The 112,823-nt window shown below is 72.5% G+C and carries 102 protein-coding genes, 2 pseudogenes and 1 riboswitch (2 of these 105 only partly in view); of the genes and pseudogenes, 45 read left to right on the top strand and 59 right to left on the bottom strand.

The annotated features are described in order from the left end of the window. Nucleotides 1-634, bottom strand: the 5' end (the start) of a protein-coding gene (locus tag AVL59_RS17410; protein ID WP_067305153.1) for an APC family permease. The gene continues 869 nt to the left of window position 1, outside the view; 634 of the gene's 1,503 nt are visible here — the first part of the coding sequence; its start codon is at nt 632-634; its stop codon lies off the left edge, out of view. Between the two features lie 124 nt (nt 635-758). Between AVL59_RS17410 and AVL59_RS17415 the strand changes: the two genes are divergently transcribed. Continuing rightward, a complete protein-coding gene (locus AVL59_RS17415; RefSeq protein WP_067305156.1) occupies nt 759-1,478 on the top strand; it encodes a TetR/AcrR family transcriptional regulator in 720 nt (239 codons plus the stop codon). Nucleotides 1,479-1,543: 65 nt separating this feature from the next. After that, nucleotides 1,544-2,008, top strand: a complete 465-nt coding sequence (locus tag AVL59_RS17420) for a pyridoxamine 5'-phosphate oxidase family protein (RefSeq protein ID WP_067305159.1) — start codon at nt 1,544-1,546, stop codon at nt 2,006-2,008. An 88-nt stretch (nt 2,009-2,096) separates the two neighbouring features. Here the strand turns inward: AVL59_RS17420 and AVL59_RS17425 are convergent, their stop codons facing one another. Beyond that, entirely contained in the window at nt 2,097-2,399 is a 303-nt protein-coding gene (locus AVL59_RS17425) for a DUF4235 domain-containing protein (protein WP_067305161.1), read from the bottom strand. A gap of 190 nt (nt 2,400-2,589) precedes the next feature. On the opposite strand from AVL59_RS17425, the gene AVL59_RS17430 reads away from it, so the two are divergent. Next, a complete protein-coding gene (locus tag AVL59_RS17430) occupies nt 2,590-3,288 on the top strand; it encodes a cation diffusion facilitator family transporter (protein WP_067305163.1) in 699 nt (232 codons plus the stop codon). 79 nt (nt 3,289-3,367) lie between these two features. Here AVL59_RS17430 and AVL59_RS17435 read toward each other — a convergent pair whose 3' ends face one another. From AVL59_RS17435 to AVL59_RS53585, 3 genes are all read right to left on the bottom strand, one after another. Next, nucleotides 3,368-3,817, bottom strand: coding sequence for a nitroreductase family deazaflavin-dependent oxidoreductase (locus tag AVL59_RS17435; RefSeq protein ID WP_067305165.1), 450 nt, complete (start codon nt 3,815-3,817; stop codon nt 3,368-3,370). A 138-nt stretch (nt 3,818-3,955) separates the two neighbouring features. Beyond that, nucleotides 3,956-4,579, bottom strand: a complete 624-nt coding sequence (locus tag AVL59_RS17440; protein WP_067305168.1) for a LysE family transporter — start codon at nt 4,577-4,579, stop codon at nt 3,956-3,958. Then, a complete protein-coding gene (locus AVL59_RS53585; protein WP_208870394.1) occupies nt 4,576-4,842 on the bottom strand; it encodes a hypothetical protein in 267 nt (88 codons plus the stop codon). The genes AVL59_RS17440 and AVL59_RS53585 overlap by 4 nt, the downstream gene beginning before the upstream one ends. Before the next feature lie 31 nt (nt 4,843-4,873). Here AVL59_RS53585 and AVL59_RS17445 point away from each other — a divergent pair, with 31 nt between their 5' ends. Genes AVL59_RS17445 through AVL59_RS17455 form a run of 3 tightly spaced genes read left to right on the top strand, consistent with a single transcriptional unit; the run spans nt 4,874 to nt 6,914 of the window. Beyond that, nucleotides 4,874-6,103, top strand: coding sequence for a cytochrome P450 (locus tag AVL59_RS17445; RefSeq protein WP_067317393.1), 1,230 nt, complete (start codon nt 4,874-4,876; stop codon nt 6,101-6,103). 27 nt (nt 6,104-6,130) lie between these two features. Next, a complete protein-coding gene (locus tag AVL59_RS17450; RefSeq protein WP_067317395.1) occupies nt 6,131-6,331 on the top strand; it encodes a ferredoxin in 201 nt (66 codons plus the stop codon). Between the two features lie 49 nt (nt 6,332-6,380). Further along, nucleotides 6,381-6,914 (top strand): flavoprotein, encoded by a 534-nt coding sequence (locus AVL59_RS17455; RefSeq protein WP_067305171.1) that lies wholly within the window; start codon nt 6,381-6,383, stop codon nt 6,912-6,914. 7 nt (nt 6,915-6,921) lie between these two features. Here AVL59_RS17455 and AVL59_RS17460 read toward each other — a convergent pair whose 3' ends face one another. Further along, a complete protein-coding gene (locus AVL59_RS17460; RefSeq protein WP_067305173.1) occupies nt 6,922-7,773 on the bottom strand; it encodes an endo alpha-1,4 polygalactosaminidase in 852 nt (283 codons plus the stop codon). 235 nt (nt 7,774-8,008) lie between these two features. Here AVL59_RS17460 and AVL59_RS17465 point away from each other — a divergent pair, with 235 nt between their 5' ends. After that, the gene (locus tag AVL59_RS17465; protein ID WP_067305175.1) at nt 8,009-8,977 is read left to right on the top strand and encodes an aldo/keto reductase; all 969 of its coding nucleotides are present in this window, start codon (nt 8,009-8,011) and stop codon (nt 8,975-8,977) included. Nucleotides 8,978-9,075: 98 nt separating this feature from the next. Here AVL59_RS17465 and AVL59_RS17470 read toward each other — a convergent pair whose 3' ends face one another. Beyond that, a complete protein-coding gene (locus AVL59_RS17470; protein ID WP_067305178.1) occupies nt 9,076-9,885 on the bottom strand; it encodes a phytanoyl-CoA dioxygenase family protein in 810 nt (269 codons plus the stop codon). A gap of 69 nt (nt 9,886-9,954) precedes the next feature. Between AVL59_RS17470 and AVL59_RS17475 the strand changes: the two genes are divergently transcribed. Then, nucleotides 9,955-10,845 carry a helix-turn-helix domain-containing protein gene (locus tag AVL59_RS17475; RefSeq protein ID WP_067305180.1) on the top strand — a complete coding sequence of 297 codons (891 nt, stop codon included), beginning with the start codon at nt 9,955-9,957 and terminating at the stop codon, nt 10,843-10,845. Nucleotides 10,846-11,124: 279 nt separating this feature from the next. After that, nucleotides 11,125-12,957 carry an RICIN domain-containing protein gene (locus AVL59_RS17480; RefSeq protein WP_067305183.1) on the top strand — a complete coding sequence of 611 codons (1,833 nt, stop codon included), beginning with the start codon at nt 11,125-11,127 and terminating at the stop codon, nt 12,955-12,957. A 27-nt stretch (nt 12,958-12,984) separates the two neighbouring features. Here AVL59_RS17480 and AVL59_RS17485 read toward each other — a convergent pair whose 3' ends face one another. From AVL59_RS17485 to AVL59_RS17495, 3 genes are all read right to left on the bottom strand, one after another. Beyond that, nucleotides 12,985-14,226 (bottom strand): polysaccharide deacetylase family protein, encoded by a 1,242-nt coding sequence (locus AVL59_RS17485; RefSeq protein ID WP_208870395.1) that lies wholly within the window; start codon nt 14,224-14,226, stop codon nt 12,985-12,987. Between the two features lie 196 nt (nt 14,227-14,422). Then, nucleotides 14,423-15,115 (bottom strand): DUF4232 domain-containing protein, encoded by a 693-nt coding sequence (locus AVL59_RS17490; protein ID WP_067305186.1) that lies wholly within the window; start codon nt 15,113-15,115, stop codon nt 14,423-14,425. 155 nt (nt 15,116-15,270) lie between these two features. Then, nucleotides 15,271-16,665: a serine/threonine-protein kinase gene (locus tag AVL59_RS17495; protein WP_067305188.1), complete on the bottom strand. Its 1,395-nt coding sequence runs from the start codon at nt 16,663-16,665 to the stop codon at nt 15,271-15,273. A 47-nt stretch (nt 16,666-16,712) separates the two neighbouring features. Between AVL59_RS17495 and AVL59_RS17500 the strand changes: the two genes are divergently transcribed. After that, on the top strand, nt 16,713-17,258 hold the full coding sequence (locus AVL59_RS17500; protein ID WP_067305190.1) for an RNA polymerase sigma factor: 546 nt from the start codon (nt 16,713-16,715) through the stop codon (nt 17,256-17,258). Between the two features lie 187 nt (nt 17,259-17,445). Here the strand turns inward: AVL59_RS17500 and AVL59_RS17505 are convergent, their stop codons facing one another. Beyond that, the gene (locus AVL59_RS17505; RefSeq protein WP_067305193.1) at nt 17,446-19,827 is read right to left on the bottom strand and encodes a SpoIIE family protein phosphatase; all 2,382 of its coding nucleotides are present in this window, start codon (nt 19,825-19,827) and stop codon (nt 17,446-17,448) included. A gap of 265 nt (nt 19,828-20,092) precedes the next feature. On the opposite strand from AVL59_RS17505, the gene AVL59_RS17510 reads away from it, so the two are divergent. Both AVL59_RS17510 and AVL59_RS48245 read left to right on the top strand, forming a co-directional pair. Further along, on the top strand, nt 20,093-23,185 hold the full coding sequence (locus AVL59_RS17510; RefSeq protein WP_067305196.1) for a glycoside hydrolase family 2 TIM barrel-domain containing protein: 3,093 nt from the start codon (nt 20,093-20,095) through the stop codon (nt 23,183-23,185). A 71-nt stretch (nt 23,186-23,256) separates the two neighbouring features. Then, nucleotides 23,257-23,580 (top strand): annotated as a pseudogene (locus AVL59_RS48245) (cellulase N-terminal Ig-like domain-containing protein); the annotation flags it as partial. 103 nt (nt 23,581-23,683) lie between these two features. On the opposite strand, the gene AVL59_RS55590 reads toward AVL59_RS48245, so the two are convergent. The 4 genes from AVL59_RS55590 to AVL59_RS17525 form a co-directional block, all read right to left on the bottom strand. After that, on the bottom strand, nt 23,684-23,809 hold the full coding sequence (locus AVL59_RS55590) for a hypothetical protein (protein ID WP_257785086.1): 126 nt from the start codon (nt 23,807-23,809) through the stop codon (nt 23,684-23,686). Between the two features lie 4 nt (nt 23,810-23,813). Further along, the gene (locus tag AVL59_RS17515) at nt 23,814-25,391 is read right to left on the bottom strand and encodes a multicopper oxidase family protein (RefSeq protein WP_067305198.1); all 1,578 of its coding nucleotides are present in this window, start codon (nt 25,389-25,391) and stop codon (nt 23,814-23,816) included. A 98-nt stretch (nt 25,392-25,489) separates the two neighbouring features. Further along, entirely contained in the window at nt 25,490-26,212 is a 723-nt protein-coding gene (locus tag AVL59_RS17520; protein WP_067305200.1) for a 2OG-Fe(II) oxygenase, read from the bottom strand. Nucleotides 26,213-26,225: 13 nt separating this feature from the next. Further along, a complete protein-coding gene (locus tag AVL59_RS17525; protein ID WP_067305202.1) occupies nt 26,226-26,732 on the bottom strand; it encodes a methylated-DNA--[protein]-cysteine S-methyltransferase in 507 nt (168 codons plus the stop codon). 183 nt (nt 26,733-26,915) lie between these two features. Between AVL59_RS17525 and AVL59_RS17530 the strand changes: the two genes are divergently transcribed. The 3 genes from AVL59_RS17530 (at nt 26,916) to AVL59_RS17540 (ending at nt 29,714) form a co-directional block, all read left to right on the top strand. Next, nucleotides 26,916-27,155: a hypothetical protein gene (locus AVL59_RS17530; protein ID WP_067305205.1), complete on the top strand. Its 240-nt coding sequence runs from the start codon at nt 26,916-26,918 to the stop codon at nt 27,153-27,155. 3 nt (nt 27,156-27,158) lie between these two features. Then, nucleotides 27,159-27,536 (top strand): toxin Doc, encoded by a 378-nt coding sequence (locus AVL59_RS17535; protein ID WP_067317399.1) that lies wholly within the window; start codon nt 27,159-27,161, stop codon nt 27,534-27,536. A gap of 465 nt (nt 27,537-28,001) precedes the next feature. Next, a complete protein-coding gene (locus tag AVL59_RS17540; RefSeq protein WP_067305207.1) occupies nt 28,002-29,714 on the top strand; it encodes an RICIN domain-containing protein in 1,713 nt (570 codons plus the stop codon). Between the two features lie 84 nt (nt 29,715-29,798). Here the strand turns inward: AVL59_RS17540 and AVL59_RS17545 are convergent, their stop codons facing one another. The 3 genes from AVL59_RS17545 to AVL59_RS17555 all read right to left on the bottom strand — a co-directional run bounded on the left by AVL59_RS17545 (nt 29,799) and on the right by AVL59_RS17555 (nt 32,437). Then, complete coding sequence (locus AVL59_RS17545) at nt 29,799-30,968, bottom strand: lactate 2-monooxygenase (RefSeq protein WP_067305209.1); 1,170 nt, start codon at nt 30,966-30,968, stop codon at nt 29,799-29,801. An 81-nt stretch (nt 30,969-31,049) separates the two neighbouring features. Next, nucleotides 31,050-31,745: an alpha/beta fold hydrolase gene (locus tag AVL59_RS17550; RefSeq protein WP_067305212.1), complete on the bottom strand. Its 696-nt coding sequence runs from the start codon at nt 31,743-31,745 to the stop codon at nt 31,050-31,052. A gap of 128 nt (nt 31,746-31,873) precedes the next feature. After that, nucleotides 31,874-32,437, bottom strand: a complete 564-nt coding sequence (locus AVL59_RS17555; protein WP_067305215.1) for a hypothetical protein — start codon at nt 32,435-32,437, stop codon at nt 31,874-31,876. A gap of 336 nt (nt 32,438-32,773) precedes the next feature. Between AVL59_RS17555 and AVL59_RS17560 the strand changes: the two genes are divergently transcribed. After that, entirely contained in the window at nt 32,774-33,208 is a 435-nt protein-coding gene (locus AVL59_RS17560) for a protease inhibitor (protein ID WP_067305217.1), read from the top strand. A 214-nt stretch (nt 33,209-33,422) separates the two neighbouring features. Here the strand turns inward: AVL59_RS17560 and AVL59_RS17565 are convergent, their stop codons facing one another. Both AVL59_RS17565 and AVL59_RS17570 read right to left on the bottom strand, forming a co-directional pair. Then, entirely contained in the window at nt 33,423-33,920 is a 498-nt protein-coding gene (locus AVL59_RS17565; protein ID WP_067305219.1) for a methyltransferase family protein, read from the bottom strand. A 71-nt stretch (nt 33,921-33,991) separates the two neighbouring features. Beyond that, nucleotides 33,992-35,494 carry an MFS transporter gene (locus AVL59_RS17570; protein WP_067305221.1) on the bottom strand — a complete coding sequence of 501 codons (1,503 nt, stop codon included), beginning with the start codon at nt 35,492-35,494 and terminating at the stop codon, nt 33,992-33,994. A 177-nt stretch (nt 35,495-35,671) separates the two neighbouring features. Here AVL59_RS17570 and AVL59_RS17575 point away from each other — a divergent pair, with 177 nt between their 5' ends. Beyond that, entirely contained in the window at nt 35,672-36,001 is a 330-nt protein-coding gene (locus tag AVL59_RS17575; RefSeq protein WP_067305224.1) for an ArsR/SmtB family transcription factor, read from the top strand. Between the two features lie 26 nt (nt 36,002-36,027). Continuing rightward, on the top strand, nt 36,028-36,555 hold the full coding sequence (locus tag AVL59_RS17580; protein ID WP_067305227.1) for an SRPBCC family protein: 528 nt from the start codon (nt 36,028-36,030) through the stop codon (nt 36,553-36,555). A gap of 7 nt (nt 36,556-36,562) precedes the next feature. Here the strand turns inward: AVL59_RS17580 and AVL59_RS17585 are convergent, their stop codons facing one another. The 5 genes from AVL59_RS17585 to AVL59_RS17605 form a co-directional block, all read right to left on the bottom strand. Beyond that, complete coding sequence (locus AVL59_RS17585) at nt 36,563-39,379, bottom strand: NHLP bacteriocin export ABC transporter permease/ATPase subunit (protein ID WP_067305230.1); 2,817 nt, start codon at nt 39,377-39,379, stop codon at nt 36,563-36,565. Nucleotide 39,380: 1 nt separating this feature from the next. Then, nucleotides 39,381-41,603, bottom strand: a complete 2,223-nt coding sequence (locus tag AVL59_RS17590; RefSeq protein WP_067305232.1) for an NHLP family bacteriocin export ABC transporter peptidase/permease/ATPase subunit — start codon at nt 41,601-41,603, stop codon at nt 39,381-39,383. Then, nucleotides 41,600-42,406, bottom strand: a complete 807-nt coding sequence (locus tag AVL59_RS17595) for an HlyD family efflux transporter periplasmic adaptor subunit (RefSeq protein WP_067305234.1) — start codon at nt 42,404-42,406, stop codon at nt 41,600-41,602. The genes AVL59_RS17590 and AVL59_RS17595 overlap by 4 nt, the downstream gene beginning before the upstream one ends. Nucleotides 42,407-42,522: 116 nt before the next feature. Further along, nucleotides 42,523-42,738, bottom strand: coding sequence for a hypothetical protein (locus tag AVL59_RS17600; protein WP_066994879.1), 216 nt, complete (start codon nt 42,736-42,738; stop codon nt 42,523-42,525). A gap of 452 nt (nt 42,739-43,190) precedes the next feature. Then, nucleotides 43,191-43,604, bottom strand: a complete 414-nt coding sequence (locus AVL59_RS17605) for a PaaI family thioesterase (RefSeq protein ID WP_067305237.1) — start codon at nt 43,602-43,604, stop codon at nt 43,191-43,193. Nucleotides 43,605-43,802: 198 nt separating this feature from the next. Here AVL59_RS17605 and AVL59_RS17610 point away from each other — a divergent pair, with 198 nt between their 5' ends. Beyond that, on the top strand, nt 43,803-45,236 hold the full coding sequence (locus tag AVL59_RS17610; protein ID WP_067305239.1) for a S1 family peptidase: 1,434 nt from the start codon (nt 43,803-43,805) through the stop codon (nt 45,234-45,236). A gap of 143 nt (nt 45,237-45,379) precedes the next feature. Here AVL59_RS17610 and AVL59_RS17615 read toward each other — a convergent pair whose 3' ends face one another. Next, nucleotides 45,380-47,518 (bottom strand): SpoIIE family protein phosphatase, encoded by a 2,139-nt coding sequence (locus AVL59_RS17615; protein ID WP_067317401.1) that lies wholly within the window; start codon nt 47,516-47,518, stop codon nt 45,380-45,382. Nucleotides 47,519-47,870: 352 nt separating this feature from the next. Between AVL59_RS17615 and AVL59_RS17620 the strand changes: the two genes are divergently transcribed. Further along, nucleotides 47,871-48,479, top strand: a complete 609-nt coding sequence (locus AVL59_RS17620) for a response regulator transcription factor (protein WP_067305241.1) — start codon at nt 47,871-47,873, stop codon at nt 48,477-48,479. On the opposite strand, the gene AVL59_RS17625 is transcribed toward AVL59_RS17620, so the two are convergent. The 4 genes from AVL59_RS17625 to lanKC form a co-directional block, all read right to left on the bottom strand. Continuing rightward, on the bottom strand, nt 48,480-50,306 hold the full coding sequence (locus tag AVL59_RS17625) for an ATP-binding cassette domain-containing protein (protein WP_237281534.1): 1,827 nt from the start codon (nt 50,304-50,306) through the stop codon (nt 48,480-48,482). Continuing rightward, a complete protein-coding gene (locus tag AVL59_RS17630) occupies nt 50,303-52,003 on the bottom strand; it encodes an ATP-binding cassette domain-containing protein (protein ID WP_067305244.1) in 1,701 nt (566 codons plus the stop codon). Before AVL59_RS17630 ends, AVL59_RS17625 begins: the two co-directional genes overlap by 4 nt. A 96-nt stretch (nt 52,004-52,099) precedes the next feature. Continuing rightward, nucleotides 52,100-52,213, bottom strand: coding sequence for a SapB/AmfS family lanthipeptide (locus AVL59_RS17635; RefSeq protein WP_067305247.1), 114 nt, complete (start codon nt 52,211-52,213; stop codon nt 52,100-52,102). A 52-nt stretch (nt 52,214-52,265) separates the two neighbouring features. Further along, the gene (lanKC, locus tag AVL59_RS17640; protein ID WP_067305250.1) at nt 52,266-54,947 is read right to left on the bottom strand and encodes a class III lanthionine synthetase LanKC; all 2,682 of its coding nucleotides are present in this window, start codon (nt 54,945-54,947) and stop codon (nt 52,266-52,268) included. 143 nt (nt 54,948-55,090) lie between these two features. On the opposite strand from lanKC, the gene AVL59_RS17645 reads away from it, so the two are divergent. The 3 genes from AVL59_RS17645 (at nt 55,091) to qcrB (ending at nt 59,445) form a co-directional block, all read left to right on the top strand. Beyond that, nucleotides 55,091-57,601: a SpoIIE family protein phosphatase gene (locus AVL59_RS17645; protein ID WP_079146754.1), complete on the top strand. Its 2,511-nt coding sequence runs from the start codon at nt 55,091-55,093 to the stop codon at nt 57,599-57,601. A gap of 81 nt (nt 57,602-57,682) precedes the next feature. Continuing rightward, complete coding sequence (locus AVL59_RS17650; RefSeq protein WP_067305255.1) at nt 57,683-57,955, top strand: hypothetical protein; 273 nt, start codon at nt 57,683-57,685, stop codon at nt 57,953-57,955. After that, entirely contained in the window at nt 57,952-59,445 is a 1,494-nt protein-coding gene (qcrB, locus tag AVL59_RS17655; RefSeq protein ID WP_079146755.1) for a cytochrome bc1 complex cytochrome b subunit, read from the top strand. Before AVL59_RS17650 ends, qcrB begins: the two co-directional genes overlap by 4 nt. Here the strand turns inward: qcrB and ctaF are convergent. The 4 genes from ctaF to AVL59_RS17675 form a co-directional block, all read right to left on the bottom strand. Continuing rightward, nucleotides 59,381-59,764 carry an aa3-type cytochrome oxidase subunit IV gene (gene ctaF / locus AVL59_RS17660; RefSeq protein WP_067305257.1) on the bottom strand — a complete coding sequence of 128 codons (384 nt, stop codon included), beginning with the start codon at nt 59,762-59,764 and terminating at the stop codon, nt 59,381-59,383. The genes qcrB and ctaF overlap by 65 nt on opposite strands. Continuing rightward, nucleotides 59,761-61,443 (bottom strand): aa3-type cytochrome oxidase subunit I, encoded by a 1,683-nt coding sequence (gene ctaD / locus AVL59_RS17665; protein ID WP_079146756.1) that lies wholly within the window; start codon nt 61,441-61,443, stop codon nt 59,761-59,763. The genes ctaF and ctaD (AVL59_RS17665) overlap by 4 nt, the downstream gene beginning before the upstream one ends. 70 nt (nt 61,444-61,513) lie before the next feature. Next, on the bottom strand, nt 61,514-62,098 hold the full coding sequence (locus tag AVL59_RS17670; protein WP_067305261.1) for a hydrolase: 585 nt from the start codon (nt 62,096-62,098) through the stop codon (nt 61,514-61,516). Nucleotides 62,099-62,182: 84 nt separating this feature from the next. Then, entirely contained in the window at nt 62,183-62,620 is a 438-nt protein-coding gene (locus tag AVL59_RS17675) for a MarR family winged helix-turn-helix transcriptional regulator (RefSeq protein WP_067305264.1), read from the bottom strand. Nucleotides 62,621-62,727: 107 nt separating this feature from the next. On the opposite strand from AVL59_RS17675, the gene AVL59_RS17680 reads away from it, so the two are divergent. Together AVL59_RS17680 and AVL59_RS17685 are read left to right on the top strand one after the other, a co-directional pair. Then, the gene (locus AVL59_RS17680) at nt 62,728-63,228 is read left to right on the top strand and encodes a metallophosphoesterase family protein (RefSeq protein ID WP_067305266.1); all 501 of its coding nucleotides are present in this window, start codon (nt 62,728-62,730) and stop codon (nt 63,226-63,228) included. Nucleotides 63,229-63,251: 23 nt separating this feature from the next. Further along, on the top strand, nt 63,252-63,839 hold the full coding sequence (locus tag AVL59_RS17685) for a GNAT family N-acetyltransferase (RefSeq protein WP_067305269.1): 588 nt from the start codon (nt 63,252-63,254) through the stop codon (nt 63,837-63,839). Between the two features lie 383 nt (nt 63,840-64,222). Here AVL59_RS17685 and AVL59_RS17690 read toward each other — a convergent pair whose 3' ends face one another. From AVL59_RS17690 to AVL59_RS17720, 7 genes are read right to left on the bottom strand one after another with little or no spacing between them, the layout of a single operon-like run. Next, entirely contained in the window at nt 64,223-64,885 is a 663-nt protein-coding gene (locus AVL59_RS17690; RefSeq protein WP_067305271.1) for an SRPBCC family protein, read from the bottom strand. A gap of 16 nt (nt 64,886-64,901) precedes the next feature. Further along, the gene (locus AVL59_RS17695) at nt 64,902-66,008 is read right to left on the bottom strand and encodes an XdhC family protein (RefSeq protein ID WP_067305273.1); all 1,107 of its coding nucleotides are present in this window, start codon (nt 66,006-66,008) and stop codon (nt 64,902-64,904) included. Beyond that, nucleotides 66,001-67,233, bottom strand: coding sequence for a vWA domain-containing protein (locus AVL59_RS17700; protein WP_079146757.1), 1,233 nt, complete (start codon nt 67,231-67,233; stop codon nt 66,001-66,003). The genes AVL59_RS17695 and AVL59_RS17700 overlap by 8 nt, the downstream gene beginning before the upstream one ends. A gap of 5 nt (nt 67,234-67,238) precedes the next feature. Then, on the bottom strand, nt 67,239-68,114 hold the full coding sequence (locus AVL59_RS17705; protein ID WP_067305276.1) for an AAA family ATPase: 876 nt from the start codon (nt 68,112-68,114) through the stop codon (nt 67,239-67,241). A 15-nt stretch (nt 68,115-68,129) separates the two neighbouring features. Continuing rightward, nucleotides 68,130-68,984 carry an FAD binding domain-containing protein gene (locus AVL59_RS17710; protein ID WP_067305279.1) on the bottom strand — a complete coding sequence of 285 codons (855 nt, stop codon included), beginning with the start codon at nt 68,982-68,984 and terminating at the stop codon, nt 68,130-68,132. Further along, a complete protein-coding gene (locus tag AVL59_RS17715; protein ID WP_067305280.1) occupies nt 68,981-71,344 on the bottom strand; it encodes a xanthine dehydrogenase family protein molybdopterin-binding subunit in 2,364 nt (787 codons plus the stop codon). Before AVL59_RS17715 ends, AVL59_RS17710 begins: the two co-directional genes overlap by 4 nt. Continuing rightward, nucleotides 71,341-71,823 (bottom strand): (2Fe-2S)-binding protein, encoded by a 483-nt coding sequence (locus AVL59_RS17720; protein ID WP_067305283.1) that lies wholly within the window; start codon nt 71,821-71,823, stop codon nt 71,341-71,343. The genes AVL59_RS17715 and AVL59_RS17720 overlap by 4 nt, the downstream gene beginning before the upstream one ends. Nucleotides 71,824-72,110: 287 nt before the next feature. On the opposite strand from AVL59_RS17720, the gene AVL59_RS54340 reads away from it, so the two are divergent. Further along, nucleotides 72,111-74,576: a GTP-binding protein gene (locus tag AVL59_RS54340; protein ID WP_237281535.1), complete on the top strand. Its 2,466-nt coding sequence runs from the start codon at nt 72,111-72,113 to the stop codon at nt 74,574-74,576. A 100-nt stretch (nt 74,577-74,676) separates the two neighbouring features. Continuing rightward, on the top strand, nt 74,677-76,554 hold the full coding sequence (locus tag AVL59_RS17735) for a cellulase family glycosylhydrolase (protein ID WP_067305285.1): 1,878 nt from the start codon (nt 74,677-74,679) through the stop codon (nt 76,552-76,554). A 70-nt stretch (nt 76,555-76,624) separates the two neighbouring features. On the opposite strand, the gene AVL59_RS17740 is transcribed toward AVL59_RS17735, so the two are convergent. Then, entirely contained in the window at nt 76,625-77,875 is a 1,251-nt protein-coding gene (locus tag AVL59_RS17740) for a YncE family protein (RefSeq protein ID WP_067305288.1), read from the bottom strand. Between the two features lie 138 nt (nt 77,876-78,013). Between AVL59_RS17740 and AVL59_RS17745 the strand changes: the two genes are divergently transcribed. Further along, complete coding sequence (locus AVL59_RS17745) at nt 78,014-78,676, top strand: TetR/AcrR family transcriptional regulator (RefSeq protein WP_067305291.1); 663 nt, start codon at nt 78,014-78,016, stop codon at nt 78,674-78,676. A 132-nt stretch (nt 78,677-78,808) separates the two neighbouring features. Beyond that, nucleotides 78,809-79,834 (top strand): alcohol dehydrogenase, encoded by a 1,026-nt coding sequence (locus AVL59_RS17750; protein WP_067305294.1) that lies wholly within the window; start codon nt 78,809-78,811, stop codon nt 79,832-79,834. 199 nt (nt 79,835-80,033) lie between these two features. Here the strand turns inward: AVL59_RS17750 and AVL59_RS17755 are convergent, their stop codons facing one another. Together AVL59_RS17755 and ctaD (AVL59_RS17760) are read right to left on the bottom strand one after the other, a co-directional pair. Beyond that, nucleotides 80,034-80,372 (bottom strand): hypothetical protein, encoded by a 339-nt coding sequence (locus AVL59_RS17755; RefSeq protein WP_067305297.1) that lies wholly within the window; start codon nt 80,370-80,372, stop codon nt 80,034-80,036. Further along, the gene (gene ctaD, locus AVL59_RS17760; RefSeq protein WP_067305299.1) at nt 80,369-81,994 is read right to left on the bottom strand and encodes an aa3-type cytochrome oxidase subunit I; all 1,626 of its coding nucleotides are present in this window, start codon (nt 81,992-81,994) and stop codon (nt 80,369-80,371) included. The genes AVL59_RS17755 and ctaD (AVL59_RS17760) overlap by 4 nt, the downstream gene beginning before the upstream one ends. A 106-nt stretch (nt 81,995-82,100) precedes the next feature. Between ctaD (AVL59_RS17760) and AVL59_RS17765 the strand changes: the two genes are divergently transcribed. Both AVL59_RS17765 and AVL59_RS17770 read left to right on the top strand, forming a co-directional pair. Beyond that, on the top strand, nt 82,101-82,664 hold the full coding sequence (locus tag AVL59_RS17765; protein WP_067305302.1) for an RNA polymerase sigma factor: 564 nt from the start codon (nt 82,101-82,103) through the stop codon (nt 82,662-82,664). Next, nucleotides 82,657-83,679, top strand: coding sequence for a CU044_5270 family protein (locus tag AVL59_RS17770; RefSeq protein ID WP_067305305.1), 1,023 nt, complete (start codon nt 82,657-82,659; stop codon nt 83,677-83,679). Before AVL59_RS17765 ends, AVL59_RS17770 begins: the two co-directional genes overlap by 8 nt. Here the strand turns inward: AVL59_RS17770 and AVL59_RS17775 are convergent, their stop codons facing one another. After that, nucleotides 83,680-84,528, bottom strand: coding sequence for a bifunctional 5,10-methylenetetrahydrofolate dehydrogenase/5,10-methenyltetrahydrofolate cyclohydrolase (locus tag AVL59_RS17775; RefSeq protein ID WP_067305309.1), 849 nt, complete (start codon nt 84,526-84,528; stop codon nt 83,680-83,682). It abuts the gene before it with no gap. Nucleotides 84,529-84,550: 22 nt separating this feature from the next. Continuing rightward, nucleotides 84,551-84,631, bottom strand: a riboswitch (ZMP/ZTP riboswitch). Nucleotides 84,632-84,878: 247 nt separating this feature from the next. Between AVL59_RS17775 and AVL59_RS17780 the strand changes: the two genes are divergently transcribed. Then, a complete protein-coding gene (locus tag AVL59_RS17780) occupies nt 84,879-86,852 on the top strand; it encodes a flavin monoamine oxidase family protein (protein WP_067305312.1) in 1,974 nt (657 codons plus the stop codon). 183 nt (nt 86,853-87,035) lie between these two features. Here AVL59_RS17780 and AVL59_RS17785 read toward each other — a convergent pair whose 3' ends face one another. After that, nucleotides 87,036-87,395: a nuclear transport factor 2 family protein gene (locus tag AVL59_RS17785; protein ID WP_067305315.1), complete on the bottom strand. Its 360-nt coding sequence runs from the start codon at nt 87,393-87,395 to the stop codon at nt 87,036-87,038. A 174-nt stretch (nt 87,396-87,569) separates the two neighbouring features. On the opposite strand from AVL59_RS17785, the gene AVL59_RS17790 reads away from it, so the two are divergent. From AVL59_RS17790 to AVL59_RS17805, 4 genes and pseudogenes are all read left to right on the top strand, one after another. Next, complete coding sequence (locus tag AVL59_RS17790; RefSeq protein ID WP_067305318.1) at nt 87,570-87,875, top strand: hypothetical protein; 306 nt, start codon at nt 87,570-87,572, stop codon at nt 87,873-87,875. Nucleotides 87,876-88,058: 183 nt separating this feature from the next. Further along, on the top strand, nt 88,059-89,147 hold the full coding sequence (locus AVL59_RS17795) for an S-(hydroxymethyl)mycothiol dehydrogenase (protein ID WP_067305321.1): 1,089 nt from the start codon (nt 88,059-88,061) through the stop codon (nt 89,145-89,147). After that, nucleotides 89,147-89,776, top strand: coding sequence for an MBL fold metallo-hydrolase (locus AVL59_RS17800; protein ID WP_067305322.1), 630 nt, complete (start codon nt 89,147-89,149; stop codon nt 89,774-89,776). Before AVL59_RS17795 ends, AVL59_RS17800 begins: the two co-directional genes overlap by 1 nt. A gap of 242 nt (nt 89,777-90,018) precedes the next feature. Next, nucleotides 90,019-90,363 (top strand): annotated as a pseudogene (locus AVL59_RS17805) (short-chain dehydrogenase); the annotation flags it as partial. Between the two features lies 1 nt (nt 90,364). Here AVL59_RS17805 and AVL59_RS17810 read toward each other — a convergent pair. The 3 genes from AVL59_RS17810 to AVL59_RS17820 all read right to left on the bottom strand — a co-directional run bounded on the left by AVL59_RS17810 (nt 90,365) and on the right by AVL59_RS17820 (nt 93,281). Further along, nucleotides 90,365-90,898 carry a hypothetical protein gene (locus tag AVL59_RS17810; protein WP_067305325.1) on the bottom strand — a complete coding sequence of 178 codons (534 nt, stop codon included), beginning with the start codon at nt 90,896-90,898 and terminating at the stop codon, nt 90,365-90,367. Nucleotides 90,899-90,997: 99 nt separating this feature from the next. Further along, nucleotides 90,998-92,386: a pyridoxal phosphate-dependent decarboxylase family protein gene (locus tag AVL59_RS17815; protein ID WP_067305328.1), complete on the bottom strand. Its 1,389-nt coding sequence runs from the start codon at nt 92,384-92,386 to the stop codon at nt 90,998-91,000. 91 nt (nt 92,387-92,477) lie between these two features. After that, the gene (locus AVL59_RS17820) at nt 92,478-93,281 is read right to left on the bottom strand and encodes an SDR family NAD(P)-dependent oxidoreductase (protein ID WP_067305330.1); all 804 of its coding nucleotides are present in this window, start codon (nt 93,279-93,281) and stop codon (nt 92,478-92,480) included. An 83-nt stretch (nt 93,282-93,364) separates the two neighbouring features. On the opposite strand from AVL59_RS17820, the gene AVL59_RS17825 reads away from it, so the two are divergent. Further along, a complete protein-coding gene (locus AVL59_RS17825; protein ID WP_067305331.1) occupies nt 93,365-93,949 on the top strand; it encodes a TetR/AcrR family transcriptional regulator in 585 nt (194 codons plus the stop codon). A gap of 70 nt (nt 93,950-94,019) precedes the next feature. On the opposite strand, the gene AVL59_RS17830 is transcribed toward AVL59_RS17825, so the two are convergent. Further along, entirely contained in the window at nt 94,020-94,916 is an 897-nt protein-coding gene (locus AVL59_RS17830) for a LysR family transcriptional regulator (RefSeq protein ID WP_067305334.1), read from the bottom strand. Between the two features lie 70 nt (nt 94,917-94,986). Here AVL59_RS17830 and AVL59_RS17835 point away from each other — a divergent pair, with 70 nt between their 5' ends. The 4 genes from AVL59_RS17835 to AVL59_RS53240 all read left to right on the top strand — a co-directional run bounded on the left by AVL59_RS17835 (nt 94,987) and on the right by AVL59_RS53240 (nt 96,975). Continuing rightward, nucleotides 94,987-95,622: a maleylpyruvate isomerase family mycothiol-dependent enzyme gene (locus AVL59_RS17835; RefSeq protein WP_067305336.1), complete on the top strand. Its 636-nt coding sequence runs from the start codon at nt 94,987-94,989 to the stop codon at nt 95,620-95,622. 118 nt (nt 95,623-95,740) lie between these two features. Continuing rightward, entirely contained in the window at nt 95,741-96,436 is a 696-nt protein-coding gene (locus AVL59_RS17840; RefSeq protein ID WP_067305338.1) for a L,D-transpeptidase family protein, read from the top strand. 95 nt (nt 96,437-96,531) lie between these two features. Then, on the top strand, nt 96,532-96,690 hold the full coding sequence (locus AVL59_RS52190; protein WP_159399943.1) for a hypothetical protein: 159 nt from the start codon (nt 96,532-96,534) through the stop codon (nt 96,688-96,690). A gap of 99 nt (nt 96,691-96,789) precedes the next feature. Beyond that, nucleotides 96,790-96,975, top strand: a complete 186-nt coding sequence (locus AVL59_RS53240; RefSeq protein ID WP_067317407.1) for a hypothetical protein — start codon at nt 96,790-96,792, stop codon at nt 96,973-96,975. 133 nt (nt 96,976-97,108) lie between these two features. On the opposite strand, the gene AVL59_RS17850 is transcribed toward AVL59_RS53240, so the two are convergent. The 3 genes from AVL59_RS17850 to AVL59_RS17860 form a co-directional block, all read right to left on the bottom strand. Beyond that, the gene (locus AVL59_RS17850) at nt 97,109-98,485 is read right to left on the bottom strand and encodes a S1 family peptidase (protein ID WP_067305341.1); all 1,377 of its coding nucleotides are present in this window, start codon (nt 98,483-98,485) and stop codon (nt 97,109-97,111) included. Between the two features lie 145 nt (nt 98,486-98,630). After that, entirely contained in the window at nt 98,631-99,461 is an 831-nt protein-coding gene (locus tag AVL59_RS17855) for an SAM-dependent methyltransferase (RefSeq protein WP_067305343.1), read from the bottom strand. 52 nt (nt 99,462-99,513) lie between these two features. Beyond that, nucleotides 99,514-100,575, bottom strand: a complete 1,062-nt coding sequence (locus AVL59_RS17860) for a hypothetical protein (protein ID WP_237281536.1) — start codon at nt 100,573-100,575, stop codon at nt 99,514-99,516. Between AVL59_RS17860 and AVL59_RS17865 the strand changes: the two genes are divergently transcribed. Together AVL59_RS17865 and AVL59_RS17870 are read left to right on the top strand one after the other, a co-directional pair. Next, nucleotides 100,574-101,752 (top strand): MalY/PatB family protein, encoded by a 1,179-nt coding sequence (locus tag AVL59_RS17865; protein ID WP_067305346.1) that lies wholly within the window; start codon nt 100,574-100,576, stop codon nt 101,750-101,752. The genes AVL59_RS17860 and AVL59_RS17865 overlap by 2 nt on opposite strands. Before the next feature lie 56 nt (nt 101,753-101,808). Further along, nucleotides 101,809-102,195 (top strand): PPOX class F420-dependent oxidoreductase, encoded by a 387-nt coding sequence (locus AVL59_RS17870; RefSeq protein ID WP_067305348.1) that lies wholly within the window; start codon nt 101,809-101,811, stop codon nt 102,193-102,195. Nucleotides 102,196-102,246: 51 nt separating this feature from the next. Here AVL59_RS17870 and AVL59_RS17875 read toward each other — a convergent pair whose 3' ends face one another. From AVL59_RS17875 to AVL59_RS17885, 3 genes are all read right to left on the bottom strand, one after another. Continuing rightward, nucleotides 102,247-105,012: an alpha/beta hydrolase gene (locus AVL59_RS17875; protein WP_067305351.1), complete on the bottom strand. Its 2,766-nt coding sequence runs from the start codon at nt 105,010-105,012 to the stop codon at nt 102,247-102,249. Between the two features lie 185 nt (nt 105,013-105,197). Then, entirely contained in the window at nt 105,198-105,614 is a 417-nt protein-coding gene (locus AVL59_RS17880) for a Zn-ribbon domain-containing OB-fold protein (RefSeq protein ID WP_067305354.1), read from the bottom strand. A gap of 181 nt (nt 105,615-105,795) precedes the next feature. After that, entirely contained in the window at nt 105,796-106,551 is a 756-nt protein-coding gene (locus tag AVL59_RS17885; RefSeq protein ID WP_067305357.1) for a TetR family transcriptional regulator, read from the bottom strand. A gap of 266 nt (nt 106,552-106,817) precedes the next feature. Between AVL59_RS17885 and AVL59_RS17890 the strand changes: the two genes are divergently transcribed. Further along, nucleotides 106,818-107,669, top strand: a complete 852-nt coding sequence (locus tag AVL59_RS17890; RefSeq protein WP_067305359.1) for an ATP-grasp domain-containing protein — start codon at nt 106,818-106,820, stop codon at nt 107,667-107,669. Between the two features lie 97 nt (nt 107,670-107,766). Next, nucleotides 107,767-108,471, top strand: a complete 705-nt coding sequence (locus tag AVL59_RS17895) for a peptidoglycan-binding domain-containing protein (protein WP_067305361.1) — start codon at nt 107,767-107,769, stop codon at nt 108,469-108,471. A gap of 290 nt (nt 108,472-108,761) precedes the next feature. Here the strand turns inward: AVL59_RS17895 and AVL59_RS17900 are convergent, their stop codons facing one another. The 3 genes from AVL59_RS17900 to AVL59_RS17910 all read right to left on the bottom strand — a co-directional run. Further along, nucleotides 108,762-111,161: a SpoIIE family protein phosphatase gene (locus AVL59_RS17900; RefSeq protein ID WP_067305363.1), complete on the bottom strand. Its 2,400-nt coding sequence runs from the start codon at nt 111,159-111,161 to the stop codon at nt 108,762-108,764. 97 nt (nt 111,162-111,258) lie between these two features. Next, nucleotides 111,259-111,639 carry a hypothetical protein gene (locus AVL59_RS17905; protein WP_067305366.1) on the bottom strand — a complete coding sequence of 127 codons (381 nt, stop codon included), beginning with the start codon at nt 111,637-111,639 and terminating at the stop codon, nt 111,259-111,261. Nucleotides 111,640-112,088: 449 nt separating this feature from the next. Next, a protein-coding gene (locus AVL59_RS17910) for a MurR/RpiR family transcriptional regulator (protein ID WP_067305369.1) crosses the window boundary here: on the bottom strand, nt 112,089-112,823 show its 3' portion. Its footprint extends 183 nt past the window's final position; only the last 735 of its 918 coding nucleotides appear in the window; its start codon lies off the right edge, out of view — the gene reads right to left on this strand; the stop codon is at nt 112,089-112,091.

Raw genomic sequence — 112,823 nt, forward strand, 5'->3', positions numbered from 1 at the left:
GGATCGCGAACGGGTCGAACCAGGACAGCCGGAAGGGATGCGGGCCGCTCACGATGCCGTATCCGCAGAACCCGAGCAGCACGATGTACTCGAAGACCAGCAGCCACGTCTGCAGCCGGGCCGCGGTGCGGACCCCGGTCACGGCGGTGAGGGTCACCGCGACGAGGACGAGGATGCCCACCGCCGTCGTCTGCGCGGTCGAGTCCGGATCGAGCGCGAGCGAACCGATCCGGTCGAGCCCCGCCTCACCGGCCAGCTGGAGCATCGCCGAACCGGTGACCGCCGTGGTGTAGGCGAGGAAGGCGATGCTCGCCACGAAGTTGACCCAGCCGACCATGAAACCCAGCCAGGGGCTGAGCGAACGGCCCACCCACACATAGCCGTTGCCCGCGTTCGGCTCCACCCGGTTCAGCCGGGAGAAGGCCCCGGCGATGCCGAGGACCGGCAGGAACGCCAGCAGCATGATGGCCGGCAGATGCAGGCCCACCACGCCGGCGGTCACGCCCAGACCGATGCCGATGCTGGTGGTCGCGGCCGTGCTGGACGCGGCGACGGCGACGCCGTCCAGCACGCTCAGGGACTTGCGCAGCTCGGGCCGCGCGGGGGGATCCACACCGAAGGGGGTCTCGCTCATGCCTGTTCTCCGCTCGCACCGCAGGGCCCGGTCGGCCCCGGTGACCGCAGATGAAACCGCCCGTGTACTTCACAGGTCAACGGTGTTGTCATAAGGTGCCGGGCACACCCAGGGGAGGACTCCCATGAGCGAACGCGTCGTCCAGCCCGCCGCGCGGCAGCGCAGGCGCCCCACCAAAGGGGGCGTCGTGCTCTCCGCCGAGCTGATCGTCGAGACCGCGCTCCGGCTGATCGAGGAGCACGGCGCCGACGCCCTCTCGGTGCGCCGCCTCGGCCGCGCCCTCGGCGCCGACCCCAGCTCGCTGTACCGGTACTTCCGGCACACCGACGACCTGATGCTGGCCATCGCCGACGAGCTGATCGGACGTACCCAGCGCAGCTGGCGGCCCACCGGCGACTGGCGCGCCGACCTGCGCGAGCTCGGCCTGCGCATGCATGCGGACGCCCTCGCCCACCCCCGGGCGGCGATGCTCAGCGCCCACCGCGTCACCGGCCGCGCCCATGAGATCCAGGCGGTCGAGAAGATCCTCGGCGTGCTGCGCCGGGCCGGTTTCCCGGACCCGGAGGCGGTGCGGATCTACCACGCCTTCGTCGACCAGGCCCTCGCCTACGGCGCCCTGGACTCCGCGGGCACCGCCCTGCCCGAGCCCGCCCGCGAGGCCGAGGCCGAGGTGTGGCGGGACATCTACGGCCGGCTGCCCGCCGAGACCCACCCCCACATCGCGGCCACGGCCCGCCATCTCGTGGCCTCCATGCGCACCAGTTCCTACCCGGCCGCGCTGGACCTGCTTCTGACGGCCGCGCAGACACGCCTTGATCACTTCCGCGCCGGGACGGCCGGCTGACGGTCACACTGGACGCCGTCCGCACGTCATACGGACACAGCCCGTCCCGAGGAGGCCGTACGACCATGACCCCGCCGCCCGCCCGCAGCGCCGAGCAGCGCAAGAAGGACACCCTCCACCGCCTGGAGCACGACATCGACGCCTGGGTCGCCACCGCGGGCGAGGACGGTGGCGCGCCCTATCTCGTGCCCCTGTCGTTCGTCTGGGACGGCGCCACCCTGCTGATCGCCACCCCGGCCGAGAGCCCCACCGGCCGCAACCTCGTGGCCACCGGCAAGGCCCGCCTCGGCCTCGGACCGACCAGGGACGTCGTCATCGTCGAGGGCGTCGTCCGGGCCGTGACCCCCGAGGACCTGCCCGAGGAGGACGCCGAGGTCTTCGCCGGCAAGACCGGCTTCGACCCGCGTCAACTCGCCACCCGCTACCTGTACTTCAACGTCCTCCCGCAGCGCGTCCAGGCCTGGCGCGAGGAGAACGAGCTGCGGGGGCGGGAGCTGATGCGCGACGGAGAGTGGCTGGTCGCCGACTGACCCGGCCGGACGACCGCGCCTGGCGGACGGGGGAGGACCGCCCCGGTCGAGGCGGGGCCGCGGCGACAGCGCCCATCAGGGACCCGGATCAGTCCCGGCCGCCCTTGTCCGTGACCGGCCACGCGCCCGTCGACCGGGCGATGGCTTTGGCGCCGGTGCGGTCGACCGCGCTGCGCACCACCGCGAAGATGGCGCCCTGGACCGCCGCCGCGAGCAGGATCTCGCCCCAGCCGCGGTCCGGGTCCAGCGCCTCGGGCGCGTCCTCCTCGTGGCGCAGCGCTGTCCACACCTTGCGGAATGCCAGCCCCGCCAGTGCCCCGCCCACCCAGCTGAGCACGATTCCGAGCGGCTGATAGACGAGGGGCAGCTTCAACCTCTTGTGCTTCGCCATGCTGCACTCCTTCCTCGCCGTGCGGCCCCCATGCCCGGCGCTCACCCGCCGCCACCCGTTCGCCCGAGGCACCGCACGGGCGCCGCCCCGTCCCCGGACGGCCGCGCCGGCGGGTTCCTCCCGGCGGTGCGGTGTGATCCGCCTGGGCGGGGGGCCAGTTGGCGTTACGTGAGCGGGACAACCTCGCAGCCTGGTGATCGCCGTCGCCAAGGCCGTCGGCGGTGTGTTCGCGGGCTCGCCCGCGCTGCTGTCGGAGGCCGCGCACTCGGTCGCCGACAGCCTCAACGAGATCTTCCTGCCGGCCGCGCTGCGCCGCAGCCGCCGCCCGGCCGATCGGCGTCACCCCTTCGGCTACGGCAAGGAACGGTTCTTCTGGTCCCTCCTCGCGGCCGTCGGCATCTTCGTGATGGGCGGCTTCTTCTCCTTCTTCCAGGGCTTCGAGGCCCTCCGCAGCGGCACCGAGGAGAAGCCCGGCGGCTATGTCGCGGGCATGATCGTGCCGGGCGTGGAGCTCGTCGCGGAGGGCAGCTCGCTGGTCCACGTCGCCTACCGGCTCGGCCGCGACGCCCGCGACTCGCTCATCGGCGAGGCCGCCGATCCGGAGCTGAGCCACGGGATCCGGGCGCTGCTCCAGGCCCAGCCGGAGATCGACAGCGTGGAGGCCCTGTTCACGATGAAGACGGGCCTCGACTCGACCCTGGTGGCCGACCGGATCGATCTGGTGCCGGGTCTGGACAGTGAGGGGGTTGAGGAGGTCGCCGTACGCATCAAGAACTCGCCGGCCGACTGGTTTCCCGTCGCCGGTCAGGTCTTCCTCGACGTGACCGACCGGCCGGCGGGCGAGGCATGGGGAAGCCCCGCCGCGACGGGGGAACGCGGCGGGGCCTGACGCACGAGTGCCCGCCCGGAAACCGGTTCATGCATCGCGGACACAGATTTATCCAAAAAGAGTCGGTGCCGGGCCGGAATCAGCTCTCGCCGAGGGGCTCCAGGACGAACACCGGGATCTGCCGGGAGGTCTTCTTCTGGTAGTCGGCGTAGGGCGGAAAGGCGGCCACCGCCCGCTCCCACCACTCGTCCTTCTCCGCACCGGTGACCTCACGGGCCCTCATGTCCCGCTTGACCGGCCCGTCCTGCAGTTCCACATGCGGGTCGGACTTGACGTTGAAGTACCAGACCGGATGCTTGGGCGCACCGCCCAGCGACGCGACCGCGGCGTACCGCCCGCCGTGCTCCACCCGCATCAGCGGCGTCTTGCGGATCTTCCCGCTTTGCGCGCCCACGGTGGTCAGGACGATGACCGGCATCCCCGTGTCCATCAGCGTCGTGCCCTTCGTCCCGCCCGAGCTCTCGTACAGCTCGACCTGCTCGCGCACCCACTGCGTCGGGCTGGGCTCGTACTCGCCCTCAAGTGGCATGGGATCCGTCCCCTTCCTCGGTCCAACGGCTGACTTGTGGCCACCTACAACACCGGCGGCCCCCAGGATCATCCGTACCGCGAACCTCTTCGCCCGCACGGGTGATTACGTGCCCGTGACCCGGGGCGGCCGGGCGGGTCACATGGTCATCCGCGCCGCCAGTGCGAGCATCACACCGCTGGAGAGCAGGGCGGTCGCCAGCCGCCCGCGGTGGCCCGTGAACGCCCGGCCGAGCAGCGCCCCGCCGCCCGCGAGCAGCAGCTGCCAGCTCGCGGAGGCGGCGAAGGCCGCCAGCACGAAGGCGGCCCGCTCCGGCGGCCGTACGGCCTCGGCGGTGCCGCTGCCGAGCACCAGGGCCGCGAAGTAGACCACGGTGACGGGGTTGAGCAGGGTGATGCCGAGAAGGCCGAGATACGCGCGTCCCGCGCCGGGAACCGGCCGCTCGGGCCGGGTGCTGAGCCGCTGGGCGCGGAACTGGCGCAGGGCCAGCAGCGCGCCGCGCACCGCGAGCGCGGCGAGGACCAGCGCCGAGAGCCAGCGCAGCGGGCCCAGCAGGGGCCGTAGCGCCGTCGCCAGCGCGGAGCCGCCCGCCGCGGCGAGAAGCGTGTACAGGCCGTCGGCCGAGGCGACGCCCAGCGCGGCGCAGGCACCGGTGCGCAGCGAGGTACGGGCGGTCAGGGAGACCAGATAGGTCCCGACGGCGCCGACGGGTACGGCGATGCCGTAACCGGCGAGCAGGCCCGCCAGGAGCGCGGCCGTCACGGGCGCGCGGGATCGGGCCTCCGGGGGCCGCCGGGCTGCTGCTGACCGCGCACCGGAGGGACAGTGACGAAGGTCGGCGGCACAATGGTGTGGAGAGACGGCATGGGCAGATCCTGGGGCCGCCGCCGCTGCGCGGGCAACCGGATTTCGGCGCGTTCCCGCCCCTGCCGAGACCATTCTTCGGCCAGATCACGCAGATCGCCGATCTGGCCGAACTTGTCGTGGCCCCATAGGTGCCTGGGGCATCTAATGAAGATCGGCACGACGCACTTCTTTCGTCTGCGAGGTCTTTCCATGACGGAACTGACGGACATCACCGGCCCGGCGACCCCGGCCGAACCCGTCGCCTTCCCCCAGGACCGCACCTGTCCCTACCACCCGCCCACCGCCTACGACCCGCTGCGCGACGGGCGAGCCCTGGCCCGCGCCACCCTCTTCGACGGCCGCGAGGTCTGGATGGTCACCGGCCACAGCACCGCCCGCGCGCTGCTCGCCGACCCCCGCCTGTCCTCCGACCGGACCCGCCCCGGCTTCCCCGTGCCCATCGCCCGCTTCGCGGCCGTCCGCGACCGCCGGCTGGCCCTGCTGGGCGTCGACGACCCCCTGCACCACACCCAGCGGCGGATGATGGTTCCGTCGTTCACCCTCAAGCGCGCGACCGAACTGCGGCCCACCATCCGGCGGATCGTCGACGGGCTGCTGGACGCGATGATCGAGAAGGGCCCGCCGGCCGAACTCGTCTCCGCCTTCGCCCTGCCCGTGCCCTCCATGGTCATCTGCGGTCTGCTCGGTGTGCCGTACGCCGACCACGAGTTCTTCGAGGCACAGTCCCGCAGACTGCTGCGCGGCCCGTCGGCCGCCGACACCCAGGACGCGCGCGAGCGGCTGGAGGCGTACCTCGGCGACCTGGTCGACCTCAAGGCGCGGCAGGCCGAGCCCGGCGACGGGGTCCTGGACGACCTCGTCCACCACCCGTACCGCGAGGGCGCGCTGGACCGGGACGAACTGGTCTCGCTGGCCGTCATCCTGCTGGTCGCCGGCCATGAGACGACCGCCAACATGATCTCCCTCGGTACCTACACGCTGCTCCAGCACCCCGAGCGGCTCGCCGAGCTGCGCGCCGACCCGGCGCTGCTGCCCGCCGCGGTCGAGGAGCTGATGAGGATGCTGTCCATCGCGGACGGCCTCCTGCGGATGGCGCTGGAGGACATCGAGATCGGCGGCACCACGATCCGGGCCGGGGACGGCGTGCTCTTCGCGACCTCGGTCATCAACCGCGACACCGCCCGGTACGACGACCCCGACAGCCTGGACTTCCACCGCTCCGCCCGCCACCACGTGGCGTTCGGCTTCGGCATCCACCAGTGCCTGGGCCAGAACCTGGCCCGCGCGGAACTGGAGATCGCCCTCGGCGCCCTGATCGCGCGCCTGCCCGGCCTCCGGCTGGCCGCACCCGCCGAGGAGATTCCCTTCAAACCCGGCGACACGATCCAGGGGATGCTGGAACTCCCCGTGACCTGGTAAGAGGCTCTGGTCATGCACAGCAAAGCCATGCACATCGACATCGACAAGGACGTCTGCATCGGTGCGGGCCAGTGCGCGCTCACCGCGCCGGGGGTGTTCACCCAGGACGACGACGGCTTCAGCGCGCTGATCCCGGGCCGTGCGGACGGCGCGGACGACCCGCTGGTCCGGGAGGCGGCCCGCGCCTGCCCGGTGGGCGCGATCACGGTCACGGAAACCGGAGACTGAAGCCCGACCCTCGGCCCGGCCGCCGCAGCCGCGTCAGTAGGGTGCCCGGATGACCGAACACGCCGGGAAGCCCTTCCTCTACGTCGTCGTCTGCGCGGCCGGGATCGCCACCCAGGTCACCAGGCTGATCGACGCCGCACGGGAGCGGGACTGGGAGGTCGGCGTGATCGCCACCCCGCTCGCGATGAACGGGTTCTTCGACACCGCGGCCGTCGAGGCGGCGACGGGCCGCCCGATCCGGTCGGCCTGGCGCTCCCCGGCCGACCCCCGCCCCTTCCCGCCGCCGGATGCCGTGGTGGTGGCGCCGGCCACCTTCAACACCGTCAACAAGTGGGCCGCGGGACTGGCCGACACCCTCGCCGTCGGCACCCTGTGCGAGGCCGCCGGACTGGGCGTCCCCATCGCCGTGCTGCCCTGCGTGGCCGACGCGCTGGCCGCCCACCCCGCCTACCGGGACAGCCTGGTCCGGCTGCGGGGGATGGGCGTCCGCTTCGGCGATCCGTACTCCGGCCTCCCCGACGAGGACGGTGGGCGTCCCGACTTCCGCTGGGAACGGGCCCTGGAGCTGCTGGAGCGGCCCTGAGCGTGCCTCACCGCGCCTTGCGGACGTACTGCGCGCTGCCCGGCGTGGAGACGTTCACGTCCCGGCGGACGATGCTCAGCCGGCCGCCCCAGTGGGCCAGTGCCTTGCGCAGGCCGCTGTCGGTGTACTCGATGTCCACCACCCGGTCGTCGAACGCCCTGGCGTACACCCCGCACTCGTCGTACTGCCCGCACTCCTCCGTGACCGCGAAGTCCAGCCCGGCCGCCTCGCGCCGCCCGGCCAGCTCCGCGGTGTTCTTCTGCCCGACGGCAAGGCGGCGGGCGTGCGCGTGCCGGGAGAGCAGGCGCATGAAGGCGGTCGCGTCGGCGGCGTCGAGCAGGTGCCGGGAGCGGGTGTAGCTGTCGTAGTTGTCGGGCTCGACGGCGTCGTAGCCCTTTTTCGCGCAGCCGTCGATCCACCGGTCGACCCGCCGCGCCACGCGCTCGCGCTTGGCCGGGGTGCGCAGGTCGAGCAGCGGTTCGTTCCAGTCCTCGTCGATGACGGCCTTGCCGCGGGCGTCACGCAGCAGCAGGTCGGCGGGCCAGGAGGAGCGTTCCTCGGGCTGGGCCTGGAAGGCGTTGACGTAGCAGATGTTGTACAGGCCGGGCGCCGGGGAGTCGGACCGGTCGCGGCTGACGACGCGGACACCGGCGGGTGGCGGGTAGGCGCCGCCGATCTGGTAGTCGAACCCGGCGTGGCGCGGCGGCAGGCGTACCGCGGCGGGCTTCGGGGACGGCTTTTCGTCCGTGCCGCCGGAATCGCAGCCGGTCAGGGTCCCCGCGGCGACGGCCGCGGCGAGCAGCAGGGCGCCGACGGCCGTCCCGGGACGTGAGATACGGGAATCACCCTCGGTGGGCACGTCCGCTCCATCGATCGCGGGTACGGCCCCGCCTCGGACCGGCCGGGCCGTCCTGGCGACTGGGGCCGGGCTGGGACCGTGGAGTCCATCACCGGCTGGGCGCACCTCTGGGTGCCCGCCGGGCGGCGCGGCACGCTCCGGGATCCAATCGTCCGCCTGAGCCGTAGTCAAGTCGGTGCCCGGGCACCACGTACTCTCCTAGTGACCATCGCCCCCGAAGGCAGGAGCAGCAACGATGCAGTACGTGAAGCTCGGTTCGACGGGTCTGGACGTGTCGCGGATCTGTCTGGGCTGCATGACCTACGGCCTGCCCGACCGCGGAACGCACGAGTGGACGCTCGACGAGCAGGCGTCCCGTCCGCTCATCCGGCAGGCGCTGGAGGCGGGCGTCAACTTCTTCGACACCGCCAACATCTACTCCGACGGCACCAGCGAGGAGATCGTCGGCAAGGCCCTGCGCGACTTCGCCGACCGCGACGAGATCGTGCTCGCCACCAAGGTGAACGGCCGGATGCGGCCGGGCCCGAACGGGGCAGGGCTGTCCCGCAAGGCCGTCATGGCCGAGATCGACCACAGCCTGCGCCGCCTCGGCACCGACTACGTGGACCTCTACCAGATCCACCGCTACGACCACACGACGCCCGTCGAGGAGACCATGGAGGCGCTGCACGACCTGGTCAAGGCGGGCAAGGTGCGTTACATCGGGGCGAGTTCGATGTACGCCTGGGAGTTCTCCAAGGCCCAGTACACGGCCGAGCGGCACGGCTGGACCAAGTTCGTCTCCATGCAGAACCACTACAACCTGCTCTACCGCGAGGAGGAGCGGGAGATGTTGCCGCTGTGCGCGGACCAGAACGTGGGGGTGCTGCCCTGGAGCCCGCTCGCCCGCGGCCGCCTCACCCGCGACTGGGGCACCGTCACCGAGCGCAGCGCGAACGACGACTTCGGCGGCCGCCTCTACCTGGAGAGCGACCGCTCCATCGTCGAGGCCGTCAACCGTATCGCCGGTGAGCGCGGCGTCCCGCGCGCCCAGGTCGCCCTCGCCTGGCTGCTGCACCAGGACACGGTGACCGCGCCGATCGTCGGCGCGGCCAAGCCGCAGCACATCGAGGACGCGGTCGCCGCCGTCGAACTGGAGCTGACCGACAAGGAGATCGAGCAGTTGGAGGAGCCCTACACCCCGCACGGAATCAGCGGCCACTGAAGCGCCCCCGACAGGGGCACGGGGCTGTGTCGATGTGCGGCCCCTTCACGTGGGCGCGAGCAAACCGGCCACAACCCGCAGACGACCTATGGTCCGGCCTACGGAGCATCGCCGTGCGGCACAAAGCCGCCGCACGGCCCCGCCCCCTCGCTCCCGGGCAGCGGGACCCGCTCTCCCGCCATGTCCAGCGTCCGGTAGTAGTCGTCGATCCGCTCGGCCGAACGGCCCACGTAGTGCCCGATGAAGGAGCGCCGGAACCGGTCGGCGCTGCGGTTGGGCCCCGAGCCGTGCACCAGGCTGCCGTTGAAGAACAGCACGTCGCCCGGCGCCAGGTCCACGGGCACCGGCGTGAGGCCGGGCGGCGGCGGCACGTACTCCCGCGCGAACGACAGCCCCGGGTCCGCCTCTTCGGGACAGAACAGGTCCATGTGGTGTGTGCCCGGGACGACTTCGAGGCCGCCGTTGTCCCGGTCGATGACGTCACAGGCGACCCACGCGGCCACACAGGTGCCCGGCTCCACCCGCAGATAGAAGTTGTCCTGGTGCAGCGCCTGGCCCCGGGCGCCCGGCGGCTTGAAGTAGAACATGCTCTGTGCGGCGAGCACCTCCTCACCCAGCAGCGCCTCCAGCACCGCCCGCAGCCGGGCGTCGAGCAGGAACCCGCGTGCCCGCGCGCTGATCTCGTGCGGCTGCATCACCCGGGGGTGCCTGCGCAGCGGGTCGGGGTCGGCGGGCCGTGGCTCGAAGTGCCCGGGGACGGGCCCGGCCGCGTGCAGCGCGGCGAACACGTCGCACAGCCCCTCGATCTCGTCGTACCCGAACAGACCGCGCACGACCGTGAATCCCTGCCGCTCGTACCGCTCCCGGAGTGCCTCGGGCAGGATGGCGCCCATGTCCATGGCTGTCATGCGTCGCTCCTCGCTACGGTGCTCCCCGGGCCGTCACGCTAGGCCGACGCGCGCTCGGGGAGGATGCCCATGCGTGCTGCCGCACTGCCCGGGGCTGCTGCCGGCGACCCGTCCCCACCGCCCGGCGTCGTGGTCACCGGACGGTACGACCAGGGACCGGGATACGGCGTCAACAGGCCGCTCGGCTCCCGCAGTTGGCTGTTCACCTTCACCATGGGCGGGCGGGGTCTGATCCGGCAGGGGAGCGCCCGTGCCGAAGCGGTCGCCGGGCACCTGGTGGTGCTCGCCCCGGGTGTCGCGCAGCGCTATGGCGTGGCGCCCGGGGCTCCGCACTGGCGGTTCTGGTGGGCGCACTGCCAGACCCGCCCGTCCTGGACACCCTGGCTCCACCCGTACGCCGTCGCCGACGGCCTGTACGTCCTCGCGCCCCTTCCCGATGCCCTGCGCGGCCGTGTCGAGGCCGCGTTCGGCCGGATGCTCGCCGGCGCCCGCCGGCCCGCGCGGGGCACACCGTCCGGTGCGGACCCGGTGGCCGTGGCGCAGGACACCCTGGCGCGGGAGCTGGCCCTGTGCGCGCTGGAGGAGGTCGTCCTGCTCGCCGCGTCCGGCGCCGGTGCGACGGCACCCGAGCCGGACGACGACGCCCGGGTGCGCCGCGCCGAGGAACTGATCGCCGCCGACCCGGGCGCCCCGCACACCGTGCGCTCGCTCGCCGAGAGCGTGGCGCTCTCCCCGTCCCGGTTCGCCCACCTGTTCGCCCTGCGCACCGGCCGGCCGCCCATGCGCGCCCTGCGCGAGGCCCGGCTGTGGCACGCCGCCCGGCTGCTGGAGGTCACCGACCTCACCGTGGAGCGGGTGGCGGCGGCGTCCGGATTCCCGAGCCCCTTCCACTTCAGCCGTCTCTTCCGGGCCCGCTACGGGGTACCGCCGGGCGCATATCGGGCGGGCGAACGGCCGTAATGCGCCGGCAAAGGCTTTTATTGACGAGAAGTCAAAGCGCCGCCCGTCGAACGCAATGTTGAGAAGCGGGACATCTCTTGTTCCGTCCTGCCCGCCTGTGCAAAAGTGTGCGCTGTCGGCGTGCAGACAATTACATTTTCCCGCTGCACGCTCCGGGTCGCTCCCGTACGCCCCCCACGCTTCAAAAGAGCTGACCAGGTGGACGTTCGGGACGCCGAATCACATCCCATACTTATTGGTATGGACTAATTCCCGTTTTGCGTCTGGAGGAATGCAGCCGTGCATGACGCAGGCTCGTCGGATTCCGTCCCCACCGCCCCCCGGTTCGATCTCTCGGACGAGCAGCTGAGTGCCGAACTGAAGAAGTGGACGGGAACGACACCCGCGCTCCATCCGGTCGGTGAACTCCTGGACCGGCACTGGGAAGCGGCGTTCGCCTATGCCCGGCTGTGCACCGACGGACCGCGTGCCGCCGGCATGCTCACCACCGCGGCCTTCACCCGGCTGTTCGGCGAGTCCCTCAGACAGGCGGGCCCGTCCGCCGCGTGGCGGCCGCATCTGCTGGTCACCGTCCGCCGGATCGCGGCCGAGTGGGACGGCGACGGCCGCCAGGAACTGCTCCACCCCGCCCTGCGGCCGGACGCCGCCGCAGGGGAGCGTGCGGCGGCCCGGCTGCTCCCGCCGTCCGGCCGGCGGCTGCTGTCCCGGGCGTTCCAGCGACTGTCCCAGTCCTCCCGCGCCGTGCTCTGGCACGCCGAGGTCGAGGCCGATCCCCTCGCCGTCCCCGCGGCGCTCCTCGGCCTGGACGAGGAGGAGACGCGGATCGAGCTGCGCCGCGCCCGGGAACGGCTGCGCGAGGAGTGCCTCCAGGCCCACCGCGAACTCGCTCCCGAGGCCGAGTGCCAACAATATCTGCGCATGCTGGACGTGACCTTCCGGCGCGGAGGCGTCGACATCGACCCGGACCTCCAGCAGCACCTGGCCCGCTGCCGGCACTGCCGGCTGACCGCCGACCAGCTGGCGCGGTTCAACGGCGGACTCGGCCTCGCGCTCGCCGAGGCGGTCCTCGGCTGGGGCGCCCGCGGCTATCTGGAGTCCCGGGCGGCCCGGACCGAACAGACCCCCGCCCCGCAACCGGCGCCGCCGACCGCCTCCGTACCCTCGGGCGGCGAGGCCTTCACCTCCATGGCACCCGCGCCGGCCACGACCGGCCCCGGGAGCTCCGCCGCCCCCGGCAGGCCCGCTTCCTCCCGCCGTTCCGCGCACCGGGCCGCCCGCCGGGTCCGTCGCCGCAACCTCGCCCTGGCCGTCGTCACCGTCACCGGCCTGGTCGTCCTCCCGCTGGTCCTGTGGTCGCTGCTCGACTCGGGCGACCACCCGGCCCCGTCCCCCAAGGACACGGCCTCCCGGGCACCGGGCAAGGACTCGGTGAAACCGGGCCCGTCCTGGGCCGCGGCCAGCGGGACCGCCGAGGGCGCGCTCCACGGCCGGCTGCACAATCTCGCCTCTGGCCTGTGCGTGGGCGTCGTCGGCGACAAAGCCGTCCACGGGGCGGAGACCGAACTCACCAGCTGTACCTCGACGGCGAGCCAGCAGTGGACGTACGAGACCGACGGACTGCTGCGCAACTCCTCCGCCCCGGATCTGTGCCTCGACTCCCACCTCGGATTCTCGGTCCGGCTGGCCCCCTGCTCGGCCACCGGGAAGGCCGCCAAGGACATCCGCTACGACTTCACCCTCCAGGGCGCCCTCGTCCCCCGCTCGAACCAGGACCTGGCGCTGACCCCCGCCGCGACCGACGGCTCCGGTGCCCTCGTCCTCAAGAACCGCAGCGCGACCTCCGCCCAGCGCTGGACCGTGGACACCGCGAAGCCCGACCTCCAGATGGAGGTCGTCAACTGGGACACCGGTACCGCCTCGTCGTCGGCGCCGCCGTCGAAGGCCGCCCCCAAGGCAGCCAAGACCCCGTCTCCCACCCCCACCCCGAAGGCCTCCGAGTCCAGCCCCGCGCCGTCCCCTTCCGCCACCGCCGACTTCTGCGCGGTCCACCCGGACTACTGCGGTTGGGGCGACGGCGGATACGGCGGTGGCCGCGGGGGCCGCCGCCGCTGAGGGGCGGCCCGGACGAGCGTGCACGGACTACGAGGACGCGCCGCCCGCCGTGCCCATGAACTCGTCCCATCCGCTCACCGGTGCCTGGCCCGGCGACAGCGTGCGCAGCTTGCGCAGCACCGCCGGGTCCTGCGCCTCCAGCCAGGCCACGAGCTGCTTGAAGGACACGAACCGCACATCGTCGTGCTGCGCCATGCGGCCGATCGCCTCCTCGACGGCGTCCATGTAGATGCCGCCGTTCCAGCGTTCGAAGTGGTTGCCGATGAAGAAGGGGGCGCGGTTGGTGTCGTACGCGCGCTGGAAGCCGGCCAGGTAGGTGTCCCGGGCCTGGGCGCGCCAGGCGTCGAACTTGGTGCGGTCGCCCAGGGGGTTGCCGCCGGACTGGTTGAACATCATGTTGTAGTCCATCGACAGCACCTGGAAGGAATGGCCGGAGAACGGTATCGACTGCAGCGGGAAGTCCCAGATCTTGCCGCCCTGCACCTTGCCCGGCCAGATCTGCAGTCCGCCGGGGGAGCTGGCGTCGTACTTCCAGCCGAGCGCGGCCGCGGTGGGCAGCAGGTTCGCCTGGCCCTCCAGGCAGGGGGTGCGGCCGCCGATCAGCTCCTTGTGGTAGTCGAACGGCAGGGGTTCGAGGTCGGTGAAGCCGGTGTTCGTCTTCCACTTCGTGACGAAGTCCGTCGCCTGCTCGATCTCGCTGCGCCACTCGGCCGACGACCAGTTGCGCACGCCGCTCGCTCCGCAGAAGTGCCCGTTGAAGTGGGTGCCTATCTCGTGCCCCTCCAGCCAGGCGGCCCGCACCTGCTGGATGGTGGCGTGGATGTGCCGGTCGGCGAGGTAGCCGATCGCGGACGCGCCGACCGGGTGCTGCGGCGGGCGGTAGAGGTTCTTCTTCGCCTCGGGCAGCGTGTAGATGCCGCTCAGGAAGAAGGTCATCTTGGCACCGTGGTCGGACGCGACCTTGCGGAACCGGGAGAACAGCTGGTTGCTGAGCTCGCCGGCGCCGTCCCAGGAGAACACCACGAACTGCGGGGGCTTCTGGCCCGGCTTCAGCCGGACCGGCTTCGGCTGGTGCGGCTGGGGGCCGGTGTCGGCGGTGGAGCCGTCGCCGATGGGCTTGCCGGCCCGGGCCTGCTCGGTGCCCTTGCCGTCGGACGAGCCGTCCCCGTAGACGGACAGGCCGGTGCCGGAGGAGCAGGCGGACAGGGCTCCCAGGGCGCCCGCCGCCGCCCCCGCCGTCAGCACACGCCTGCGTGAGATGCCGCTCATCGTCTTCCCCGATTCCGTCGTCAGGGCTCCTCGCGGAGCCTTGTTGCTGTGAGGTCGACGGGTTCGATGACGGGAGGGCCGGGAAAGATCGCGGCGGCCGGGACGTGTTGCCGTCCTGTGACACTTGTGGCGCGCTCATGACGAACCCCCGCTGTCCGGGCGCGGACAGCGGGGGTTCGTCGGGGGGGGGCTTCGGTCAGGCGCCGGTGCCGGGGCTGAACACGGTCAGGAAGACGGAGGAGGAGTTACCGGACACGGGGACCGGTCCGGCCGTCCACGCCACCTGCAGGGGGTCCCGCTCGTCGGGCGGGGTGACCACCAGCGCGGCCGGCGTACCGGTGCCGGCGCCGCTGACCTCCGGGTTGGAGAAGGTCAGGCCCGCCCAGGCGCTCTGCCCGGGCTTGAGCGTGACCGTCGCGGGCGAGCCCGACTCACGCTTGGGGTCCTTGCCGATCTGGCTCCCGGAGGCGTTCACGAACGCGGCGCCCGGGAAGCCGCGCAGGGTGCAGGTCCGGGCGGACTTGTTGGTGAGCACGACGGGGAAGTTCTCCTGGCCGGCGCCCGGGTTGTTACGGCCGACGGAGGCGCGCAGCTCGGAGGTGTGGCACCGGCCGCCGGCGCTGCCCGCCTTGGTGCCGGTGCCGTCGTCCGGGGCGGCCGTGGGCTTGTGGGTGGTGGTCGGCGTTCCGCCACCGGGTGTCGAGGGAGCGGCGGTCGTGGCGTCGGAGGCCGAGTTTGACGAGGTCTCGGTCGCCGGAACGGCCGTGCCCGACACCTTCTGCGGTGTGGAGTGGACGTCCTGGCTGCCGCAGGCGGTCAGGAGGCCCAGTGCGGCGACCGCGCCCGCGAGCAGGGCCCCGCGCTTGGAGGACCGGGATGAGTACGCCATGTCGCTCAACACTCCTGGTTCTTCATGGCACGCGACGGACGCGCGCCTACGACGCCGGGTGCGCCGTCACCACACTTCGATGCACGGGCCACCGGAAAAGTTCGGGACTCTGTGGTTCTTTTCCCCGTTTTGGCCGCCGGATGACGCCCGGCGGTTCAGGTGACCCGCAGCGAGCGCAGGATGCCCTCGGTCGCGGAGCCGCCGTCGCGCTCGCGCACCTGCACGTACACCTGCGGCGTCGCCGAGTCGCCCGAAGGACGCAGCGCCGACTCGGTGACCGAGGCGCCGTCCGGGCAGCCGGTCCAGGTCCGGGTGCTGCCCTGCCAGCCGGCGCCGGTGAAGGCCCGGCTGCCGGCGTAGTGGCAGCCGGCGTGGCTGAGCGCGCTCACCCGGGCGGCGACGTCACCGTGCTCGCTGACGCCGACGAACACACCGTCGACGGTGACGCTCAGGTCGGACCATTTCGTCAGGTCGTCGGCGACCACAAGCCCCGGCTCGTGCCCGGCCGGCAGCCCGAGGACGCGCGGGTCCCAGCCGGAGTCACGCACCTCGTGGGCCCAGCCGGCGGGCACCTCTACGGCGACCCGGCCGGTGGAGTCCTTCACCTTCGTCGTGTCCTCGCCGCCGGGCCGGTGGATCACCAGCGTCACGGTGACGGCGGCCGCCGCGGCGGCGAGCAGTGCCGCCAGGGACAAGGTCACGATGTTGAGCCGGCCCCGGACGGCGTCGAGCCCCTTGTCCGGGCGGGCGGCGCCGCCGAAGGCCGCCGCCAGCCGGTCCAGCTCGGCCGCGAACACCGGCGCCCCGGGCCAGCGGCGCTCCCGGTCCGGCTCCAGGGCGCGCAGCAACGCCCGCTCCACATCCTCGCCGAGGTCCGGTCGCAGCCGCCGGGGCGGTACGACCTTGCCCGGGGGCCCCGGCACGGTCCCGGTCACCAGCTCGTAGCCGACCGCGCCCAGGCTGTAGACGTCGGCGCGTTGGTCGATGCCCTCCCCGGGCTCGGCCTGCTCCGGCGGCTGGTAGCCCGCCGAGCCCGCGGCCAGGGTGAGGACCGAGGCCTGCGCGAGGCTCTTGGCCAGCCCCAGGTCGGCCAGCAGCACCCGCCGCTCGCCGTCCGGGGCGGTGTGCAGCAGCACGTTGGTCGGCTTGATGTCGCGGTGCACGATGCCCGCCTCGTGTAGCGCGGCGGCGCTCCGCGCGGCCAGCGCCGTCAGCCGCAGTGCCTGGGGAACGGGCAGCGGGCCGGCCGTCAGCAGATCGGCGAGGGTGCCGCCGTCGGCGTACTCCATCACGAAGTAGGGTCTACCGTCGGGCAGTTCACCGATGTCGTAGACCTGCACCACCCGGCTGGAGCCGGCCCGGCGCAGCAGCCGTGCCTCGGACAGGAAGCGCTCGCGGATGTCGAGCCGGTGCGCCCAGTTCTCGGCGAGGACCTTCACCGCCACCAGGGCGGCCAGCTCGTCGTCGTGGGCGAGCCACACCGTGGCGAAGGCGCCGGTGCCCAGGCGCCGTTCGAGGCGGTAGCGGCCGATCCGCTCCAGGGAGTGCATACGACTATCATGCCTGGCCTGAGATCGACTCCGAAGGGGACCCTGACGTGCAGGATGTGCCGACGGCCGAAGACCTTGCCCGGCGCGCCGCGGCGGGCGACCGAGCGGCCCTGGACCGGCTGCTGACCGAGCTGCGGCCCGAGGTGGTGCGCCGCTGCGGGCGCTTCCTGCCCTGCCGGGAGGACGCCGAGGAGGCCGCCCAGGACGTGCTGCTCCAGGTGGCCCGGCACATCTCCGCGTTCGAGGGCCGCAGCCGCTTCAGCACCTGGCTGTACACCGTCGTCGCCAACTGCTGCCGGCAGAAGTACCGCGAGCTGAAACGGCGGGCCGCCGAACAGCCCGCGGCCATCGAGCCCGCCGAGCACATCGACCCGCGCACCACCAGCGTCATCGCGGGCTCCCGGATCGATCTGCTGGAGGCGCTGGAGCGGCTGGAGCGCGAGGCCCCGCACCTGGTCGCGCCCCTGGTCTACCGGGACATCTACCAGCTGGAGTACGCCGACGTCGCCGAGCGCCTCGGCATTCCCCTCGGCACCCTCAAGTCACGTCTGCACGAGGCCCGCAAACAGGTGCGGCCCTGGCTGCGGGGCTAGCGCCGGCCCGGCGACCGGGCCGCGCGGAGGCCGCGGCGCCCTGTCGGCGCGGCTGAGCGGGGCCTGACCCGTACGGCTGCGCGGCGGCGGGGCTCAACGCCGGAGGGCATTGTCCACGCTCGCTGCCGGAGCGTGAGCCCCGGGAACGAGCGTCTCCGCGACACGGCGCACCTGCGCGGTCACGGCACTACTGATCCTCGTCCACCAACCCCAGCTCCGCCCAGATCGTCTTGCCCTCGGCGGTGTGCCGGCTGCCCCAGCGCTGGGTGAGCTGGGCGACCAGCAGCAGCCCGCGGCCGCCCTCGTCGAAGATCTTGGCGCGCCTGAGGTGCGGGGCGGTGTGGCTGGTGTCGGATACCTCGACGATCAGGGTGGCGGCGTCATGGATCAGCCGCAGCCGTATCGGGTGGGCGCCGTACCGGATCGCGTTGGTGACCAGTTCGCTGACCACCAGCTCCGCCGTGAACGCGATCTCGATCAGCGACCAGCGCTCCAGTTGGTCCCCGACCTGCTTGCGGATCGGCGCGACCAGCGCCGGGTCGGCCGGGATGTCCCAGGTCGCCACCTGGGAGGCGGGCAGCCCCCGGGTGCGGGCCAGCAGCAGCGCCACGTCGTCCGCGGCCCCGGCCGGCGGCAGCAGCGTGTGCAGGACGTGGTCGCAGGTCTCGTCCAGGGTGTCCGCGTACGCCCCGAGCGCCTGGAACAGCAGCGCCCGCGCGGCGCCCCCGGACGGGTCCCGGGACATCATCAGACCGTCCGTGTACAGGGCGAGGACGGTGCCCTCGGGCAGCTCCACCTCGGCCGACTCGAAGGGCAGCCCGCCCAGGCCCAGCGGGGGACCGGCGGGCAGCTCCAGGTGGCGGGGCTCGCCGCCCGGCTCCAGCAGCACGGGCGGCGGGTGTCCGGCCCGGGCCAGGGCGCAGCGCCGTGACACCGGGTCGTAGACGGCGTACAGACAGGTGGCGCCGACCTCGCCGGGGTTGCCGTCGCCGCCGGACTCCTGCGACAGCCGGACCACCAGGTCGTCGAGGTGGGTGAGCAGTTCGTCCGGGGCCAGGTCGATGTCGGCGAGGGTGCGTACGGCGGTGCGCAGCCGGCCCATGGTGGCCGAGGCCTGGACGCCGTGCCCGACGACGTCCCCGACAACCATCGCGACCCGCATCCCGGACAGCGGGATCACGTCGAACCAGTCGCCGCCCACCCCCGCCCGGGCCGCCGGCAGATAACGGGAGGAGGCCTCCAGGGCGGCGGTGCGCGGGAGCGTGCGGGGCAGCAGGCTGCGCTGGAGGGCCAGGGCGGTCTCGCGCTCGCGCGAGTAGCGGCGCGCGTTGTCGATGCAGACGGCGGCGCGCGTGGTGATCTCCTCGGCCAGCAGCATGTCGTCGTCGGTGAACGGGTCCGGGCGCCGGTGCCGGGTGAGGACCGCGACACCCAGGGTCAGCCCGCGCGCCTGGATCGGTACCGACATCGAGGAGTGGATGCCGAACTCCCGCACCCGTTCGCCGCGGGCGGCGCTCCAGGTCAGCCACTCGGCCATGTCGCCCCCGGCCACGGCGGCCCGGATGGTGCGGCCGGCCGTCAAGGAGTCGGCCTGCGGGGAGAAGTCCGGGTACACCTCGGTCTGCCCGGGCTCGGCCACCGCCTCCGGGATGCCCTTGAGGATCGACTGATGGGCGACCCGGCGCAGGCTCACCGGGGCCGTGATGCGGGCCGGGGGCTCGCCGCCGTACTCCTCCGGGTCCAGCAGGTCGATGGTGACGAAGTCGGCCAGCGCGGGCACGCACACGTCCGCCAGCTCCTGTGCCGTCCGGGTGACGTCGAGGGTGGAGCCGATGCGCACGCTCGCCTCGTTCACCAGCTGCAGCCGCTGCCGGGCCCGCTGGATGTCGGTGACGTCGTGCGCGGCCAGGCACACGCCCCGTACCCGGCCCTCGGCATCGGTGACCGGTGCCATCCGGGCCAGCCAGGCGTGTGCGCGGTTCTCACCGGCGGTGCGCAGATAGGTCTGGACGTCCAGCGGCCGCCCGGTGGTGAGCACCTGGAGCAGGCTCTGCTCCAGCTCCTCGCTCTGCGGCTCGCTGCTGATCTCCGTGAACCTGAGGCCGCGCACCCGCTCCTCGGGCAGGCCCGTGATCTGGGCCATGGCCGCGTTCATCCGGCGCAGCCGCAGCTCGCCGTCGTACACGGCGACGGCGCAGGGTGACTGGACGAGGCCCGCGACCGCCAGCGGATCGTCCGCCGCGGGGGGCTCCCCGCCGGTCAGCGGGCTGACCACCAGCCAGCCGTCGCCGCGGTCGTCGTGGGCGGTCCTGCGGTGGGCGAGCAGCCACACGGAGACGGTGCGGCCGTCCCGGTGGCGCAATTCGACCGTCCCGTCCCAGCGTGCGCCGACGGGCGCGGACAGGGTGCCGTCCCCGGCCAGGAGCCGGGCCGCAGGACGGCCCACGACGGCGTCGGCCGGGTGGCCGAGCAGGCGCCGAGCGCCCTCGCTCCACTCCACCACTGTTCCGTCGTCGTCGATGACAGCCCGGGCAGTCGCCGCGTCGTCGAACGGATAGACCCGGCTCATCGTCGCCGCTCCCAAGCGCACACTCACAGTGAACAGGTGGCACCGCTTCCGTTCCAGCGTAGTGCGTCGCGCGCGTCCGTGAACCGCGACCCCCGGCGACCGGGTCGGTCGGTCGAACACGGTCAAGGAGGAAATCCGGTCGATGTGACACGCGGAGCAGGTGCGCACTTCCGCACCCTTGACGATCGCGTATGGCAAGCCGTCAGAATCTGTTTGTTCACGATCAGTTGTGAGTACTTCTGGGCCCTGATGAGGGAGAGCCGCCATGACGGTCACTCGCAGATCGGTTCTGGTCGCAGCCACGGCAGTGCCTGTGGCCGGAGCGCTCCTGGACGGCGCCGCCGCGGCGGCGGCCACCGGACCGTCCGCTGCCGCCGGAGGACGCCATGCCGTCCCGCTGCGCGACGGCTGGCGGTTCGCGCTGGCCGACCCGGGCGGCATCACCGACCCGACCGGCGCCTACGCGCATGCCGCCGAGCCGGGGTACGACGACTCGGGCTGGCGCGAGGTCGCCGTCCCGCACGACTGGAGCATCGAGCAGACCCCCACGACGGAACACGGCACCAGCAGCGGCACCGGCTTCCTCCCGGGCGGCCTCGGCTGGTACCGGCTCACCTTCACCCTGCCGCCCGGGTACGCCGGCCGGCGGATCTCGGTGGAGTTCGACGGCGTCTACATGGACTCGTACGTCTACTGCAACGGCACCGAGGCCGGCCGCCACCCCTACGGCTACACAGGCTTCGCCTTCGACCTCACCGACCTGGTGCACACCGACGGCGGCACCCCGAACGTCCTCGCGGTCAAGGTCCGGAACCAGCTGCCGAGCAGTCGCTGGTACTCGGGCAGCGGCATCTACCGCGAGGCCCGCCTGGTGATCACCGAGTCCGTGCACGTGGCCCGCTGGGGCACGTACGTCACCACGCCGGAGGTCACCGCCGAGCGGGCCGTGGTGCGGGTGCGGACCGCCGTGACCGACGCGTCCACCGCCGGCACGGACGTCCAGGTCCTGTCCCGGATCACCGGCCCCGACGGCCGTACGGCCGCCCGAGCGTCCACGACGGTCGCCGTCTCCGGGCAGGCCACCGAGACCCACGAGCTGACCGTCCCCGAGCCCCGCCTGTGGGACTTCTCCGCCCCGGAAAACCGTTACACCCTGCACACCGAACTCCGCGTCGGCGGCCGCACCGTCGACACCCACCGCACCTCCTTCGGTATCCGCACCTACCGCTTCGATCCGGACGAGGGCTTCTCCCTCAACGGCACCCCCGCCAAGATCAAGGGTGTCGACCTCCACCACGACCAGGGCGCCCTCGGCGCGGCGATCAGCGTCGACGCGGTGCGCCGGCAGATGACGATCATGAAGTCGATGGGCGTCAACGCCCTGCGCACCTCGCACAACCCGCCCTCGCCGCAGATGATCCAGGTCTGCGAGGAGCTGGGCATCGTGATGATGGTGGAGGCCTTCGACTGCTGGCGGACCGGGAAGACCAGGTACGACTACGGCCGGTTCTTCGACGAGTGGTGCGAGCAGGACGCCACGGAGATGGTCCTGGCCGCCCGGAACTCGCCCGCCGTCGTCCTGTGGTCCATCGGCAACGAGATCCCCGACTCCACCTCGACCGCCGGGCTCGCCATGGCCGACCGGATCATCGGCGCCATCAAGGCCGCCGACGACACCCGACCGGTGGTCATCGGCTCGAACAAGTACCACGGCGTGCCCGCCACGGGCTCGGCGGCCGACCGCATGCTCGCCAAGCTCGACGGCCTGGGCCTGAACTACAACACCGCCAGATCGGTCGACGCCCTGCACGCCAAGTACCCGCACCTCTTCCTCTTCGAGTCCGAGTCCTCCTCGGAGACCTCGACCCGGGGCGCGTACCAGGAACCGGACCACCTGAACACCGGCGAGAACCACACCCCGGGCAGGCGGGAGACCTCCTCCTACGACAACAACCTCGCCTCCTGGACGCTGAGCGGCGAGTACGGACACAAGAAGGACCGGGACCGGAAGTGGTTCGCGGGGCAGTTCCTGTGGTCGGGCATCGACTACATCGGCGAGCCGACCCCGTACGACGTCTTCCCGGTGAAGGCGTCCTTCTTCGGCGCGGTCGACACGGCGGGTTTCCCGAAGGACATGTACCACCTCTTCAAGAGCCAGTGGACCACCGAGCCGATGGTCCATCTGCTGCCGATGACCTGGAACCACGAGGAGGGCGACACCGTCGAGGTCTGGGCCTACGCCAACGTGCCGTCCGTCGAGCTGTTCCTGAACGGACGGTCCCTCGGCGTCAGGGAGTTCGACGTCAAGAAGACCACCGACGGCCGCCCCTATCTGGAGACCACCGAGGCCACCGGCGACGACAAGACCTTCACCGACGGCCCCTACCCGGGCAGTTACACCAGCCCCAACGGCAGCGCGGGCAAGCTGCACCTGACGTGGAAGGTGCCGTACCGGCCCGGCGAGCTGAAGGCGGTGGCCCGGCGGGACGGCAAGGTGGTCGCCATCGACGTCCTGCGCACCGCCGGTGATCCGTACGCCGTGCGGCTCACCGCCGACCGGAAGTCCGTCGCCGCCGACGGCCGTTCGCTGGTCTTCGTGACCGCCGACATCGTGGACGCCCACGGTGTGGTCGTACCCGGCGCGGATCACCTCATCGCCTTCGACGTGAGCGGCGGATCCCTGGCCGGAGTCGACAACGGCCGCGAGGAGAGCGCCGAGCGGTACCAGGCCGGTACCCGTACCGCCTTCCACGGCAAGGCGCTCGCGATCGTCCGGTCCGCGGACGCAGTGGGCGAACTGAGGGTCACGGCACGGGTGGACGGCCTGCGTGAGGGCACGGTCGGCGTGCGCACCACACCGGCCGGATCCGCCGCCACCACCGCCGCGCCGGCGTTCGAGCCCGATCACCCGCAGGCCCCCGACTTCCCCCGGGCGGACGCGAGTTACTCCGGCCGCGAGGACACCCCGCCGGCCGCGATGCTGGACGGCGACCCGGCCACCGGCTGGTCGAACGCCTTCGCCAAGCCGGCCACGCCCGTGCTGCCCGCCTTCGGCGGCGCCCGGCCGAAGGACTGGGTGTCGGTGGACTTCGGGCACGTCCGCACCGTCGACCGGCTCGCGGTCTCGTTCACGGTCGACGGCGCGCACGCCCTGCCCGCCGGAGCCGAGGTGGCGGTGTGGGACGGTCACGCGTATGTGCCGGTGACGGGTGCGAAGACCGACTGGGCCACGGCCTCGGACAGCCTGACGCTGATCACCTTCGAGGCGATGCGGGGCTCACGGGTGCGCCTCACGCTCACCAGCGCCCGCCCCGGTGAGGCCGGGGGAGCGATGCGTATCAGCAAGCTCGACCTCTGAGGGTGGCCGAGGACCCGGCCGGAGTGCCCGTGCGCAGGTGTCCCCGGCCGGACCGTTGACGAAGTGTCAGAGCCCCCCTCGTCACCGACGCCGCCACCCCGCTGCCCTGGCAGCCGAAGGACGCCGACGGAAGGACGCTCGCCGAGGGCCGGACCGTGCCGCGCGGCACCGACGTCTCCTCCGGGCAGAACGTCCACACGATCGACTTCGGTGCCTTCCGCGGGCGCGGCACGCACTTCACGCCGGTCGCCGACGGTCGGACCAGCCGTCCCCTCGGCATCGGGACCGGCGCTTACGAGCGACTGCGCCTGGACTCGCTGAAGTACTACTACACCCGGCGCAGCGGCATCGCGATCCGCGACGACCTCCGCCCGGGCTACGGCAGGCCCGCTGGGGCCGCACGGCGGCGGCACGCGGCCGACACCTACCTGGCGACGGCCGCGCCCCAGCCGTACGGCATGCCGTACGCACCCGACGGCAACCGGTACGGCAGTTCTGCTACATCGACGACATCCAGTCCTGGTCCACCGACGAGACGGCCGTCGACTGGAACGCGGCACTGGCCTGGACGGCCTCGTTCGTGGCGGACCAGGGCTGGCCCCTGGGGCTCTCGCGCCGGATCATCCGGTCATTTGCGGTACCCGAGGATGGTCATCATGCCGCTCTCCGAGTGGTACTGGTTGTGGCAGTGGAGCATCCACAGGCCGGGGTTGTCGGCGTCGAACTCGCAGACGATCTTCCGGTGGGGGAGGACGATGGCGGTGTCCTTGCGGGCACCGGCGGCGTCCAGCCCGGTCAGCGCGAACGTGTGGCCGTGCAGGTGCAGCGGGTGCCACATGTCGGTGGCGTTGATGAGGGTGAGCCGTACCCGCTCACCGGCGTGCACCGGGTGGCGCTGCCGCACGTCGTACAGCTTGTGGTCGATGCCCCAGTCGTACCTCGCCATGGTGCCCGTGATCCTGATGCGCATCTCGCGGTCGACGTCACGGTCGTCGAGGGCCACGGAGTCGTCCGGTACGAGGCGGCGGGCGGGGATGACCTTCCCGTCCAGTTCGTCCGGGCGGACCTTGGCGGGGGGAGCGCTTCTGCCGTTGTCGGTGCGCAGGAGGGCGAGGCCCTGGCCGTTCTTGCCCTCGGCCTGCGCCACGAAGGGGAAGACGCCGTCCCCGGCGGTGACGAGGACGTCGTACCGCTCCGCCATGCCCACGAGGAGGGCGTCGGTCTCCTGGTGCTCCACGGGATAGCCGTCGGTGTGCGTGACGGTCATGGTGTGGCCGCCCAGCGCGACACGGAACGCGGTCTCCGAGCCGGCGTTGATGATCCGCAGCCGGATGCGCTCGCCGGGACGGCACCGGAACACGCGCGGATGGGTGGGCGTACGGCCGTTGACGAGGTAGTAGGGATAGGCGACGCTGCCCGCTTCGCCGTGCAGCATGCGGCTGTGGGAGTTGCGCAGCACGCGGGAGGGACCGTCCGGGCGGCCGCGTTCGGGACCCATGGCCATGCCTCCCATGCTCATGCCCCCGCCCGGCTTGAGCTGGTGGAGCACCCGGTCGGGCGTGGAGCCGTCCACGCCGTCGACCCAGTCGTCCAGGACGAGGATCCATTCCTTGTCGTAGGAGAGCGGCTCCTTCGGGTCGTCGACGATGAGGGGGGCGTACAGACCGCGGTCGGGCTGGAGCCCGACGTGGGAGTGGAACAGGTAGGTGCCCGGATGGGCGACGGTGAAGCGGTAGGTGAAGTCGGCTCCGGGGGCGATGGCCCGCTGGGTCAGGTCCGGGGCGCCGTCCATGTCGCAGCGCATGCGGACGCCGTGGGAGTGGAGCGTGGTGGTGGTCGGCAGCCGGTTGGCGAGGGTGAGGCTGAGGACGTCACCGGCGGTGATGCGTACCAGCGGGCCGGGAAGCGTGTCCTGGTAGGCCCAGGTCCGGACCTGGCGCCCGCCCAGGTCCAGCGTGGTCTCGGAGGCGGTGAATCTGAGCATGCGCACCGGGCCGGAGCCGCGTTCGCGCTCGGCGGCGCGGACCTCCGGACCCGACGGGTCGACATATCCCGCGGGCCCCGGCGGGACGAAGTCCCCGTCGGCCGCCCTGAGCTCGGGGCCGGTGCGGGCTTGGGCGCCGGAGCCGGTGCAGGCAGGCAGGAGTGCCGTGCCGACGGCAGCGATCGGGGCACGGAGCAGGGTACGCCGCGAAGGTGTGTGCATGAAGGAAATAAGACACGTTTTGAGCTGATATCTGATGGATATACGGCGGCGCGTCTGATGATGTCGAGTGTTGCGGGGGCGTGGGTGCCCCGCCCGCTTCAGACGGCGTCGTGGAACACCAGCCCCAACGTGCGGCGCCGACCGGACCGCACGGTGCTCACACCGTGCCGCATCGCCCCGGCCGACCAGCCACGACGCGTCCGCACGGGGCGCTCCCGGGTCGTGAACACCAGGCCGTGCCCCTGCCGCAGGACACTGGCCGTCCCGCGCGACTGGGCGCGCGGCCGCTGCTCCACCATCAGGAACTCGCCGCCGGTGTAGTCGGTGCCGTACGCGTCCAGGGCGATCACCACCTGGAGGGGGAACACCAGCTCCCCGAACACGTCCCGGTGCAGGGCGTTCCAGTCGCCCGGACCGTAGCTGAGCAGGATCTGCGCCGACCGGTCCTGGCCGGCCGCGTGGCACCGCCGAAGCCAGGTGTCCAGGGAGTCCGGCCAGGGCGCCGGGCGGCCCAGGCGGGCCGCCCAGTCCCGGGCGACGGGGAGCAGGCGAGGGTAGAGGGCGGCGCGCAGCGCGGCCACGGGGGCGGGCAGGTCGTGCGTGAAGTAGCGGTACGCGCCGGACCCGAACCGGTGCCGGGCCAGATGGACGGTGGTGCGGAACAGATCCGGCTCGTCGTACAGGGCGGCCAGCCCGGCGCACTCGCCGGGCGTCAGCAGGGGCCCTGTGGGTGCGCTGCCCTGTTCGTCCAGTCCGGCGGCGAGCGCCGTCCAGTCGGTCCGGGCGGCGCGGCGACGAGCCTCGGCCTCGGTGAGCTCCATGACTCCTTCCTCCTCACGCCAGGGTCGGCTGAAGCGCACCCTCGTGGGTGAGCAGCCACAGCTTGCGCTCGACCCCGCCGGCGTACCCGCGCATCGAGCCGTCCGCGCCGATCACCCGGTGGCAGGGGCGCACCAGCAGCAGGGGATTGGCGCCGAGCGCCTGACCCACCGTGCGGATCGCGTCCCGGGGCACGCCCAGCCGGGCGGCCAGGTCGCCGTAGCTGGTCGTGGTGCCGTACGGGATGTCCTCCAGCGCCTGCCACACCCGCCGCTGGAACGGGGTGCCGGCGGCGGCGAGCGGCAGACGGAAGCGGGTGAGGCGGCCGTCGAAGTACGCCTCCAGTTGGCGTCGCGCCTCGGCGAACGCCCCGTCGTCGCGCTCCCCGGCACGCACCGCCGGCGCACCGCGCTGCCCCGGCAGGGACAGCGAGGCGAGCGTGAGTCCGGCGGACTTCTCGCCGGTCAGCAGCAGTTCGCCGAGCGGGCTCGGGCAGGTGGTGTGGACGGTGTGTGTGGTCATCGGGTCCTCCGGGCTTGTGTGACTCCAGACGGTTCGCTGTCGAGTCTGCTGCGCGCGCCGCCCCGCGACCGGCGGAAATCGGACCTGGCCCTTGGACTCTGCGGGTACCGCTGGGAAGCTGGTGGAAAGGGTGCTTGACCTGCTGGTATTTACGGGTGGGTACCCGCGCGGTACCGTGAGGGCATGCCAGCTCTCAACGTGGAGTTCAGCGAACGCGAACTAGAGGACCTGCGGCAGATCGCCAAGGAGCGCGGTACGTCGATGAAGGCGCTCGTGCGCGAGGCCGCCGCCGCCGACATCGCCCGGCACCGCGCGCTGCAGGAGGGCGCGGAGGCCTTCCGGAGCTTCTTCGCCGCCCACGCCGAGGAGTTCGCGGCCGCGTTCCCCGACGACGAGGCCCCCGCCAAGGGCGAGGCCGCCTGAGTGATGCCTTCCGTCATCCACATCGACGTCCCCTGGCTGCTCCAGCGGCACGAGGAGGTCCTTCCCGACCAGCCCACGGTCGACGACTTCTCCGCGCTGGTCGCCGCGGTCGCCCGGCACCGCGTCGACCCGCCCCGGCTCGGCGTGGACTCCGACCCCGCCTGGCGGGCCGCCGCGCTGCTGCACACCCTCGCCGTCCTCAAGCCGCTGCCCGCGGCCAACGCCCGCTTCGCCTGCGCCACCGCCGTGGCCTACATGTTCACCAGCGGCGTCGGTATCGACCCGCCCTACGGCGCCCTCGTCGACCTGGCCCGCGACCTGATCTCCGGCAAGACCGACGTGTACGGCGCGGCCGACCGGCTCCGCTCCTGGCAGATCTGACACCGCCCCGGCCGCCGGGGGAAGCCGCCGGGGCCGCCGGCCGGGGGCGGGAGGAACGGGCCGGCGGCCGGCTTCGCGCGGGAGAACCGCCGCCCCGCGCGGGGCCCACCGAGAAGGGCCTGACCCCAGTCCACCCCCGGGCCGTGTGCCCCGGGAGCGTGCGCGGCCCACGGGCGTGTGCGCCCTGTTCACACGGGGCGCGGGGAAAGCCGAAAGCAGCCCTGCGGGACCTGGTCCCCAGCATGATTTCTGACTTTATTTCAAACCCGTCGATGTCTTACGTGCGCCTTGTTGCGTGTGTGGAAGTTGTGCAAGGGTTGAAACACTCGTGCGGGGGATAATGGCCGGGGTTCTTTCGGCAGTTGGGGAACCGGGTCGCGACGGCACCGGTGAATTCCCGCTCCCCGCACGCGTATCTTCCGAAGTTCGCGCCGACGCACCATACGCAACAAAGGAATCCGCTCCGTGTCCACCCCCCACCCTCCCTGTCCTCCCTACCCGCCCTCCGGCGGTGATCCCGCGGAGTCCGACGAATCCGTCGCCGCGCCGCTGCGCGCCGGTTCCGACGCAGAGGCGGCCCGGTCCGCCGCGCTGCTGATGGCCCGGCACTGGCAGCCGGTGCACGACTACGCGGTCATCTGCCTGGCCGCACCCGGGCCCCTCGCCCATATGGTCACCGCAACCGCCTTCCACCAGGTCCTCGACCGGCTCGCGCTCGGCGAACCAGCCGAGGCGCTCAGGCCCCGGCTGCTCGTGGCAGTCCGGGACACCGTCGTGAACTGGTCAGCCACGGACCGAATAGCCGCCGTGCTGCCCGGACTCCGCAAACCCGCCGGGGGCCGCGGTATGCGCACCGCGAAGTCCCTGATACCGGAAAACCGCACACTCTCCGAACGTTCATTCCATAGCCTTCCCAGACTCGAACAGGCGTTGCTGTGGCACGCCGAGGTCGAGGCCGAGCCGATAAACGTTCCCGCCGGGTTGCTCGGCATGGACATCGGCGGTGCGGCGGCCGCACTCGAACAAACCCGCGAGAATTTCCGCGAAGGCTGCGTACGCGCACACCGGGAACTCGCGCCGAGCACCGACTGCCGCCACTACAACCGCCTTCTCGACGGGCCGATCCGCCGGGGCGGCTCCCTGTTGCCGGACGTCCGGCAACACCTCGACGCCTGCCCCTACTGCCGGCACGCCGCCGAGCAACTGGGCCAGATCGAGGCGGGAGTGGGCGTGCTGCTCGCCGAAGCGGTCCTCGGCTGGGGCGCCCGCCGGTACCTCGACTCGCGCCCGGGCCGCCGAGGGCCCGGCCCCGCCCGTGGCCCCGGCACCTCCCGGCGCTCCGGCAGACGCCGGCGCGGCGGGCCGAAGCCCGGGCTCCTCGGGCGGGTCACGGTGCCCGGCGGACGCCGGCGGGGCGGAGCGGAGCCGGGGGTGCTCGGCCGGATCACCACGCCCGCGCGCCGCGCGCGGGAGCCCGGCCGGGCCGCCTCCGGGACCGGCTGGTCGTCCAGGACGCTGCTCACCGGCGTCGGCGTCGCCTCGGCCGGGCTGCTCGCGACCGTCCTCGTGATCAGCGCGTGGCCGGACGGCGGCGACGGCACCGACCCCGTCGCCTCCAGGGGCACGGCCCCCGGTACCGACGGTCAGTCACCACCCGCCTCCGCCACCGCACCCGGCACCGCGGGCCTGCCCTCAGCCGGCCGTCCCACCCGGCTGCACAACGCCGCGGCAGACCTGTGCCTGGACATCAAGGGCAGACCGACGGCGGGCGCCAGCGCGGTGCTCGCGGTCTGCTCCGCCGCGCCGACACAGCGGTGGACGTACGACGCCGACGGGCTGCTGCGCAGCTCGGCCGACTCCGCCCTGTGCCTGGACTCGCACGCCGACGCCGGTGTGGTCATCCTCGGCACCTGCGCCGACGCCGGCACCGAGCGGGAGGACGACGTGCGCTACGACCTCACCGTGCAGGGCGAGTTGCTGCCCCGCTGGGACGAGACCCTCGCCCTCGCCCCGGCGGGCCCCGGCGCGGGCGCCGACATCGTCGTCAAGGTCCGGGACCGATCCGCCGACCAGCGCTGGCTGGCCGACGGGCCGTCGGCCAGTCCCGGCTCCCTGTCGGTCGCCGGCACCGAAGGCCCCTCCGCACAGCCGGCGGAGCTGCCCGGGACGGACACGTAGCGCCCGGCGCGGAGGACGTCCGCGGGAGCCCTGGGACAGGATGATCGTCCTCAAGGGCTCCCGCACCCGGCCGACGGCCGGAGCTCATACGGATGCCTCGTGGAGGTCGTCCGCGGTGACCGTCGCGGGTGTGGCGTGTCCGGACAGCGCGAGGGTGAGGTCGAACTCCGCGAGCAGGCAGCGGATCACGTGCTCGACGCCCGGCTGACCGTCCAGGCCGAGCCCGTAGACGTACGGACGCCCGAGCAGCACCGCCCGCGCGCCGAGGGCGAGCGCCTTGAACACATCGGCTCCGGTGCGCACCCCGCTGTCGAACAGCACGGTCAGCCGGTCGCCGACCGCGGCCGCGACACGGGGCAGCGCGTCGGCCGCCGCCACGGAACCAGCCACCTGCCGGCCGCCGTGGTTCGAGACCACCACCCCGTCCATCCCGGCGTCCGCGGCGAGCCGGGCGTCGGCCGGGTGCAGGACGCCCTTGAGGACGATCGGCCCGTCCCAGTGCTCCCGCAGGAAGGCGAGGTCGGGCCAGGTGTGGCTCGCGTCCCCGAACAGGCCGAGGAAGTGCAGGACCGCCGCTTTCGGGTCCTCGTGCACGGGCTTGGCGAGGCCCGCCCGGAAGGCGGGGTCGGTGAAGTAGTTGGCGGTGCCCACCCCGTTGAGGAACGGCAGATACGCCTGGTCCAGGTCGCGCGGCCGGTATCCCAGGATCGGCGTGTCCAGAGTGACGACCAGCACCGTGAACCCGGCCGCCTTCGCCCGGCCGAGGAAACTGCGGGTCACCTCGCGGTCCTTGCCCCAGTACAGCTGGAACCACCGCTCGGCGTCCCCCATCGCCGCCGCCACTTGCTCCATCGGCGTGCTGGACGCGGACGACAGGACGTACGGCACGCCCTGCGCGGCGGCGGCCCGGGCGACGGCGGGCTCGGCGTCCGGATGCACGATCGATATGGTGCCGACCGGAGCCAGCGCCAGCGGCGCCGGCAGGGCGCGGCCCAGCACCTGGACCGACAGATCGCGCTCCTGCACGTTTCTGAGCATGCGCGGCACGATCCGGCGCCGGGCGAGGGCGGCCCGGTTGGCCCGGGCCGTGCTGCCGTCGCCCGCGCTGCCCGCCACATACCCCAACGGGCCAGGACCGAGCCGGTGTTCGGCCATCTCCTCCAGCCGGGTCGGATCGGTGGGGAGCCGGGGCACGGCACCCGACATCCCGTTCAGATAGATCTCGTACTGGAAGTCCGCCCAGTGCTTCGCCATCCGGCCGCCCGCCTCTCGTCGCTGGGTGCACGCGCTGCGGCCCGACGATAGTGGCGGGTGGGCGAGGACCGGCAGACGCCCTCAGCCGCGGTCGGCGGCCTCGCGGAGGATCTCGGCCAGCTCGTGGGGCGTGGAGAACATCGGCCAGTGACCGGTGTTCAGCTCCACCAGCTCCCAGCGCCCGCCCTCCAGCGCCTCGGCCACGGCGGGCAGCGGCGCACGGCCGTCCAGCACGCACTTGACGTACGTGGCCGGCAGCTCGGCGAGCGGGCGCTTGAGCACGGCCGGTTCGGTGAGCGTGCTCGCCGGGTGCGGGGTGCCCTCGCCGATGAGACGGGTGATCTGCTCGTCCGTGAGGTCCTGGTTCGCGTACGCCGCCGGGGGCAGGAGCGGCCACGCGTCGTCGTGCTCGGCGAGCGCGGCACGGATGTGGTCGCTGGGGAAGCCGTCGAGGAACGACACCCCGTCCGCCGGCAGGTTGGAGTCGACGAACACCACACGGCGCAGCCGGTCGCCGATCCGCTCGGCCGCCTGCCCGACCGGCACGCCCGAGTAGCTGTGTCCGACGAGGACGACGTCCCGCAGATCCAGTCGCTCGACCTCGTCGACGATGTCCTGGACGTGGATCTGCTGCCCCGTGGGCAGTGTCTGCTTCTCGGCCAGCCCGGACAGGGTGAGGGCGTGCACCTCGTGCCCGGCGGCGCGCAGGTCGGCCGCCACCTCGTCCCACGCCCATGCCCCCAGCCAGGCGCCGGCCACCAGTATGAAGTCGGTCATGGTCGTCAACGTACCGGATGGATCAGCCAACTCCGGCTCAAAAGCGTGGAGTTGTAAATTCCGGAAAGTCGAACGAGCCGAGGACGCGGGTGGAGCGGGCGCCGGGGCTCCTCCTGCCGGAAGGCGTCTCATCCGTCCGTGCCGTCGTCGGTCGGGGAATCGGCCACCTCCTCGGTGTCAGGACCCTGCGCCCGGACCCGCTGGACGTGTTCCAGGGACTCGCGCAACTCGGTCAGCCAGTCGTCGGTGTGGCGCTGGACCAGGCGCACGCACCAGGCGAGGGCGTCGCTGCGGCTGCGCGCGACGCCGCCGGCGATGAGGGTGTCCAGAACCTGGCGCTCGGGCTGGCGCAGCCTGGTCATCACCGGCGCCGCCACATGCGTGAACAGGGCGCGCTCCGCGCCGCACACCACGCCCCACGACACTTTCCGGCGGAAGAGGTGCTCGGCCTCGCGGGCCACCTCGATCCGGGTCTCCCGGGTCCGCTCCCGGAACTCCTGGATCCGTGCCTGTGCGGCGGTCTCCCGCTCGGCGTCCGAGGTGCCCTCGGCGAGCCGGGGCTCGGGGACGCGGCCGATGACGGTGATCTCCTCGCGGTCCGCGGTCACCTCGACCAGTTCCTCGAAGAGATCGTCGGGCAGCCGCCCGGCGAACCAGCCCCGCAGCTTCTCTCTCTTCTCTGAAGTAATCATGTAATCAACATTACTCGGCCGCCTTCATGAACGCAAGGAGTCGTGAAGGGCACGTGAAGGGGTTCGCTGTGGGGTGAAGGCGGAATGTTTCAGGCCTATTAACGAGGCGGTCTTTTTCGGCCATGGGACCGCTCTCAGCGATCAAGAACCGCTCAGTTGTGCGGTCGAAGTGCTCGAACTCCGTGACTTCACGCCACTGCTTCAACACGCAAGGTTACTGAAAGCCGTGGGTTGGATGTGTGTTTCGGTGGCGGACTCGGCAGAGTGGCGCTCGCCGCTCCGGCGCCGACCGGGCCGGAGCGGGCACCCGTCTAATCGAGCGGAAGGATGCATACAATGCGGAACACCGCGCGCTGGGCAGCGATCATCGGCCTCGCGGCCACCTCTGTCTGCGGCCCCCTGATCGGGGCCGCCGCCGCTGCACCGGACGCCGCCCCGTCGTCGCTCTACGCCCCCTCGGCGCTGGTGCTCACCACCGGCCATGGCGACAACGCGGCCTCGGCGACTCCGGAGCGCGCCGTCACCCTGAACTGCGCCCCGACGGCCTCCGGTACACACCCGGCCGCGGCCCAGGCCTGCGCCGAACTGCGTGGCGTCGGAGGCGACTTCTCGGCTCTCAAGCCCCGGGACGACGTGTGGTGCACCAAGCTGTGGGCCCCCGTCGTGGTCACGGTTCAGGGAGTATGGCAGGGCAAGCGCGTCTCCTATGAGCGCGTCTTCGGTAACACCTGCGTGAAGGACGCGCTGGACAGCAGCGTCTTCGCGTTCTAGGGCCGGGATCGCACGGACCCGTATCGTCGGATCAGGCCCGCAACTGGGGAGTGCGGCCCTCTGGATCGGGTACCTGCGATCTCGCACCGGGACTGGTGGGCGGAGTGGGGCCGCCCTCCGGTTCCCGGGCACACAGCCGCTCCCCGGGCAGGTCCGTGGGGGGCCTTCCGGGGAGCGGCGAAAAACAATCAGTGCGTCACCCGCCGCCGCGCGCTCATGTGTCCCGCCACGGTGTGCGCCGCGGCCGCCAGGCCGGCACCGCCCGCCGGTAACGCTCGTATTCCGCGCCGAACCGGCGCACCAGCCCCGGCTCCTCGTACCAGCGGACGAAGGCCCAGGACAGCGCCCAGGCTCCGGCGGCGTATACGAAGAGCACCGGCCGGGCCAGCAGCAGGCCCTGTCCGGCCAGTACGGCGACGACGGCCACGTAGATCGGATTGCGCACGTACCGGTACGGACCGCTCACCACCAGCCGCGCGGGCGGCGCGATCGGTGCCGGGGTGCCGAGGCCCTCCAGCGCGAACCGCGCATAGGCCTCCAGGATCACGGCGGCGCCGGCCGCCAGGGGGACGAGGCCGAGCAGCCGCAGGGGCAGCCACCAGTCGCCCGTCCGCCAGCCGTCGGTCAGCGACCACGGCACCAGGACCGCCGCGCCGCCCGAGACCAGGACGAGAAACAGCGCGGTGCCCAGCGCCGCCGACGCCTTGCGCATCCACACACCATGACAGGTGCAGGGGCCGCTGTCTCCCTGCTGACGGCGGCCCCTGGTCGTGGAAGCGCTGCTCACATGTGGACGACCTGTGTGGCCGTGGCGTCCTGGCGCGGCACGCCGCGGCGGTAGAGAAGGAACGCGATGACCGTGCCCGCGGCGAAGAAGCCCGCCGACCACCAGAAGGCGGTGGTGTAGCTCTCGATCGTCGCCTGTGCCCGCACCAGCTTGCTGGTGGCGTCGCGGCCGGACAGGTAGTCGGTGGCCGCGCTCGCGGCGAGGGTGTTCAGCAGGGCCGTACCGATCGAACCGCCCACCTGCTGCATGGCGTTGACGGTCGCGGAGGCGACGCCCGCGTCCTCGGCCGCGACCCCGCCGGTGGCCAGCTGCATGGCCGGCGGCATGACCAGGCCGAGACCCACACCGATGATGATCAGCTGCGGCAGCACCGCGCTCGTGTAGGCGGAGCCGATGCCGATGCCGGTGAGCCAGGCCATGCCGGCCGTGGCGATCGCGAAGCCCAGCGGGATGACCGCCTTCGGGCCGATGCGGGGCAGCAGGACCGTCGTGCCGGCCTGCGCGGTCACCATCAGCGCGCCGACCATCGGCAGGAACGCCACGCCGGTCTTCGTCGGGCTGAAGCCGAGGTTGAGCTGGAGATAGTAGGTGAGGAAGAGGAACACGCCGAACATGCCCGCGCCGGTGATCAGCACCGCGAGGAACGAGGCGCCGCGGTCGCGGTCCAGCAGGATGCGCAGGGGCAGCAGCGGGTGCGCGGCCCGGGTCTGCCACCAGGCGAAGGCCGCCAGCAGCAGGCCGCCCGCGATCAGGAAGCCCCAGGTCAGCGGCGAACCCCAGTCGTGCGTCTCGGCGTTGGAGAAGCCGTACACCAGCGAGAACAGACCGGCGGCGACCAGGACCGTGCCCGGCACGTCCAGCTTGGCGTTCGCCGCGTCACGGTGGTTGCCCAGCAGGACCCAGCCGCCGGCGAAGGCGACGACCGCGATGGCCACGTTGACGTACAGGGTCCAGCGCCAGTCGAGCGCGTCCGTCAGCACACCGCCGAGCAGCAGGCCGACCGCACCGCCGGCACCGGCGATCGCGCCGTACACGCTGAACGCGCGAGCCCGCTCACGGGCGTTGGTGAACGTGGTGTTGAGCAGCGACAGCGCGGCCGGTGCGAGCAGCGCGCCGAAGGCGCCCTGCAGGGCGCGCGCGACGACCAGCATGGTGAAGCCGTTCGCGGCGCCGCCGAGCGCGGAGGCCGCGGCGAAGCCGACGACGCCGATCAGGAAGGCGGGCTTGCGGCCGAACAGGTCGGCGATCCGGCCGCCGAGCAGCAGCAGTGAGGCGAAGGCCAGCGCGTAGGCGGTCACGATCCACTGCCGGCTGCCGTCGGAGAAGCCGAGGTCGGCCTGGGCGGAGGGCAGGGCGATGTTCACGATCGTGGCGTCGAGCACCACCATCAGCTGGGCGATGGCGATGACCGCGAGTATCCACCAGCGCTTGGCGGAGGCGGCCGGCTGCGCCTCCACGGCGGCCGTGCTCGCGCCGTCGGTCAGAGTCTTCTGGGGCATCGGGAACTACTCCAGGGAAGTCGTTCGAAGCGGGGAAGCGGGAACACGCACAGCTCGTAAACGAAACTGTTTCGTACGCATCGAGGCTAGACCAGCTTGAGCGAAACGGCAACGTTTCGTTTCCCTGGGGCCCCATATTCCTTGACAGGCATATAACTCAGGAGGCATATTGCCTGTATGTCCGACGCCGCGCTCTGGAGCGCCCTCGCCGACCCCCATCGGCGGGCCATCGTCGCGCTGCTCCTGGAGCGGCCCCGGCCCGTCGGGGAGATCGTGGAGACATGCGGGCTGAGCCAGCCGAGCACGTCCAAGCATCTGAAGGTGCTGCGGGAGGCGGGTCTGGTGCGAGTCAGGCAGGACGCGCAGCGCCGCGTCTACGCCCTCGACCCGGCCCCGATCGCCGCCCTCGACGCCTGGCTGGCGCCGTACCGCACACTGTGGAACCGCAGCCTCGACGCCCTGGGCCGCCGCCTCGACGAGACGGGCGAGACGCCGGACGACACCTGAGCCCCCACCACGAAGGACCGAGCACCATGTCCGTCGACCTCACCGGTACCTATCTGACCCTGGAGGACGGCCGCCCCGCCGTCCGTTTCAGCCGCACCTACGACCATCCGGTCGATCGCGTCTGGCACTTCGTGACCGACCCGGACGAGCTGGCCGGGTGGTTCCCGTTCCAGGTCGAGATCGAACTGCGCGCGGGCGCGCCCGTCCGCTTCTTCGGCGAGCCGGGCACACCGGAGTTCACCGGCCGCATCCTCGCCCTCGACCCGCCGCGGCACCTGTCCTTCGAGTGGGGCGGCGACGAACTCCACTTCGACCTGGAGGAGGCCGGCGAAGGACGCGCCCGCTTCACGCTCACCAACGTCCTCGACGCCGAGAACACCGCCGCCCGCAACGGCGCCGGCTGGGAGGTGTGCCTGGCCGCCCTCGACGCCAAGGCGCGCGGCGAGCGTTTCGAGGGACCGCACGCCGGACCGAGCGCGCCGTGGAAGGAGTTCTACGACGGCTACATCGGAGCCGGAGTGCCCTCGGGCGCGCCCGTACCCGGCCTGGACTGAGCCGGGCCTACGCCAGCTGCCGCCGCACCAGCTCGTGCAGTCGGCCCGCGGTGTCCGCGAGGAGGTCGGCGGGCCGGCCCTGCTGGATGACCCTGCCGTCCTCCATCACGACGACCCGGTCGGCGTCCAGCACCGTCGACAGGCGGTGGGCGATGACGATGCGCGTGGCGTTCAGCTTGCGGGTGCTCTCGATGACGATGCGCTGGGTGTCGTTGTCGAGGGCGCTGGTCGCCTCGTCGAAGAACAGGATCCGCGGGCGCCGGATCAGTGCCTGGGCGATCATCAGGCGCTGCCGCTGCCCGCCGGAGATGGCGCCGTTGCCCGCCACGATCGTGTGCAGGCCCATCGGCATGCGCTTGATGTCCTCCGCGAGCCCCGCCATCTCGGCCGCCGCCATCGCCTCCTCGGGCGTGTACGGCTCGGTGCCGCAGATGACGTCCAGGATGGAGCCGGTGAACGGCTGCGCGTGCTGGAGGACGACCCCGCACTGGCGGCGCACCGCCGACTGGTCGAGGGCCCCCAGGTCCTGCCCGTCGTACAGGACGCTGCCCGAGACCGGCTTGTCGAAGCCGATCAGCAGACGCAGCAGGGTGGACTTGCCGCAGCCGCTGGGGCCGACGACCGCCACGAACTCGCCCGGACGGACGGAGAAGGAGACGTCGTCCAGGACGAGCGGCCCATCGTCGGCGTACCGGAAGGAGAGCCTGCGGGCCTCCACCGCACCGGACAGCGGGCCCGGACGCGTGCTCGCCGTGCGCACCTCGGGCGTGGCGTCCAGGACCGGCCTGATCTCCTCGAACAGCGGCAGCGCGGCCACCGCCGAGACGAAGGAGCCGGTGAGCTGGGTGACCGAGGTCAGCACCATCGTCACCGAGGTGTTGAAGGTGAGGAAGGCCGCCGCCGACATCGCGCCCTTCGCCGGACCGGCCAGCAGCATGAACATCAGCAGGGTGCACACCGGCAGATAGACCGCGCCCAGCACCGAGGTGAGGTTCTTGATCCGGCCGACCTTCTGCTGGAGTTCCCGGCTGTGCGCGAACTCCCGGGCCCAGGCGGCGTACGCGTAGTTCTCCGCCGCCGCCACGCGCAGCTTCGGCAGGCCCCGCAAGGTCTGGAAAGCCTGGTTGTTCAGCTTGTTGCCGAGCACCACGAGCCGGCGCTGCCAGCGCACCTGCCACAGCCCGAGCCCCAGGAACACCGCCGCGATGACGACGAGCATGCCGATCGCCGCGAGCGCCATCGGCACGCTGTACCACAGCAGCAGACCGAGGTTCATCGCGCCGACCGTCACCGACTGCGCGACCACCGGACCGACGCCCGCCAGCAGCCGCCGGATCGCGCTGATGCCCATGGCGGCACTGGCGAGCTCACCGGTGGAGCGCTGGGTGAAGAACCGGGTCGGCAGCCTGAGCAGCCGGTCCCAGACGGCCGGCTGCAGCGCCGACTCGATACGGCCCTCCAGGCGCAGGATGGTCAGGTTCTCCAGCAGCGTGAACGCCGCCGACACGACACCGCTGATCATCACCGCCAGACAGACCTGGACGATCAGGCCGGTCTGGGCCCTCGGCACGTACTCGCCGAGCACCTTGCCCGTCGCGATCGGCACCAGCGCGCCGATCGCCACCGTCACCAGCCCGGCCAGCATCAGGTTGACCAGGTCGCCGCGGGTGCCGCGCAGGCTGAACCGCAGCAGCCCGAGCGGACCGAGCCGCCGCTCGGGCAGCGGCCGGTAGAACATCACCGCGCGCGGCTCGAACTCCTCGGCGTTCGCCTTCTCGATCGGCGTCTCGCGTCCGGTGCCCGGGTGCACGGCCACATAGCCGCCACGCCGCCACAGCAGCGCGACCGGCGCCCCGGACAGCGCCCGGTGCCCCACCAGCGGACCCACGTTCTCCCGCCACCAGCGGCCGTCGAGCCGTACGGCCCGGGCACGGACCCGGGAGGCCAGGGCCACCCGCTCCACCGGGTCCAGGCGCTCGCTCTCGGTACCGCTCTGCGCGGGCTCCGCGAGAGTGATTCCGGCCGCCTCGGCGGCCAGCTTGCAGGCCGCGTAGGTGGCGTCGGCGTCGGCTGCCGTCGTACGCCGGGCCGAGCGTTTGCCGATGGAGGCGAGCAGTGTCTGGTCGGCCTGGGCGCGGACCGCCTCACCGGCCTTGATCCCGGCGGCCGCGCGCGTCTCGTGGGTGCGCTCCAGCTGCTCGATCCACCGGTCCAGCGCGGTCAGCAGCCGGTACTGCTGATCGACCATGCTCTGCCACAGAGCCGGGTCCATCAGCAGGTCGGCGACTGCCTCCGCGCCGTACAGCGAGCCGTACTGGACGCTGCCCGGCGGCACCTGCATCCAGAACACGTCGTCGTCGGCGGGCGCGGCGGCGCGCTCCTCGGCCATCGGGGCCTGGAAGAGGACGGACAGGCCGCGGCCGACGCCCAGCGCGACCGCGTACTCCAGCGGGCTCGACGCCGGGGGGACGTACTGCGGGTTGCCGTACTCGTCGTACGACCATGTCTGGGTGTGGGCGGGCTGGTACAGCTCGCGCAGGTTGATCCGGTGCACCACGCAGTCCCGCGCCGGGCGGGCCACCAGGGTGTGCTGGGGTCCCGCGACCGGGCCGAGCAGCAGCGCGCCCGCCTCCAGGCGGCCGAGGTGGTGCCAGTGGCCCTGCTGGGCGGCGTCCACCGCGAACAGGTCCAGGGCGCCGGCCGCGACCAGCCACAGCACCTGCGGGCCTTCCAGGTCGAGCCGGTTGAAGCCCGCGCAGTCGATGCGCGTGCCCATGGACCCCAGCGCACCGAGAACGAGATCGCCTTCGCCGACGGTCGTCATCTCATCGCTCCCTGACCAGCGCGGCGTACGCGCCCGAGTGCGCCACCAGCTCCTCGTGCCGCCCGCGCTCGACGACCGCGCCGTGCTGGAGCACCACGATCTCGTCGCTGTCCCGGACCGTGCTGAGCCGGTGGGCGATCACCACGCAGGCGCAGCCGCGCCGGCGCAGGTTGTCCATCACGACCAGCTCCGTCTCCGCGTCCAGCGCGCTGGTCACCTCGTCGAGGACGAGGATGCTGGGCCGCCTGACCAGTGCCCGGGCGATCTCCAGGCGCTGGCGCTGCCCGCCGGAGAAGTTCCGGCCGTCCTGCTCCACCTTGCTGTGGACGCCACCGGGCCTGCGCATGACCACGTCGTACAGGGCCGCGTCCTTCAGCGCCTCCAGCACGGCCTCGTCCGGGATCGACGGATCCCACAGGGCCACGTTGTCGCGGACCGAGCCCTCGAAGAGGAACACGTCCTGGTCGACGAAGGAGACGGAGGAGGCCAGCGCGCCGCGCGGGATGTCCTCCAGGCGGCGGCCGTCGATACGGATCACCCCGTCCCAGGGCGTGTACAGGCCCGAGATGAGCCTGGAGACCGTGGACTTGCCGCTGCCCGAGCCGCCGACCAGGGCCACCTGCTGACCGGGCCCGACGGTCAGATCGAAGCCGGTCAGCAGCGGCTGGTCCAGCGGGCTGTAGCCGAAGGTCACGTTCTCCAGCTCGACATGCCCCTGCAGCCGGCGCGTCGAGTCGCCGCCGCCCGGGCGGGCGTAGAGCGGGTCGGCCTGGAAGTTCTCCACGTCCTTCAGCCGTGCCACGTCGGCCGCGAAGTCCTGGATCCGGCCCGCCACGCCGTTGAGCCGGGTCAGCGGGGCCGTGAAGCGGGTGACCAGCGCCTGGAAGGCGACGAGCAGACCCACCGAGATGTGGCCCTCGACCGCCCGCAGACCGCCGATCCACAGGATCAGCGCGCTGTTGAGCGTGGCCAGCGTCGGCGCGACCACGCCGAGCCAGGCGCTCGGCACACCGAGCCGCTGCTGCTCCTCCAGCGTGGTGGCGTGCTGCCCGGCCCACTTGCGGAAGTAGCCGTCCTCGCCGCCGGTCGCCTTCATCGTCTCGATCAGCTGAAGGCCGGTGTAGGAGGTGTTGGTGAGCCGGGCGGTGTCCGCGCGCAGCTTCGCCGTCCGGGTCGCGCGCAGCCGTACGACCAGCCGCATGGCCACCACGTTCAGCAGAGCCACACCGATGCCGACGAACGTCAGCTGCGGGTCGTAGGTGTACAGCAGCACGGCGTACAGCACGACCACGATCGCGTCCACGCCCGCCGCCGCCAGATCGCGGGCCAGCGTCTCGGCGACCTGGTCGTTGGACTGCAGCCGCTGCACCAGGTCGGCCGGGCTGCGCTGGGAGAAGAACGTGACCGGCAGCCGCAGCAGATGGCGCAGGAAGCGGGCGCTGGAGAGGGTGGAGGAGATGATCCGGCCGTGCAGCAGGTTGGCCTGCTGGAGCCAGGTCAGCACCAGGGTGAGCAGCACGCACGTGGCCATCGACGCGAACAGCACGCCGAGCAGGGAGGTCTGCCCGCCGATGAGGAACATGTCGATGTAGGTACGGCTGAGCGCGGGCACCGCCGCGCCCACCGCCACCAGCAGCAGGCTGGCCAGGACCGCGGCGGGCAGGGTGCCCGCGGTGCCGCGCAGCCGGGCCGGCATCGCGCCGAGCACACCGGGCCTGCGGCCGCCCTTGCTGAAGCCGTCGCCCGGCTCCATCACCAGCACGACACCGGTGAAGCTGCCGTCGAACTCCTCCATGGGCACGAAACGGCGGCCCTTGGCGGGGTCGTTGATGTACACCCCGCGCCGGCCGAAGCGGCGGCCCATCCCGTCGTAGACGACGTAGTGGTTGAACTCCCAGAACAGGATGGCCGGTGCGGCGACCTCGGCGAGGGCCGCCAGGTCCATCTGCATGCCCTTGGCGGTCAGGCCGTAGCCGCGGGCCGCCTTGAGCAGGTTGCTGGCGCGCGAGCCGTCGCGGGAGACGCCGCAGGCGATGCGCAGCTCCTCCAGCGGGACGTGCCGGCCGTAGTGGCCCAGCACCATCGCGAGGGAGGCGGCGCCGCACTCGACGGCCTCCATCTGGAGGACGGTGGGGGTGCGGACCGTGCCGCCACGGGGCTTGGGGACCGGGCGCCGGGCCGGGGCGGCCCGTCTGCGGCCGCGGGTTTCCTGAGTGGTGCTCACGGCAGCAGCCAATCGACGGGATGCTGGTCGGCCAGCCGGATCGAACCGGAGGCGAGGGTCATGGAGTCGAGCCTGTACGGCGGTCCGTCCGCGGAGGACCACCGGTAGCCGCTCTTGGTGCCGGACGACTTGTCGAGCTCGACCAGGACCGCCACCGGGCGGCCCTTCTTCGTGAACTGCTCGCCGAGCTGGCTGTCGCCGAGGAACGCGGCGATGGACTGGGCGGACTGCGCGGTGCGGTCCACCGACTTCACATGTCCGCGCAGCACGCCGTACCGCTGGGTCGGCACCGAGGACACCGTGAGGTCCACGGCGGCGTGCGCCGGGATGGCCGCGGCGTTCTCGGCGGGGACGTACACGGTGGCGTACAGCGGGTCGGAGGCGCGGGCGACCTTCTCGACAGCGGCCACATCGGTGCCGGTCTGGATGATCTGACCGATGGTGGCGGCGAGCGCGGTGACGCGGCCCGCGGCGACGGTACGGACCACCGAATCGCCCTGACTCGTGCGCACCTTGAGGACGGGCGAGTTCGGGGGCAGCCGTTCGCCCTGCCGGGCGAGTACGGCCGTGACCTGGCCGGCCACGGGACTCTGCAGCAGATAGCTGCCCTGCCCGTGGGTGAGGATGGCCTGGGCGCCCACCGTGGAGGCGACCGAACCGGTCACCGCCCACACGGAGGCCGCCGCCATGACGACGACGGTGACGCCGAGCGCGAGCCAGCCCTGGGGACGGGCCAGCCGCACCGGAAGGTCCAGCTCCTCCGGTGACTGGAGCTTGGCGAGGGCCTGTTGGCGGAACTGCACGGAACTTCCCTCACCCGAGGAGAGACATCGTCACGACAGGGTTCGGGCTCCTTCGGGAACCCGAGAGTCCCGGAGCCGGGGGGCGGCTCCGGGACTTCGGTCACACCTAGGTGCGATCAGAGACCGGCGACCAGGCCGGAAACCGGGGCCACGTTCAGGCCGGTGACACCCTCGACGGTGCCGACGACCGTGTCCACCAGGCCGGAAACCGGGGCAACGCCGTTCACGGCGCCGGTGACGGTGTTCAGGGCGTTCACGGACAGACCGCCGGAGACGTTGTCCAGCTCGGCGTCCGAGATCTCGACGGTCTCAACCTGGGGGGTGGAGTTCATGATGGAACTTCCCTTCGTATGGATATTTCACAAGGGGGGAGCGGCCCCCTCTGGGGACAGACGACGGCCGCGCTCCGCGGGTGCCGGGCTTCCGTCTCCGGAGGCCCGGGGGACCCCCGCGGTGCGATGGATCAAAGCACGCGCGCAGGGCGCGCTTCCAATCAACCAGGCCTCTCACCAGGCAACTTGGCTCACGCAGGGGTCCATCCGTGCAGGCGCGCGCACGGCTTGTCGGCGACTCCTTCACATGGCGCACGGCATCGTCGCAAGCCGGCACTTGCCCGTCGGGACGCGAATCCGGCACACCGCGCCAAAGGCATGCAGGGGGGCGCGCGAATGTGCAGAACCGGGGGCGCCGGTGACTTGGTTGAGTATTCAATGTGTAGATTCCCTGAAGCAGGGATTCCGGTACGTGTTCGGAACGGACCGCTACTGATCGGTAGCTGAGCGTGTCAGCCCATCAGTGCATAGACCGTGGTCGCACGCGCCGCGAGCGCACCCGATCCGGCGTCGCTCAGCGTGATGTCCGCGAACGCCATCCGCCGGCCCAGCTTGGTCAGGACCGCTTCGATCAAGACATCCGAACCGGTCACCGCCCGCTGGAAGGACGTCGACTGCTGCACGGTCGTCATCGGCACGAAGCCGCCCCGCGCGGCCGAGACCGCGATCACCGTCGCCGTGTCGGCCGCCGCCATCAGCGCCTGCCCCGACAGTGCGCCGCCCTCCCGGGCCAGCCGGTCCGACCAGGGCAGACGCAGGAGCGCGCGGTCCTCGCTCACGGCCGCGACGGACAGCCCGAGGTCGAGGACCCAGGGGGCGAAGTTGGCGGAGAGGATCTTGTCGGCTTCGGCGGTGGTCATCGTCATATGGGGGATTCTTCCCGGCCGTACGGCACGACACGCGGAGCGTGGCCGAATCACCGCCGTGGCACGGAAGTTGGCAACCGGAATTGAACGCACCGCGTGACCCGCCCGTACCTACAGCCATCCAGGCGCCCCCGATCAACTGCCCGACAGCGGCAGACCCCCGTACCCAGGAGGTCGAGAAGTTTGAGTCACAAGCGAATGCCGAAGCGCAAGGCTGCGATAGCGGTGGGCGGTGTCGCGGCGCTCGGAGCGGCGGCTCTCCTGCTGCCCAATGCCAACGCGTCGCAGGACAAGAACGACGATGCCGCCGGCGCCGCAGGTACCGCGAAGACCATGAAGGCCTCGGACGCCTCGGGTCTCGCCGCGCAGTTGCAGAAGCTGCTCGGTGACGCCGTCGCCGGGTCCTACTACGACAGCGGCAAGAAGCAGCTGGTCGTCAATGTGGTCAACGGCGACAGCAACGTGCTCGCGCAGGCGAAGAAGGCGGGAGCGGTCGTCCGCCAGGTCGAGAACAGCGCCGCCGAACTCAAGGCCGCCGCGCACACCCTGAAGAGCAAGGCGACCATTCCGGGCACCGCCTGGGCCGTCGACCCGCGCACCGACAAGGTCGTGGTCAGCGCCGACTCCAGCGTCACCGGCGCCAAGTGGGACAGACTGCAGTCGACCGTGCGCGGTCTCGGCTCCGGCATGGCGACGCTGAAGAAGTCCGCCGGTTCCTTCAAGACCTTCGTCTCGGGCGGCGACGCCATCTTCGCCCAGGCGCAGGGCGGCAACGTGCGCTGCTCCCTCGGCTTCAACGTCAAGGCATCCGACGGCAGCCCGGCCTTCCTGACGGCCGGTCACTGCGGCGTCGCCGCCAAGGACTGGTCCGACTCCCAGAACGGCCAGCCCGTCGCCACCGTCGACCAGGCCAAATTCCCCGGCAACGACTTCTCGCTCGTGAAGTACAACGACGCCACCACCCAGGCGCCCAGCGAGGTCAACGCCGGCAACGGCCAGACCGTGCAGATCACCCAGGCCCAGGACGCCACCGTCGGCGAGACCGTGTTCCGCATGGGCTCCACCACCGGTCTGCACAACGGCCAGGTGACCGGCCTCGACGCCACCGTCAACTTCCAGAGCGAGACGAACCCGGGCGGGGTCGACACCGTCAACGGCCTCATCCAGACCAACGTCTGCGCCGAGCCCGGCGACAGCGGCGGCTCCCTGTTCACCCAGGACGGCGGCGCGGTCGGCCTCACCTCCGGCGGCAGCGGCGACTGCACCAGCGGCGGCGAGACCTTCTTCCAGCCGGTCACCGCCGCCCTCCAGGCCACCGGCGCCACCCTCGGCGACGGCGGCAACGGGGCGGGCGGTCAGGCGGGTGCGGGCGACCAGTCCGGCAGCGCCGACCCCTCCGCCTCGGCCGGCGACCAGTCCGGTGCCGGCGACCAGGCGGGCGGCAACCAGATCGGCGGCACCGCCGACCCGTCCGCCTCGGCCGGAGACCAGAGCGGCACCGGCACGGGTACCGGCGACCAGTCGGGTGCGGGCGCGGGTACCGGCGACCAGTCGGGTGCGGGCGCGGGCACCGATGACCCGTCCGGCGCGGGCACGGGCGACGGCTCGTCGTCCGTCACCGGGACCAACTGACCCGTCCCGCAACGGGACCTCGGGGGACTACGACACCCCGGGCCGTCCCGGGAGTCCCTGACCGGCCCACAGCGGTTCCGGCCGGCAGGGACGGTCCGGCCCTCCGGCGGGAGGGCCGGACCGTGTGCGCCGCGCCGGGCGGCTCAGCCGTCGTGCGCCCGCAGCAGCAGCACCGCCATGTCGTCCACCCGCTCCCGCGCCGCCACGCTGTGCCGCACCAGCTCGTCGGCCAGGTCCTCCAGAGGCCGGTGGCCGATCTCGGCGAACAGCGCGCCCAGGTCGACCAGGGCGTCCTCGATGTCCATACCGGGCGACTCCACCAGACCGTCCGTGTACAGGGCCAGGACCGATCCGGGAGCCAGGGAGACCTCGGTCGTCGGGTAGACCGCCCCGGAGTCGATGCCCAGGAGCGGGCCGCCCGCCAGGTCCAGCACCCGCACCCGTCCGTCCGGCCGTCTGAGCAGTGGTGGCGGGTGCCCGGCGCGCGCCATCACTGCTCGTCCCCGGGCCGGGTCCAGCCGTAGATACAGGCAGCTGGCGAACAGGTCGGTGCCGAGGTCGATGAGCAGCCGGTTGGTGCTGCCCATCACCTCCTCGGGTGCCTGGCCCACCGTCGTGTACGCCCGTACCCCGGTGCGGATCTGCCCCATCAGCGCCGCCGCCGTCACGTTGTGGCCCTGGACGTCCCCGATCACCGCCGCCGCCAGCGGCCTGCTCGGCACCAGGTCGTAGAAGTCGCCGCCGATCTCCATCCCCTGGGTGGCCGGCAGATAGCGGGCGGCCGCCTCGATGCCGGGCGGCGGCGCCAGGGTGTGCGGCAGCAGCGACTCCTGAAGCCCCTGGGCCAGCCGGTGCTCGGCGTCGTAGAGCAGGGCGCGCTCCAGTGCTTGCGCGATCAGGCCGCCGAGGCTGGTCAGCACCGCCCGTTCCTCGGCGAGGAAGACATGCCGCTCGGCGAACGCCAGCACCCAGGTGCCCACCGGCCGCCCCGACGCGATCAGGGGCACATACGCCCACGCCGCGAACCCGTCCGGGCTCGTCCGATGGCACGGGTACAGCCGCTCCAGTTGCTCCCGCGAGTCGAAGAACGCCGGTACCCCGCTGGTCAGCACATGTGCGCCCGGGGTGCGCTCGCTCAGCGGCAGTCCGTCGAACCGCTCCACGACGTGAGGGTCCGGGTATCCGCGATGCCCCAGCACATGCAGCCGGCCGCCCTGTGAGCCGAGGACCAGAAGCGCCTGACCGCCGACCGCAGGTGCGATCTCGTCCGCGACCAGCTGCACCACGTCCTGCACCCCCACCGCCTCGGTCAGCGCGCCGGCCAGGCTCAGTACCTGCGAGATGGCCACCAGCCGGGAGGGCCCCGGGCCGGGCCGGGGCGTCCCCCGCGCCATCTCCGCCACCGCCCGGGCCGGGCTGACATGCACGCTCAGCCCGGTCGTGCTCGGATACATCCGGAACGAGAGCCAATCGCCCGGCGGGCGCAGCGCCACGAACGAGGTCACCTGCTGGCTGATCAGCGCGGCCCGGTACCGGTCCTCGTACATCGGATCGTTGAGCCAGGGCACCGACACCCACGGCAGCGTGCCCATCAGTTCCGCTACGGGTCTGCCGAGCAGCTCGGCGGCAGCGGGGTTGACGAACGCCATCCGGCCGTTCAGATCGAGCGACATCAGCCCGAACGGCAGCCGGGCCACCAGCCGCGCCGCCTCCACCGACCCCAGCGTGCTCGCCACAACCGAGCCCGCGTTCGCCAGCAGGTCGGCCTCGGGGCCCAGCGGCCGCTTCTCCTCCTCGGCCCGCGCCAGCCGCAGGGCCAGCCGCTCGCAGTCCGACGTCAGAGCCTTGCGCTCCCATGCGGACAGCTCGGGCGGGTGCGTGCCGGGCCAGGTCACGAACACGGCGCCGTAGACCCGGTCCGCCGTCGCGACCGGCAGCGCGGCCAGCGCGAACGGGTACGGCAGCACCACCGCGATGCGCGGATAGCGGCGGGCCATCTCCTCCTCGCCGCCCACCCACACCACCCGCCGCTCCCGCACCGCCTGCGCGACCGGGATCGGTGCGCTCAGCCCGACCCGCTCCCACGGAGCCGCGAACGCCCGGGGCATTCCCGCCATCACGGCCATCTCCAGGACCGGCTCGTCGGGTCTGAGCAGATACACCCCGCCGGAGTGCGCGCCCACGTCCTCGATCATCGAGGCCAGCGCGAGCGACAGCACCGGCCTGCTGACCGGCGCCCTGGGGGCCGCCGGTGCCTGCGCAGGCCCTGGCCCGTCGGACACGCCGACCACCTCCTCGTACGGCCGCGCGACGCATCCTGGGATCAAGGCTCCCTCGCGGGGGCGCGCCACGCACGGCGAACACCCGCCGCACGCGCCGGGGGCGGCTCTGACCTGCGAAGGAGCGCTGTTGCCCCGGCGTTCCTCCGGATACCCCGCTCGGCCCGAGCCATGCACCCCGGGCTGAAGCGCAAGGCGGCGTACGGGCGCCCCGCGTGCGCCCCCACGCACCCTGATGGCCGGATCTCCGCGCCCGCGAACGGTCACATTGCCCAAGAATGGGGCACGCGCTGAACACCCGAAGACGCGAGCAAGGCGATGCAGGGTGAGGTACGGACAAACTGGGGGGCGGGGAGTGATCCGGGTACTTCTGGTGCACGACGCATGTCTGGTGCGATCGGTTCTGGCCGAATGGCTGCGGCGGGCACCCGAGCTGCAGGTGGAGGACACACCGTGGCGCGCCGCGCCCTCGAAGGTGCGCTCCTCGTGCCCGGACGTGTGCGCGGCGGACCTGGAGTGCGGTGACGGGCACGGTGTGCCGCCGCTCGGCGAGCTGTTCCCGCCGGGTACGGCCGGCCGGCCCCCGGCACTCGTGGTGCTGGCCAGTGCGAACCGGCCCGGGCTGCTGAAGCAGGCGGCCGAGGCGGGGGCGCTCGGCTTCGTCGACAAGGCGGGCTCGCCGGACGCTCTGGTGCGGGCGATCCGCTGCGTCGCGGAGAGGGAACGTTTCGTCGATGCGTCGCTGGGCTTCGGCTTCCTCAAGGCGGCGCAGATGCCGTTGACCAGACGCGAGCTGAGCGTGCTGTCCCTGGCGGCCGCCGGGGAGTCCGTCGCGGAGATCGCCGGGAGCCTGCACCTGTCGCACGGCACCGTGCGCAACTACATGGCGGCGATCACCCGTAAGACCGGGGCGCGCAACCGCATCGACGCGATCCGGATATCGCGGGGGGAGGGGTGGGTGTGATCAACGGACCGGTGCGGCGGGCCGGGCCGGCCGGCCTCCGGCCAGGTCGCGGTACAGGGGCGAGGTCCGCAGCAGTTCGTCATGGGAGCCGCAGGCGGTGCGCGGGCCGTCCATCACCAGGACGCGGGCGGCGCGGCGGGCGGAGCTGACGCGGTGCGCGACGACCACCAGGGTGCCGCCCGGGCGCGCCGCGAACGCCCGCTCGGCGCGTGCCTCGGCCTCGGGGTCGAGATGGCAGGTCGCCTCGTCGAGCAGGGCGAGCGGCGCGGGTGAGAGATAGGCCCGGGCCAGCGCGATCAGCTGCCGCTCGCCCGCCGACAGGGCGGTCGGGTCGACCCTGCCCCCGGGGCCACCGAGCGCGCGCAGCAGCGGGGTCATCCCGACCGCCTCGGCGGCGGCCAGCAGCTCCGCCTCCGGTACCGGGTCCCGGCGCAGCAGGCCCAGATTCTCGGCGACGGTGCCGCTGTGGACGTACGCCTCCTGCGGGATCAGCACGCGGGAGGCGGCCGCCTGCGGCGAGGGCACGCTGTCTCCGCACACCCGGATGACCCCTTCCCGGGGTTCGAGCAGTCCGGCGACCAGCCCGGTGAGCGTCGACTTCCCGATCCCGCTCGGGCCCACGACGGCGAGATGACCGCCTACGGGGACGACGAGGTCGAGTCCGTCGAGGACGGGCTCACTGGCGGGACCGTAGGCGAAGGTGACGGAGGCGAGGGTGAGGGCGGGGGCGGCGGGTGGCGTCAGCCGTGTGTGAAGGCCGGGCGAGTCGTGTCGCTCCGGTGCGGCGTCCGGCTCGTCGTGCGCGCGTGTCGGACTTGGCGTCCCGGGCGGATCGGGTCGGACATCGGGGCGTGGCGCCCCGGACTCCGCCGCAGGGAGCAGACGGCGCAGGACCACGGTGAGGCGGGAACCGCTGGTGCCCAGGCCGTGGACGAGGTTCTGCAGGGCGGGGAGCAGGGACTGGGTGACGTAGGCGAGCGCGCCGACCAGAGCACCCGGGGTCACCCCGTGGCCCAGCAGCCAGGGCGCGGTGGCGAGCAGGAGGACCACGGGCAGCTCGCCGCCCACCGCCAGGGCGGCCACGCGGGCCACGCTCCAGCGGGCCAGGGCTCGGGCGGCCCACCGCTCCGCGTCGATCCGCTCCCCGGTGCCGGCCGCGACCCTCGCTTCCGCGCCGGCGGCGGTGACGTCCCGAAGGCCCTGGCACACGGCCCCCAGGTCCTCGGCGAGCGCTTCGTCGGCGGCGAGGAAGGCCTCCTGACGGCGGGCCAGCGGCCGCAGCGTCGCCGCGAACAGGCCCACCCCGGCCACCAGCGCGGGCAGGACGACCGCCAGCAGCAGCGGGGCCAGCGAGAACAGGCCGATCAGCGCGCCTGCGGCGGTGAACAGGAACGAGCGGGAGACCAGCACCAGGCCCGCGAGGGTGTCCCGGGCGATCTCCACCTGCTGGGTGAGCCCGGACAGCGTTCCGGAGTCCGCCTCCCGCACCCCGCGCCCGACCACCGCCGACACCAGGCGGTCCCGGACCGGTTCGACGAGTGCGGCGACCACGCCGTACACCCGCCCGGTCCCGAACGCCCCGGCGCCCACCGCGAGCCCGGCCGCCCCGAGCCACAGCAGACCCACCCGTGTGTTCCCGGCCAGGAACCCGGCGTCCATCGCCCGCGCCAGCGCGTACCCGGCCAGGAAGGTCTGCCCGGCCTCCAGGACGGACCAGACGCCGAGCCGCACCAGCACCCGCCACCGCGTCCGCAGGAACCGTACGGCCCGGTCTCGTACCGCCGGCGAGGACTCCCCGTCCCGGCCGGGCGCCCGGCGCGCGCTCACCCGCGGGCCTCCTCGCCGAACACCGCTCGGTACGCCGCGTCCCGCCACAGCTCGGCATGCGTGCCCACCGCCCTGACCCCGCCCCCGTCCAGCCAGGCGACCGTGTCGGCGCGGGCCGCCGTGGCCGTGCGGTGGGCGATCAGCAGTCGGGTGGGGCCCTCGCCCGGGGCCAGCAGGGACTCGGTGATCTGGTGCTCGGTGACCGTGTCGAGGCTGGAGAGGGCGTCGTCCAGGATCAGCAGACGGCCGCCGTGGGCGAAGGCGCGGGCGAGGCCGAGGCGTTGGGACTCCCCGCCGGAGCGGGGCGCCTCGGAGCACAGGGTGGCGTAGCCGTGGGGCAGACGGCGGACGTAGGCGTCGGCACGGGCCGCGGTGGCGGCCGACCGGATCCGGTCGGGCGGCGGCGAGGTGAGCCCGAACGCGATGGTGTCCTCGATGGTCGCGCCGAGCAGGGCGGGGCGTTCGAAGGCGTAGGAGACCGCGCCGCGCAGGTCCGCGTGGGCGACGGCGCGCAGCGGAACCCCGTCGAGCAGGACCTCGCCCGCGTCCGGGTCGGCGAGCCGCCCGGCGAGTTCGGCGAGCAGGGACTTGCCGGTGCCGGAGCGGCCGACCACGGCGAGGGTCGTGCCGCCGGGCACGATCAGGTCGACGCCGTCCAGGACGGTGCGCCGGCCCCGGCGGGCCGTCACACCCCGCAGCTCCAGCCGCCCCGGGCCGGGCGGCAGCTGCCGGGTGCCGAACCCGGGTGCCGGCTCGGACAGCACCTCGGTGAGCCGTGCGCTCGCCGCGCGGGCCCGGGAGAGCGCGGCCAGGTGGCCGACCAGCACGCCGACTCCCGTCGCGAGGACCGCGTACCGGGAAGCGGCCAGCACCTCGCCCACCGTGAGGCGGTGCCGGACGAGCAGCAGCCCGGCCACCGCGACCACGCCCAGGTTCAGCAGCGGTGCCACCGTGACGGCTTGCGCGGCGGCCCGCCCCTGCACCCGCCACATGCGGTGCCCGGCGCGGGACAGCTCGGGCAACGGTGCGAGGATCCGGGCCGCCTCCCGGTCCGCCACACCGGCGGCCCGGATCGTGCGGGAGCCGCCGACCGCCTCCGCGAGCGCGCCGGCGATCCGGCCCTGCACGCGCTGGTAGTCGGCCGCGCACGCCGACGTGTCCCGGGCGAAGGCACGCAGCAGCAGTGCCAGGACCGGCGCACCGGCGAGGAAAACGGCCGCCAGCCACGGGTCGATGAGGCCGAGCGCCAGCACGCCCCCGACCGGCCCGGCGAGCCCCGCGAGCAGCGCGGCCAGCGCACCCGGCGCCGTCCCGGCCTGCGCGGCGCCGCCGACCAGCCGCGCCACGAGATCCCCGGCGCCGAACCGGGCACCCGCGCGCGGGCCCACGGCCAGCACATGCCCGGTGACCCGGCCGCGCAGCCAGGCGGTCGCCCGGGCGTCGACGGTACCGGTGAGCACGCCAGCGCACCCGTCCAGCACCGCGAGCAGCAGCACCAGGCCCGCACAGCAGGCCACCCAGCGGGCGGCCGGGGCGTGGGCCAGCAGGAGGTCGAGGGTGCGGCCGAGCGCGGCGGGCAGCAGCAGTCCGGCGGCAGTGGCGGCCGCACTCACGGCGCACAGGGCCGCGCAGCGGGCACCGGCGTGCCGCAGCACGGCACGCGGCAGACGTGCGGGAGCGTCGGGCGGGGGCGTCATCGGCTGTGCCTCGCGTCGGATCGGACGGGAAGGCTCCGGACGTACCCCTCCCGCGCGGGGAGAGGGACGCCCGGAGCCATGGCCTCACCGGGCCGGTCAGAGACAGAGCAGAACGCTCGCCGCCGAGACGCAGGACAGCAGGCTCAGCGTGCTCGCGCCGGTGTGGGTGTGCTCGTCGGAGTCGAGGATCTGCAGGTCGAGAAGTGCCATGATCGGGTCCTTTCCCTATATCGGGGACGGGGGTTGTGATGTCACGACTCCGTCAGATCGCGGAGCCGCGTGTGAGGGCCGCCGGTGGCGGCGCGAGGAAGGGCAGGTGCGCGGTGCGCTCGGGGTCCAGGGCCGACGCGAGCGCGAGCAGGCAGCCCGCCGTTCCGGTGGCGAGGTCCATGGAGAGCCGCATCATCTGGTGCCCCGGGAAGGCGAGTTGGCCCTGGTAGGGCATGGCGAACCAGCCGAGCCCCGCGATCTGCCGCTCCAGCCGCTCCCGGGGCGCGGCGGTGCGGGCGAGGTGCAGGATCATCCCGGCGCGGCCCTGGAAGAGGCCGGGCTGCGCGTAGAAGCGGGAGGTGGCGGCGGTGAGGATGCCGGCCCGGGCCCGCTCGAACTCACCGGTGGCGTCGGCCGCGTGGGCGAACAGAGCCGACTCGCGGCCCTCGTCCGCCGCCCGGGCGAGCGAGGCGAATCTCCGGCCGTCGTCACCCGCCAGTGCCAGGTAGTCGTCGAGGACCAGTCCGATCCCCACGCTCCCGTCCCCGAGGTAGGGCAGCGTCCGCCAGCCCTCGTCCACCTCCAGGCCGCCGCCCGCCTCCTGGACGACACAGCAGCCGAGGTCGCGCCGGAGCGCCTCGGCCGCCGCCACCAGAAGCCGCGGCTCACCGGTCTGCGCGTAGCGGCGGAGCAGGAACAGCGCGGGGCCGCTCGCGCCGCGCAGCAGCCCGGCCCGCCGCCGGGGCGTGTCCGGGACCGGCTCGGCGAGGCGTCGTACGAGGATCTCGGCGGCCTCGGCGGCATGGGTGCGCAGCTCGGGCTCGCCGGTCGAGTCCGCGAGCCGGCCGAGGACCAGGCCGAGTCCGGCGAGGCCGCCGTGCAGGTCGGAGGAGAGGTTGCGCCAGTTCTCCCGCAGGATGCCGTCGATCAGGTCCAGCGCCCGCTGCCGGTGGCCGAGCCGGTCGAGGACCAGAGCGACGCCCGCGAGACCGTCGTACAGGCCGAGCGGCGTGCCGGGCGGGGGCGGGGCGGTGTGGTCCAGCAGCCAGCGCTCGCCCTCGTCGTACCGGCCGGCGCCGCAGTCCTCCAGCGCGTACAGCACCCCGGCCGCTCCATGGGCGAGCCCGAGGCCGCCGCCGTCGGAGAACTGGGCGATGTCGCCGGGGAAGAGCCGGTCCTCGCGCTCCGGGGTCGCGGAGGCGAGGATCGCCTTGACCATCGAGTCCCGGCTGTAGGGCCAGTCGCCCGGCACCACCAGGGGCGCGGAGGAGGGCCGGGCCTGCCCGCCCGCCGTGTTGCGGGTGATCTCGGCGACCGCCTCGTCCAGGAAGGCGCGCGGCACGCCCGGGAACTCCTCGGCGATCACATCCGCCAGATGGGCGGCCTTGTCCCGGTCCACCACGAAGAGCGTGGTCACGGGAAGGAACAGGGCGAGGCGCAGACAGGCCAGCGCGTACCGGTCGACGTCCTTGCCGCGGCGGTCCGGCGGGGCGAAGAAGCCGGGGTGGGCCACCGTCTGTCGGCCGTTGTCCGCGGCGGGGGCGGCCGCCTCGAAGTCGATGAGGTACACCGTCTCCTCGTCCGGCGCGACCATGACGTTGAAGACGTGCAGGTCGTTGAAGACCAGTCCGCGCGCGTGGACGGCCTCCACCGCCCGCTCCACGGCCCGGTGGATGCGCAGCGCCCACGCCGTGTACGCGGCGACCTTCGCCGGGTCGGGATCGGTGGTGAGCAGCGGATGCCGTTCGGCGAAGAACGAGTTGAGCGGGCGGCCCTCCAGGTGGTCCATCACCAGGAACCGGTGGTCGCCGAGGGCGAACCAGTCCCGCACCTCGGGCACCACCCCGGTCCCGGCGGCCCGCTCCAGAGCGGCCTTCTCCCGCTCCAGCCGGGTCACCGCGTCCGCCCCGTCGCCCGCGAGCCCCGCGTGCGGACGCCCCTCCTTCAGCACCACCCGGCGCCCGTCGCGGGTGTCCGTGCCGACGTACACCCCGCCGCCGTTGGAGAAGTGCAGCGCCTTCTCGATGCGGTACGGCAGCTCGCCCACCGTCGTGGTGTTGCGGGCCTCGAGATGCGGCCGCAGGAACTCCGGCAGCGTGACCCAGTCCGGCACCTGGAAGGACGGCGCTCTGCGGTCCGGTACCATGCGCCCCTCGCCGTCGGTCACCGCCGGGACCAGCGAGCCGCGCTCGTCGACGACGTACCGGCGCGCGAAGGCACCGTAGCGGACGTAGAGCGGACCCTCGCCCCAGCGCAGATCGGTCAGGATGTACGGCCCCTCGCAGCCCTCCAGCAGCGCGCCGAGCTCGCGCAGCACCCGGTGCAGCTCCTCCTCGCCCGCCGGATAGACGGTGACGAACTTTCCGCTGCTGTCGCGGCCCGCGTACTTGGCGTTGCGCAGGTGCAGCTGATGCGTCGACGGCACGAACTTGAACGGTATGCGGCGCGGCACGCAGTAGTCCCACACGGCCTCGGCGATCCGCTCCGCGTTCGCCGCGGTCGCCGAGGAGTGGATCTTCCAGCCCTGGGCGGGCGACGGGAGCGGCGCGCCGTTCTCGTCGAGCGGGGTCAGCATCAGCCAGTCGCCGGTGCGTGCCGCGTGCCAGCCGTCCGGTACCGGACGGCGCGCCGCCGTGAACTGCGGCGCCGGCTCGTTCCCGTCCGCCGAGAGCCGGTCGGGCGTGTCGTAGAAGTGCCGGTCGGCGAGCGCGTACACCTCGTACCGCTTGTCCATGCGCTTTGCGCCCCCCTCCGTCGCTGACCCGGTAGACACTCGCAGGAGGCGGTCCGTCGCGGACAGTAATGACTGTCATGAGATCACCGTGCGGAACGCATGGGTAAAGATGTGTTCGGCAGGTTTCGAGTCGACGCGCGCGCATGACGCCCGGAGCGCTCACGGGGGCTGCGCGGGCGGCTCATCCGCGCTGTAATGGCGAAGTGGCCAGTAAGGGTGCTGCGGTGGTGCGTGGAACGAGGACGGAGCGTGCCGAAGTCGCCCTCGAAACGGTCACGGCCGCGCCCGCCGCGCCCGACCGGCTGCGCCGCGTCCTCGAACAGGCGCTTGTGTTCGCGGTGGCGGCGTTCGCGGGCGTGTACACACCCGGCGACGACTCCTCGATGCTGTTCCTGGCCGAGTCGGCCGGCCTGCCCCGCACGCTGTACGGCCTCAGGGACGGTTATCCCGCCGTGGGCGGCTCCCCGGTCGCCGAGGTCCACCGCACCGGGCGGCCCCTCTGGCTCGGCCCGGACGAGCTGGCCGACTGCCCCGAGGCGCGCCGCACGCCCTCGGCGGACTTCTCCCTGGCCGTCCTGCCGCTCCGTCCGGCCGGCAGCGGCTGTCTCGTCGCCGTCGGCGAGCACCCGGGCGGCTTCGGCACCGACGACCGGGCCTGCCTGGAGCTGATCGCCCGGGCGATCGCCGTACCCGCGCACGTCGCCGCGGCCGCGGAGACCGGCGAGCTGCGGGCCGATGCCTTCAGCCTGGCCGTGGACACCGGCCGGGTCGAGGTCGGCGACGGGATCCTCGCGCTCTTCGGGATCGGCCGGGACGAGTTCGACGGCAGGGTGGAGACGCTGCTCGGCCTCACCGTGCCCGAGGACCTGCCCGCCCTGATGTCGGTGGTGGAGGCCGACCACATGACGATCGGCGACCGCGAGCTGGAGTTCCGCGTCCTGCAGGCCTCCGGCTCGCCCAAGTGGCTCCGGCTGCGCGGCCGGCTGCTGCCCGGCGGTGAGGGCCGCCCGGCCTGCCTCGTCGGCACCGTCGCGGACGCCTCCACCCTGCGCTCCGACATCACCGACGTGGCCCGTGTGCAGCGCCTGGCCGCCGCCCTCGCCATGGCCGGCACGGTCAACGACGTCGGCCAGGCCGTGGTCGCCGCCCTGCGCGAACCCCTGCGGGCCGACCGCATCGCCCTGGCCGAACTCGAGAACGAACGCCTCGTCGTCACCGTCCTCGACCCGCCCGAACCCGAGGCCTGGCCGGAGGTCTGGCGCACCGAGTGGCGCACCGAATGGCCCGACGCGCCGGTGCGCGCCATGCCGACCCTGGCCGCCGCCCTGCGCGCGGGCCGCGCCCGGATCTGGCCCGCCGGCTCCCCGCTGGAGCCCGCCCTCGCCGATGTGGGCCCCGGAGGCCTCGCCGTGCTGCCGCTGCCCGCGGGCGGCCGCATGGCCGGCGCCTGCCTGATCGGCTGGGACCGGCCGCACGACTTCGGAGCCGACGAACGCGCCCTGCTCACCGCCTGCGCGGGCCTGACGGGCCAGGCCCTCCTTCGCGCCCACGCCTTCGACGCCGAGCACGAGCTCGTCGGTATGCTCCAGCGCACCCTGCTGCCACGCCGCCTGCCCCGGCTGCCCGGCGCGGTCGCCGTCGCCCGCTATCTGCCCACCACCGCCGGACTGGAGGTGGGCGGCGACTGGTACGACGTGATCCCGCTGGCCGACAACCACGTGGCCTTCGTCATCGGTGACGTCCAGGGCCACAACGCGGGCGCCGCCACCCTGATGGGCCAGATGCGCACCGCCCTGCGCGCCTACGCGACCGAGGGCCACACTCCGGACGTGGTCGTCGCGCACGCCAACCGGCTGCTGCTGGAGATGGAGACCGACCTCTTCGCCACCTGCTGCTACGTCGACGCCGACATGGAGCAGGGCACCGCCTGGTGCGTGCGCGCCGGCCATCTGCCGCCCGTGCTGCGCCACCCGGACGGCTCCACCGAGATAGTGGCGGCCGAGGGCGGCCCGCCGCTCGGCGTGCTCGGCCAGGCCGAGTTCCCGATGACACCGCTCGGGCTCCGGCCCGGCACCGTTCTCGCGCTCACCACCGACGGCCTGGTGGAGTCCGCCGAGGTCGACATCGACGTCGGTCTCGACCGGCTCACCCGCGCCCTCGCCGCCGCCGACCCGGGCCATCTGGGCCAGGTCGCCGACGCCCTGCTCACCGGCGCCCACCGAAGCGACGACGTCGCCCTGCTGCTGATGCGCTACGACGGCATGGCCGTACGCCCGCTGCGCGAGACCTGGACCGTGTGGCGGCTGCCCGAAGCCGTCCGCCACGCCCGTCGCTTCACCCGGCGCACCCTGCGCGCCTGGTCGGTGTCGCCCGAGACCATCGACACGGCCCTGCTGATCGTCTCCGAGCTGGTCACCAACGCGCTCGTGCACACCGGCGGCCAGGTCCGCCTGGACCTCAGCCTGCTGAACCACCGGCTCCGGCTCGCCGTCGCCGACGCCTCTCCGCGCAGCCCCGTCAAGCCCACCCACATCGGCTGGGAGGCCACCGGAGGCCGCGGCATCCTGCTGGTGGAGGCGGTGTCGGCAGCCTGGGGAACCGTGCCGGTCAGCGGCGGCAAACAGGTCTGGGCGGAGATCGTCCCCGAGAGGTGACCCGCCACTCGGGTACCCGTCGGGGGCGCGCCCGGCAGGTCGGAGGGGCCCGCACGTTCCGCGTGCCTAGGGTCGGTTGGCGTGGCACACAGCTTCGAGGAACTGGTGGAGAAACAGCGCGCGGCCGAAACGGCGCACCGCACGGTAAAGGAACTGCGCGACACCTACGGGCCGCCCGCCGAGCGCGGGATGACCGGCGCCCAGTCCGGCACCTATGAGACGGCCCTGCGCGCCTGGCGGGATCTGGCGCGGGACGTGCAGACCGCCGTGAGCGACTACGCGAGGGAGACGGGCCGGCCGCGCGCCGAGGTGGAGGCCGAGGTGGAGCGGGCGGCGGCCACGGAGGACACATGAGCCGAGCGGGCCGCCGTGCCGAGCGGCTCGCGGACGCGGCGGACGCCCGGCTGCCCGTTCTGGAGGGCGGGGCACTGCTGCGCAAGGCGTTCCCCGAGCACTGGTCCTTCCTGCTCGGCGAGATCGCCCTCTACAGCCTCCTCGTGCTGATCCTGACCGGAGTGTGGCTGACCTTCTTCTTCCAGCCCGAGATGCGCGAGGTCGTCTACGACGGCCCCTACGCCCCGCTGCGGGGCGTGCTCATGTCGGCGGCCTTCGACTCCACGCTGCGCATCAGCTTCGACGTGCGCGGCGGACTGCTGATGCGGCAGGCCCACCACTGGGCCGCGCTCGTGTTCGTCGCCGCGATCGGCCTGCACATGCTGCGGATCTTCTTCACCGGCGCCTTCCGCCGGCCCCGCGAGCTGAACTGGGCGATCGGGCTCACCCTGTTCGTCCTCGCGCTCGCCGAGGGCTTCGCCGGCTACTCCCTCCCCGACGACCTGCTCTCCGGCACCGGCCTGCGCATCGCCCAGGGCATCATGCTCTCCCTCCCGGTGGTCGGCACATACGTGGCGTTCTTCGTCTTCGGCGGCCAGTACCCGGGCCACGACATCATCACCCGGCTCTATCCGATGCACATCCTGCTGCTGCCGGGCGCGCTCATCGCCCTGGTGACGGTGCATCTGATGCTGGTGTTCCACCTCAAGCACACCCAGTGGCGCGGACCCGGCCGCACCCAGCGCAACGTCCTCGGCAAGCCCCTCTTCCCGCACTTCACGGCCCTGTCCGCGGGCCTGTCGCTCACCATCTCCGGCGTGCTCGTGCTGCTGTCCGGCCTCGCCCAGATCAACCCGATCTGGAACTACGGCCCCTACCGCCCCGACGTGGTCTCCACCGGCTCCCAGCCCGACTGGTACGTCGGCTTCCTGGAAGGCGCCCTGCGGCTGGTGCCACCGTGGGAGACCGACGTCGCCGGACACATCCTCATGTGGAACGTGCTGCTCCCGGCCGTCGTCCTGCCCGGCCTGCTGTTCACCGTGCTCTACGCCTACCCGTTCGTGGAACAGCGCCTGACGGGGGAGTGGCACCGAGAGCAGCATCTGTGCGACCGGCCGCGCGAACGTCCCGTGCGCACCGGCCTCGGGGTGGCGGGCACCGTCTTCTACGCCGTGCTGCTGCTGGCCGGCGGCAACGACATCATCGCCCAGACCTTCCGCATCTCCCTCGACGCTCTCACCTGGACCTTGCGCGTCGCCCTCGTCGTGGCGCCCGTCCTCGCCTTCCTCCTGACCCGCTGGGTGTGCGGGGCGCTGACCGCGGCCGAGTGCGAGCGCCTCGCCGAGGGCGTGCCGACCGGCGACATCCGCCAGAGCCTCACCGGCGGCTACGGCAGCGACCACGAGCCCGTCGAGGAGTTCCGGCCCGGCGCACCGCGCAGGCCGCTCACCGGCTCGCGTACTGGAACACCAGACCGTACACACCACGCGCCAGAACACCCAGACCGATGAGGAACAGCCACAGCCCGTAGACCACACCGGTCGCCGTCACCGCGGAACCGAGCGCGGTGACGACGGGCCACAGGCTCTCGTCCGGGAAGAACGCCACCGGCCCGGCCCCCTCCGCCACCTCCGCGTCCGTACGGTCCTGGGCCCGTGCCCCCCTGCGCCGGTACTGGATCAGGCAGAAGAAGGCGACGAGCGCCGCCATCCCGAACGCGACGACCAGTGCCGTCGTGCCCGTCTCGTCCCCCGACCACATCCCGTACAGCGCCGCGGACCCGCCGAAGAACACCGCGACCCCGCCGAACAGCATCGCCTCCGCCTTCACCGCAGCCCCTCCTTCTGCGCGATCCGCACGACCTCGGGATGGTGCAGGTCGAAGGCCGGCGACTCCGACCGGATCCGGGGCAGCGCCAGGAAGTTGTGCCGCGGCGGCGGACAGGACGTCGCCCACTCCAGGCCGCGCCCCCACCCCCACGGGTCGTCCTCGGTGACCTTCTGGGCCTTCGCGGAGGTGAGCCAGACGTTGTAGAGGAACGGCAGGGTGGAGACGCCCAGCAGGAACGCCCCCACCGACGACAGGGTGTTGAGCGACGTGAACCCGTCCGAGGGCAGATAGTCCGCGTACCGGCGGGGCATCCCGGCCTCGCCCAGCCAGTGCTGCACCAGGAACGTCAGCTGGAACGCCGGGAAGAGCAGCCAGAAGTGCAGCTTGCCGAGCCGCTCGTCCAGCATCTTCCCGGTGAACTTCGGCCACCAGAAGTAGAACCCGGCGAACATCGCGAACACCACCGTGCCGAACAGCACATAGTGCAGATGCGCCACGATGAAGTACGAGTCGGTCAGATGGAAGTCCAGCGGCGGCGAGGCGATCAGCACCCCGCTCAGCCCGCCCAGCAGGAAGGACACCAGAAACCCCAGCGACCACAGCATCGGCGTCTCGAACGAGATCGACCCGTGGACCATCGTCCCGATCCACGCGAAGAACTTGATGCCCGTGGGCACCGCGATCAGGAACGACATGATGGAGAAGAACGGCAGCAGCACCGCGCCCGTCGCGAACATGTGGTGCGCCCACACCACCGCCGACAGCATGGTGATCGCGATCGTCGCCCCGATCATCGGCACATAGCCGAACAGCGGCTTGCGCGAGAAGACGGGCAGGATCTCCGAGACGATCCCGAAGAACGGCAGCGCCACGATGTACACCTCGGGATGCCCGAAGAACCAGAACAGGTGCTGCCACAGCAGCGCGCCCCCGTTCGCCGCGTCGAAGACGTGCGCCCCGAACTTCCGGTCCGCCTCCAGCACCAGCAGCGCCGCCGTGAGCACCGGGAACGCGGGCAGGATCAGGATCGAGGTGAAGAGCACGTTCCAGGTGAAGATCGGCATCCGGAACATCGTCATGCCCGGCGCGCGCAGGCACAGGATCGTCGCGATGAAGTTGACCGCGCCCAGCGTCGTCGACACACCGGCGACCACCAGGCCCATCGCCCACAGGTCACCGCCCGCGCCGGGGGAGAAGTAGGCACTGTTCAAAGGGGCGTAGGCGAACCAGCCGAAGGCGGCCGCCCCGCCCGGCACCAGGAACCCGGACACCACCATCAGCCCGCCGAACAGGTACATCCAGTACGACAGCGCGTTCAGCCGCGGGAAGGCCACGTCCGGCGCGCCGATCTGCAGCGGCATCACGGCGTTCGTGAACCCGGCGAACATCGGTGTCGCGAACAGCAGCATCATGATCGTGCCGTGGATGGTGAAGAACTGGTCGTAGCCCTGCTTGCTCAGGATCTGCAGCCCGGGCCGGGCCAGTTCGGCGCGCATGCCGAGCGCGAGCAGCCCGGCCAGCAGGAAGAAACAGAACGCCGTGACCATGTAGAGCCGGCCGATCACCTTGTGGTCGGTCGTGGAGACCCAGCGCAGAACGGCCCGGCCCGGGCGCGGGGCGGGAGCCGTGTAGCGTGCGACGACCTCGTGGGTGTCCGGCAATTCGGGTAGTTCCGTCATCGCCGGTGACGCTACTCCCCGTGACCGAGGGCCTGCCCGCGCCACGCCCGGCGCGGGCCGCCCCGGCCGGTCAGACGTGGGTCTTGGCCAGCAGCTCCAGGATCTCGGCCGTCGTGCCGCTCTCGCCGAGCCGCGGGAAGATCCGCTCGACGCTGCCCGCGTGCGCCTCGGGGTCGCTGTCGGCCATCGCGTCGGTGGCGAGGGTGACGTGATAGCCGTGGGCGTAGGCGTCACGGGCGGTGGACTCGACGCCGATGCTGGTGGAGATGCCGGTCAGCACGATCTGGGTGATGCCGCGGCGGCGCAGCTGGACGTCCAGATCGGTGCCGTGGAAGGCGCTCCAGTTGTGCTTGGTGACGCGGATGTCCCCCGGATGGCCGGACAGCTCGTCGACGACGACGTCCCATCCCTCCGGGAAGGCCAGGCCGCGGGCCTGGCGCTCGGTGCGGCCGGGCACGGCGTCCGCCCAGTCGGGCGCGAAGGACACCCGGACGAGGACCACGGGCAGGCCGCGGGAACGGAACGCGTCGGCGAGCGCGGCCGTACGGGACACGACGTCCGCGGCGGCGTGGGGCTGGGTGGGCATGCCCACGATGCCGTTCTGGAGGTCGATCGCGACCACCGCGGTGCGAGGGTCGAGAGTGGTGAGCGACATGGGTCGGTCAGGCCTTTCGAGGGGTGAGGGTGCCAGGTGATCGGTCGGGGCGGAGGAGGGCCGGGTGCGGTGGGGGCCTCGGCGTCACGGTCGCGAGAGCCTGTCCAGCAGCTCCAGCGCCGTCAGGACCGTCTGCCGCTCCTCCTCGGTGTAGCGGTCCTGGAAGGCGCGGGCCAGCCACTCCTCGCGCAGCTGCCGGTTGCCCTCGACCCGGGCCCGGCCGGCCTCGGTGAGGGTGACCAGCTGGCGGCGGCCGTCGTCGGGGTCGGGGGCGCGCCGGATCAGGTCGTGCTGCTCCAGGGCGGCCAGTGTGGTCGCCATCGACTGCGGCCGCACCCCTTCCGCGGCGGCCAGGGCGCTGGCCGTGGCCGCGCCGTGCTTGCCGACGAGAGTGAGCGCCGACTCCTGCGGCGGAGTCAGGTCGGAGTCCCGCGCGACCTCGCGGATACGACGCCGCAGCCGGCTGAACACCACACGCAGGTCGCGCGCCGCACGGCCGGCGGAGTCCGAGATGTGCACCATGCCGCAAGCCTAGGACCGGCAGGTGAAACTGTCCAGCCTGGGCTGTTCAGTCTTACCTGAATAATATCCCGGGTCGCGCGACCTTCCGGACTCCCTAGGCTGGTGCCGTGCGTCTGCTCCTGATGTCCGACACCCATCTCCCCAAGCGCGCCAAGCGGCTCCCGGAGGAGCTGCTCGCCGAACTCCCGCGCGCGGACGTCGTGTTCCACGCCGGCGACTGGGTCGACAGCGCCACCCTCGACCTGCTGGAGAGCCGCAGCCGCCGCCTGGTCGCCGTGTACGGCAACAACGACGGCCCCGAACTGCGCGCCCGGCTCCCCGAGGTGGCGTACGCCGACCTGGGCGGACTGCGCTTCGGCGTGGTGCACGAGACCGGCCCCGCGCAGGGCCGCGAGGCCCGCTGCGCCGCCCGCTTCCCCGACCTGGACGTGCTGGTCTTCGGCCACAGCCACATCCCCTGGGACACCGTCGCCCCCGGCGGGCTGCGGCTGCTCAACCCCGGCTCCCCGACCGACCGCCGCCGTCAGCCGCACCGCACCTACCTGACGGCGACCGTCGCCGACGGGGCGCTCGGTGATGTCACGCTGCGGCGTCTGCCCCAGCGGTAGCGGGCGTGTGACACGATGCGGCGATGATCTTCGACCACGGCATACCCGACGTCGTACCCGCCGGCCGCATGGCCGACCGCGATCAGCCCGTCCTCGCGCTGCCGGGCGGTCTGGAACTGCGGCCCTGGCGGACGGACGACGCCGACGCCGACGCGCTGCTCGCCGGCGGACAGGACCCCGCGATCCGGCAGTGGAACCTGTTCTCCGTCGGCAGCCGCGACGAGGCCGGGGCGCGGATCCGGCGCATGCACGAGCGATGGCGGGCCGAGACCGGCGCGGTCTGGGCGATCGCCCGGCCCGGCGGCCCGCCGCTCGGGCTCACCGGCCTCAACGCCGTCGACCTGGCGGGCGGCACCGCCGACATCATGTACTGGGTGCTGCCCGAGTCGCGCGGCGGCGGCATCGTCGTCGAGACGGCCCGGCGGGTCAGCCGGTGGGCCCTGGACGACCTGGGTCTGCACCGTCTGCGGCTGTGCCACGCGGTCGCCAACCCGGCGTCCTGCCGTGTCGCGGAGAAGGCCGGATACGCCTTCGAGGGCACCATGCGCTCCTCGCTGCTGCACGCCGACGGCTGGCACGACGAACACCTGCACGCCCTCGTGGCCGGGTGAGCCGACAGCCAGTGCCGGTTGGCACCCGTGGCCGGGGCCGATCTGCCGACGGCGTTCCTGTGCCGCACGGTGTGCCCCGTCCCGCGCCCGGAGCCGACGGCCGCCAGGGCGACTGACGATCGCCGGCGCGGCCGCCGGCCGGCCGCCGGTGTGGGACCGCTGCCCGCGCGGATGCCATGCCGTGGCTCTCGGTCCGGCGTGCCTGTATGCGGTCGCCGCGGTGTGCGCCCTCGCGCCGGTGCGGGGCTCCTGGCCGATCGGACGGCGGTGACGACCGCGTGTCTGCCGGGATCGGCGCGTCGACGGGTGCGGCCTGTCCCCGGGCCGGTCGCGCCCTCGCGGCGGAGCCGCATGCCGGCACAGCCCCGCGCCCCTTCTCGGTGTCACCGGCACCGGTTGGTGTGCCGCCCTCGTCCGCGCCGCAGCAGCCGTGCCGTCACCCCCGCCAGTACGGCGATCACCAACGCCACCGCCACCACCCGCTTGGCCACCGGCAGCCCGGCCGTGCGCAGGAGGTCGAGCGGCTCGGTCTCCTCGTGGACCGGCGGCACCGGCTGTGTGCGGTCGGCCCGCTCGGGCTCCTCGCCGGCGGACACGGGCCTCCCCATGGCCAGCCTGCCGGCCAGGCAGTCCGCGAACTGGCCCACCAGGCGGTCGCCGACCTCCGCCAGCACCCCGCGCCCGAACTGCGCCGGGCGGCCGGTCACCGTCAGGTCGGTCCGTACGGAGACCGCCGTGCCGCCGTCGCGCTCGCTCAGCGTGCCGGTCACCGTCGCCCTGGCCGTGCCCTGTCCCCGGGTCTCGCGGCCGCTCGCCGCGAGCACCATCCGGTGCGCCGACTCGTCCTGCTCCTCGAAGACCGCGGTGCCCCGGTAGGTCACGGTGACCGGCCCGACCTTGACCTTCACCGAGCCGGTCACGGTCGTGCCGTCGTACTCGTCCACCACCGCGCCCGGCAGACAGGGCGCGACGCGTTCGATGTCCAGCAGCGCGTGCCAGGCGTCGTCGACCGGGACGGGGACCGTGAACTCGTGGTGCAGTTCCATGGGTTCCTCCTCGCACTCACAAGACGGCGGGGTGGTGGATGGCCCCGGCGGTCGTGGTCAGGGGCGCGCCGGTGCCGCCCCAGCGCAGCGCGACGATCTCGGCCGCGACGGACACGGCGACCTCCTCGGGCGTACGGGCCCCGAGGTCGAGGCCGAGCGGCGAGCGCAGCCTGGCCAGGTCGGCCTCGGTGAGACCGGCCTCGGTCAGCCGCTCGCGCCGCTCGTCGTGGGTACGGCGGCTGCCCATCGCCCCGATGTAGGCGGCAGGCCTGCGCAGCGCCTCCTCCAGCAGCGGGACGTCGAACTTCGGGTCGTGGGTCAGGACGCAGATCACCGTGCGCTCGTCGGTGTCGGTGCCCTCGAGATAGCGGTGCGGCCATGCGACGACGACCTCGACCCCGGCCGGGAAACGCTTCGGCGTGGCGAAGACCGGGCGGGCGTCGCAGACGGTGACCCGGTAGCCGAGGAAGTCGCCGATGCGGGCCACCGCCGCCGCGTAGTCGATCGCGCCGAAGACCAGCATGCGCGGCGGTGGCGCGAACGACTCCAGGAACACCGTGACGGCGTCCTCGCGGCGCTCCCCGTGCGGCCCGTAGTGCCTCAGCACCGAGGCGCCGAGGGCGAGTTCGCCGCGCGCGTCCGCGGTGACCGCGACATCGAGGCCCCTCGCGCCGAGCGTCCCGGCACTGGTGTCCGGCCAGACGGCCATCGACGCCCCGCGCGGGGCGGGTCCTTCGACCACCGTGGCCGCGGTCACCGGCTCGCCCGCGGCGACGGACGCGGCGATCGCGCCGAAGGCCGGGTCGGTCTCGGGCGTCACGGGCCGCACCAGCAGCGTGATCTCGCCGCCGCAGGTGAGACCGACCGCGAACGCGTCCTCGTCGCTGTACCCGAAGGTCTCCAGGCGTGCCTCGCCGCTCGCCACCACCTCCTGCGCCAGCTCGAACACCGCGCCTTCCACACAGCCCCCGGAAACGCTCCCGACGACCTCGTCGTCGGGCCCCACCGCCATGGCGGCGCCCGGTCCGCGCGGCGCGCTGCGGCTGACCGCGACGACCGTGGCCAGACCGAACGGAATCCGGGCCTCGTACCAGCGCTCCAGCGCGGGCAGAATCTCACGCACGCTCCGCTCCCTTCCCGAAGGCCACGGGGACCTCGTCGGCCTCCGCGCCGCGCACCACCGCCGCGAGCCGCTCCAGTGCGGCGAGGCTGTGCCCCTCGACGAAGACGTCCACGCTGGGCAGGGCCGCCGCCATCCCGGCGGCCAGCGGCGCGTAGCCGGGGCGGGCCTTGCGCGGGTTGGCCCAGATCACCTGGTGCGCCAGCCCGTGCAGGCGGCGCATCTGCACGCCGAGCAGCTCCGGATCGCCGCGCTCCCAGCCGTCCGAGAGCAGGACGACGACCGCGCCGCGCGCCATGCCGCGCTGCCCCCAGCGGTTGAGGAACTCGCGCAGCAGCTCGCCGAGGCGGGTGCCGCCGCGCCAGTCCGGCACCGCGGCCGCCAGGGCGGCCATCGCCAGGTCCGGGTCGCGGTGCGAGAGCTCGCGGGTGGCCCGGGTCAGCCGGGTGCCGATGGTGAAGACCTCCGTGCGGCCCCCGCGCACCGCCGCGTGGGCGAACCGCAGCAGCGCGTCGGCGTACGGCGCCATCGAACCGCTCACGTCGACCAGGAGCACGACCCGCCGGGGCCGCCGCACGGGCGCGTGCCGCCGCAGCCGGGCCGGCTCCCCGCCGCGCCGCAGCAGCTCCCGTACGGTGCGCCGCGGGTCGACGTCCCCGCGCCGGGCGGGCCGTCGCCGCGCCGAGCGCCGGGTCTGCCCGTGCAGCGCGAAGGCCGCCAGCAGCCGGTTGAGCTGGGCCCGTTCGGCGGCGTCCAGCTCGCCGACGTCGCGGTGCCGCAGCACCTCGGCGGAGCTGGCGAGGGTCGAGGTGGGCGGCCCCAGGGGCTCGCTCTCACCGGGCGCACGCGCCCCGGCGGGCGCGTCCCGCATCACGAGCCGCATCCGGGGCGGGGGAGCGGCCCGTACCGGATGCCGGGCGGGCTCGCCGACGGGCCCGAAGTAGGCGGCGAACACCCGCTCGTAGCGCTCCAGGTCGTCGTGCCCGCCGCACAGCGTCGCCCGTCCCGCCCAGTACACGTCCGCCCGCACCCCGGGCCGCAGTACGTTCACGGCCCGCAGGAAGGCGTAGAGACGCTCGGTGCTCGCGTCGACCCCCGCCGCCCGCAGCGCCCGCACGAAGCCGACGAGCACGGCGTCCGCCGCCCCGGCGCCCGGCCCCGAAGGGCCGCGCGGAGGCCGGGCGCCGGTCCCCGCGGCACCGTTCCCCTCGCGTCCCTTCGCGCTCATCGCGGTCACGCTCCCCGGGCGGACAGGATCGCGGCGAGATCGAGCCCGCGCGCCCGGTCCGTGTCCTCGCGGTACTTCAGGACCGAACCCAACGTCGCCACGGCCAGGTCCGCGTCGACCTCGTTCGCCCCCAAGGCGGCCAGGGCCTCGGCCCAGTCGATCGTCTCGGCGACACCGGGCGGCTTGACCAGGTCGGCGCCCCGCAGGGCCTGCACCAGGGAGGTGACCTGCTCGGCCAGCCGCGCCGACACCCGCGGCAGCCTGCTGCGCACGATGGCCAGTTCGCGGGCGAAGGAGGGATGGTCGAACCAGTGGTAGAGGCACCGCCGCTTCAGCGCGTCGTGCACCTCCCGGGTCCGGTTCGAGGTGAGCACGACCACCGGCGGCCGATCGGCCCGCAGCGTGCCGATCTCCGGGATCGTGACCGAGTACTCGGACAGCAGCTCCAACAGGAACGCCTCGAACTCGTCGTCCGCCCGGTCGATCTCGTCGACGAGCAGGACCGACGGCTGTGTCCGCAGAGCCCGCAGCAGCGGCCGGGCGATCAGGAAGCGCTGGTCGTACAGCTCGCTCTCCAGGCGGTCCGCGTCCTGGACGCCGGCCGCCTCGGCGGCCCTCAGGTGCAGCAGCTGGCGTGGGAAGTCCCAGTCGTACAGGGCCTGCGAGGCGTCGATGCCCTCATGGCACTGCAGCCGGATCAGCGGCGCGCCGAGCGCCTCGGCCAGCGCGGCCGCGAGCGCGGTCTTGCCCACGCCCGCGTCGCCCTCGCAGAACAACGGCCGGTGCAGTCGCAGGGCCAGGAAGCAGGTGACGGCCAGCCCTTCGTCGACGAGGTATCCCGTCTCCTCCAGGCGGGCCCGCACCTGCTCCGGGTCGTCCATCCGGGTGATCGGCGCTCACCCCATTCCGGTGGCGGTCAGCACCGCCCGCTCGGTCAGCACCCGCACGAGGTGCTCCCGGTACTCGGGCGAGGCGGACAGGTCCCGCGACGGCCGGGTGCCCTCGGCCGCCGCCTCGGCGGCCCGAGCCACGGCCCCGGGCCCGTCGGCACCCGTCAGCGCCTCCTCGGCCGCCGTGGCCCGCAGCGGGGTCGCGCCCATGTTGGTGAGTCCGATGCGCGCCTCGGCGATGCCGCCGTCGGCGCGCCGCACCAGCGCCGCCACGCCGACGATCGCCCAGGCCTGGGCGACCCGGTGGAACTTCTCGTAGTGGAAGGTCCAGCCGTCCGTCTTCGGTACCCGCACCTCCACGAGGAGTTCGTCGGGCGTCAGTGCCGACTGGAGGTAGTCGACGAAGAAGTCCCGGGCCGGGATCGTGCGCCGCCCGTTCGGCCCGGCGGCGACCAGCTCACCGTCCAGGGCCAGCACCACGGCGGGCAGGTCCCCGGCCGGGTCGGCGTGCGCGAGCGAGCCGCCCAGGGTGCCCCGGTGCCGTACGGCGGGATCGGCGACCGTGGCGGTCGCGGCCGCCAGCAGACCGGCGTGCCGGCGCACCAGCGGGTCGCGGAGCACGTCGTGGTGCGTGGTCAGCGCGCCGATGACGAGCGTGTCGCCGTCCTCGCGGACCCCGCGCAGCTCCGGGATCCGGCCGACGTCCACGACCAGTTCCGGGAAGGCCAGCCGCAGCCGCAGCAGCGGCAGCAGACTCTGCCCGCCCGCCAGCACCTTCGCCTCCTCGCCCGCGTCGGCGAGCGCGCGCACCGCCTCGTCGACGCTGGCCGGACGGGCGTACTCGAATGCCGGGGGAATCATGCCGACGCCTCCTTCACCGCTCGCCACACCCGCTCGGGGGTGCAGGGCATCCGCACGTCGTGCACGCCCAGCGGCCTGAGCGCGTCCACGACGGCGTTGACCACGGCCGGCGTCGACGCGATGGTCCCGGCCTCGCCGACTCCCTTGACCCCCATGGAGTTCGAGGCGGCAGGCGTCTCCGTACGCCCGGTCACGAAGTCCGGCAGATCCGCCGCCGAGGGTACGAGGTAGTCGGCCATGGTGCCGGAGACCAGGTTGCCCTCGTCGTCGTAGACGGCCTCCTCGTACAGCGCCTGCGCGATGCCCTGTGCGAGGCCGCCGTGCACCTGCCCCTCGACGATCATCGGGTTGACGACCCGGCCGACGTCGTCGACGCAGACGTACGACCGGATGTGCGTCGCACCCGTCTCGGTGTCGACCTCGACCGCGCACAGGTGGGTGCCGTGCGGGTAGGAGAAGTTCTCCGGCTCGACCAGGGTCTCGGCGTTGATGGTCGGCTCGACGCCGTCGGGCAGGTCGTGCGAGGTGAACGTCTCGAAGGCGACCTCCTGGATGGTCCTGCGCGCCTCGGGGGAGCCCTTCACGGAGAACACGCCGTTCACGAACTCCAGGTCCTGCTCGCTGGCCTCCAGCAGGTGCGCGGCGACCTTCCGTGCCTTCTCCACCACCTTCGTCGCCGCCTGGTGCACGGCCTCGCCGCCGACGGCCAGCGACCGCGAGCCATAGGTGTCCATGCCCTGCGGCGCCGCCTGCGTGTCGCCGTGCAGGACCTCGACGTCATCGAAGGGCACGCCCAGCACGTCGGCCGCGATCTGGCTCCAGCAGGTCTCGTGCCCCTGCCCGTGCGGGCTGGTGCCGGTGACCACCTCGACCTTGCCGGTGGGCAGCATGCGGATGCTCGCCGCCTCCCAGCCGCCGGCCGCGTAGCGCAGATCCCTGAGCACCCGGCTCGGCGCGAGGCCGCACATCTCGGTGTACGTCGACACGCCGATGCCGAGGCGTACGGGGTCGCCGCGCTCGTTGCGCCTGTGCTGCTCGGCGCGCAGGTCGTCGTACCCGAACAGGGCCAGCGCCTTCTCGGTCGCCGCCTCGTAGTTGCCGCTGTCGTAGGTCAGCCCGGCGATCGAGGTGTACGGGAACTCCTCGTGCCGGATCCAGTTCCGGCGTCGCAACTCGACCGGGTCCAGGCCGACTTCGGCGGCCAGCTCGTCCATGATCCGCTCGATGGCGAACGTTGCCTCGGGGCGTCCGGCGCCGCGGTAGGCGTCGGTCGGGGTGCGGGTCGTGAAGACACCGGTGCAGGTGAAGTCGTAGGCGTCCATCTTGTAGATCCCCGGGTACATGAAGGCGCCGAGGATCGGGATGCCCGGGGTCACGAGCATCAGGTAGGCGCCCATGTCGGCGAGCAGGTCCACCTTCAGGCCGAGGAGCTTTCCGTCACGGGTGGCGGCGACCTCGACGTCCTGGATCATGCCGCGTCCGTGGTGGGTGGCGAGGTAGCCCTCCGAGCGGGACTCGGTCCATTTCACCGGGCGGCCGAGCCTGCGCGCGACCGCCAGCGCGATGGCCTCCTCGCCGTACACCTGGAGCTTGGAGCCGAAGCCACCGCCCACGTCCGGGGCGATCACCCGGAGCTTGTGCTCGGGGATCCCGGTGACCGTGGCCAGCATGATCCGCAGGATGTGCGGGATCTGGGTCGCCGAGTAGACCGTGTACTCCCCGGAGGCGGCGATCGGCGTGACGACGACCGCGCGCGGTTCCATGGCGTTGGGGATCAGCCGCTGCTGGTGGTACCGGCGCTTGAGCGTGACCTCGGCGCGCTGCCGTACGGACTCGAAGCTCTCGCCGGTGGCGAGCGGCCAGGTGTAGCAGCGGTTGGTGCCCTTGCCGGCGTGGACCAGCGGGGCGCCCTCGGCGAGCGCGGCCTCCAGGTCGAGGACAGGGGGCAGCGGGTCGTAGTCGACCTCGACGGCTTCCAGCGCGTCGGCGGCCGCATACCGGTCGCGGGCCACCACGACGGCCACCGGGTCGCCCGCGTGGCGGACCTCGTCCACCGCGACGGGCGGGTGGTCGGGCAGCACGATGTCCTCGGTCACCGGCCAGGCGCAGGGCAGCGAGCCAAGCCCCTCGGCGAGGTCGGCGCCGCTGAACGCCGCGACGACACCGGGGCGTTCGAGGGCGGGGGAGACGTCGACGCGGGTGACGCGGGCGTGGGCCATCGGGCTGCGCAGGACGGCGAGGTGCAGCAGTCCGGCGACCTGGATGTTGTCGGTCCAGTTGGTCTGGCCCGTGATCAGCCGGGCGTCCTCCTTGCGCAGCCGGGCGCGGCCGACCTCGTGTTCGACGGCCTGATCGGTCATGCCGTGACCTCCTCGCCGACCTGCTGCCCGGAGGCGGCGAGCACCGCGCGGACGATGTTCTGGTAGCCGGTGCACCGGCAGAGGTTGCCCTCCAGGGCCTGCCGGACCTCGTCGGAGGTGGGGTGCGGGTTCTCGCGCAGCAGATCGCGCGCTGCCATGATCATCCCCGGGGTGCAGTAGCCGCACTGCAGGCCGTGCCGCTCGTGGAAGGCGTGCTGGAGCGCCGTCCACTCGCCGTCCCGGGCCAGCCCCTGGACGGTGGTCACCTCGCATCCGTCCGCCTGCACGGCCAGCACCGAGCAGCTCTTGACGGTCGCCCCGTCCACGTCGACGGTGCATGCCCCGCAGTTCGAGGTGTCACAGCCGATCGGGGTGCCGGTCAGACCGAGGCGGTCGCGCAGGTAGTGGGCCAGGAGCAGACGGGGTTCCACGTCGTCCTCGTAGGCCGTGCCGTCCACCTTCACCTTGATGTGCGTCATGTGCCCTCCAGACCGTGCGGGCGGGATCGAGGGGAAAGCCAGGGGAAAGCAGGAGGCGAGTAGGAGAAATCGGTCATAGCTGGACGCTGTAGGTCACTCTATGGCCGCGCCCTGGAGGCGGCGAGTGCTGCTGCGGGATTTCGTTGACCGTTAATCCATTGCTGGCGCGGGGGCGGTGCTGCTGCACTGCTGCCGACCCGACGTCACACGGAGAGGACCAGAGATGCGCACTGCGTGCATGTCCACCCAGGAAGGAATCCCACCCATGCCGAAGGACATCACGCTCAGTGCATCTGCTCAATCTCGGAATTCTCGCGCACGTAGACGCCGGTAAGACCAGCCTGACCGAACGGCTGCTGTACACAGCCGGAGTGACCGACGAGCTCGGCAGCGTCGACGAGGGCAGCACCCGGACGGACACGCTGGCGCTGGAGCGCCGGCGCGGCATCACCATCAAGTCGGCGGTCGTGTCGTTCCCGCTCCGGGGAGTGACCGTCAATCTGATCGACACTCCGGGCCACCCTGACTTCATCGCCGAGGTGGAGCGGGTGCTCGGTGTGCTCGACGGCGCCGTCCTGGTCGTCTCGGCCGTCGAGGGCGTCCAGGCGCAGACCAGGATCCTCATGCGTGCCCTGCGCCGGCTGCGCATCCCCACCCTGATCTTCGTCAACAAGATCGACCGGCGGGGCGCCCGCGGCGAGGACGTGCTGCGCGAGATGGCGCGCAGGCTGGACGTGCCGCTCGTTCCCTTGGGGACGCCGGCAGGCCTCGGCACCCGTGCCGCCCGCTTCGTCCCGGGCCTCGGCCCGTCCGTCCTGGACGTGCTCGCCCACCACGACGACGACCTGCTCAGGGCGTATGTGGACGGTGGTGCCGCCGGTGTCTGTGACGACCGCCTGCGCACCGCCCTCGCCGCCCGGACCCGGCAGGCCCTGGTGCACCCGGTCGTCTTCGGCTCCGCCATCACCGGCGCCGGAGTGGACGAGCTGATCACCGGGATCGAGCGGCTGCTGCCCCGCGCGGACGGCGACCAGGACGGCCCGCTCTCCGGCACCGTGTTCAAGGTCGAGCGGGGCCCGGCCGGCGAGAAGATCGCCTACGCGCGGATCTACTCCGGCACCCTCCGGGTGCGCGACCGCATCCCCTTCGGGGACGGGCACGAGACCCTGTCCGGGGGCGGGCGGGAGACTTTTTCGGGGCCCGGGTGCGAGACCCCTTCCGAGGGTGGGTGCGGGGCGCTGTCCGAGGGTGGGTGCGAGAGCGCCTTCGGGGATGGGCGGGAGACTCTGTCCGGGTGCGGGCGGAAGAGTCTGTCGGGGCCCGGGTGCGGGTGCGAGACCCCTTGCGAGGGTGGGTGCGAGAGCTCTTCCGGGGATGGGCGGGAGACTCTGTCCGGGTATGGGTGCGAGACCCCTTCCGGGCGCGGGTGCGAGACCCCTTCCGGGGGCGGGCGGGACCTCCTGTCCAGGGGCGGTCGCGAGAAGCGCGGAGCTGGTCGCGAGGACCGTGGTGAACGTCTTCGGGCGCGCGGTTTCGGCCGTGGGGACGGTGGCGGTGGTCCGAAGGCGTGCCGGTCCGGCCAAGAGGACGGTGGCGCCGGTCGCCGGATGCGCGAGCCCGGCCGCGACAAGGGCGAGGGGCGTCGCCAGGAGGGCCGGGTCACCGCGCTCGCCGTCTTCGACGTCGGCACCGAGCTGCGGCAGGACGGCGTCGGGGCGGGCCGGATCGCCAAGGTGTGGGGCCTCGGCGGCATCCGGATCGGCGACGCGCTCGGCATGCCCGGCCGGGCCTGCGCGCACCACTTCGCGCCGCCGACCCTGGAGACCGTCGTCGTCCCGGGATCCGGCACGGACCGGCGGTCCCTGCACCTGGCCCTCACCCAGCTCGCCGAACAGGACCCGCTCATCGGCGTCCGCCACGACGAACTGCGGGGAGAGACCTCCGTCTCCCTGTACGGCGAGGTGCAGAAGGAGGTCGTCCAGGCCACCCTCGCCGAGGAGTTCGGTCTGGACGTGGGCTTCCGGGAGACCACCACCCTGTGCGTCGAACGGCCGGTCGGCACCGGATCGGCCGTGGAGTTCAACAAGAAGGACCCCAACCCCTTCCTCGCCACCGTCGGCCTGCGCGTCGATCCGGCCCCGCCCGGCTCGGGCGTGCGGTTCCGTCTGGAGGTGGAGCTGGGCTCCATGCCCTACGCCTTCTTCAAGGCCGTCGAGGACACCGTCCGCGAGACCCTCGGCCAGGGGCTGCGCGGCTGGCAGGTCACCGACTGCGTCATCACCATGACCCACTCCGGCTACTCGCCCCGCCAGAGCCACGCCCACCAGGGCTTCGACAAGAGCATGTCGAGCACCGGATACGACTTCCGGGGCCTTACCCCGCTCGTCCTGATCGAGGCGCTGCGCCGAGCGGGCACCCTGGTGCACGAGCCGATGCACCGCTTCCGCATCGAGGCCCCGGCGGACACGCTGGGTGCCCTGCTGCCGGTGCTCGTCCGGCTCGGCGCGGTGCCGGAGAGCGCCGACGCGCAGGGCCCGGCCGGTGTCCTGGAGGGTTCCGTGCCCGTCGCCCGGGTCCATGAGCTGGAGCAGCGGCTGCCCGGGCTCACCCGGGGCGAGGGTGAGATGGAGACCGCCTTCGACCGCTACGCACCGGTCACCCGGGGCCCGGCCCCCGAACGGCCGCGCACCGACCACAACCCGCTCGACCGGAAGGAGTACCTGCTGAACGTCACGCGCAGGGTGGGTGACTGAGGCATCGCTTCCCGCCGGCCCAGAATTTCTGACTGAGAGTCAACTTACTTAAGAGTCAGCAGTATTGACGCTGTCCGGACATCGCCGGACCGTGGTGTGCATGTCGAGCATCAGGATGCGTCTGCTGACTGTGCTGGTCGTCCTCAGTGGATTCCTGACGGTGGCGGGCGCCCCGCCCGCCACCGCCGCCACCCCTGCCGTCCCCTCCGGCTCCCTCTGGTTCGACGGCACCCCGCTCACGGTCCGCGACGGCCGCTTCCTCGACGGCCAGGGCCGCGAGGTCGTGCTGCGCGGCTACAACGTCTCCGGCGAGACCAAGCTGGAGGAGAACGGCGGCCTGCCCTTCGCCTCGGTCGCCGACGCCCGCACCTCGGCGACCGCGCTGCGCGCCCTCGGCGGCGGTGACGCGGTCCGCCTCCCGCTCTCCTGGGCGCACGCGGAACCCGTGCGCGGCCAGGTGGACACCGCCTACCTGGCCGCCGTCACCGAGCAGATGCGGGCGTTCCTGGACGCGGGCATCCGGGTCTACCCCGACTTCCACCAGGACCTCTACTCCCGCTACCTGTTCGACACCGGAAGCTGGTACACGGGTGACGGTGCCCCCAAGTGGGCCGTGGACGCGGGAAATTACCCCAAGGAGTCCTGCGGCATCTGCCTGTTCTGGGGCCAGAACATCACCCAGAACGCGGCCGTGCGGAAGGCGCAGTACGACTTCTGGCACAACGCCTACGGCCTACAGGACGCCTTCCTCGCCATGGCCCGGACGACCATGGCCCACCTCCGGCAGCACCTGAGCGAGGAGGAGTTCGCGGGTGTCGTCGGCTTCGACCCGTACAACGAGCCGTACGCGGGCAGCTACGACGCCGGCCAGACCTCCCGCACCTGGGAACGCGACCTGCTCTGGCCGTTCTACGTGAAGTTCCGCGCCCGCATGGACGCCGCCGGCTGGCAGGACAAGCCCGCCTTCGTCGAGCCCAACCTCTTCTGGAACGCGAACATATCCACCCAGAAGCAGGAGGGCGGACTGCTGGACGCGGGCACGCTCGGCCCGGACTACGTCTTCAACACCCACTTCTACGACCAGAAGGCCATCTCCGGCATCCTGATGTGGGGCAAGGCGGCCGACGGACAGTACGCCTCCGACTTCGCAGCCGTCCGCGATCGCGCCTCGGCGGCCGGTACCGCCGCCGTGGTCAGCGAGTTCGGCCATCCGCTGTCCGGCACGGTGTCCGACAAGGCGCCGACCGTCCTCAAGGCCATGTACCAGGCACTCGACTCCCGCGTGCCCGGCGCGAGTTGGTGGACGAACCCGGCTGCCTCCGGCCCGGTGCTGTCCGGCTCGCAATGGCAGTGGGACCTCTACAGCGGCCGCCATCACGAGCCGATGAACGCCAACCCCGACAAGGTCGTCACCTCTGGCGACGCCTGGAACGGCGAGGATCTCTCCGCCGTGAAGCTCGGCGACTTCGGGAACGTGACCCTGCGCCAGGACGCCCGGCTGCTCGACCGGATCTACCCGAGCGCTACCGCCGGCACCACCCTCGCCTTCACCTACGAGGACCGCTCCCGGGACGGCTCGACCACCCTGACCTGGAACCCGGTGCCGAGTTCACTGCCGAACGTGGCACGTGTGGTGGGCTCGGGCCAGTACGGGCTGCTGGTATGGCGCTCGGGCGGCGGCACCGCACCCACCGAACTGCATCTGCCGGCCTCCTTCCCCGCCTCGGCGACCACCGTCGTCTCCGACCTGGGCACGGTGTACGCACCGCCCGCCTACACCGCCGCCACCCCGGTCGGCGTGGCCCCCGAGCCGGGCGGCAGCGGCAGCCGCCGGCTGCTGCTCACCGACACCGACACCGACACCGGCTCCAGCGCCCCGCACTATGCGCTGGTGACCAACGGGGCGACGGCGCCCTCGGCGGACCTGCTGAACGCGGCCAGGTCCGAGCTGGCCGCGTGGACGGCGGCGCACTTCTGACAGCGGCACGGCCTCCGGAGTGAGTGGGGGCACCCCGGAGGCCGTGGTCCGCGTGGCCCGCTCGGACCGCTCAACCGCCGCTCGGGCCCGTCCAGTCGGCCTGGACATGCCCCAGCCGGACGCGCTGCGGATGGTCGCCGACCGGGATCGACGTCACCTTGCGGCCCGTGGCGAAGTCGATCGCCGTGACCTGGTCGGCGCCGCTCTCGGAGACGACGCAGTCCTTGCCGTCGCCGCTGACCGTGGCCCAGTACGGCTTGGACGCGGTGATCAGCGGGCCCTCCTGGAGGGTGGCCCGGTCGACCACGGTGGCGTAGTCGTCCATGGTGCCCGCGACGCACAGCTTGGTGCCCCCGGGATTCATCGAGATACCGTGGTGGCGCGAGTCGTTGACCCAGGTGGTGCGGTCCTCGCTGGTCGCCGGGTTCTTCGGCAGCGTCTTCATCCGGGTGATCTTGTCGGCGGCCACGTCGTACTCCAGGAAGCCGTTGAAGAACGACACCTGGAAGTACAGCTTCGACTCGTCGGGGGAGAAGACGGCGGGCCGCACCGCGTCGGAGAAGTCCTTCAGTCCGAACGCGTCCAGGCGCTGACGCATATCGATGACCTTGACCTGCTTGTACGTGGTCGCGTCCACGACCGTGATGTGCCGGTCGCCCTTCGTCCAGTCCCAGGCCGGGTCGTCCAGGGCGGTGTTGACGTCACCGATGGACATGTTCCAGATGTACTTGCCGTCCTTGGTGAAGATGTTCTCGTGCGGCTTGTCGCCGGTGGCGAACGACCCCAGCTGCTTGCCGGTGTCGATGTCCAGCACCTGCACGGTGTTCGCGGTCGAGGCGGAGACGGCGACCCGGGTGCCGTCGGGCGAGACGGCCATGTGGTCCGCGCGGTAACCGGCCACCGGGAAACGCCAGTTGATCTTCCCGGACGCCAGGTCGATCGAGACGACGTCCGCGAAGCTCGGGCGGGAGACCACGACCGACCTGCCGTCCGGGGTGGAGTACATGTCGTCGGCGAACTGGTCGTGTCCCTCGCCGACGCTGTTGCGGATCGCCATGAAGTAGATCCACTTGATGGGGTCCGCGTTGATCTCCGCCATCCGCTGGTCCTTGTCCGGGATGACGTTGATCCGGCCGACCTTCGCGAAGTCGCCGGAGGACTTGATGACATCGGCGGTGCCGTCCCAGTTGTTGCCCACGAACAGCACCTCGCGCAGATCCGGGGCACCGGATGCGGCGGAGGCGACGGTCGCGGGGCCTGCGACGGTCAGGACGAGGGCGGCGGCCACGGAGCAAAGGTGCCTGGTTCTGGAGGCAGGCATGAGTGCTCTCTTTCCTCGGGAAATCTGAACACGGGCGCATTCACAGTGAACTTACTGAAAAGTAAGGAGGGGGTGGCCTTCTCGACAAGATGTGTGCACGACAAGATTGGGCCACCGGTGGGTGACGGAGGGGGAAGCGTGACGGGCAGGCTGAAGGCGCCGACGGGCCGCTACGGCGGCCGGACCGCCGAAGAACGGAAGGCCGAGCGGCGCCGCCGGTTCCTGGATGCCGCGCTGCGGCTGTTCGGCGACAGCCCCGGCTTCCGCGCGGCGACGGTTGCCGCACTCAGCCAGGCCGCGGGCCTGTCCACCCGCCAGTTCTACGAGGAGTTCCGCACCCTGGAGGACGTGCTCGCCGCGCTGCACCTGGAGGTCAACGGCTGGGCGGAACAGGCGGTGCTGGACGCGCTCGCGCGGGCCGAGGGGCTGCCGCTGGCCGAGCGGGCCTCCGTGCTGTTCCACGCCTACGCCCGCGGCGTCACCTGCGACCCGCGCCGTATCCGCATTGCCTTCGTCGAGATCATCGGCGTCAGCCCGCGTCTGGAGGAGCAGCGGCTGGCCCGCCGGGCCCGGTGGGTCGACCTGATCCGCGCCGAGGCCGACGCGGCCGTCGCCCGGGGCGAGGCGGCACCGCGCGACTACCGCCTCGCGGCCACGGCCTTCATCGGAAGTGTCAACGGTCTGTTGCACGACTGGAGCGCGGGGTGGGTGGACGCGAGCCTGGACGAGGTCGTCGACGAGCTCGTCCGCCAACTGCTCGGCATCCTGCGGCCGGAAGGCTGGCGTCCCGAGGCCGGCTGATCAGGTCGGGCCGGGGTGCCACGGGCCACCGACCGTGTGCCCGCGGGGCCGGTGCCGTTCGGCGCGCGCGATCGGCCCGGAGCTGGTCTGCTGGATCGAGGGGCCCGTCGTACCCGTTCTCCGGAGAAGCGCATGAGTACGTATCGAGTCGCGCAGGTGACCGCCCCGAACGGCACGTTCGAGCTGGTCGAGCGAGAGGTGCCGCAGCCCGGTCCCGGCCAGGCGAGGATCGCCGTGGAGGCCTGCGGGGTCTGCCACAGCGACTCCCTCTTCGTGAGCGGCGCACTACCGGGCGTGTCGTTCCCCGACGTGCCCGGGCACGAGATCGCCGGGCACATCGAGGAACTCGGCCAGGGTGTGCTGGAACGGGGCTGGAAGGTCGGCGACCGCGTGGCCGTCGGTTGGTTCGGCGGCAGCTGTGGTCATTGCAGGCCCTGCCGGCAGGGCGACTTCATCGTCTGCCCGAACCTGAAGGTCCCGGGATGGGCGTACGACGGAGGCTTCGGTGAGAAGGTGATCGCGCCCGCCGACGCCCTGGCCCGGATCCCCGACAGCCTGGCGGCGGCCGACGCGGGACCCATGGCCTGCGCGGGCGTGACCACCTACAACGGGCTGCGGCGCAGCTCCGCCCGGCCCGGAGACGTCGTTGCGGTACTCGGCCTCGGCGGACTCGGGCACCTCGGGGTGCGGTACGCGGTCGCGATGGGCTTCGAGACCGTGGCGATCGCCCGTGGCCCGGAGAAGGCCGACTTCGCCAAGCAACTGGGTGCCCACCACTACATCGACAGCACCTCCGGCACCCCGGTCGCCGAGGCGCTGCAGTCCCTCGGCGGCGCCAAGGCCGTCCTGGCCACCGCGGGGAACTCCGAGGCCATCACGGCCACGGTGGACGGCCTGACCCCCCGCGGCGAGCTGGTGGTCATCGGAGCGGACTTCGCGCCGATGGGCATCAGTCCGGCTCAGCTGCTCATGGCCGGCCGCGTCGTGCGCGGCCACCCGTCCGGGACCGCGCAGGACGTGGAGGACACCATGGGGTTCAGCGTCCTGCACAACATCCGCCCGATAACCGAGCACGTACCGCTGGAGCGCGCGGGCGAGGCCTACGAGAAGATGCTCGCCGGAAAGGCCCGCTTCCGGATGGTGCTCACCAGCGGCTGAGGCGTCAGCCACCCAGCCCGTTCACGCGTCCGGCACCGGTGCCACCCCGTCCTCCGCCCGGATCGGCACGGAGGCGGCGAGCAGCGGCTACGGCGCCGCCCCGGCCGGCAGGTACAGCGGTGTGAGCGCCGCGAGCACCGGCCTGAACGTCGTCGACATCGCCTGCACCGGCACTGGCTGAGATCCTGAGACCCTGCCGTTAGGCGCTGGCGGACAGCACCAGCAGGCCCGTCGCCGCCAGCGCCGCGCAGCCCAGCAGGAAGCAGGCCACGAGCCGCTGCCGCAGCGCCCGGTATCTGGTCTCGTACCCCTCCCGCAGCTCCTCGGCCCGCTCGGCGGTGCGCCGCCACGACGTGCGGGCCAGCGCCAGGTACTCCGCCTCGAACTGCCGCTCGAGATCGTCCCGTTGGGTCTCGGTGAGCCAGCCGAGGCGGGCGGCCGCGCGGGCCGCCGCCGTGCGGCCCTCCTCCCGCGCGGCGGCCAGCAGCAGATGGCCCTCGATCTCCTGGACCAGCGTCCGCTCGTCCCCGCTGCTCATCGCGTGGTCAACTCCCGCTCCCGCAGCGGCACCTCGGGGTGGTGCAGGTCGAACGCCGGGGACTCGCTGCGAATGCTGGGGAGGGTGAGGAAGTTGTGCCGGGGCGGCGGGCAGGAGGTCGCCCACTCCAGGGAGCGGCCGTAGCCCCACGGATCGTCGGTCTCGACCTTCTCGCCGTACCTGGCGGTCTTCCACACGTTGTAGAAGAACGGGAGCAGGGACGAGCCGAGCAGGAACGAGAAGATCGTCGAAACCGTGTTGAGCGTGGTGAGCCCCTCGACCGCCAGATAGTCGGGGATACGGCGCTGCATGCCGTTCACGCCCAGCCAGTGCTGCACGAGGAACGCGCCGTGGAAGCCGATGAACAGCGTCCAGAAGGTGATCTTGCCGAGCCGTTCGTCCAGCATCTTGCCGGTCCACTTCGGCCACCAGAAGTGGAAGCCCGCGAACATCGCGAACACGACCGTGCCGAAGATGACGTAGTGGAAGTGGGCGACCACGAAGTAGGTGTCGGAGGTCGGGAAGTCCAGCGGCGGCGAGGCCAGCATCACCCCGGTCAGGCCGCCGAAGACGAACGTCACCAGGAAGCCCATCACCCACAGCATCGGGGTCTCGAAGGACAGGCTGCCGCGCCACATGGTCCCGATCCAGTTGAAGAACTTCACACCGGTCGGGACGGCGATCAGGAAGGTCATGAAGGAGAAGAACGGCAGCAGCACACCGCCGGTGACGTACATGTGGTGCGCCCACACCGTCACGGACAGACCGGCGATCGCGATGGTGGCCGCGATCAGACCCATGTAGCCGAACATCGGCTTGCGGGAGAAGACCGGGATGACCTCGGAGATGATGCCGAAGAACGGCAGCGCGATGATGTACACCTCTGGATGGCCGAAGAACCAGAAGAGGTGTTGCCACAGCAGGGCTCCGCCGTTCGCCGCGTCGAAGACATGGGCGCCGAACTTGCGGTCCGCCTCCAGGGCGAACAGCGCGGCCGCGAGGACCGGGAAGGCGAGCAGGACCAGGACGGCGGTCAGCAGCACGTTCCACACGAAGATCGGCATGCGGAACATGGTCATGCCCGGGGCACGCATGCAGATGATCGTGGTGATGAAGTTGACCGCGCCGAGGATGGTGCCGAAGCCGGAAAGGGCCAGACCCATGATCCACATGTCGGAACCCGCACCCGGCGAACGGATGGCGTCCGACAACGGGGAGTAGGCGAACCAGCCGAAGTCCGCCGCGCCCTGCGGCGTGAGGAAGCCGCCGACCGCGATGAGCGAGCCGAGCAGGTACAGCCAGTAGGCCAGCATGTTCAGTCGCGGGAACGCCACGTCGGGCGCGCCGATCTGCAGCGGCATGATCCAGTTCGCGAAACCGGCGAACAACGGCGTCGCGAACATCAGCAGCATGATCGTGCCGTGCATCGTGAACGCCTGGTTGAACTGCTCGTTCGACATGATCTGCAGCCCCGGCCGGGCCAGCTCGGCGCGCATGAGCAGCGCCATCACACCACCGATCAGGAAGAACCCGAACGCTGTGACCAGATAGAGCGTTCCGATCGTCTTGTGGTCGGTGGTCGTCAGCCACCGTACGGTCCTGATGTCTTGGATCCTCTTCACGCCCCGCCTGTGTCCGCGCCCGGCCCGTGGGTCACACTCGGACGGCGCGAGGAACATCACGGAAGAAGGGTGTGACGATCCGCGGGGTGCCGGACACGAACCGAACATGAGCAACGACGAGATCTTCGCCGCTGCCTATCGCGAGCACTACTGGGCGGTCAGCCGTTATGTCGCCAGGCGACTTCAGGGGCGGGCCGACGAGGTGGAGGAAGTGGTGGCGGAGGTGTTCACGGTGGCCTGGCGCCGCCGTGCCGACCTGCCCGCGTCGCCGCTGCCCTGGCTGTACGGCGTGGCACGCAACTGCCTGGCGAACGCGGTACGCGGCTATGGACGCCGGCGCCGACTGGTGGACCGGATGGGCAACGACCAGGCCGCGCACGGCCGGCACATCGTGGACAGCCCCGACGCGGAGGCCCCCGGTGCCTGGGTGCACGACGCGCTCGCCCGGCTGTCCCCGGCGGACCAGGAGGTGCTGCGCCTCGCGGCGTGGGAGGAACTGGGCGCCGACGAGATCGCCGTCGCCCTCGGCTGCGGCAGTCGGGCCGCGGCGATGCGCCTGCACCGGGCGCGCAGCCGCCTCAGATCCGAGATCGACCGGATACGGCCCGCTGTGGCCGCCGCGCCCGCCTCCGCCGACGCGACCCCCTGCGAGGACGACCGACATGGCTGACGAACTCGAACTGCTCCGCGGCGCCAACCCGGTGCCGGTCGACGGCCCCCACTTCGGCGAGGGACCACTGGACCACCGTGCCGAGCGGCGGCTCGAACGGCTGCTGCACGAGGACCGCCGACGGCGCCGCATCCGGCTCGTTCCGCCGCTGCGCGGCAGTACCCCGCGTGCCCGGCTGCTCTGGGGCCTCGCCGCCACCGCCGTCGTCCTCGTGATCGCCCTCGACGCGGTGCTGGGCGGTGCGAGCACCCCGCGGGCCGTCGCCGCGCCGCGACCGCTGGCCGTCCACGTCCCCTCCGTGCCCGTGCCGCTGACCGAGATGGTCGCCCTTGCCGACGCTGCCGCGTCGGGCGGGTCACCGGGCCTGCGCAAGGGCACGCACGTGCAGTCATGGAGCCTCAGCCTGGGCGACGACGTGCCCCCCGTCACGCTTCCCGAGGAGCGGGTGGTGCGCTGGAGGGCGGACGCCACCCACACCGAACTGGTCGTGGCCACCGACCCGCGCAGGCCCGGCCGTCCGGTCCTCACCGACGAGGGCGACGCCCCGCACCTGGTGGCGGACGGCCATGTGATCAGCCGGACCACATACCCGCCGATGTGGAGCGACGCCCCGCCCGAGGCAACCCCGCCGCACACCGCGGCGGCCCTGAGCGCCTACCTCACCGAGATCGCCCGTCCCCAGACCGACCGCGGCACGGCGCCGCTGAGCACCCCGGAACTCTTCGACGCCGTCGCGGAACTGCTCGACCACTGGACCCTCGGCGCCCACGAGTCGGCCGCCCTCGTCCGGCTGTTCGCCGAGGCCGAGGGGCTGCGGCCGGCCGGCGAGGTGACCGACCGCCTCGGCCGCCCCGGCAGGGCCTACGTGTACGACAGCGGCGGTGTCCGGCGCATGCTGATCCTGGAACCGCGCACCGGTGCCGTCCTCGGCATGGAGGACACCTCCACCAAGGACGACCCCGCATACGGACTGAAGGCCGGCGACGTCATGGGCTACAGCGCCTGGATGCGCTGATCACACTCCGAGCTGCCGGGCGGCGGCGGTCACGGTCTGCTCCAGCAGCGTGGCGATCGTCATCGGGCCGACACCGCCCGGCACCGGAGTGATCAGGGAGGCCCGCTCCACGGCCGAGTCGAAGTCGACGTCGCCGATGTTGCCGGGGTTGTAGCCCGCGTCGACGACGACCGCGCCCGGCTTGATGTCCTGCCCCCGGATCAGCTTCGGCCGCCCGACGGCGGCGACCACGATGTCGGCCTCCCGGACCGCGGCGGACAGGTCCTGGGTGCGGGAGTGACAGTACGTCACGGTCGCGTCCCGGGCGAGGAGCAGCATGCCCACCGGCTTGCCGAGGATCGCGCTGCGGCCCACCACCACGGCCCGCTTCCCGGCCGGGTCGACGTCGTACTCGTCCAGCAGCCGCAGGATGCCGCCGGGCGTGCAGGACACGAACCCCGGCAGGCCGAAGCTCATCGTGGCGAAGGAGGCGAAGGTGACACCGTCGACGTCCTTCTCCGGCGCGATCGCCTCGAACGCGGCCCGCTCGTCCACGTGATCGCCGACCGGGTGCTGGAGCAGGATGCCGTGCACGGCCGGGTCGGCCGACAACTCCCGCAGGGTGCCGACGAGTTCGGCGGTGGTCGTGGCGGCGGGCAGCGCCACGTGACGGGATTCGATGCCGGCCTTGCGGCAGCGGTTCTGCTTCATGCGGACGTAGGTGACCGACGCCGGGTCCTCGCCGACCAGCACCGTGGCCAGACAGGGCGCGCTGCCCGTCCGCTCGGTGAGATCGGCGGCCCTCTTCGCGGTCTCCTCGACGACGCGGCGGGCGAGTGCGGTGCCGTCCATGAGGCGGGCCTGAGTCATGTGCGCTCCTGAGCTGGTTGACCTTCATCGCCCAGGCGCGCGGCATCGACCTCGGGCCGCTCCCCGGTGGTACTCCACCTCAGCGCCAGTCACGGCCCGCGTACAGCCTAACCGAGACGGCGCGACCCGAACGAAACCCCGGGGCGGGACGCCACAGAGGCGGTAGGTCCTCTCGCCACGGTCCGCCCCGGAGGAGTCATGCGACGGCGACCGACCGTAGCGTCGGGCCGGGGAGACGAGGGGAGACGTGTGATGACCCGTGAGGGTGGTTTACAGATCCCGTTTCGTGTGAAGGAGCTGGCCCCAAGTCGCTTGTAGGTCAAGTGTGTTGTGCGATGAGTACACACGACATGAGCACTCCGGACGTGAGCATTCCGAGCACGAGGGCGACGGACGCGCTGCCCTCACGGCGCGCCGTGGTCACGGCGACCGGTGCCTCGGCGCTCTCCGCCGGACTCACCGCCGCTTCCGCCGCGCCCGCGACCGCGCTGAGCCCGGCCACCGCACCTTCGACGGCACCGGCCGCGGCGCCGCCCGGCACCGATCCCCGCGCGTACACCACGGTCGCCCGCGCCATCTGTGTCTACGACGAGCACGACAGACCCCTCGTACCGGCCTACCTGAAGGTCATCGAGAACGGTCTGCCCGCCAGCCGGGCCAAGGCGACCAAGAAGGTCCTGATCGTCGGGGCCGGACCGGCCGGTCTGCTCGCCGCCGACCTGCTCCACCGGGCAGGCCACGAGGTCGTGGTGATCGAGGCCAACGGCAACCGCGTCGGCGGGCGTATCAAGACGTTCCGCAAGGGCGGTCACGAGAACGGGGAGCAGCCCTTCGCCGACCCCCGGCAGTACGCCGAGGCCGGGGCCATGCGGCTGCCCGACAGCCACCCCCTGCTCATGGCGCTGATCAAAAAGCTCGGCCTCCCGCTCCAGGAGTTCTACCTGGTGGACGTGGAGGTCGAGAACCCGACGAAGAAGGCCAACCGCGCCTGGATCCACGTCAACGGCGTTCACATGCGCCGGGCCGACTACGAGAAGAACCCCGAGAAGATCAACGACACCTTCGGTGTCACGGGCCCCGACCGCACGAAGACCGCGTCCGCCATCCTCGCCGACGCCCTCGAACCCGCACACCGGCTCATCCGCGGCAAGGAGGGCACGGCCCTCGTCGACGGATGGGCCGAGGTCCTCAAGCGGTACGGCCACTGGTCCATGTACCGGTACCTCACCGAGGTCGCCGGACTCGACACCAGGACCATCGACCTCGTCGGCACCGTCCAGAACCTGACCTCACGCCTGCACCTCTCCTTCACGCACAGCTTCCTGTCCGCCGCGCTGATCGACCCCAAGACCAAGTTCTGGGAGATCAAGGGCGGCACCGCGCTGTTCGCCGACGCGCTGTACGCGCGGGTGAAGGGGAAGGTACGGCTCGACAGGCGCGCCGTACGTGTCGAACGGCGCGCCGGCAAGGTCTGGGTGCACACCGTCTCCGAGGACTGCCGGACCGGCGAGGGCGGGGTCACGGAGGTCTTCGACGGCGACGAGGCGATCATCACCGTCCCCTTCTCCGGACTGCGCCACGTGACCTTCGACCCTCCGCTCGGCTACGGCAAGCGCCGGGCCGTCACGGAACTGCACTACGACGCCGCGACCAAGGTGCTGCTGGAGTTCTCCCGGCGCTGGTGGGAGTTCACGGAGGCGCAGTGGAAGGAGGCGCTGAACTCCATCGAGGACAACCTCTACGACAAGTACGGCAAGGGCTCGGTCCCACCGGGCCGGTACCTCGGCGCCCACAAGTCCGTGAAGGACCTGGGGGTGACGATCCCCGACGAACTCAAGAAGTGCTTCGCCGCGTTCCGGTCCGTCACGGGCGACCCGGCCGCCACCCACATCCGTGGCGGCGGCAACGTGAGCGACAACGCCAACCGCTTCATGTACTTCGAGCACGCGCACCCTCTGGAGGGCAGCGACGGAGGCATCGTGCTCGCCTCCTACAGCTGGTCCGACGACGCCCTCAAGTGGGATGCCTTCGCCGACGACGAGCGGTACCTGCGCGCTCTCGCCGGAGTGCAGGCCGTCTTCGGCCGCCGATGCGAGGTCTTCTTCACCGACAAGTGCAAGACCCAGTCGTGGATGCGCGACCACTACGCCTACGGTGAGGCCTCCGTGCTCCTCCCCGGCCAGCACACGGAACTGTTCCCCGACGTCCCCGCATCCGAGGGGCCGCTGCATTTCGCGGGGGACCACACGTCCATCAAACCCGCCTGGATCGAAGGCGCACTCGAGTCCGCCGTCCGGACGGCCTTGCTGGTCCACACGGGCTGACCGGGGGCAGGGCGGTCATACGGCGCGCTGTTCGCAGCGCCGACCGGAGCAGGCAGAAGGACGCCTGCAGACCCGCCGCGGAAACGGGCCCCCGCCGCCGGGCGGGGGCCCGGCCCAGCGCCGCACGGGCCGAGAAGGTCCAGGTCAGCCGAGAGCTGACCTGGACCCTCGCGACCTTCCTCGCTACTCGTCCCATGCCTGGACCAGGATCTGTTCGACGATCTTGCCGTCCCGCAGCGTGATCATCGACTCGGCGAGGACACGGGTCCCGTCCGCGTACCGGCAGGACTCGCTGTAGGCCGCGTGGTCGCCCTGGACGACGCACCGGTCCAGCTTGTGCGTCATGTCGCGGCTGTAGACGTCGTCGAGCATCTGCCGTATCTCGCTGCGGCCGTGCAGGACCTTGGGGTGGCTCGGCTGGGTGTTGCGGTCGATGATGCGGACCTCCGCGTCATCCGTGTAGAGCGACAGGAGGGTGTCTCCGGTGCTCCCTTCGATGCCCCGGCGCAGGGTCTCGGTGTCGAAGGCCGTCGCGGTGCCCATGGTGTGACCTCCTTCGGGCGCCCGCGGCCCGGCGGGGAGCGGACCTCGCGGGCCCCACCTTCGAGACTCCTCCGCCCACGCGGGCACGGCAAGCGCAGCCGGTGTGCTCCGCCTGACGAGTGAGCGCCGCCGGGCGCCCGTGTCCGACCGGTGTCCGCGACCGTTGCTGAAGGCATGATCTCAACACGACGTATCGTCGCCACCGTCGGCCTGGCCGTCGGGGTCACGGGTCTCGCCGCACCGCTCGCGAACGCGGCCGGGGCGGGCACACCGCACACCGGGCAGATCAACCCGATGGCCGCGCCGGACCCGCACGCCATCCGGGACATCCCCGCGCAGCGCAAGTCCCGGTCCCCGCGGGTCGCGGTGCAGACGCGTGCGCTGGACCAGCTCGAGAACCTGGACCGGCTGAACGGACCGAACCAGCTCACCGGCCGCGCCGCCCCCGTGGCCGGTCTGCTGCCCGCCGTCGAGGCCTGATCCGCCCGAAGAAGCCGAGGGCCGTCCCCGCCGGACGGCCCTCGCCGCTGTCCTCGGGCGCCTTGACGGCCGCGGGAGCACCGCGGCCGGAAAGATCCACGATCACCGCCGTGCTCCGTGCCGCCGCGATCGCTCGCGCGTAGGGTCGGCACCGAAGGCATATCGAGGAAAAGAGGCCAGGCCATGGCGCAGGAAGTCCGCGGCGTGATCGCACCGGGGAAGGACGAACCCGTACGGGTCGAGACGATCGTGGTGCCGGACCCGGGGCCCGGCGAAGCCGTCGTACGCGTCCAGGCCTGCGGCGTCTGCCACACCGATCTGCACTACAAACAGGGCGGAATCTCGGACGAGTTCCCCTTCCTGCTCGGCCACGAGGCCGCCGGCGTCGTGGAGTCGGTCGGCGAAGGCGTCACCGACGTGGCACCCGGCGACTTCGTCGTCCTCAACTGGCGGGCCGTGTGCGGGAATTGCCGGGCCTGTCTGCGCGGCCGCCCCTGGTACTGCTTCAACACCCACAACGCGAAGCAGAAGATGACCCTCGCCGCCACCGGGCAGGAACTCTCCCCGGCGCTCGGCATCGGCGCCTTCGCCGAGAAGACGCTGGTCGCGTCCGGACAGTGCACCAAGGTCGACCCCGCCGTCTCCCCGGCCGTGGCCGGACTGCTCGGCTGCGGCGTGATGGCCGGCATCGGCGCCGCGATCAACACCGGCAACGTCGGCCGGGGCGACTCGGTCGCCGTCATCGGCTGCGGCGGTGTCGGCGGCGCGGCCGTCGCCGGATCGCACCTCGCCGGAGCGGCGAAGATCATCGCCGTGGACATCGACGACCGCAAGCTGGACACGGCCCGCACACTGGGCGCCACCCACACCGTCAACTCCGCGCGGACCGACCCCGTCGAGGCCGTCCGCGAGCTGACCGGCGGCTTCGGCGCCGACGTCGTCATCGAGGCGGTCGGCCGCCCCGAGACCTACAAGCAGGCCTTCTACGCCCGCGACCTGGCCGGCACGGTCGTCCTCGTCGGCGTCCCCACCCCCGAGATGAAACTCGAACTGCCCCTGCTGGACGTCTTCGGCCGCGGCGGCGCGCTCAAGTCCAGCTGGTACGGCGACTGCCTGCCCACCCGCGACTTCCCGATGCTGATCGACCTGCACCTGCAAGGCCGCCTGCCGCTGGACGCCTTCGTCACCGAGACGGTCCAACTGGACGAGGTGGAGAAGGCGTTCGAGCGGATGCACCAGGGCGACGTGCTGCGCTCGGTGGTGGTGCTCTGATGACCACGCGCATCGAACGCCTCGTCACCTCCGGCCAGTTCACCCTGGACGGCGGCACCTGGGACGTCGAGAACAACGTGTGGATCGTCGGTGACGAACGCGAAGTGATCGTCATCGACGCCGCCCACGACGCCGAGGCCATCGCCGAGGCGGTGGACGACCGCCGGCTGACCGCCATCGTGTGCACCCACGCCCACAACGACCACATCGACGCCGCCCCCGCCCTCGCGGACCTGACCGGCGCCACGATCTGGCTGCACCCCGACGATCTGCCGCTGTGGAAGCTGACCCATCCGGACCGCGATCCCGACCGTCACCTGGCCGACGGCCAGGTACTGGAGACCGCAGGCGCCGACCTGACCGTCCTGCACACCCCCGGTCACGCGCCCGGCGCGGTCTGTCTGTACGACCCTGGCCTCGGCGTCGTCTTCACCGGTGACACCCTCTTCAACGGCGGCCCCGGCGCCACGGGACGCTCGTACTCCCACTTCCCGACGATCATCACGTCCATCCGTGAACGGCTGCTCACCCTCCCGCCGGAGACCAAGGTCCTGACCGGACACGGCGAGTCGACCACCATCGGCGCCGAGGCACCCCATCTGGAGGAGTGGATCAACCGCGGGCACTGACCCGAGGCCCCCGGACAAGTTCGTCCGGCTGTGTCCGGGCTCGCCGGTGCGGTCGTGCGGAAGTTCGTGATCCACCTCCCGCTGCGCCGCCAAAGGTGACAGAAGATGTCCGGCTTTCCCGCCACCCTGGACCACGACAGCCGTCGTACGGGTACAGGAGGCCGGACATGTCACAGGCACTGCAGGGCGAGGTCGCGCTGGTCGCCGGGGCGACCCGGGGCACGGGACGGGGCATCGCCGTGGAACTCGGCCCGCGCGGCGCCACCGCCGTCGCACTCACCCCCGGCCGGCTGCGCTCGGAGATCATGCTCGACGCCTTCGGCGTACACGAGGACAACCGGCGCGACGCGCTCGACCGCGAACCGCACTTCGCCGTCTCCGAGACCCCGCGCTTCGTCGGCCGCGCCGTGGCCGCCCTCGCGGCCGACCCCGGTGTGGCCCGCCACAACGGGCAGTCCCTCTCCAGCGGCGGGCTCGCCCAGGTGTACGGCTTCACCGACCTCGACGGCAGCAGGCCGGACGCCTGGCGGTACCTGGTCGAGGTACAGGACGCGGGCAAACCTGCGGACGTGACCGGATACCGGTGACTTACGGCTGCGGCACCGGCAGCCCCCAGCGCGCCGAGTGGCCGGGAGGCAGCTCCAGATCCTCCCGCACGGCCGCGTAGTACGCCTCGCGGCCGGCCCGCTGCCGATCCAGCAGGGCCTGCCAGGCTCCGGGCTCGCGGCGTTCCTCCCGCAGGAACCGCTCCATCTCCATCACCACGACGACCCACTGCCGGGCCTTCTCCACCACCTCCCGGCTGCCCAGCAGCAACAGGGCCTCCCCGGACGGGTCGCGGGCGTCGGCCGCCTCGGCCAGCAGCTGAGCCGCCTCCTCGGGCGCCAGCGGGTGCGGATGCGGGTCGTTGCCGAAATGCGCGGCGATCCGGTACGTCAGGGTGACCGACTTCTTCAGGGCGCGCGCGTAGTCGGCGTACACGGTCAGCCGCCGTTCTTCCCAGCGCGCCGCCTGCTCCCGCCGGAACCGGGCCTGATCACCCCGGACGACCGCCAGATACGAGCCGAGCGCGCCGATCACGACGCCGATGAGCGCAGGGAGTTGTTGTATGAACGCCGACATGTGCGTACGTTATCCGCCGCGTTGACCGTCCGGCCCGTACGGTCGCCGTCCTGACGGGTCCCAAGTTCCCTGCGCCCCCGCGGCAGCGGCCCTGAGCCGTCAGGCCGAGGCCGCCGCCAGCACCTCCAGGACCCGCCGGGTATCGGTCTCGGTCGTACGCCAGTTGCTGAACGCGGCCCGCAGCGCGGGCACCCCGCCGTACACCGTCGGCGTCACATATGTCTCCCCGGAGTCGGCGACCGCCCTCTCCAGCGCGTCCACCCGCTCGGGCGAGGGATCCTGGGCGAGCGTGAAGCAGACGACGTTCAGCCGGACGGGGGCCAGCAGGCGCAGTCCCGGCACGGCGTCGATGCCTTCGCCCAGGCGGCGCGCGAGGGCCACGTTCCGCTCGACGATCTCGCGGTGCCCGGCCCGGCCGTAGGCCACCAGCGAGAACCAGGCGGGCAGGGCGCGCAGCCGCCGGGAGTTCTCCGGGGTGAGATGCAGGAAGTCGGGCTCGCCGGTGGGCGGGCCCAGGTACGGCGAGGCGTTGTGGAACACCGCCACCTGCAGGTCACGGCGGCGGGTGAACTGGACCGCCGCGTCGTAGGGCACGTTGAGCCACTTGTGCAGGTCCACGCAGACCGAGTCGGCCGCGTCGAGTCCGTCGACCAGCGCCGCGTACTCGGGACAGAGGGCGGCGAAGCCGCCGAACGCGGCGTCCACATGCAGCCAGAAGTCGTACCGCTCCTTCAGGGCGGCGATCGCCCGCAGATCGTCGAAGTCGACGGTGTTCACCGTGCCCGCGTTCGCGACGACGATCGCGGGCCGTCCGCCGAGCTCCGCCAGCGCCGTCTCCAGCGCGGTCACGTCCACGGCCTCCCGGTTGCCCGGCAGCAGCGGCACCCGCCGCAGCCGGTCCCGGCCGATGCCCAGTACGGACAGGGCTTTGGCCACGCTGGAGTGCGGGCTGCCGGAGAGCACGTCGACCGGGCCGAGCGCGGCGGCGCCTGCGCGGGAGACGTCCACCCCGAGCCGCTCGCCGAGCCACTCACGGGCGATCGCGAGGCCGACCGTGTTGGACGCGGTCGCCCCGGTCACGAACGCGCCGCTGTGCGCCTCGCCCAGACCGAACAGCTCGCGCAGCCACGCGACGGTCTCCCGCTCCAGCTCCGCCGCCCAGGAGCCGCCCGCCCCCGAGAGGTTCTGGTCGAACGCGGACGTCAGCCAGTCCCCGGCGACCGACGCGGGGGTCGCGCCGCCGGTGACGAAACCGAGGTAGCGGGGCCCGGCCGAGCCGGAGAAGCCCGGCGCCCACCGCTCGGCGAACCGTGCGAGGGCGCCCGTGCCGCCCGCTCCCTCGTCCGGGAGGGGGGCGCGCCCCGGCGCCGGCCCGGGTGCGGCGACCGGCCGTTCGGCCAGGTCCGCCAGCTCACGGGCGGCGACATCACGGGCGGACTGCAGGAGTTCGGGAAGCCGGGAGAGATCGTCGGCGAGTGTGCGGTGCATGCGCCGCAGCGTAGGTCCGCGGCAGACCCTCGCGCCCGGTCCACTCGGGGGAAACCGGACCGCTACGGACCGAGGCTCTCCCGGCCCTTCGTCATGCCCTCTCGGCGGTGAGCCTGCCGACGGTCCGGATGACCTGCCGCCGGGTGGCCAGGCGGCGGGCGAGCGTGGTCATCACCCGGTTCATGCGTCCCGCGATGACGCTGGGCGGCGGGTTCCTGCGGTCCAGGGCGGCCAGCGCGGTGCGGACGACATCGACGGGCGAGGCGAGCCTCGTCCCTCCGGCGGCCCGCGTGGTGCCCACGACGTCGAAGAACTCGGTCCGGGTGGCGCCGGGGGACAGAGCCAGCACCCGCAGCCCGGTGCCGCGCGACTCCTCCCACAGCGCCTCGGTCAGGCTCAGTACGAACGCCTTGGTCGCCCCGTAGAGCGCCATGCGCGGGTTGGCCTGGTAGGCGGCCATGCTCGCCACGTTGACCAGTACCCCGCGCCCCGCCGTACGCAGCCGCTCGATGAACGCGCGGCTGATGTCGGCCACCGCGGTCACGTCCACGGCGATCTCCTGGCGCAGCCGTGCCGGATCCGCCTGGTGGAACGGGCCGAAGGTGCCGAACCCGGCGTTGTTGATCACGCTCGTGATGTGCAGGCCGAGCAGGTCCACCCGCGCCGCCAACGCCTGCCCGGGGTTGCCCCCGGCCAGGTCCATCGCCACCACGTGGACCTGGATCCCGTGGTGTGCGCGCAACTCGGCGGCCAACTCCACCAGTCGTTCCTCGCGCCGGGCGACCAGCACCAGGTCGGAGCCGCGGGCGGCGAGTTGACGGGCGAACTCGGCGCCGAGGCCCGCGCTGGCGCCGGTGATCAGTGTGGTCTGTCCGTGATAGTCGACGGCTGGCATGGTCGTCCTTCTTTCAGTCGCTGCCTACCTGGCAGTTAATGCCAGATAGGCGGTCGCTGTCCAGAGGGGGTAGCCTGATGCCCATGACGACCTTGTGGGACCGTTCACGGCAGGTCGCCGCCCAGGCGATCCTGGACACGGCGGTTCGCCTGTTCGCCGAGCAGGGCTACGAGCAGACGACGATCGCGCAGATCGCGCGGGAGGCGGGGATCTCGCAGCGTTCCCTGTTCCGCTACTTCGGCACCAAGGAGGACCTGGTCTGCGGGGACCAGGAGGCGCTGGGCCTGCTGCTGAAGCGGACCGTCGAGCAGCAGCCGGCCGAGGTGTCCGTCTGGGATGCCCTGCGCGCCGGATTCGAGGTCGTCCTGACCGCCGACCACACTCCGGAGCGGGTGCTGGAGCTGTCCCGCCTCATCTTCGACACCCCGTCGCTGCACGCCCGCTACATCGAGAAGCGGCTGCGCTGGCAGGCCGAACTCGTCCCGGTCATCCAGGCGCGGCTGGGCACCGGCTCCGGCCCGGCCGTGGACGCGCCTGCCAAAGCGATCGTCGCGACGGTCTTCGCCTGTGTCGACACGGCGAGCGAGCTCTGGGCCAGAAGCGACGGACGACTCGACCTGGCCGACCTCTACGACCAGTGCCTCGCGGCGGTGCGGGGCCAGGGCTGAGGCGCGCGTCCCGGCACCGCGCGGCCGTTCATCACGCCGGGCCGCACGTCACGTTCGTCGGCCCCGCGGCTCACCCCGTCATCCTGGAGCGCAAGCGCGCCAGCAGCTCCCGCGCAGCCGGCCCCATGGGACCTTCCGTGCGCCAGGCCAGGGCCACGCGGCCGCGTGCGCGGGGGTCGGCGATCCGCAGCGTGCGCAGACCGGGTGCCGTCCGGGGGCGCGGCAGCACCGCGACACCGAGGCCGCGGGCCGCGAGCCGGGCCAGCGCGTCCGGGGCGGCCGCCTCGAAGGCGATGTGCGGCCGGAAACCGGCCTCGGCGCACAGCCGGTCCAGCACGGTGCGCACCCCGGTCCCGCGCGGCAGGCTGATCAGGCGGTGTCCGCGCAGCGCGGCCGTCGGGACGGCCGTCGCGCCCTCGTGAGCGGCCGGCAGCGGATGCTCGGGGACGGCCGCCACCACCAGTGGCTCGTCGACGAGCATCCGCAGGCCCACGCCCGGCGGCGGCTCCGCCTGCGCGACACCGATCACCGCGAGGTCCAGCTCCCCGCCGCGCAGCGCGGCCAGCATCCGGTCCGAGGTGTCCTCGGTGAGCGTGATCTCCACCCGCGGATGCGCCGCGTGGAAGTCGGCCAGTATCCCGGGCATGTCGAAGGCGTGCGTGAGCGTGCCCGGGACGAGCCCGACGGCCACCCGGCCGCGCAGCAGACCCGTGAACTCCTCCACCGTCTGCCGTACCCCGTCGACGGCGGCGAGTGCGGCCCGCGCGAACGGCAGCACGGCCTCACCCACCTCCGTCGGCCGCACCGTACGCCCCGTACGGTCCAGCAGCGGCTGCCCCAACTCCCGCTCCAGCTGCCGTATCTGCGCGCTCAGGCCCGGCTGCGCCAGATGCAGCCGTTCTGCGGCCCGGGTGAAACCGGCCTCCTCGACGACCGTCACGAAGTACCGCAGCTGTCTCAACTCCATAACCGATCATGCTAGTGACGAGACGGACCAGCTCTTGGACTTATCGGCGCCCCCTCAACACCCTTGATCCATGGGGAAATCAGCAGACACCGCCACCGCAGCCGTCATCGCCGCCGAACGCCGGGAGCTGGCCGAACTGTTCGGCACGCTGGCGCCCGGACAGTGGGCGGCGCCCAGCCTGTGCGCGGGCTGGCGGGTGCGGGAGGTCGTGGCGCACATGTCGATGGGATTCCGTTACCCGACCGCGCGGGTCCTCAAGGAACTGGTGAAGGCGCGCGGCAGCCTGAACCGCATGACCGACCGGCTCGCCCGCCGGGACGCGGCGGCCCATCCGGACCCCGAGCTCGCCGCCTTCCTGCGTACCCACGCCCACCACCCCTGGAAGCCTCCGGTCGGCGGTCTCGCGGCAGCCCTCGGCCACGACGTCGTCCACGGCCTGGACGTCACGGTCGCCCTCGGTCTGGACCGGAAGGTCCCCGAGGACCGGCTGCGGATCGTCCTCGACGCGATCGACCCGCGCGCTTTCCGCCTTTTCGGCACCGACCTCACGGGTGTGCGGCTGTGCGCCGACGACCTCGACTGGTCCTTCGGCGGCGGCGCCCCGCTGTACGGCCCCGCCCAGGACCTGCTGCTGGTCGCCTACGGTCGCAGGCTGCCCGCCGGCCGGCTGCGCGGGGACGAAGTTCACCGTTTCGTCACAGACTGACCGGAACCACAACCGTCCGACCCCAAGGCAGGTCTAGTAGGCGGAGACTGCGGGAATCGCGAAAGGGACCACCCGGGCAGGGCCCTGGGCGACAAGGGGAGAAGGGGAAGAGGACGACATGGGGGACATGACTAGACGAGGTGTCGTCGCGCTCGGTGTCACCGGGCTGGTGGCGCCGCTCACACTCGCCTTCACCGCGGCACCGGCCCAGGCCGCGAGCTGCACCTCACAGGCGGGGCCGTATCAGAAGCAGGTGGAGAAGTTCCTCGGCCGCCCGGTCGACGGAAGGCAGTCCTCCGCCGACTGCCGGGCCATCCAGGCCTTCCAGAACAAGCACGGCATCACGCCCGCCGTCGGCTACGCCGGTCCCGTCACCTGGGGCGTGATGGACCTGATGAACAAGCAGAAGGCCGTCGGGAACAATCCCAACAAGGACGGCAAGTGCCCGGTCGACAAGGGCCGTATCGCCTGCGTGAACCTCTCGCTCCAGCTGAGCTGGATCCAGGACGGCAAGAGGCTCGCCTACGGGCCCGTACCCGTGCGCACCGGCCGTAAGGGCTATGTGACCCGCACCGGTCTGAAGAAGATCTACTGGCGGGACATCGACCACGTCTCGGACATCTACGACGTGCCGATGCCCTACAGCCAGTTCTTCGACGGCGGCCAGGCCTTCCACTCGGTGAACCTCAGCATGTGGAACCCGCCGGGCTCCCACGGCTGCGTCAACATGACCACGCGGGACGCCAAGAAGTACTGGTCGCTGCTGAGGACGGGCGACGACGTCTTCGTGTACGGCCGCAAGCCGGGCACCTGAACGGGCCGGGGGCGCCCGGCCCACCGGCGTCAGTCGTCCGGCGCGTCCCCGAAGTCGGGTATCCCCAGCCGGACCCCGCCCTGCCGCGCGGACTCGTGCGCGACGATGTCCGGCAGGGTGCAGCGGGCGGCCACCGGCACCCGCCGGCCGCACCCGTGGACCTGGAGACCAAGGTCTCCGACTTCCACGACCGGGCGCGTGGCGCGGCGGTGCCGGCCATCCAGGTCCTCGTGCTGGGCACGGTACGGACATGAACTCCCGCTACCACTTGACACATTGACGTGATGAGTAACACGGTCCGAAATGTCCGTATCGAGTGCACTTACTCACAGCGCCTTCACTTCGACCAGCATATGCTTCACAGCATGTCCACCACTGTTGAAGCCGCCTCCGAGCGATCGGCCGCGGAGGTCAACGAGGAGATCAGGGCCCTGTGGCGCCGGTCCGGCGGGACACTGACCACCGAGCAGCGCGTGCAGTACCAGCGCCTCGTGATGGAGTGGGCCGCAGCGGCCCCGCAGTCGCACCGGGCAGCCTGAACCGGCCGGCGGTCACCCGCCGCATTCGCCGAGGCACCCGTCCTGTCCACCTGGGCACCCGTGAGCGCACGGGCGCCCTTCTCGTAGCACCTCCACAGACCTGGGGGCCCCGCAGGGCCCTCCTGCCGTCGTGTCAGCCCCACGTCGCCGAGTAGTACCGCTGGTACGCCCTGCGGTCCTGCTCGGCCCTGATGTACCGGGTCGCGACGAGCGCGATCAGACTGCCCGCGATGACCAGCAGCCCGGGACCGACGTTCCGGGTGTCCGTCAGCCGTGCCAGCAGTGTCTGGCCCTGTGCGGTGCCCGTCACGGGTGCCGAGGAACCGGGCGTGGCCGCGCTCGGCGCGGCGCCCTGCGCGGGCGCGGCGGACGGCGCGGACGACGGGTTCTGGGCGCCGCCGGCGTTCTGTGCCGACACGAGCAGCCGGACGTTCAGCGCCGCCAGGGCTTTCGTCAGCGGCTGGAAGAAGGTCGTTCCGCCCGTGGTGCAGTCGCCGCTGCCGCCCGAGGTGACGCCCAGCGCGATGCCATCGGAGAACAGCGGGCCGCCGCTGTCGCCCGGTTCGGCGCACACGTTGGTCTGGATCAGTCCGGTGACCGTGCCCTCGGGATAGTTCACGGTCGCGTTCAGCCCGGTGACCTGACCGTCGTGCAGTCCGCTGGTGCTGCCGCTGCGGAACACCCGCTGGCCCACCTTCGCATCGGCCACGCCAGTGATCCGCACGCCCTTGCCGCCGCCGATCGCGACGACGCCGGCACCCTCGCCGGCCTTGCCCGAGTTGTACTGGACGAGCGAGAAGTCGTTGCCGGGGAAGGTGCTGCTGACCGTCTTGCCCAACTGCTGGTCGCCCTGGTTGTCGGCGAACCAGATGGAGCCCGAGGGCCCGCAGTGGCCTGCGGTGAGGATGAAGTCGCTCTGCCCGTTGGTGACGTTGTAGCCCGCCGAGCAGCGGCCGCCCGTCGACAGGATCGGCTGCGCCCCGTTCAGCCGTGTGGTGAAGGTGCCCTTCGTGCGCTCCATGTGCACGAAGCCGCCGATCCCCGTGGCGACTTGGGTCATCCGGGACCAGTCGCCCGCCGACACCGTGGAGTCGGCCTCCACCACGACCCGGTTGGTCCGGTAGTCCACCGCCCACGCGGTGCCCGCCACGCGAGGGGCCGAACGCAGTGTGGCGGTGGCCGACTTGAGCTCGTTCATGCTGTGCGACACGACCTTCGCCTCGGCCCCCGCCCGGCGCACGGCCTCGGCCGCCCCCGAGTCGGTCACCGCCACGACCGGCCGCCCGTCGCGGCCGGTCCAGCTGCCCGCCGTCCGTGCCGTGCCGAGCTTCGCCACCAGTGCCGCGCCGCTGTCACCGGCGGCTTCGGCCGTACTGAGCGGCTTGGCGGACGCCGCGGGAGGCTCGCTCGCCATGGCCGCCTGCGTGACCATCGCGCCTCCCAGAAGGAGTCCGCCGACCGCCGCCAGCCGTGTCACTCGCCTCACGACGCGTCGTCGTGCGTGCCTCATGCGTGGCTCCCGAACCCGAACGCGCGATGCCCCTTCGGGCACCACGGGGCCCTCCGGTCGTCGAGCGCCCGCCCCTGAGTACGTGGCCCGGCCCGGCGGCGTTCACCGACGGCGGCGATCTTCTCGGCGTGCTCCTGCTGTCAGCTCACGCCTTGCGCGCCACCCCGCCGAACATCGCGACCTCCTCCGGCTCGGTCCCGTCGGTGTTCTCCGGGCGCCAGCGTGAGCAGGACACCACGCCCGGCTCCAGCAGCTCCAGGCCGTCGAAGAGCCGGGTCACGTCCTCGGGCGTGCGCTGGGTCAGCCTCGGAGTGCCGTGCTCGTTCCAGAACTTGACCGCCTCGTCCACGTCCGGCATCGACGGGCTGGTGATGGTGTGCGACAGCACCAGGTGGCTGCCCGACGGCAGCCGGTCCGTCAACTGCCGCACCAGGCCGTACGGGTCCTCGTCGTCGCCGATGAAAATGACCACGCCGAGCAGCATCAGCGCCACCGGCTCGCTGAAGTCCAGTGTTTCCGCCGCGTGTTCGAGGATCGCGTCGACGTTGCGCAGGTCCTCGTCCAGGTAGTCGGTACGGCCCTCGGGCGTGCTGGTGAGCAGGGCGCGCGCATGCGCGAGGACGAGCGGGTCGTTGTCGACGTACACGATCCGGGCGTCCGGAGCGATGCTCTGGGCGACCTCGTGGGTGTTGTCGGCGGTGGGCAGCCCGGTGCCGATGTCCAGGAACTGCCGGATGCCGACCTCGCCGACCAGATGGCGCACCGCGCGGCCCAGGAACAGCCGGTCCGCGCGCGCGTACTCCCCGATGCCCGGGTGCAGCTCGCGGATCTGGTCGCCGGCCGCGCGGTCGACCTCGTAGTTGTCCTTGCCGCCGAGCCAGTAGTTCCAGATCCGGGCCGTGTGCGGCTGGCTGGTGTTGATGCGAGCGCGCAGCGACACGGCCACGTCATTGGTGGCTGCGGGGTTCTCGGTCACGTGGGTTCAGCTCCTGGATGCCTGAGGAGAGGTGCACCGTTCAAGACGCAATCTAGACGCCCGAGTTGATCTGTTCCGCTCCTGGGGCGTCTTCCGTGCCGGGACCGAGCCGCGACCAGCTGCGCGCGTCGCCCCACACCGACTCCGCGCCGACAAAGGGGCGCAGCCGGGCGGTGCGGGCCGCGTCCGCGCGCCCGCCCAGTTCGTCGGAGGCGATCTTGCGGGCGATACCGGCGAGGAAGTCGGCGATCTGCACCCGGGCGTCCAGCCGCGAGTGCACCAGCCGTACCCCGGCGAGGCCGATCCCCTCCTGCCGCGCCCGCTCCTCGATCCAGGCGATCCGCTCCGGAGTCAGCATGTTCTGCCGGTCGTGCACCAGCCGTACCGCCTGCCCGCCCGCACTCCAGTACCCGGCGGTCCGCACGAGCGCGGGCAGCAGCGGATTGAGCACCGGAATCAGCGGCGGCGCCTCGGCCAGCCGGGCCCGGTAGGCCTCCGCGCGCGGCCGGGCCCCGGCCAGCCGCAGCAGGGTGCGCCCCGCCTCCGTACCCGCGTGGACCCGGCCCAGCTCCCCGACGGTCCGGAAGAAGGACTCCGTCGGCGGCCGGCCGGAGCTCCTGATCCGCAGCAGCTGGTTCGACACCTCCAGGAACTCCCGCCACCCCCGCTCCCCGAACGCGGCCGGCCCCTGCCCGAACAGCGGGCGGGCCTCGGCCGTGTCCCCGAGCAGCAGGTCCACCACCCGGTCCACCACGAGGAACGCCTTCTCCGTCAGATGCACATGAGCGTGCCCGTGCACCGGACCGTCCTCGTCCAGCAGCCACTCCAGCACCGCCCGGTGCTTCTCCCGCAGCAGATGACCCGCCTTGTACTCCTGCGCGGGCGAACGGATCCGGCGCCGGATCTCCCGTACGCACGCCTCGGCCCGGTCCACCGGCAGCGCCACGCTCGCGTGCGCGAACACATCCGTGTTCCCGCCGGTGAGGTTCTCCCCGTCCGAGCCCGACTCGTCGCACGCGACCTCCAGGACGCGGCCCCCGTCCGCCGCGCCCCGCACACCCGACCGGCCCGCCCCGTTTCCGCTCACACCGCAGCCCCCTATCTTGAGCCCCATGACCAGCATCCCGCACGGCACACCCGGCGAACCCGATCCGCTGCGCGCCCTCGGCCTGGAGCGGCTGCGACGTCGTACGAGCATGAAATGGCGCACCTACCCCGAGGACGTGCTGCCGCTGTGGGTGGCCGAGATGGACGTGCCGCTCGCCGAGCCTGTCGTCCGCGCCGTCACCGACGCGCTCGCCCTCGGCGACACCGGCTACCCCGCGGGCACCGCCTACGCCGAGGCCCTGGCGGGATTCGCCGCCAAGCGGTGGAACTGGGACGGGATCGCCGTGGAGCACACCGCGATCGTCCCGGACGTGATGCTCGGTGTGGTCGAGATGCTCAAACTGGTCACCGGCCCCGGTGATCCGGTGATCGTCAATTCGCCGGTGTACCCGCCGTTCTACCAGTTCGTCACCCACATGGACCGCCGCGTGGTGGAGGCCCCGCTGGGCACCGGCGTGCGCATCGACCTCGATCGGCTGGCGGACGCGTTCCGGGAGGCGACGGCCGGCGGCGGCCGGGCCGCCTACCTGCTGTGCAGCCCGCACAACCCCACCGGCACCGTGCACACCGCCGCCGAACTGGCCGCCGTCGCGGACCTCGCCGAACGGTACGGCGTCCGGGTCGTCGCGGACGAGATCCACGCCCCGCTGGTGGCCCCCGGAGTCACCTTCGTGCCGTACCTGAGCGTGCCCGGCGCCGAGCGCGGCCTGTCGCTGATGTCCGCGTCCAAGGGCTGGAACCTGGCCGGGCTCAAGGCCGCGCTCGCCCTCGCCGGCCCCGGAGCCGGAGCCGACCTCGCCCAGATGCCCGAGGAGGTGAGCCACGGCCCCAGCCACCTCGGCGTCATCGCCCACACGGCCGCCCTGAACGACGGCACCGCCTGGCTGGAGGCCCTGCTGGCCGGCATCGACGCCAACCGCCGCCTGCTCACCGACCTGCTCGCCGAGCACCTGCCCGCCATCCGCCCCTGCCCCGGCGAGGCCACCTACCTGGCCTGGCTCGACTGCCGCGCCCTGGGCCTCGGCGACGACCCCGCGGCGGTGTTCCTGGACCGAGGCCGGGTCGCCCTCAGCTCCGGCCCGGACTTCGGCACCGGCGGCGCCGGGCACGTACGCCTCAACCTCGCGACCTCCCCGGACATCCTCACCGAGGCGGTGCGGCGCATGGCGGCGGCCCTGATCTGAACGGTGGCCACGGCCCCCTCCGGCGGGAGGGGCGTGCGGCCTCCTACACTGCCGGGATGGACGACACGCGGCTGGACCGGCTCGGCTCAGGCAAGTACCTGCTGGTCACCAGCTACCGCAAGGACGGCACTCCCGTCGCCACCCCGGTGTGGGTGGTCCGGGACGGGGACACCCTCGGCGTGTGGACGGCGGCCGACAGCTGGAAGGTCAAGCGGATCCGTCGCCGCGCCGACGTCCTCGTCGGCCCCTGTGACCTGCGCGGCCGCCCCACCGGCGACCAGCTGCCGGCCACCGCCGAGATCGCCGACGCGGCCACCACCGCCCGCTACCGCACCCTCATCGCCCGCAAGTACGGCATCACCGGCCGCCTCACCCTGCTGGGCAGCCGGCTGCGGCGCGGGCTGGACGGCACGGTCGGGATCCGGGTGACGCCGAAGCCCTGAGGAGGCCGGTGCTTCCTCAGGGCTTCAGGGGGCTGTGACGGGACTCGGCGGCTACGACGCGTCGAGCACCGTGCCGTTCAACTCCAGGCCGCCGGGCTTCGGTTCACCGCTCTGATCGTCGATCTGCCGGAACCGCACCGACTCGGCGGACTCCGCGACCCGGTCCTTGACCGTCGGAACGGTGACGTCCGCGCTGGTCCCGCCCGCCGGGATGTCCACCGACAGGTAGAGACCTCCCCGCACCTTGGACAGGGGCCGCTCCGGGTCCGGCGAGGTGCCGGTCGTGTCCCGCAGCCAGCGCGCGGACACGTCCTTGGTGGACAGCTCAGGACCGCCGGGTGCCACCGCGACGAAAGTCGTGGAGATGTCCAGGTCGACGGCCTCGGACAGCGACACCCGCCACTTCAGGGGCTGCCCCTCGGCCACCTTGTCGGCGACCGGGGTGACGGTCACCTTGGGCGCCGGGTCGTCGTCGTGCACGGTGATGCCGCCCCGGTACGAGCCGACGACCGCGCTCCGGACCGCCTTGACGAGGATGTCGTAGGACACGTCGTTGCCGTAGCGCGTGTTGCCCTTCACCTCGATGGGCACGTCGATGTCGTGGCCGCCCGGACGCACGGTCACCAGCCGGTCCCCGGCCCGGCCGGTGGTCGGGTCGAGGACGTACACCCGGACCTGACCGCTGCCGTGCCCCGACACCCGGACCGGAACCCGGTAGGTGCGCACGCCCGAGTCGCCCTCGTTCACGGTCGTCCGGCCGACGTCCACCCGGGGAAGACCGGCGGCCCGCACCGCCGGCAGGCCGGGCCGCCAGCCCCACGCGTCCATCAGCCAGGCCCGGCCGGAGCCCGAACGCGGGGTCAGCTCAAGGGACTTGACCTTGCGCAGATCGATTCCGGCGCGGGTCGCGGCCGTCAGCGGCACCCGGATCTCCCGCGCCCAGTAGGAGGCGGTGACCCCGCTGCCGGGCAGCCCGTCCGCCCGGACCCCGCCGAGGACCGCCTTGCGGCCGGAGGCGTCGGTGACCGACACGTCCAGGCGGGTGCCACGGGAGTTCGGCGGCACGAACAGCCTGAGCGCCAGTGCCTTGTCCCCGGCCAGCGAGACCGGGTCCTGCACGCCCACCCGTGCCGGGACGCCGGCGCGGGTCCAGTGCAGCGCGACCGCGCCGCGTCCGGTCTCACGGTCCGTCTCCCACGAGGCGAAGTGCGGCGAGGATCCCCCGGCCCCCTGGCCCAAGCAGGCCCTGGCGGGGGAGGGGTCCACCGCCGCGCACAGCTTGCCGCCACCGGTCACCGACACCCCGCCGTCCGGCAGGAACCCGGCGTCGCGGCGCCCGCCCACCGCATGGGTGAGCACCCGCGCCGGGTCCGCCGACGGCGCCCGCCTGCCGGAGCCGTCCAGCAGCGGCCGTACCTTGTCGTCACCGGCGAGGAACAGCCGCGCGGCGGCCGCGATGTAGGTCGAACCGGCCCGGTGCTGCTGGTCGGCGGTCAGCCGGGTGGCGGAACGCTTGCCGCACACCGGGTCGGGGTGCTGCGGGTCGTCCCCGAAGTCGTCCTCGGCGGGCGCGGCGGCCTGCCCAGGCGTCCACTCCGAGTTGAAGAAGTTGTGGTTGGCGCCGATGACGTAGACCGCGCTGTGCAGCGCGGTGCCGCGGCCGACCGCGCGGGTGCCGTCGACGTAGAGCTCGCCCTGGAGGTCGGAGACGTCGCCGTCGCAGCCCGGCAGGATCGTCGTGGACGGGACGTCGGGCACCGGGTTCTGGCCGAAGACGGTGGGGCCGATCATGACCAGGCCGCGGATCGTCCAGCGCACCGGTCCGTGGTAACCGTCCTGCGCGGCGGGCGGCGGGTACAGGCTGTCCATGGCGGCCCGGTTCACGCCCTCGCCGCCGCGTGAGTGCCCGACCAGCAGGACGCGGGAGAGGTCGGCGCGGGGCGCGTCGCGTACGACGGCCGGTGCCGTCCGAGGGTGCGCGGCCCAGCCGGCCCACCGGGCCAGGTGCAGCCGCACCAGCGACGAGCGCGCCTGCGCGCCGCCGTCCTGGACGTCGCCGTCCTGACCGTTGATGCCGTTCGCGGAGATCGAGACGGTCACATAGCCCTGCGAGGCCAGCAGCTTCTGGTCGCGCAGATAGCCGCGGTGGCTCGGCACCGGCTCGGTCCCGGCCGGGCAGGGCCAGTCACCGCGGCTCTCGTGCCCCTTGTGGCACGTGTAGTGGCGGCCGTGCAGGAACAGCGCGAGCGGGCGCGGGCCACGGGCGCCGGTGGGAGCGACGACCACCGCGCGCATCTCCACCGGGGCGGCGAAGCCCGGCAGCCGGACCGGCTCGAGGTCGTACTCACCGGTCCTGGTGCGGTACGAACCCGGCTTGCCCGGGTCCACGCCATTGGCCGGCAGCGGTGCCGGCGGCTGGACGGCCGACACGGCCGCAGCGGCCTCCTGGCGGTCCAACCGCCGCCCGCCGGACCAGACTTGCAGTCCGCGCAGCTTCTCGGCCCGCTGCCGGTCGAGCGGCAGCCGGAAGCTGCGCCCGTCCTGGCCCGGCTGCGGGACCCCCAAGAGCCGCCCGCCCGCACGGAATTCGACCCGCGCGTCGCCCATGGGCACCGGCCGCTTAGCCCGCCACACCAGCTGCGGCTCCGACGGCCCGCCGGCGATCCCCCAGCCCGGCGGCAGCGCCCCGTCGCTCCCGGCCGTCAACGCCCGTATCGGCGAAGGCGGTCGACTCTGCGCGACTGCCACCCCTGGGGACGCTCCCGCCACCGCGAGCAACGCGGCAGCGGCGACCCATATGCGCCGGGCACGGACCACGGCTCCTCCTTGAACCCCGAGTTCGGGCGCCACGACTGTCCCGGGCGCCTCTCGCGCCCGGGAGGACGGGGAGGAGAGACTGCGGGTTGCCTGTGAAGGGCAAGTGACGGATCACGCGGGGTGGTGGTGCGCGGCCGGTGGACCGGCGGGGTCGGCCGCGCCGCCCGGAGCGTGTGCGCTCGTCCTCAGGTCCAGGCTCGGTACGGCTCGTCCACCAGCTGGAAGACCGGCTCGCTCCGTACCGGGTCCGTGGCCGTGGACAGCCGGACCCGGTCTCCGCTGTGGATGCCGATGGGCGGCCCCATGACCCTGCCCCGAACGACGAACCCCTCGGACATCTCGATCAGCGACACATTGCGCGCCGCGGGTGTGTTGCGGTGCACCACGGTGGAGTGGCGGACCGTGCCGACGCCCTCGCTGCGCTCCGTGCGCAGCTCGCTCCCCTGGCACACCGGACACAGCAGCCGGTGGTACGTCGCGGTGCCGCACCAGGTGCAGCGCTGGAAGAGGATGGCGTCCCTGGAGTCCGCGGAAGCGGGATCGAGAACACCCGCCGCGGAGCCGGCCGCCGGATGCGAGGCGCTCGCTGAGTGGTGGTACACGCTGTCAACTCCCTGCGCTCGGCCGGAATCCCGCGTGCCCGGCACCCCGCGCACGCGTGTGCGCGGTTGCCGTGCCGCCGTGCACGCCGATCAGAGTATGGCACTCAGTGTCACTCGTAAAGGCACTCCGTACCCCGAATCTGCGAAGGTCCGGTGTGGACGCGGCTCCGGCGCCGCGTGGTCAGGCGCGGCCGAGCGCGGACTCGAACTCCTGCACCACCCGCCACAGCGGGGCGTCGCGGCGTGTGACGAGGACGACCACGTCGTCGGGGCGCTCGGACCGCTCGCCGCCGGACGCGAAGAGGTCGGGGCCGAGCAGGGGAGCGGCGGGGCGGGGGTGCACGGAGCGGCCGAACGCGGCCTGTACGTGTCCCAGGGCGTGGTCCACCGCCACGCCCGCGTCGCCCTTGCCGTCTGAGCGCAGCCAGGAGCGCAGCGCGTTGTTGTGCGCGGCGACGACCGCGGCCGCGATCACATCGGCCCGCAGCGTCCCGTCGGGCTGTCCCGCGAACCGCCCCCGCAGATACGCGGCCAGCGCCCGTTCGTAGCGCCACACCACCGACAGTTCGTAGGCGCGCAGCCCCGGCACCTTCTTGGTGAGGCGGTAGCGCTGCACGGAGAAAGCCGGGTTCTCCGCGTACATCCGCAATACCAGCCGGGCCGCGTCGCACACCCGCCGTACCGGCTCGTCCTCCTCGCCGCCCCCGGCCAGGAACTCGGTCATGTCGGCCAGGCACCGCTCGTGGTCGGGGAAGACCACGTCCTCCTTCGAGGGGAAGTAGCGGAAGAAGGAGCGCCGGCCGACTCCGGCCAGCGCCACGATGTCGTCCACGGTGGTCTGTTCGTAACCGCGTTCCAGGAAGAGCTGGAAGGCCGCCGCGACCAGGGCGTCCCGCATGGGCGGCTTCGCGGCCGGCGCCGCGCTGCTGGAGCTCATGAACGGGAAAGTAGCACCCGGTTGGCACTTCTGGCACTCAGTGCAGCTGGAGGGGGGACTGAGTGCACTGGGACTCCCGCTCCGACTCCTGCGGCACGACGAGCGCGGTCCAGGTCCGGTCCTGGTCGCGCGGCACGCCCTCTCCGGGCACCACCGAGGTGGCCCGGTAGCTGCGACGACAAGCCCCCGACGTAACCTTTCTGCACCCGGCGCCGAGGTCACCCCGCACCCAGCTGCCGACGCGCCCAGCCGCCCGAGGAGACCGCATGTCCGCCGCCCGCCCCCGCGTCCTCTACGTCACCGACCTGGCGTACCCGGCCCGCGGGCGCCGCTACGGCGACGAGGACGTCTTCCTCACCTCGCGGCTGCGTGAGCACTTCGACCTCGCCCTGTGTCATCCGCTCGACGCGGCCGCGCTGATGGACGCCTACGACGCGGTCGTCGTCCGCAACAGCGGGCCCGTCCTCGGCTACCGGAAGGAGTACGACGCTTTCCGCGCGCGTGCGCTCGCCGACGGGATCCGCGTCTACAACCCGCTCAACGGCAAGGCGGACATGGCCGGCAAGCAGTATCTGCTCGACCTGAGCGCCGCCGGCTTCCCGGTCATCCCCACCGTCGACCGCGCCGAGGACCTGCACAGGCTGCCCGCCGCCGAACGCTATGTCGTCAAGCCCAAACTCGGCGCGGACTCCCTCGGCCTCAGGGTCATCCCCGCCGCCCGGCTGGCGGACCTCGCCGGCCTCGCCGACGCGAGCGTCTTCATCCAGCCGTGCGTCGACTTCGCCTACGAGGTGTCCTTCTACTTCGTCGACGACGACTTCGAGTACGCCCTCTACGCCCCCGACCCCGAGCGGCGCTGGGACCTGAAGCCGTACCCGGCCACCGCCGCCGACCTGGAGTTCGCCCGCCGCTTCGTCGACTGGAACGCTCTCGGTCACGGCATCCAGCGCGTCGACGCCTGCCGCGCCCCGGACGGCGAGCTGCTCCTGGTCGAGCTGGAGGACCTCAACCCCTACCTGTCCCTCGACGCCCTCCCCGAGGAGTCCCGGGACGCCTTCGTCACCGCCCTGACGGCGTCCCTGAGCCGGTTCGTCCAGGGGGTCCTCACGCCGGCCTGAGAGCGGACCGTCGCGGGCTGAACGGGGCCGGTGTTCCCGCCGTATCTCAGCACGGGGACCCCGGACTCCCGTACGCACGGGACGGAAGGAGAGCAGGGTGCCGACACCGACCGACCCTGAAGAGCCGCACTCCGGACCGGTCCTCGAACCCGTCCGCGTTCTGCGTCTGCGCCGCTTCGACGCCCTCGCGGAGCTGATGCGGGAGATGCGGCCGGAGCCGGAGGCGTACGAGTCCTCCGCCTCGGCCTCCCGGCCCAGGACAACGGCAGCACAACCCCACACCACCGAGGACGAGACCCAGGAACTGCCGCCCTTCGCGGCCGCCGAGCAGGCCGGCGGCCGGTCCGCCCCGGGTGTTCCCGGCTCGGGTCCCGGGCTCCGCGGAGCCGCCGTCGCCGTGGCCGTCGGCGCGGCCGCGCTGCTCGGCTTCGGCTGTGCCCTCCTGCTCCCCGCCCGCCAGGAGGCCAGTGCGACCCCACAGCCCTCCCACCCCGCCACCACGGCACCGCCCGCCACCACCCCGGCAGTCCCCGCCACCACCGCGGACACCGACCCCGACGGCGCCGGGACCCTCCGCCAGGGCGACACCGGCGCCGAGGTCACCAACCTGCAAAAGCGCCTGCTGCGCATCCCGGACGTCTACCGGGACGGCTCCACCGACGGCACCTACGACGCGGTCCTCACCGCGGCCGTGGCCCGCTTCCAGCTCTGGTACGGCATCAGCGGTGACGAGACCGGCGTCTACGGCGACGACACCCGCCGCGCGCTGGAATCCCGCACGAGCCTCGCCGACGGCGGCTGACCGGCGGGTCCGGCTCGAACACGCGGCAACGCCTCGGGAAAACCCCGCCGACGACCGGCCGTCGGGCCCCACCATGGACACTCACCCCAGCGGTCCGCCGCCGGGCGCACCTCGCACCACGACCGAAGGCCACGCCGATGACCGGCTCCCGCATCCCGGGCCTGCTCGTGCCCGCCGTCCTCCTGCTGGCGCTGGCCGTCGGCGTCTGCTGGTACTGGCTCCACCGGGACGACGACTGACGGCGGCCGGCGCGATCCGCGACGACCGAGTCCGTCCCGGCCCGGGTCCGGTCAACGGTCCGGTTGCTCCTCCTCCAGCGGCATCCGGATGTCCAGTACGCACACGTCGTCCCGCCGCTCGTCCGCCAGCATCATGGTGAGCAGCGCCTGGAGGGAGCCGGCTCCGCCGAGGCCGCCCGCGCGTACCGCTTCCCCCAGACGGGTGAAGCCCACGTCGATGACCTCGCCGGGACGCTCCACCAGGCCATCGGTGTACATCAGCAGCCGGTCCCCGGGTTCCAGGCGGATCTCGGCCGACTCGAAGACCGGGTTCGTGCTCGCACCGAGCAGGATGCCGCCGGGGCGGTCGGGGAAGCGCACCTCGCCGCGGCGCACGAGCAGCGGCGGCGGGTGGCCGGCCTGGGCCCATACGAGGACGTGGGTGGCGGGATCGTAGCGCGCGAGGACCATGGTGGCGGTGCTCTGGCTGTCCCGGGAGTGCAGCAGCAGCTGGTTCAGCCGGGCGAGGGCTCCGGTCAGCGAGGAGCCGGTGCTGAGCATGCCCTTGGCGGTGAACCGGAGCTGCGCCATCGTGGCCACCGCGCCGAGGCCGTGGCCCGCCACGTCACCGACCACGAACAGCGCGGCACCGTCGGGCAGTTCGATGGCGCTGAACCAGTCGCCGCCGACGTGGATGCCCGACTGGGAAGGCAGATAGGCGACGTCGACACGGAGCCCGGCCAGCCGCACCGGCGTGCTGGGCAGTGGCAGCAGCGCGTGCTGCAGCCGGGCGGCCAGGGCACGCTCGGCCTGCAGGATGTCGCGCTGCAGCAGGATCGCGCGTTCGCTCTCCACCAGCGCGAGTTCGGCACTGCGCTGCGCTGTGAGGTCCTGCACGAAGCCGTGCACCTCGGCGGGGGTGCCGTCCGGTTCCGTCACGGCCTGCGCGACGATCCTCAGATGCCGTACGCCGTCGGGTGCCTGGACGCGGAACGGCACGTCGAACGGCAGCGCGTGCTGGAGGAGTTCGGCGATCGCGTGGGCCACGACGTCCGCGTCCGGGGGCAGCACCAGCTCCGGCAGCCGCTCCAGGCGGACCGGACCGCGCGCGGGGTCCCGGCCGAGGATGGCGTAGGCCTGCGCGGACCAGTCGATCTCCTGGGCAGCCAGGTTCCAGTGGACCCAGGCGAGATTGCCGAGCCGCTGGACGTCGGCCAGCCGCTGCTCCTGACGGCCCGCGGGTTCCTGCCGCAGCCAGGTCACCAGCAGTCCGTCGCCCAGCGGCGCCGCCCGCACCGAGTAGGTGCCGCTCACGGGCACCCCCTCGGCCACGTTCTGGTGGACGAACGGCTCGCTCTCGAACGGCGCCCCGGAGGCCAGAGCGTCCAGGTAACCGTGCCACAGCGGCTCGCCCGCGAAGGACGGACAGCTCTCCAGGACGTGCCTGCCCACCATGTCCCGTCCGGTCCGGCCGAACACGTCGACCGCGCCCGGGGTGGCGGCGTCGATGCGGTAGTCCGCGACCTCGCCGGACGCGGTGCGCAGCGGGGTCAGCGCAACCGCCGCTCCCGGCAGGGCGTCGAACACGCCCTGGACGGTCTGGGCGGTGCCTGCCCCGGGGTGTTCCGGCGGGGCGTCGAAGGTGCGCAGCCGGCCGGCGCTCAACCGGGCCACGGCCTGCAGCAGGTCCCGCTCGCGCGGCCCGAACGGTCCCTCCCACCGGCGCATCACGCCGAGGGCGAAGCCCGCGCCATCGGCGCCGGGCACGGGCAGCCAGGCCCGCGACGGCCACCGCTCGGACGGGTCCCCGATCAGCCGATGGCGCCGCCGGTCCGTGGCGGGGTCCTCCAGCCAGAGCGGCTCGCCCAGCGTCAGGGCGTCGATCGGGGCCAGCCCGGGCAGGGGCGGCACCTGATGCCACTGCGCGGCGAGCGTCGTGTCGGCTCCCGCGTGTCCGGCCAGTTTCAGCGCGCCCTCGGGCAGCCGCTCGTACAGCAGCACGGCGTCGGCGCCCGCCTCGGGCCTCAGATGCTCCAGCAGACATCCGGCCAGCTCCTGCGGCGAGCCGACTCGGACCAGGTCCCGGCCGACGCGGCCGAGCACATCCGCGAGGTCGTCGGTGCCTGCGGGCGCCCCCTCCCGGGTACCGGCCGCCGGGGGCCGTGCCGCGCCCGCCAGCGCCGTGCCGGGATCCTGCCGCGATGGAGCCAGGGAGTCCAGAGTGAGCCGGCACTCCTCGACGAGTGTGCGGTTTCCGGTTTCGGAGCGCCGCAGCAGCTCGTGGTGGGCGGCGTCGGGGGAGCAGCCGATCGTCGCCATCAGCACACCCTTGGCGCGCTCCAGAACGGCCGAGATCGCGGCCGTCTCCCGAAGCCGCTCCAACTCGGCGCGCTGCCGGGCCACGGCCTTGGCCAGTGCCGCCGGATCGGCGCCGGTGCCAGGGTCCGCGGGACGCGCGGTCTCGCTGGTCACGCGACGAGCATGACATACCTCTACCCGCTCGTTCCCTCCTCCGCCCTGTCCGGCTTCGCGCGGGTGCCGCGGGCCCGGCGGCCGGTGGGCGGTTCGGTCAGCGGCCGCCGCCCCGTCCGACCAGTGCGTCGCTGACCGCGCGGACACTGCGCGCGATGTGCTGAAGCTGCAGGACCTCGGCCGCGTACAGCTTGATCGTGTGCTCGATGACCGACTCGGGCAGGCCGAGGACGGGCAGCTCGGCCCGTGCGGTCTGCAGGGCCGTCCGCGCCACCCGGATCTCCTGCTGGACCTGTATCTGCGCATGCCGGGCGAGCAGTACGGGGTGCCGGATCAGCGCCGGATAGCTGGCGTAACGCGCCGGGATCAGGTCGCGCAGCCACTTGGCCGCCGAGCGTTCCCAGTCGTAGGTGCCCGGCGTCTTGACCTGGCAGGGCCAGTCAGGGCTGATGCGCGTGGTGGTCAAGGTCATGTTCATCGCTTCCGGTGTGCGGCGTCGTGAGGGTGATCCGACGGTTGGGGCGGCCCCGGTCTAGGGGATGACCGGGGCCGCCACGGGCGCGCCGCCTGGGCGGTGCGCCACCGAACACCTCGCGCGCCGACGTGGGTAGGAACGTCGGCTGCTGGGTGTCCGTGCGAGGGCCCCGGGCATCGGGGACCGGCGCGGCGGGCGGGCTTGCGTGCGCATGGCGGTCCGTCGGCTTTCTCGGGGCGGTGTGCGAGCGGTGAACCCGCGGGTGCGGACCGTGCCCGGAGTGGGCCGGACGCGATCCGTGAGCAGTATTTATATATGCCGACCGGTTTGCAAGACGTATGAAAACATTCATGTGCGATGTGCGGTGAATGGTCCCCGGTTGGCGAATGATCCCCGTGCCCGGGGCGCGCTGCGGGAAGAATTGCGGGGACGCTCCGCCCCGGCGAGAGGAATCAGTCCCTGAGGAAGAACTGGTGCTGGTCGGCCACCTGCTCGTACTTCTCCAGGCGGGCCTGGGTGCGCTCCGGATCGGCGTCGGTCATGGCCTGCAGCAGGGCGGCGGCCAGCACGCCGGGCGCGGAGTAGGAGTCGAAGACCAGGCGGGAACCGGTGCCGGTGGCGAAGGTGACGTCGGCCTCGTCGGCCAGCGGACCGAGCGCCAGATCGGTGATCAGCGCGACCTTCAGACCCGCGCCGCGCGCCACCCGGAGCGCGGTGAGCGTCTCCTGCGCGTGCCGGGGCATGGCGAACGCCAGCACCCAGGTGCCCCCGGCCTCGCGCGACTGGAGCAGCGCGTCGTAGGCCACGCTGCCGCCACGTGTCACCAGCCGCACATCCGGGTGGATGCGGCGGGCGGCGTAGGCGAAATACTCGGCCAGCGACACGGAGATGCGCAGGCCCAGCACGGTCAGGGGAGTGGAGCGGGACAGCGCGCGGCCGATCCGGATCACCCGGTCCGGGTCGGACAGGTCGCGGCGCAGGTTCTCCAGGTTCTGGATCTCGGCGTCCACGGCCGCCTGGAGCTCGTTGGCGCGGTCCTCCTCGCCGGGGCCGCCGGCGAGCGTGCTCAGCGCGATCGACTGGAGCTTCTCGCGCAGCGCCGGGTACCCGCTGAAGCCGACCGCTGCGGCGAAGCGGGTGACGGAGGGCTGGCTGACCCCGACACGGTCCGCCAGCTCGGTGATCGA

It is taken from the genome of Streptomyces griseochromogenes (assembly GCF_001542625.1).
GTDB lineage: Bacteria > Actinomycetota > Actinomycetes > Streptomycetales > Streptomycetaceae > Streptomyces > Streptomyces griseochromogenes.

Bases quoted from the DNA above. Each gene is read 5' to 3' on its own strand.
- AVL59_RS17415 (WP_067305156.1), top strand. From the start codon at position 759: ATGAGCGAACGCGTCGTCCAGCCCGCCGCGCGGCAGCGCAGGCGCCCC.
- AVL59_RS17420 (WP_067305159.1), top strand. From the start codon at position 1,544: ATGACCCCGCCGCCCGCCCGCAGCGCCGAGCAGCGCAAGAAGGACACC.
- AVL59_RS17425 (WP_067305161.1), bottom strand. From the start codon at position 2,399: ATGGCGAAGCACAAGAGGTTGAAGCTGCCCCTCGTCTATCAGCCGCTC.
- AVL59_RS17435 (WP_067305165.1), bottom strand. From the start codon at position 3,817: ATGCCACTTGAGGGCGAGTACGAGCCCAGCCCGACGCAGTGGGTGCGC.
- AVL59_RS17445 (WP_067317393.1), top strand. From the start codon at position 4,874: ATGACGGAACTGACGGACATCACCGGCCCGGCGACCCCGGCCGAACCC.
- AVL59_RS17450 (WP_067317395.1), top strand. From the start codon at position 6,131: ATGCACATCGACATCGACAAGGACGTCTGCATCGGTGCGGGCCAGTGC.
- AVL59_RS17455 (WP_067305171.1), top strand. From the start codon at position 6,381: ATGACCGAACACGCCGGGAAGCCCTTCCTCTACGTCGTCGTCTGCGCG.
- AVL59_RS17465 (WP_067305175.1), top strand. From the start codon at position 8,009: ATGCAGTACGTGAAGCTCGGTTCGACGGGTCTGGACGTGTCGCGGATC.
- AVL59_RS17470 (WP_067305178.1), bottom strand. From the start codon at position 9,885: ATGACAGCCATGGACATGGGCGCCATCCTGCCCGAGGCACTCCGGGAG.
- AVL59_RS17475 (WP_067305180.1), top strand. From the start codon at position 9,955: ATGCGTGCTGCCGCACTGCCCGGGGCTGCTGCCGGCGACCCGTCCCCA.
- AVL59_RS17485 (WP_208870395.1), bottom strand. From the start codon at position 14,226: ATGAGCGGCATCTCACGCAGGCGTGTGCTGACGGCGGGGGCGGCGGCG.
- AVL59_RS17490 (WP_067305186.1), bottom strand. From the start codon at position 15,115: ATGGCGTACTCATCCCGGTCCTCCAAGCGCGGGGCCCTGCTCGCGGGC.
- AVL59_RS17495 (WP_067305188.1), bottom strand. From the start codon at position 16,665: ATGCACTCCCTGGAGCGGATCGGCCGCTACCGCCTCGAACGGCGCCTG.
- AVL59_RS17505 (WP_067305193.1), bottom strand. From the start codon at position 19,827: ATGAGCCGGGTCTATCCGTTCGACGACGCGGCGACTGCCCGGGCTGTC.
- AVL59_RS17510 (WP_067305196.1), top strand. From the start codon at position 20,093: ATGACGGTCACTCGCAGATCGGTTCTGGTCGCAGCCACGGCAGTGCCT.
- AVL59_RS55590 (WP_257785086.1), bottom strand. From the start codon at position 23,809: ATGATCCGGCGCGAGAGCCCCAGGGGCCAGCCCTGGTCCGCCACGAAC.
- AVL59_RS17515 (WP_067305198.1), bottom strand. From the start codon at position 25,391: ATGCACACACCTTCGCGGCGTACCCTGCTCCGTGCCCCGATCGCTGCC.
- AVL59_RS17520 (WP_067305200.1), bottom strand. From the start codon at position 26,212: ATGGAGCTCACCGAGGCCGAGGCTCGTCGCCGCGCCGCCCGGACCGAC.
- AVL59_RS17525 (WP_067305202.1), bottom strand. From the start codon at position 26,732: ATGACCACACACACCGTCCACACCACCTGCCCGAGCCCGCTCGGCGAA.
- AVL59_RS17530 (WP_067305205.1), top strand. From the start codon at position 26,916: ATGCCAGCTCTCAACGTGGAGTTCAGCGAACGCGAACTAGAGGACCTG.
- AVL59_RS17535 (WP_067317399.1), top strand. From the start codon at position 27,159: ATGCCTTCCGTCATCCACATCGACGTCCCCTGGCTGCTCCAGCGGCAC.
- AVL59_RS17545 (WP_067305209.1), bottom strand. From the start codon at position 30,968: ATGGCGAAGCACTGGGCGGACTTCCAGTACGAGATCTATCTGAACGGG.
- AVL59_RS17550 (WP_067305212.1), bottom strand. From the start codon at position 31,745: ATGACCGACTTCATACTGGTGGCCGGCGCCTGGCTGGGGGCATGGGCG.
- AVL59_RS17555 (WP_067305215.1), bottom strand. From the start codon at position 32,437: ATGATTACTTCAGAGAAGAGAGAGAAGCTGCGGGGCTGGTTCGCCGGG.
- AVL59_RS17560 (WP_067305217.1), top strand. From the start codon at position 32,774: ATGCGGAACACCGCGCGCTGGGCAGCGATCATCGGCCTCGCGGCCACC.
- AVL59_RS17565 (WP_067305219.1), bottom strand. From the start codon at position 33,920: ATGCGCAAGGCGTCGGCGGCGCTGGGCACCGCGCTGTTTCTCGTCCTG.
- AVL59_RS17570 (WP_067305221.1), bottom strand. From the start codon at position 35,494: ATGCCCCAGAAGACTCTGACCGACGGCGCGAGCACGGCCGCCGTGGAG.
- AVL59_RS17575 (WP_067305224.1), top strand. From the start codon at position 35,672: ATGTCCGACGCCGCGCTCTGGAGCGCCCTCGCCGACCCCCATCGGCGG.
- AVL59_RS17580 (WP_067305227.1), top strand. From the start codon at position 36,028: ATGTCCGTCGACCTCACCGGTACCTATCTGACCCTGGAGGACGGCCGC.
- AVL59_RS17585 (WP_067305230.1), bottom strand. From the start codon at position 39,379: ATGACGACCGTCGGCGAAGGCGATCTCGTTCTCGGTGCGCTGGGGTCC.
- AVL59_RS17600 (WP_066994879.1), bottom strand. From the start codon at position 42,738: ATGAACTCCACCCCCCAGGTTGAGACCGTCGAGATCTCGGACGCCGAG.
- AVL59_RS17605 (WP_067305237.1), bottom strand. From the start codon at position 43,604: ATGACGATGACCACCGCCGAAGCCGACAAGATCCTCTCCGCCAACTTC.
- AVL59_RS17610 (WP_067305239.1), top strand. From the start codon at position 43,803: ATGCCGAAGCGCAAGGCTGCGATAGCGGTGGGCGGTGTCGCGGCGCTC.
- AVL59_RS17630 (WP_067305244.1), bottom strand. From the start codon at position 52,003: ATGACGCCCCCGCCCGACGCTCCCGCACGTCTGCCGCGTGCCGTGCTG.
- AVL59_RS17635 (WP_067305247.1), bottom strand. From the start codon at position 52,213: ATGGCACTTCTCGACCTGCAGATCCTCGACTCCGACGAGCACACCCAC.
- lanKC (WP_067305250.1), bottom strand. From the start codon at position 54,947: ATGGACAAGCGGTACGAGGTGTACGCGCTCGCCGACCGGCACTTCTAC.
- AVL59_RS17645 (WP_079146754.1), top strand. From the start codon at position 55,091: ATGACGCCCGGAGCGCTCACGGGGGCTGCGCGGGCGGCTCATCCGCGC.
- qcrB (WP_079146755.1), top strand. From the start codon at position 57,952: ATGAGCCGAGCGGGCCGCCGTGCCGAGCGGCTCGCGGACGCGGCGGAC.
- ctaD (WP_079146756.1), bottom strand. From the start codon at position 61,443: ATGACGGAACTACCCGAATTGCCGGACACCCACGAGGTCGTCGCACGC.
- AVL59_RS17670 (WP_067305261.1), bottom strand. From the start codon at position 62,098: ATGTCGCTCACCACTCTCGACCCTCGCACCGCGGTGGTCGCGATCGAC.
- AVL59_RS17675 (WP_067305264.1), bottom strand. From the start codon at position 62,620: ATGGTGCACATCTCGGACTCCGCCGGCCGTGCGGCGCGCGACCTGCGT.
- AVL59_RS17685 (WP_067305269.1), top strand. From the start codon at position 63,252: ATGATCTTCGACCACGGCATACCCGACGTCGTACCCGCCGGCCGCATG.
- AVL59_RS17690 (WP_067305271.1), bottom strand. From the start codon at position 64,885: ATGGAACTGCACCACGAGTTCACGGTCCCCGTCCCGGTCGACGACGCC.
- AVL59_RS17700 (WP_079146757.1), bottom strand. From the start codon at position 67,233: ATGAGCGCGAAGGGACGCGAGGGGAACGGTGCCGCGGGGACCGGCGCC.
- AVL59_RS17705 (WP_067305276.1), bottom strand. From the start codon at position 68,114: ATGGACGACCCGGAGCAGGTGCGGGCCCGCCTGGAGGAGACGGGATAC.
- AVL59_RS17710 (WP_067305279.1), bottom strand. From the start codon at position 68,984: ATGATTCCCCCGGCATTCGAGTACGCCCGTCCGGCCAGCGTCGACGAG.
- AVL59_RS17715 (WP_067305280.1), bottom strand. From the start codon at position 71,344: ATGACCGATCAGGCCGTCGAACACGAGGTCGGCCGCGCCCGGCTGCGC.
- AVL59_RS17720 (WP_067305283.1), bottom strand. From the start codon at position 71,823: ATGACGCACATCAAGGTGAAGGTGGACGGCACGGCCTACGAGGACGAC.
- AVL59_RS17735 (WP_067305285.1), top strand. From the start codon at position 74,677: ATGTCGAGCATCAGGATGCGTCTGCTGACTGTGCTGGTCGTCCTCAGT.
- AVL59_RS17740 (WP_067305288.1), bottom strand. From the start codon at position 77,875: ATGCCTGCCTCCAGAACCAGGCACCTTTGCTCCGTGGCCGCCGCCCTC.
- AVL59_RS17750 (WP_067305294.1), top strand. From the start codon at position 78,809: ATGAGTACGTATCGAGTCGCGCAGGTGACCGCCCCGAACGGCACGTTC.
- AVL59_RS17755 (WP_067305297.1), bottom strand. From the start codon at position 80,372: ATGAGCAGCGGGGACGAGCGGACGCTGGTCCAGGAGATCGAGGGCCAT.
- AVL59_RS17765 (WP_067305302.1), top strand. From the start codon at position 82,101: ATGAGCAACGACGAGATCTTCGCCGCTGCCTATCGCGAGCACTACTGG.
- AVL59_RS17770 (WP_067305305.1), top strand. From the start codon at position 82,657: ATGGCTGACGAACTCGAACTGCTCCGCGGCGCCAACCCGGTGCCGGTC.
- AVL59_RS17775 (WP_067305309.1), bottom strand. From the start codon at position 84,528: ATGACTCAGGCCCGCCTCATGGACGGCACCGCACTCGCCCGCCGCGTC.
- AVL59_RS17780 (WP_067305312.1), top strand. From the start codon at position 84,879: ATGAGCACTCCGGACGTGAGCATTCCGAGCACGAGGGCGACGGACGCG.
- AVL59_RS17785 (WP_067305315.1), bottom strand. From the start codon at position 87,395: ATGGGCACCGCGACGGCCTTCGACACCGAGACCCTGCGCCGGGGCATC.
- AVL59_RS17790 (WP_067305318.1), top strand. From the start codon at position 87,570: ATGATCTCAACACGACGTATCGTCGCCACCGTCGGCCTGGCCGTCGGG.
- AVL59_RS17795 (WP_067305321.1), top strand. From the start codon at position 88,059: ATGGCGCAGGAAGTCCGCGGCGTGATCGCACCGGGGAAGGACGAACCC.
- AVL59_RS17800 (WP_067305322.1), top strand. From the start codon at position 89,147: ATGACCACGCGCATCGAACGCCTCGTCACCTCCGGCCAGTTCACCCTG.
- AVL59_RS17810 (WP_067305325.1), bottom strand. From the start codon at position 90,898: ATGTCGGCGTTCATACAACAACTCCCTGCGCTCATCGGCGTCGTGATC.
- AVL59_RS17815 (WP_067305328.1), bottom strand. From the start codon at position 92,386: ATGCACCGCACACTCGCCGACGATCTCTCCCGGCTTCCCGAACTCCTG.
- AVL59_RS17820 (WP_067305330.1), bottom strand. From the start codon at position 93,281: ATGCCAGCCGTCGACTATCACGGACAGACCACACTGATCACCGGCGCC.
- AVL59_RS17825 (WP_067305331.1), top strand. From the start codon at position 93,365: ATGACGACCTTGTGGGACCGTTCACGGCAGGTCGCCGCCCAGGCGATC.
- AVL59_RS17830 (WP_067305334.1), bottom strand. From the start codon at position 94,916: ATGGAGTTGAGACAGCTGCGGTACTTCGTGACGGTCGTCGAGGAGGCC.
- AVL59_RS17835 (WP_067305336.1), top strand. From the start codon at position 94,987: ATGGGGAAATCAGCAGACACCGCCACCGCAGCCGTCATCGCCGCCGAA.
- AVL59_RS17840 (WP_067305338.1), top strand. From the start codon at position 95,741: ATGGGGGACATGACTAGACGAGGTGTCGTCGCGCTCGGTGTCACCGGG.
- AVL59_RS53240 (WP_067317407.1), top strand. From the start codon at position 96,790: ATGCTTCACAGCATGTCCACCACTGTTGAAGCCGCCTCCGAGCGATCG.
- AVL59_RS17850 (WP_067305341.1), bottom strand. From the start codon at position 98,485: ATGAGGCACGCACGACGACGCGTCGTGAGGCGAGTGACACGGCTGGCG.
- AVL59_RS17865 (WP_067305346.1), top strand. From the start codon at position 100,574: ATGACCAGCATCCCGCACGGCACACCCGGCGAACCCGATCCGCTGCGC.
- AVL59_RS17860 (WP_237281536.1), bottom strand. From the start codon at position 100,575: ATGGGGCTCAAGATAGGGGGCTGCGGTGTGAGCGGAAACGGGGCGGGC.
- AVL59_RS17870 (WP_067305348.1), top strand. From the start codon at position 101,809: ATGGACGACACGCGGCTGGACCGGCTCGGCTCAGGCAAGTACCTGCTG.
- AVL59_RS17885 (WP_067305357.1), bottom strand. From the start codon at position 106,551: ATGAGCTCCAGCAGCGCGGCGCCGGCCGCGAAGCCGCCCATGCGGGAC.
- AVL59_RS17890 (WP_067305359.1), top strand. From the start codon at position 106,818: ATGTCCGCCGCCCGCCCCCGCGTCCTCTACGTCACCGACCTGGCGTAC.
- AVL59_RS17905 (WP_067305366.1), bottom strand. From the start codon at position 111,639: ATGAACATGACCTTGACCACCACGCGCATCAGCCCTGACTGGCCCTGC.